The sequence below is a fragment of the Chelatococcus reniformis genome (assembly GCF_014640075.1).
GTDB lineage: Bacteria > Pseudomonadota > Alphaproteobacteria > Rhizobiales > Beijerinckiaceae > Camelimonas > Camelimonas reniformis.
Window position 1 is genome coordinate 104,175 of the sequence record NZ_BMGG01000006.1, and the last position, 112,918, is coordinate 217,092.

102 protein-coding genes and 1 tRNA gene (1 of these 103 running past the window's edge) are annotated in these 112,918 nt (G+C 68.3%); 40 read left to right on the forward strand and 63 right to left on the reverse strand.

All coding sequences use genetic code 11. From position 1 onward, the window contains the following. Window positions 1-712: 4-hydroxyphenylacetate 3-hydroxylase C-terminal domain-containing protein (locus tag IEW34_RS30305; protein ID WP_210324521.1), on the forward strand; the 712-nt coding region annotated here is incomplete at its 5' end. Window positions 713-936: 224 nt separating this feature from the next. Beyond that, window positions 937-3,255 (forward strand): acyl-CoA dehydrogenase family protein, encoded by a 2,319-nt coding sequence (locus tag IEW34_RS16865; protein WP_188610387.1) that lies wholly within the window; start codon window positions 937-939, stop codon window positions 3,253-3,255. A gap of 109 nt (window positions 3,256-3,364) precedes the next feature. Here IEW34_RS16865 and IEW34_RS16870 read toward each other — a convergent pair whose 3' ends face one another. Next, the gene (locus IEW34_RS16870) at window positions 3,365-3,745 is read right to left on the reverse strand and encodes a hypothetical protein (protein ID WP_188610388.1); all 381 of its coding nucleotides are present in this window, start codon (window positions 3,743-3,745) and stop codon (window positions 3,365-3,367) included. A 203-nt stretch (window positions 3,746-3,948) separates the two neighbouring features. On the opposite strand from IEW34_RS16870, the gene IEW34_RS16875 reads away from it, so the two are divergent. Beyond that, complete coding sequence (locus IEW34_RS16875; RefSeq protein ID WP_188610389.1) at window positions 3,949-4,944, forward strand: LLM class flavin-dependent oxidoreductase; 996 nt, start codon at window positions 3,949-3,951, stop codon at window positions 4,942-4,944. A 130-nt stretch (window positions 4,945-5,074) separates the two neighbouring features. On the opposite strand, the gene IEW34_RS16880 is transcribed toward IEW34_RS16875, so the two are convergent. From IEW34_RS16880 to IEW34_RS16925, 10 genes are all read right to left on the reverse strand, one after another. Then, window positions 5,075-6,331: an acyltransferase family protein gene (locus tag IEW34_RS16880; protein WP_188610390.1), complete on the reverse strand. Its 1,257-nt coding sequence runs from the start codon at window positions 6,329-6,331 to the stop codon at window positions 5,075-5,077. A gap of 70 nt (window positions 6,332-6,401) precedes the next feature. Then, a complete protein-coding gene (locus IEW34_RS16885; RefSeq protein WP_188610391.1) occupies window positions 6,402-7,166 on the reverse strand; it encodes an SDR family NAD(P)-dependent oxidoreductase in 765 nt (254 codons plus the stop codon). Window positions 7,167-7,200: 34 nt separating this feature from the next. Further along, window positions 7,201-8,034: an SDR family NAD(P)-dependent oxidoreductase gene (locus IEW34_RS16890; RefSeq protein ID WP_188610392.1), complete on the reverse strand. Its 834-nt coding sequence runs from the start codon at window positions 8,032-8,034 to the stop codon at window positions 7,201-7,203. A gap of 16 nt (window positions 8,035-8,050) precedes the next feature. After that, window positions 8,051-8,863: an SDR family NAD(P)-dependent oxidoreductase gene (locus IEW34_RS16895; protein WP_188610393.1), complete on the reverse strand. Its 813-nt coding sequence runs from the start codon at window positions 8,861-8,863 to the stop codon at window positions 8,051-8,053. Between the two features lie 310 nt (window positions 8,864-9,173). Further along, entirely contained in the window at window positions 9,174-9,401 is a 228-nt protein-coding gene (yacG, locus tag IEW34_RS16900) for a DNA gyrase inhibitor YacG (protein ID WP_188610394.1), read from the reverse strand. A 169-nt stretch (window positions 9,402-9,570) separates the two neighbouring features. Next, window positions 9,571-10,215 (reverse strand): Maf family nucleotide pyrophosphatase, encoded by a 645-nt coding sequence (locus tag IEW34_RS16905; RefSeq protein WP_244642043.1) that lies wholly within the window; start codon window positions 10,213-10,215, stop codon window positions 9,571-9,573. A gap of 252 nt (window positions 10,216-10,467) precedes the next feature. Next, window positions 10,468-11,361, reverse strand: a complete 894-nt coding sequence (gene pssA, locus IEW34_RS16910) for a CDP-diacylglycerol--serine O-phosphatidyltransferase (protein ID WP_188610396.1) — start codon at window positions 11,359-11,361, stop codon at window positions 10,468-10,470. Between the two features lie 20 nt (window positions 11,362-11,381). Further along, window positions 11,382-12,080: a phosphatidylserine decarboxylase gene (locus IEW34_RS16915; RefSeq protein ID WP_188610397.1), complete on the reverse strand. Its 699-nt coding sequence runs from the start codon at window positions 12,078-12,080 to the stop codon at window positions 11,382-11,384. Between the two features lie 321 nt (window positions 12,081-12,401). Continuing rightward, window positions 12,402-14,372, reverse strand: a complete 1,971-nt coding sequence (locus tag IEW34_RS16920; RefSeq protein WP_188610398.1) for an ABCB family ABC transporter ATP-binding protein/permease — start codon at window positions 14,370-14,372, stop codon at window positions 12,402-12,404. Window positions 14,373-14,477: 105 nt separating this feature from the next. Beyond that, complete coding sequence (locus IEW34_RS16925; protein WP_194446523.1) at window positions 14,478-15,644, reverse strand: LysM peptidoglycan-binding domain-containing protein; 1,167 nt, start codon at window positions 15,642-15,644, stop codon at window positions 14,478-14,480. 352 nt (window positions 15,645-15,996) lie between these two features. On the opposite strand from IEW34_RS16925, the gene IEW34_RS16930 reads away from it, so the two are divergent. Continuing rightward, entirely contained in the window at window positions 15,997-16,599 is a 603-nt protein-coding gene (locus IEW34_RS16930; RefSeq protein ID WP_280516309.1) for a TIGR00730 family Rossman fold protein, read from the forward strand. A 250-nt stretch (window positions 16,600-16,849) separates the two neighbouring features. Then, entirely contained in the window at window positions 16,850-18,106 is a 1,257-nt protein-coding gene (locus tag IEW34_RS16935) for an ABC transporter substrate-binding protein (RefSeq protein ID WP_188610401.1), read from the forward strand. A gap of 253 nt (window positions 18,107-18,359) precedes the next feature. On the opposite strand, the gene cimA is transcribed toward IEW34_RS16935, so the two are convergent. The 3 genes from cimA to cysS are packed head-to-tail and all read right to left on the reverse strand — an operon-like array spanning window position 18,360 to window position 21,951. Then, the gene (gene cimA, locus IEW34_RS16940) at window positions 18,360-19,955 is read right to left on the reverse strand and encodes a citramalate synthase (protein WP_188610402.1); all 1,596 of its coding nucleotides are present in this window, start codon (window positions 19,953-19,955) and stop codon (window positions 18,360-18,362) included. Next, the gene (locus tag IEW34_RS16945) at window positions 19,952-20,461 is read right to left on the reverse strand and encodes a GNAT family N-acetyltransferase (RefSeq protein WP_188610403.1); all 510 of its coding nucleotides are present in this window, start codon (window positions 20,459-20,461) and stop codon (window positions 19,952-19,954) included. Before IEW34_RS16945 ends, cimA begins: the two co-directional genes overlap by 4 nt. Further along, the gene (cysS, locus tag IEW34_RS16950) at window positions 20,461-21,951 is read right to left on the reverse strand and encodes a cysteine--tRNA ligase (protein WP_188610404.1); all 1,491 of its coding nucleotides are present in this window, start codon (window positions 21,949-21,951) and stop codon (window positions 20,461-20,463) included. The genes IEW34_RS16945 and cysS overlap by 1 nt, the downstream gene beginning before the upstream one ends. 416 nt (window positions 21,952-22,367) lie before the next feature. On the opposite strand from cysS, the gene IEW34_RS16955 reads away from it, so the two are divergent. Beyond that, window positions 22,368-22,688: a hypothetical protein gene (locus IEW34_RS16955; protein ID WP_188610405.1), complete on the forward strand. Its 321-nt coding sequence runs from the start codon at window positions 22,368-22,370 to the stop codon at window positions 22,686-22,688. A gap of 276 nt (window positions 22,689-22,964) precedes the next feature. Here the strand turns inward: IEW34_RS16955 and IEW34_RS16960 are convergent, their stop codons facing one another. Next, window positions 22,965-23,486: a CreA family protein gene (locus IEW34_RS16960; protein WP_188610406.1), complete on the reverse strand. Its 522-nt coding sequence runs from the start codon at window positions 23,484-23,486 to the stop codon at window positions 22,965-22,967. A gap of 286 nt (window positions 23,487-23,772) precedes the next feature. Between IEW34_RS16960 and IEW34_RS16965 the strand changes: the two genes are divergently transcribed. Beyond that, window positions 23,773-24,948, forward strand: a complete 1,176-nt coding sequence (locus IEW34_RS16965) for a DUF2865 domain-containing protein (protein WP_188610407.1) — start codon at window positions 23,773-23,775, stop codon at window positions 24,946-24,948. A gap of 20 nt (window positions 24,949-24,968) precedes the next feature. Here the strand turns inward: IEW34_RS16965 and gltX are convergent, their stop codons facing one another. The 7 genes from gltX to IEW34_RS17000 form a co-directional block, all read right to left on the reverse strand. Next, complete coding sequence (gene gltX / locus IEW34_RS16970) at window positions 24,969-26,315, reverse strand: glutamate--tRNA ligase (RefSeq protein ID WP_188610408.1); 1,347 nt, start codon at window positions 26,313-26,315, stop codon at window positions 24,969-24,971. A 48-nt stretch (window positions 26,316-26,363) separates the two neighbouring features. Next, the gene (locus IEW34_RS16975; protein ID WP_188610409.1) at window positions 26,364-26,822 is read right to left on the reverse strand and encodes a PaaI family thioesterase; all 459 of its coding nucleotides are present in this window, start codon (window positions 26,820-26,822) and stop codon (window positions 26,364-26,366) included. Then, complete coding sequence (locus IEW34_RS16980; RefSeq protein WP_188610410.1) at window positions 26,815-27,399, reverse strand: TetR/AcrR family transcriptional regulator; 585 nt, start codon at window positions 27,397-27,399, stop codon at window positions 26,815-26,817. The genes IEW34_RS16975 and IEW34_RS16980 overlap by 8 nt, the downstream gene beginning before the upstream one ends. 193 nt (window positions 27,400-27,592) lie before the next feature. Then, window positions 27,593-28,978 (reverse strand): class II 3-deoxy-7-phosphoheptulonate synthase, encoded by a 1,386-nt coding sequence (locus tag IEW34_RS16985; protein WP_188610411.1) that lies wholly within the window; start codon window positions 28,976-28,978, stop codon window positions 27,593-27,595. 281 nt (window positions 28,979-29,259) lie between these two features. Beyond that, complete coding sequence (locus IEW34_RS16990) at window positions 29,260-30,378, reverse strand: hypothetical protein (RefSeq protein ID WP_188610412.1); 1,119 nt, start codon at window positions 30,376-30,378, stop codon at window positions 29,260-29,262. Then, complete coding sequence (gene gor, locus IEW34_RS16995) at window positions 30,378-31,754, reverse strand: glutathione-disulfide reductase (RefSeq protein WP_188610413.1); 1,377 nt, start codon at window positions 31,752-31,754, stop codon at window positions 30,378-30,380. The genes IEW34_RS16990 and gor overlap by 1 nt, the downstream gene beginning before the upstream one ends. Then, window positions 31,751-32,995, reverse strand: a complete 1,245-nt coding sequence (locus IEW34_RS17000; protein ID WP_188610414.1) for an O-antigen ligase family protein — start codon at window positions 32,993-32,995, stop codon at window positions 31,751-31,753. The genes gor and IEW34_RS17000 overlap by 4 nt, the downstream gene beginning before the upstream one ends. Before the next feature lie 176 nt (window positions 32,996-33,171). Between IEW34_RS17000 and IEW34_RS17005 the strand changes: the two genes are divergently transcribed. After that, window positions 33,172-34,233: a Bug family tripartite tricarboxylate transporter substrate binding protein gene (locus IEW34_RS17005; RefSeq protein WP_188610415.1), complete on the forward strand. Its 1,062-nt coding sequence runs from the start codon at window positions 33,172-33,174 to the stop codon at window positions 34,231-34,233. A 143-nt stretch (window positions 34,234-34,376) separates the two neighbouring features. Here the strand turns inward: IEW34_RS17005 and IEW34_RS17010 are convergent, their stop codons facing one another. From IEW34_RS17010 to IEW34_RS17035, 6 genes are all read right to left on the reverse strand, one after another. Then, entirely contained in the window at window positions 34,377-34,769 is a 393-nt protein-coding gene (locus IEW34_RS17010; RefSeq protein WP_188610416.1) for an SRPBCC family protein, read from the reverse strand. Window positions 34,770-34,919: 150 nt separating this feature from the next. After that, window positions 34,920-35,420: a DUF2059 domain-containing protein gene (locus IEW34_RS17015; RefSeq protein ID WP_188610417.1), complete on the reverse strand. Its 501-nt coding sequence runs from the start codon at window positions 35,418-35,420 to the stop codon at window positions 34,920-34,922. Between the two features lie 73 nt (window positions 35,421-35,493). Next, complete coding sequence (locus IEW34_RS17020; RefSeq protein WP_188610418.1) at window positions 35,494-36,033, reverse strand: GNAT family N-acetyltransferase; 540 nt, start codon at window positions 36,031-36,033, stop codon at window positions 35,494-35,496. A 61-nt stretch (window positions 36,034-36,094) separates the two neighbouring features. Next, the gene (rpiA, locus tag IEW34_RS17025) at window positions 36,095-36,790 is read right to left on the reverse strand and encodes a ribose-5-phosphate isomerase RpiA (protein ID WP_188610419.1); all 696 of its coding nucleotides are present in this window, start codon (window positions 36,788-36,790) and stop codon (window positions 36,095-36,097) included. Next, window positions 36,787-38,235 carry an NAD-dependent succinate-semialdehyde dehydrogenase gene (locus IEW34_RS17030; protein WP_188610420.1) on the reverse strand — a complete coding sequence of 483 codons (1,449 nt, stop codon included), beginning with the start codon at window positions 38,233-38,235 and terminating at the stop codon, window positions 36,787-36,789. Before IEW34_RS17030 ends, rpiA begins: the two co-directional genes overlap by 4 nt. An 85-nt stretch (window positions 38,236-38,320) precedes the next feature. Beyond that, complete coding sequence (locus tag IEW34_RS17035; RefSeq protein ID WP_244642045.1) at window positions 38,321-38,656, reverse strand: hypothetical protein; 336 nt, start codon at window positions 38,654-38,656, stop codon at window positions 38,321-38,323. A 146-nt stretch (window positions 38,657-38,802) separates the two neighbouring features. Between IEW34_RS17035 and gph the strand changes: the two genes are divergently transcribed. The 5 genes from gph (at window position 38,803) to IEW34_RS17060 (ending at window position 43,656) form a co-directional block, all read left to right on the forward strand. Then, window positions 38,803-39,501, forward strand: a complete 699-nt coding sequence (gene gph / locus IEW34_RS17040) for a phosphoglycolate phosphatase (protein WP_188610422.1) — start codon at window positions 38,803-38,805, stop codon at window positions 39,499-39,501. A gap of 89 nt (window positions 39,502-39,590) precedes the next feature. Continuing rightward, window positions 39,591-40,418 (forward strand): enoyl-CoA hydratase/isomerase family protein, encoded by an 828-nt coding sequence (locus tag IEW34_RS17045; protein WP_188610423.1) that lies wholly within the window; start codon window positions 39,591-39,593, stop codon window positions 40,416-40,418. A 222-nt stretch (window positions 40,419-40,640) separates the two neighbouring features. Continuing rightward, window positions 40,641-41,864 (forward strand): ABC transporter substrate-binding protein, encoded by a 1,224-nt coding sequence (locus IEW34_RS17050; RefSeq protein ID WP_188610424.1) that lies wholly within the window; start codon window positions 40,641-40,643, stop codon window positions 41,862-41,864. A 106-nt stretch (window positions 41,865-41,970) separates the two neighbouring features. Continuing rightward, window positions 41,971-42,648 (forward strand): MarC family protein, encoded by a 678-nt coding sequence (locus IEW34_RS17055; RefSeq protein WP_188610425.1) that lies wholly within the window; start codon window positions 41,971-41,973, stop codon window positions 42,646-42,648. A gap of 111 nt (window positions 42,649-42,759) precedes the next feature. Further along, window positions 42,760-43,656, forward strand: coding sequence for a metallophosphoesterase family protein (locus IEW34_RS17060; RefSeq protein ID WP_188610426.1), 897 nt, complete (start codon window positions 42,760-42,762; stop codon window positions 43,654-43,656). Between the two features lie 25 nt (window positions 43,657-43,681). Here the strand turns inward: IEW34_RS17060 and IEW34_RS17065 are convergent. After that, window positions 43,682-43,756: transfer RNA gene (locus IEW34_RS17065), tRNA-Val, on the reverse strand. Window positions 43,757-44,044: 288 nt separating this feature from the next. Between IEW34_RS17065 and IEW34_RS17070 the strand changes: the two genes are divergently transcribed. Next, a complete protein-coding gene (locus IEW34_RS17070) occupies window positions 44,045-44,632 on the forward strand; it encodes a L,D-transpeptidase (RefSeq protein WP_188610427.1) in 588 nt (195 codons plus the stop codon). A gap of 76 nt (window positions 44,633-44,708) precedes the next feature. Here IEW34_RS17070 and IEW34_RS17075 read toward each other — a convergent pair whose 3' ends face one another. Beyond that, window positions 44,709-45,080, reverse strand: coding sequence for a gamma-butyrobetaine hydroxylase family protein (locus tag IEW34_RS17075; RefSeq protein WP_188610428.1), 372 nt, complete (start codon window positions 45,078-45,080; stop codon window positions 44,709-44,711). Window positions 45,081-45,225: 145 nt separating this feature from the next. On the opposite strand from IEW34_RS17075, the gene moaA reads away from it, so the two are divergent. Next, entirely contained in the window at window positions 45,226-46,278 is a 1,053-nt protein-coding gene (gene moaA, locus IEW34_RS17080; protein ID WP_188610429.1) for a GTP 3',8-cyclase MoaA, read from the forward strand. A 188-nt stretch (window positions 46,279-46,466) separates the two neighbouring features. On the opposite strand, the gene IEW34_RS17085 is transcribed toward moaA, so the two are convergent. Together IEW34_RS17085 and apbC are read right to left on the reverse strand one after the other, a co-directional pair. Then, window positions 46,467-47,555: a TRAP transporter substrate-binding protein gene (locus tag IEW34_RS17085; RefSeq protein WP_188610430.1), complete on the reverse strand. Its 1,089-nt coding sequence runs from the start codon at window positions 47,553-47,555 to the stop codon at window positions 46,467-46,469. A gap of 166 nt (window positions 47,556-47,721) precedes the next feature. Beyond that, a complete protein-coding gene (gene apbC / locus IEW34_RS17090) occupies window positions 47,722-48,864 on the reverse strand; it encodes an iron-sulfur cluster carrier protein ApbC (protein WP_188610431.1) in 1,143 nt (380 codons plus the stop codon). Between the two features lie 140 nt (window positions 48,865-49,004). On the opposite strand from apbC, the gene IEW34_RS17095 reads away from it, so the two are divergent. Next, the gene (locus IEW34_RS17095) at window positions 49,005-49,871 is read left to right on the forward strand and encodes an NAD(P)-dependent oxidoreductase (RefSeq protein ID WP_188610432.1); all 867 of its coding nucleotides are present in this window, start codon (window positions 49,005-49,007) and stop codon (window positions 49,869-49,871) included. A 142-nt stretch (window positions 49,872-50,013) separates the two neighbouring features. Here IEW34_RS17095 and IEW34_RS17100 read toward each other — a convergent pair whose 3' ends face one another. The 5 genes from IEW34_RS17100 to IEW34_RS17120 form a co-directional block, all read right to left on the reverse strand. Next, window positions 50,014-50,757 carry an MBL fold metallo-hydrolase gene (locus IEW34_RS17100; RefSeq protein ID WP_188610433.1) on the reverse strand — a complete coding sequence of 248 codons (744 nt, stop codon included), beginning with the start codon at window positions 50,755-50,757 and terminating at the stop codon, window positions 50,014-50,016. Window positions 50,758-51,067: 310 nt separating this feature from the next. Next, a complete protein-coding gene (locus IEW34_RS17105; RefSeq protein ID WP_188610434.1) occupies window positions 51,068-51,682 on the reverse strand; it encodes a glutathione S-transferase family protein in 615 nt (204 codons plus the stop codon). Between the two features lie 249 nt (window positions 51,683-51,931). Then, window positions 51,932-52,507 carry a thermonuclease family protein gene (locus IEW34_RS17110; RefSeq protein WP_188610435.1) on the reverse strand — a complete coding sequence of 192 codons (576 nt, stop codon included), beginning with the start codon at window positions 52,505-52,507 and terminating at the stop codon, window positions 51,932-51,934. Further along, window positions 52,504-53,547: a nicotinate-nucleotide--dimethylbenzimidazole phosphoribosyltransferase gene (gene cobT / locus IEW34_RS17115; protein ID WP_188610436.1), complete on the reverse strand. Its 1,044-nt coding sequence runs from the start codon at window positions 53,545-53,547 to the stop codon at window positions 52,504-52,506. Before cobT ends, IEW34_RS17110 begins: the two co-directional genes overlap by 4 nt. A gap of 124 nt (window positions 53,548-53,671) precedes the next feature. After that, on the reverse strand, window positions 53,672-54,250 hold the full coding sequence (locus tag IEW34_RS17120; protein WP_210324522.1) for a carboxymuconolactone decarboxylase family protein: 579 nt from the start codon (window positions 54,248-54,250) through the stop codon (window positions 53,672-53,674). Between the two features lie 130 nt (window positions 54,251-54,380). Here IEW34_RS17120 and IEW34_RS17125 point away from each other — a divergent pair, with 130 nt between their 5' ends. The 3 genes from IEW34_RS17125 to IEW34_RS17135 all read left to right on the forward strand — a co-directional run bounded on the left by IEW34_RS17125 (window position 54,381) and on the right by IEW34_RS17135 (window position 55,818). Beyond that, entirely contained in the window at window positions 54,381-54,791 is a 411-nt protein-coding gene (locus IEW34_RS17125; protein ID WP_210324523.1) for a transcriptional regulator, read from the forward strand. A 92-nt stretch (window positions 54,792-54,883) separates the two neighbouring features. Next, window positions 54,884-55,084 (forward strand): DUF1289 domain-containing protein, encoded by a 201-nt coding sequence (locus tag IEW34_RS17130; RefSeq protein WP_188610437.1) that lies wholly within the window; start codon window positions 54,884-54,886, stop codon window positions 55,082-55,084. After that, on the forward strand, window positions 55,084-55,818 hold the full coding sequence (locus IEW34_RS17135; RefSeq protein ID WP_188610438.1) for a retropepsin-like aspartic protease family protein: 735 nt from the start codon (window positions 55,084-55,086) through the stop codon (window positions 55,816-55,818). The genes IEW34_RS17130 and IEW34_RS17135 overlap by 1 nt, the downstream gene beginning before the upstream one ends. 40 nt (window positions 55,819-55,858) lie before the next feature. Here IEW34_RS17135 and IEW34_RS17140 read toward each other — a convergent pair whose 3' ends face one another. Further along, complete coding sequence (locus IEW34_RS17140) at window positions 55,859-56,350, reverse strand: MaoC family dehydratase (protein WP_188610439.1); 492 nt, start codon at window positions 56,348-56,350, stop codon at window positions 55,859-55,861. 40 nt (window positions 56,351-56,390) lie between these two features. Further along, the gene (gene dusA / locus IEW34_RS17145) at window positions 56,391-57,380 is read right to left on the reverse strand and encodes a tRNA dihydrouridine(20/20a) synthase DusA (RefSeq protein WP_188610440.1); all 990 of its coding nucleotides are present in this window, start codon (window positions 57,378-57,380) and stop codon (window positions 56,391-56,393) included. Window positions 57,381-57,466: 86 nt separating this feature from the next. Between dusA and IEW34_RS17150 the strand changes: the two genes are divergently transcribed. The 3 genes from IEW34_RS17150 (at window position 57,467) to IEW34_RS17160 (ending at window position 61,661) form a co-directional block, all read left to right on the forward strand. Continuing rightward, entirely contained in the window at window positions 57,467-58,711 is a 1,245-nt protein-coding gene (locus tag IEW34_RS17150) for a multidrug efflux MFS transporter (RefSeq protein WP_188610441.1), read from the forward strand. A gap of 363 nt (window positions 58,712-59,074) precedes the next feature. Next, entirely contained in the window at window positions 59,075-59,896 is an 822-nt protein-coding gene (locus IEW34_RS17155; protein ID WP_188610442.1) for a formate/nitrite transporter family protein, read from the forward strand. Window positions 59,897-59,930: 34 nt separating this feature from the next. Further along, complete coding sequence (locus IEW34_RS17160) at window positions 59,931-61,661, forward strand: bifunctional protein-serine/threonine kinase/phosphatase (protein WP_188610443.1); 1,731 nt, start codon at window positions 59,931-59,933, stop codon at window positions 61,659-61,661. Window positions 61,662-61,775: 114 nt separating this feature from the next. Here the strand turns inward: IEW34_RS17160 and IEW34_RS17165 are convergent, their stop codons facing one another. Continuing rightward, complete coding sequence (locus IEW34_RS17165; protein ID WP_188610444.1) at window positions 61,776-62,375, reverse strand: methylated-DNA--[protein]-cysteine S-methyltransferase; 600 nt, start codon at window positions 62,373-62,375, stop codon at window positions 61,776-61,778. A gap of 157 nt (window positions 62,376-62,532) precedes the next feature. Between IEW34_RS17165 and IEW34_RS17170 the strand changes: the two genes are divergently transcribed. Next, window positions 62,533-64,581: an NAD(+) synthase gene (locus IEW34_RS17170; RefSeq protein ID WP_188610445.1), complete on the forward strand. Its 2,049-nt coding sequence runs from the start codon at window positions 62,533-62,535 to the stop codon at window positions 64,579-64,581. 277 nt (window positions 64,582-64,858) lie between these two features. Next, the gene (locus IEW34_RS17175) at window positions 64,859-65,971 is read left to right on the forward strand and encodes an S-(hydroxymethyl)glutathione dehydrogenase/class III alcohol dehydrogenase (protein WP_188610446.1); all 1,113 of its coding nucleotides are present in this window, start codon (window positions 64,859-64,861) and stop codon (window positions 65,969-65,971) included. 208 nt (window positions 65,972-66,179) lie between these two features. Here IEW34_RS17175 and folB read toward each other — a convergent pair whose 3' ends face one another. Continuing rightward, a complete protein-coding gene (gene folB, locus IEW34_RS17180) occupies window positions 66,180-66,548 on the reverse strand; it encodes a dihydroneopterin aldolase (RefSeq protein ID WP_188610447.1) in 369 nt (122 codons plus the stop codon). Window positions 66,549-66,967: 419 nt separating this feature from the next. Here folB and IEW34_RS17185 point away from each other — a divergent pair, with 419 nt between their 5' ends. Then, window positions 66,968-67,339, forward strand: a complete 372-nt coding sequence (locus tag IEW34_RS17185; RefSeq protein WP_188610448.1) for a 4a-hydroxytetrahydrobiopterin dehydratase — start codon at window positions 66,968-66,970, stop codon at window positions 67,337-67,339. Between the two features lie 10 nt (window positions 67,340-67,349). On the opposite strand, the gene IEW34_RS17190 is transcribed toward IEW34_RS17185, so the two are convergent. After that, on the reverse strand, window positions 67,350-68,405 hold the full coding sequence (locus IEW34_RS17190; protein WP_188610449.1) for a histone deacetylase family protein: 1,056 nt from the start codon (window positions 68,403-68,405) through the stop codon (window positions 67,350-67,352). Window positions 68,406-68,652: 247 nt separating this feature from the next. Between IEW34_RS17190 and IEW34_RS17195 the strand changes: the two genes are divergently transcribed. Then, entirely contained in the window at window positions 68,653-69,738 is a 1,086-nt protein-coding gene (locus IEW34_RS17195) for a glycosyltransferase (protein WP_188610450.1), read from the forward strand. A 101-nt stretch (window positions 69,739-69,839) separates the two neighbouring features. Here IEW34_RS17195 and IEW34_RS17200 read toward each other — a convergent pair whose 3' ends face one another. After that, window positions 69,840-71,654, reverse strand: a complete 1,815-nt coding sequence (locus tag IEW34_RS17200) for a hypothetical protein (protein WP_188610451.1) — start codon at window positions 71,652-71,654, stop codon at window positions 69,840-69,842. 302 nt (window positions 71,655-71,956) lie between these two features. On the opposite strand from IEW34_RS17200, the gene IEW34_RS17205 reads away from it, so the two are divergent. Continuing rightward, window positions 71,957-73,315 (forward strand): malonyl-CoA decarboxylase, encoded by a 1,359-nt coding sequence (locus tag IEW34_RS17205; RefSeq protein WP_188610452.1) that lies wholly within the window; start codon window positions 71,957-71,959, stop codon window positions 73,313-73,315. Then, entirely contained in the window at window positions 73,312-74,820 is a 1,509-nt protein-coding gene (locus IEW34_RS17210) for a malonate--CoA ligase (RefSeq protein WP_188610453.1), read from the forward strand. The genes IEW34_RS17205 and IEW34_RS17210 overlap by 4 nt, the downstream gene beginning before the upstream one ends. A 52-nt stretch (window positions 74,821-74,872) precedes the next feature. Here the strand turns inward: IEW34_RS17210 and IEW34_RS17215 are convergent, their stop codons facing one another. Further along, entirely contained in the window at window positions 74,873-75,223 is a 351-nt protein-coding gene (locus IEW34_RS17215; protein ID WP_188610454.1) for a ComEA family DNA-binding protein, read from the reverse strand. Between the two features lie 250 nt (window positions 75,224-75,473). Between IEW34_RS17215 and cysG the strand changes: the two genes are divergently transcribed. Then, window positions 75,474-76,946 (forward strand): siroheme synthase CysG, encoded by a 1,473-nt coding sequence (gene cysG, locus IEW34_RS17220; protein WP_188610455.1) that lies wholly within the window; start codon window positions 75,474-75,476, stop codon window positions 76,944-76,946. A 54-nt stretch (window positions 76,947-77,000) separates the two neighbouring features. Here cysG and IEW34_RS17225 read toward each other — a convergent pair whose 3' ends face one another. The 4 genes from IEW34_RS17225 to IEW34_RS17240 all read right to left on the reverse strand — a co-directional run bounded on the left by IEW34_RS17225 (window position 77,001) and on the right by IEW34_RS17240 (window position 81,312). Continuing rightward, window positions 77,001-77,957: a PfkB family carbohydrate kinase gene (locus tag IEW34_RS17225; protein WP_188610456.1), complete on the reverse strand. Its 957-nt coding sequence runs from the start codon at window positions 77,955-77,957 to the stop codon at window positions 77,001-77,003. A 4-nt stretch (window positions 77,958-77,961) separates the two neighbouring features. After that, window positions 77,962-78,402 carry a VOC family protein gene (locus IEW34_RS17230; protein ID WP_188610457.1) on the reverse strand — a complete coding sequence of 147 codons (441 nt, stop codon included), beginning with the start codon at window positions 78,400-78,402 and terminating at the stop codon, window positions 77,962-77,964. Window positions 78,403-78,538: 136 nt separating this feature from the next. Next, complete coding sequence (locus tag IEW34_RS17235; RefSeq protein WP_188610458.1) at window positions 78,539-80,530, reverse strand: glycosyltransferase; 1,992 nt, start codon at window positions 80,528-80,530, stop codon at window positions 78,539-78,541. Between the two features lie 107 nt (window positions 80,531-80,637). Further along, window positions 80,638-81,312, reverse strand: coding sequence for a hypothetical protein (locus IEW34_RS17240; RefSeq protein ID WP_188610459.1), 675 nt, complete (start codon window positions 81,310-81,312; stop codon window positions 80,638-80,640). A 1,035-nt stretch (window positions 81,313-82,347) separates the two neighbouring features. Between IEW34_RS17240 and IEW34_RS17245 the strand changes: the two genes are divergently transcribed. The 4 genes from IEW34_RS17245 (at window position 82,348) to IEW34_RS17260 (ending at window position 89,859) form a co-directional block, all read left to right on the forward strand. Next, complete coding sequence (locus tag IEW34_RS17245) at window positions 82,348-83,646, forward strand: MFS transporter (RefSeq protein WP_188610460.1); 1,299 nt, start codon at window positions 82,348-82,350, stop codon at window positions 83,644-83,646. Between the two features lie 113 nt (window positions 83,647-83,759). Continuing rightward, window positions 83,760-86,408 carry an aminopeptidase N gene (gene pepN, locus IEW34_RS17250; RefSeq protein ID WP_188610461.1) on the forward strand — a complete coding sequence of 883 codons (2,649 nt, stop codon included), beginning with the start codon at window positions 83,760-83,762 and terminating at the stop codon, window positions 86,406-86,408. 217 nt (window positions 86,409-86,625) lie between these two features. Next, complete coding sequence (locus tag IEW34_RS17255; protein ID WP_188610462.1) at window positions 86,626-88,947, forward strand: PAS domain-containing sensor histidine kinase; 2,322 nt, start codon at window positions 86,626-86,628, stop codon at window positions 88,945-88,947. Between the two features lie 309 nt (window positions 88,948-89,256). After that, window positions 89,257-89,859, forward strand: a complete 603-nt coding sequence (locus IEW34_RS17260; RefSeq protein WP_188610463.1) for an MSMEG_1061 family FMN-dependent PPOX-type flavoprotein — start codon at window positions 89,257-89,259, stop codon at window positions 89,857-89,859. A 10-nt stretch (window positions 89,860-89,869) separates the two neighbouring features. Here IEW34_RS17260 and IEW34_RS17265 read toward each other — a convergent pair whose 3' ends face one another. The 11 genes from IEW34_RS17265 to IEW34_RS17315 form a co-directional block, all read right to left on the reverse strand. Further along, window positions 89,870-92,821, reverse strand: a complete 2,952-nt coding sequence (locus tag IEW34_RS17265) for a bifunctional [glutamine synthetase] adenylyltransferase/[glutamine synthetase]-adenylyl-L-tyrosine phosphorylase (protein WP_244642046.1) — start codon at window positions 92,819-92,821, stop codon at window positions 89,870-89,872. Continuing rightward, a complete protein-coding gene (locus IEW34_RS17270; RefSeq protein ID WP_188610464.1) occupies window positions 92,818-94,287 on the reverse strand; it encodes an ATP-binding protein in 1,470 nt (489 codons plus the stop codon). The genes IEW34_RS17265 and IEW34_RS17270 overlap by 4 nt, the downstream gene beginning before the upstream one ends. Continuing rightward, window positions 94,271-94,954, reverse strand: coding sequence for a response regulator transcription factor (locus IEW34_RS17275; RefSeq protein WP_188610737.1), 684 nt, complete (start codon window positions 94,952-94,954; stop codon window positions 94,271-94,273). The genes IEW34_RS17270 and IEW34_RS17275 overlap by 17 nt, the downstream gene beginning before the upstream one ends. 142 nt (window positions 94,955-95,096) lie before the next feature. Further along, window positions 95,097-96,647 (reverse strand): Do family serine endopeptidase, encoded by a 1,551-nt coding sequence (locus IEW34_RS17280; protein ID WP_373288267.1) that lies wholly within the window; start codon window positions 96,645-96,647, stop codon window positions 95,097-95,099. Window positions 96,648-96,944: 297 nt separating this feature from the next. Continuing rightward, the gene (locus IEW34_RS17285) at window positions 96,945-97,382 is read right to left on the reverse strand and encodes a cytochrome c-type biogenesis protein (RefSeq protein ID WP_188610466.1); all 438 of its coding nucleotides are present in this window, start codon (window positions 97,380-97,382) and stop codon (window positions 96,945-96,947) included. A gap of 37 nt (window positions 97,383-97,419) precedes the next feature. Then, window positions 97,420-99,414, reverse strand: coding sequence for a heme lyase CcmF/NrfE family subunit (locus tag IEW34_RS17290; protein WP_188610467.1), 1,995 nt, complete (start codon window positions 99,412-99,414; stop codon window positions 97,420-97,422). After that, window positions 99,411-99,884 carry a cytochrome c maturation protein CcmE gene (ccmE, locus tag IEW34_RS17295; RefSeq protein ID WP_188610468.1) on the reverse strand — a complete coding sequence of 158 codons (474 nt, stop codon included), beginning with the start codon at window positions 99,882-99,884 and terminating at the stop codon, window positions 99,411-99,413. Before ccmE ends, IEW34_RS17290 begins: the two co-directional genes overlap by 4 nt. Before the next feature lie 16 nt (window positions 99,885-99,900). Then, entirely contained in the window at window positions 99,901-101,010 is a 1,110-nt protein-coding gene (gene ccmI, locus IEW34_RS17300; RefSeq protein WP_188610469.1) for a c-type cytochrome biogenesis protein CcmI, read from the reverse strand. Between the two features lie 74 nt (window positions 101,011-101,084). Next, a complete protein-coding gene (locus IEW34_RS17305) occupies window positions 101,085-102,485 on the reverse strand; it encodes a sensor histidine kinase (RefSeq protein ID WP_188610470.1) in 1,401 nt (466 codons plus the stop codon). Window position 102,486: 1 nt separating this feature from the next. Further along, window positions 102,487-103,158 (reverse strand): response regulator transcription factor, encoded by a 672-nt coding sequence (locus IEW34_RS17310; protein WP_188610471.1) that lies wholly within the window; start codon window positions 103,156-103,158, stop codon window positions 102,487-102,489. Window positions 103,159-103,211: 53 nt separating this feature from the next. After that, a complete protein-coding gene (locus IEW34_RS17315) occupies window positions 103,212-103,553 on the reverse strand; it encodes a PepSY domain-containing protein (protein ID WP_188610472.1) in 342 nt (113 codons plus the stop codon). 269 nt (window positions 103,554-103,822) lie between these two features. Here IEW34_RS17315 and IEW34_RS17320 point away from each other — a divergent pair, with 269 nt between their 5' ends. Next, window positions 103,823-104,581: a S1 family peptidase gene (locus tag IEW34_RS17320; protein ID WP_188610473.1), complete on the forward strand. Its 759-nt coding sequence runs from the start codon at window positions 103,823-103,825 to the stop codon at window positions 104,579-104,581. 18 nt (window positions 104,582-104,599) lie between these two features. Here IEW34_RS17320 and IEW34_RS17325 read toward each other — a convergent pair whose 3' ends face one another. Beyond that, window positions 104,600-104,758 (reverse strand): hypothetical protein, encoded by a 159-nt coding sequence (locus IEW34_RS17325; RefSeq protein ID WP_188610474.1) that lies wholly within the window; start codon window positions 104,756-104,758, stop codon window positions 104,600-104,602. On the opposite strand from IEW34_RS17325, the gene IEW34_RS17330 reads away from it, so the two are divergent. Then, window positions 104,741-105,376 (forward strand): VOC family protein, encoded by a 636-nt coding sequence (locus IEW34_RS17330; RefSeq protein WP_188610475.1) that lies wholly within the window; start codon window positions 104,741-104,743, stop codon window positions 105,374-105,376. The two genes, IEW34_RS17325 and IEW34_RS17330, sit on opposite strands and share 18 nt — an antisense overlap. A gap of 3 nt (window positions 105,377-105,379) precedes the next feature. Here the strand turns inward: IEW34_RS17330 and IEW34_RS17335 are convergent, their stop codons facing one another. Together IEW34_RS17335 and IEW34_RS17340 are read right to left on the reverse strand one after the other, a co-directional pair. Further along, a complete protein-coding gene (locus IEW34_RS17335; RefSeq protein WP_188610738.1) occupies window positions 105,380-106,204 on the reverse strand; it encodes a lytic murein transglycosylase in 825 nt (274 codons plus the stop codon). A gap of 237 nt (window positions 106,205-106,441) precedes the next feature. Further along, window positions 106,442-107,125, reverse strand: a complete 684-nt coding sequence (locus tag IEW34_RS17340) for a transglutaminase-like domain-containing protein (RefSeq protein ID WP_244642047.1) — start codon at window positions 107,123-107,125, stop codon at window positions 106,442-106,444. A 227-nt stretch (window positions 107,126-107,352) separates the two neighbouring features. On the opposite strand from IEW34_RS17340, the gene IEW34_RS17345 reads away from it, so the two are divergent. Both IEW34_RS17345 and IEW34_RS17350 read left to right on the forward strand, forming a co-directional pair. After that, window positions 107,353-107,733 carry a tautomerase family protein gene (locus tag IEW34_RS17345; RefSeq protein WP_188610476.1) on the forward strand — a complete coding sequence of 127 codons (381 nt, stop codon included), beginning with the start codon at window positions 107,353-107,355 and terminating at the stop codon, window positions 107,731-107,733. Between the two features lie 179 nt (window positions 107,734-107,912). After that, on the forward strand, window positions 107,913-108,677 hold the full coding sequence (locus IEW34_RS17350; protein WP_188610740.1) for a L,D-transpeptidase: 765 nt from the start codon (window positions 107,913-107,915) through the stop codon (window positions 108,675-108,677). 156 nt (window positions 108,678-108,833) lie between these two features. Here the strand turns inward: IEW34_RS17350 and IEW34_RS17355 are convergent, their stop codons facing one another. Then, complete coding sequence (locus IEW34_RS17355; RefSeq protein WP_188610477.1) at window positions 108,834-109,337, reverse strand: YcgN family cysteine cluster protein; 504 nt, start codon at window positions 109,335-109,337, stop codon at window positions 108,834-108,836. Between the two features lie 201 nt (window positions 109,338-109,538). Between IEW34_RS17355 and IEW34_RS17360 the strand changes: the two genes are divergently transcribed. The 3 genes in view from IEW34_RS17360 to IEW34_RS17370 are tightly spaced (at most 20 nt apart) and all read left to right on the forward strand, a layout consistent with a single transcriptional unit that may run on beyond the window. Further along, window positions 109,539-111,752: a transglycosylase domain-containing protein gene (locus tag IEW34_RS17360; RefSeq protein WP_188610478.1), complete on the forward strand. Its 2,214-nt coding sequence runs from the start codon at window positions 109,539-109,541 to the stop codon at window positions 111,750-111,752. Window positions 111,753-111,772: 20 nt separating this feature from the next. Further along, a complete protein-coding gene (locus tag IEW34_RS17365; RefSeq protein ID WP_188610479.1) occupies window positions 111,773-112,354 on the forward strand; it encodes a DUF1214 domain-containing protein in 582 nt (193 codons plus the stop codon). Between the two features lie 18 nt (window positions 112,355-112,372). Then, a protein-coding gene (locus IEW34_RS17370; protein ID WP_188610480.1) for a hypothetical protein crosses the window boundary here: on the forward strand, window positions 112,373-112,918 show its 5' portion. 39 nt of this gene lie beyond the right edge of the window; 546 of the gene's 585 nt are visible here — the first part of the coding sequence; the start codon lies at window positions 112,373-112,375; its stop codon lies off the right edge, out of view.

Genomic DNA, 112,918 nt, shown 5'->3' on the forward strand with positions numbered 1-112,918 from the left:
CGTCTTCGACGACGTGTTCGTGCCGTGGGACCGGGTGTTCCTGGCCGGCGAGGTGCAGCTCGCCAGCCGGCTGGCCCAGTCGCTGGGCCTGTGGGAGCGCACCGGCGGCGTGATCGAAGCCGTGCGGATGTCGGAGCTGTTCGTCGGCCTTGCCCAGCTGGTGACGGAGATGCAGGGCAAGGAGAGCGACCCGGTCGCGCAGAACTCCATTGCCGAACTGATCACCTACGCCGAGATGCTGCGCATGTCGCTCGACTATGCCACTCGGCACTACGAGACGACGCCGTCCGGCATGGTTCACCCGAACACGCTCGGCATCAATGCAGCCAAGTACTACTACGCCGCCAACTACCACCAGACCGTGCGCTACCTGCACGACCTGGCCGGCGGCCTGGTGCTGACGCTGCCGCTGGAGAGCGACCTGCGCAACGAGGAGTCCGGCAAGTACATCCGCAAGTACCTGGCGACCAAGAAGAGCGTGGATGTCGAGACGCGCATGCGCGTCTACAACATGATCCGCGACCTCACCGCCGATGCCTACGGCGGCTGGCAGTTCGTCGTGGCGCTCCAGGCGGGCGGCGGCCTGCCGGCCCAGCGGCTGATGATGAACCGGCTCTATCCGATGCAGCAGGCGCGCGAGCGTGCCCTGGCGGCCTCCGGCGCCACCCGCCGCCCCGGCGACGGCTCGCACGCCAAGCTCGCGGCCGAGTGAGCCTCACGGTCGGCCCAGCCGACCGTTAAGGGCAAGTAGCAGATATGGCCGGGCCGCAGCCCGGCCATATCCATTTGACCGGCCGCCGTACCGGCGGCATCCGTCCGCCCGGCAAGGGGGGCTGTCGCCCCCTTGCCGACATGCTCTAATCTCATCGCGCAAGATGAATGGATGCGAAGTCCGTCGATGGTTCGGCTGGCCTGCGGCCGAACGAGGAGGATGCAATGAACGCCAACGTGGCCAAGTCCAATGACATGTTCCGCGAAGAGGTCCGCGCCTTCCTGCGCGACAACCTGCCCAAGGACCTGATCGAGCGTACCAAGACCGCCGTGCATCCGACGCGCGACGACATCCTCGGCTTCACGCAGATCCTCGCCAAGCAGGGCTGGTCGGTGCCCCACTGGCCGCGCGAATATGGCGGGCCGGGGTGGACGGCCATGCAGAAATACATCTTCGACGCCGAGCTGGTGGCCGCAGGCACGCCCGGCACCAACATCCAGGGCGTCGGCCTCGTCGGCCCGGTGGTCTACGCCTTCGGCAACGAGGCGCAGAAGCAGCGCTTCCTGCCACCGATCCGTGAAGGCAAGGTGTTCTGGTCGCAGGGCTTCTCGGAGCCCAACTCCGGCTCCGACCTCGCCTCCCTCAGGACGCGCGCCGTGCGCCAGGGCGACACCTACGTGGTCAACGGCCAGAAGATCTGGAATTCCCAGTCGATGATGGCCGACTGGATCTTCTGCCTGGTGCGCACCAATCCGGACGTGAAGCCGCAGCTCGGCATCTCGTTCCTGCTGGTGAAGATCGACCTGCCCGGCATCACGGTGCGGCCGATCCAATCGATCGACGGCGGCGAGAGCCTCTGCGAGGTGTTCTTCGACAATGTCGTCGTGCCCGCCGACTGCCTCATCGGGCAGGAGGGCAAGGGCTGGGACTACGCCAAGTTCCTGCTCGGCAACGAGCGCGTGGCCACCGCGGCCGTGCCGGCCAACAAGTGCAACCTGGCGATGCTGAAGGAGATGGCGCAGGCCGAGCGCAAGTGGGGCCGGCCGCTCGCCGAGAACACCGATCTCAAGAGCCGCATCGCCCGCGCCGAGGTCGACCTGCTGGCGCTGGAGGCCGGGGTGCTGCGCGCCATCGAGAGCGACAACGGCGATCCCGCGTTGCCATCGGTGCTCAAGCTGGAGGGCACGCGCCTCCAGCAGGAGATTCTCGGCCTGCAGGTGGAGGCGCTGGGGTCCTACGGCGCCGCCTATTATCCCGAACCCCACGAACGCGCCGGCGCCTATCTGCCGGGCCTGCCACACGGCGTCGACACGACGGCCGAGTTCCTGTTCATGCGCGCCGCCACCATCTACGGCGGCTCCAGCGAGGTCCAGCGCAACATCCTGTCGCGCCTGCTGCTGCGCGGCGAGACCAACGGGCAGCGCGACCTGAACGACGATCAGCGGCTCCTGGCGGAAAGCGTCGAGCGCTTCGTCCAGAAGCATGACGCCTTCGGCCACCGCAAGACACGGCCGTCGACCCCCGAGACGCTCCGGGCCACCTGGGCGACCTTCGCGGAGATGGGCTGGCTCGGCGCCGCCCTGCCGGAGGATGCCGGCGGACTGGGCGGCAGCCCGGCGGACCTCGCCATCATCGCCGAATGCTTCGGGCGCGGCCTCGTCGCCGAGCCCTTCCTCGGCTCGGCGGTGCTCGCCGGCACGGCCATCGAGCGGGCCGGCGGCGCGCGCGCCGGTGAGCTGCTGGGCGCGCTGGCGACGGGCGAAACCATCTTTGCCCTGGCCCACGACGAGCCGGAGGCACGCGGCAACCCGGCCTGGGTGACCACCAGCGCCCACGCCGACGGCGATGGCTTCGTACTCGACGGCTTCAAATGCCTGGTGCTCGGCGGCACCGTGGCCGACCGCTTCGTCGTGTCGGCGCGATCTGCCGGTGCCCCCGGCGACGAGAGCGGTCTTACCCTCTTCGTCGTCGATCGGGACACCCCCGGCCTCGCGGTGAAGAGCTACCGCACCATCGACCACCAGGCGGTGGCCGACGTGGAGCTGCAGGGAGTGCGCGTCGCCGGCGACGCCGTGCTGGGCAGCGTCGGCGGCGGCTTTGCCGCGATCGACGCGGCGTGGGCGACCGGCTCGGTCATAGCCTGCGCCGATGCGGTCGGAGCCATGGACAAGGCGCTCTGGATCACGCGCGACTACCTCAAGACGCGCAAACAGTTCGGTGCGCCGCTGGCCGATTTCCAGGCGCTGCAACACCGCCTCGCCGACATGTATGTGGAGCTGGAGCTGGCACGAGCGAGCCTCGGCCGCGGCCTGGAGGCGCTGGCGCTGGGCGACGCCAAGGCACGGCGGGCCGCCGTCTCCGCCACCAAGGCCCGCGTCGGTCGTGCCGGCTTCTTCGTCGGCGGCCAGGGCGTCCAGCTGCACGGCGGTATCGGCATGACCGAGGAGTACATCATCGGCCACTATTTCAAGCGGCTGCGGGTGCTCGATACGCTGTTCGGCGACAGCTACCACCACGTGCAGGCCTACGCCGCCGCAGCCTGAGCCAGGCGATCGCGATGGGCTGGTGATCGGGGGAGAGGCGCTCCGCCTTGAGGTGGAGCCCGTCTCTCCGGTCAGATGCAGCCGGATCGGGGGAGCGCCGGCCGTCGCCTCACGGCTTGCCGGCCTGGGCCGCACGCTCGGCGGTCAATTCATCGGCAATGCTGATGCCGGTGTTGGGGATGACCTGGATCGCGCGGTCATCCCACATCTCCTTCATCCACAGATCCTTGACGCAGGTGACCTCGAGCGGCGGCAGCCCGTGCAGCACGAGCCAGGCGTGGATGTGCGTGATCACGTCGCTGCGCAGCGGCTCCTCGACCGAGGCGCGCGCCGTGAAGATCTTCACCACGACACCGCGTGCCAGCCACTCGCGCACCCGCGCCATCATCGGCCCGATCGGCTCGCCCACATGCTCGATGCCGTGCCACGTATCGAAGTGGGCGAGCGTGCCGTCCAGGTCCACGCCGATCCACGGCTTCTTCTTGTCCATATCGCCCTCGCCCTGGCGCTCCGCGCACGAATATAACCGCCGGATGGCCGGCGCGCTCCAATCGGGTCCCATGGCCCCGCCCCGCGCATAAGGTGTATGTGCAAGGGCGGCCTTGCGCCAGCCGGCCGGCGCACTGATCTGTCAGCGCAGCAGCGGCGCGAGCGGACGGTCCGCATCGGCTGACAACAAGGGAAGTCGAACGCGTGGTGCCATTCTCCATTCTCGACCTCGCCTTCGTACCTGAAGGCCAGACGCCGGCCGATGCGCTGACCAACACCCGCGATCTGGCGCAGCACGCCGAGCGTTGGGGCTACAAGCGTTATTGGCTGGCCGAGCACCACAACATGGTCGGTATCGCCAGCGCCGCTACGTCGGTGGTGATCGGCTATGTCGCCTCGGCTACGTCGACGATCCGCGTCGGCTCCGGCGGCATCATGCTGCCCAACCACTCGCCGATGGTGATCGCCGAGCAGTTCGGCACGCTCGAGACGCTCTATCCCGGCCGCATCGACCTGGGGCTCGGCCGCGCCCCCGGCACGGACCAGCGCACCCTGCGCGCGCTGCGGCGCGATGCCATGGCGGCCGAGCATTTCCCCCAGGATGTGCTCGAGGTGCAGGCGCTGCTGGGCCCGCTCCAGGCCGACCAGGTGATCCAGGCGGTGCCGGGCACGGACACGCGCGTGCCGCTGTGGATCCTCGGCTCCAGCCTGTTCGGCGCGCAGCTCGCCGCCATGCTGGGGCTGCCCTACGCTTTCGCCTCGCACTTCGCGCCCGACGCCCTGATGCAGGCGCTGGAGGTCTATCGCGAACGCTTCGAGCCGTCGGCGCAGCTCGACAAGCCCTACGCCATGGTCGGCGTGAACGTCGTCGCCGCCGACACCGATGCCGAGGCCAGGCGGCTGTTCACCACGCCGCAGCAGCAGTTCACCAACCTGATCCGCGGCACGCGGGGCCGCATGCGGCCGCCGATCGACGACATCGAGAGCTATTGGACGCCGGCGGAGAAAGCGCATGTCTCCGGCATGCTCAGCTGCTCGATCGTGGGCTCGGCCGAGACGGTGCGGGGAGGCCTCGACGCCTTCATCGCCAAGACGGGCGCCGACGAGCTGATGGTCGCAGGCGCCATCTACGACCATCGTGCCCGCCTCAGGTCCTATGAGATCCTGGCAGGCCTTGGCGACGATCGCCGCGCCTCCTGAACCACGGGGCCTCTCTCCGATCGTGGGTGCGCACCGATCCGCTGACGCCGCCCGCCGGAGAAGGACCGACGTCCGCCGGCGCGGCGCCCACCGGCCAGGGCAGTTCGCGCGGACGCGGAATCTACGTCCGTTACGCGGTGTCGAGCACGGTCTGCGCGTCGGTGGACGCGCGCTTGCCGATGGTCACGACCCCGTCGCAGGCCGCCTGAGGGACCATCGCCTGAACCGCCTCGGATCGAGGGCGATCCGGCGCCGTGCTCGCGCGGCGTTGGCCGAGTGCCTGCCCGATCAAACGGCGCGCCCCACGATTGAGCGGCGTCTCGACCAGGAGGTGGAAGGCGCTCGGGACGACCAGCAGGGTGGCCACGAATATCGCCAGCAGCAACGGCCAGCCGCCAACCGACAGGATGCGATCGAAGCTGCCCGTCGTCTGCATGACGTAGATGACGGGAATGTGGAGCAGGTAGATGGCATAGGAGCTATCGCCCAGATGCTTTCCGAGGGCCAGCTTCCACATCCGGCCATTCAGCTCCAGGTAGATGAGGACATAATAGAGAAAGAAGAAACCGACTCCGAACCAGACGATGCGCCAAGCGGTCTGGCCGCTGATGCAGCCGAATGCGATGAGGCAGATCGCCAGCGGCGCCGCAAGCACCGCCTGGGACCGCGAGAGCCGGCCTTGCAACGCGATGTTGCCGAGCGCCATTCCGATGATGAACTCGGCATTGATCGGGTTGAGCAGCGCCGCTGATTGCGTCGGGCCGAGGACGCCGCTCCAACCGACTACCGCGTAAGCGGTAAGCGCGAGCAGCACGGCAAAAATGAATCCCCAACGGCCCGCGATGAGGATGCCGGCGAATGCAATGTAGAACAGCAGCTCGTAATAGAGCGACCAGGCCGGGAAGATGATCGCCGTATAGGCGTCTGGGTTCAACAACAGCAACGACGACCATACCTCGATCGGCTGATGCACCTGGTGTTGGATGCCCAACGTAAAATACTTGTATAGAAGCAGCGCAAGGGCAATCGGCAGGTAGCCGATGTAGAGACGCGCCAACCGCCGGAGAATGAACGGTGCAGGCGCCTCCTCGAGCCTCGACGTCCAGACCATCAGGAAGCCGGACAGCACGAAGAACGCATCGACGCCAGCATAGCCGGCATCGACGAGGCCTGCCAGGCCGACCGGACCTCCGTAGCCGACGAACGTCGGCTTGAAGTGGTAGAGGGCGACGCTGAGCGCAGCGAACGCCCGTACGTACTGCAGACTGTAGAGAACGCCGGGAGCGTCGGATCGCGGCGCACGAGGCGGCGTCGGATCCGAGCCTGCGCTCCCTGTCGTGCCGACGACCACACAATTGACTTGCGCAATCGTCGGCAGCGACGACATGGAGGCGCTCCTAGAGGGGTGCCGAGCGCGGCGGCCGGGTGACTGCTCCCGGAAGCCAGAGGCGCGTCATCTACCGGGGGGCCATGCGCAATGCGCCGTCGATACGGATGGTCTCGCCGTTCAGCATCGGGTTCTCGATGATGTGGAGCGCGAGCTTGGCATACTCGTCGGCCGTACCGAGGCGCGGCGGGAACGGCACGCTTGCGCCGAGCGCATCGCGGATCGGCTGCGCCAGGCGGCCGAGCAGCGGCGTGTCGAAGATGCCCGGTGCGATCGTGTTGACCCGGATTCCCCGACTCGCCAGGTCGCGCGCCGCCACCAGCGTCATGCCGATGATGCCGGCCTTCGCCGAGGCGTAGGGGATCTGGCCGATCTGCCCCTCGTAGCCGGCGATCGAGGCGGTGTTGACGACGACGCCGCGCTCCTCGTCCAGCGGCTCGGCCTTGGCCATGGCAGCGGCGGCCAGCCGCAGCACGTTGAAGGTGCCGATGAGGTTGATGCGGACGACCATCTCGTAGTGGTCGAGCGCACCGGGATTGCCGTTCTTGTCGAGGATGCGCAGGGCGCCGCCCCGGCCGGCGCAGTGCACGACCGCGCGCAACGGGCCGTTCGCCTCCGCCGCTGCGAACACCGCCTGCATGTCGCTCTCGCTCGTCACGTCGCCCGGCACGAAGCTCGCCGCGCCGCCGAGCTCCTTGGCGGTCTCGGCGCCCTGTGACGTCGGCAGATCGGCAATCACGACCTTGGCGCCGCCGGCGATCAACCGCTCGGCCGTCGCCCGCCCTAGCCCCGAGGCGCCGCCGGTCACAACCGCCGAAATTCCATCGATCTTCATTCCTGGTCCTTCTCGCTTCTTTCTGAAAGAGGCTCTATCGGCCGAATGCCTCGCGCATGGCCCGCAAGCTGTCCTGGTGAGGCGTGAACATGCGGCCGCCGATCATGCCGCCGTCGACGACGAGGTCGGTGCCGTTGACGAAGCTGCTGCGATCGGAGGCGAGATAGAGGGCGCACTGGGCAATGTCGTCCGGCAGGCCGGCCCGGGGAATCGGTTGCGCCTTGGCCATCGTCGCCTTCATGCCCTCCGCCAGGCGGTCGGCAGCCGCGGCCTCGACGCCCAGAGCTTTGGGCAGGATGCCGGTCGCGATCGTGCCGGGGGAGATCGAGTTGACGCGCACATTGTGCTCGCCGAGTTCCATGGCAACGCATTTCGTCAGGTGCAGCACGGCGGCCTTTGCGGCGCCGTAGATCAACGAACTCGAATAGCCGGCGAGGTGCGCGGCGATCGAGGCGTTGTTGATGATGCTGCCGGACCCCTGCGCGACCATCGGCGGGGCGACGTGCTTCATACCGAGCATCACCGAGCGGACCAGCAGCGCCATCGCCGCGTCGAAGCCATCGACCGGGATCGAGGCGATGCCGCCGGTCGGCGCCGGTCCGCCGGCGTTGTTGAACAGGCAGTCGACGCGGCCGAACCGCTGCAGTGTGCCGTCGACGACCTGGATCCAGTCGGCCTCGAGGGTGGCGTCGGCCTGGACGAAGACCGCCCGACCGCCGTGCCGCGCCGCGATCGCCTCGCCTTCGGCGCGGCGCCGGCCGGTAAACACGACATGGGCGCCCTCCGCCACGAAGAGGGCGACGGTCGCCTCTCCGATCCCGCTGGTCGCACCGGTTATGATGGCGACCTTATCCTTGACGAGGGGCATGGGTTTCCCCGCCGATCTACGCGTTGGCGCCGCGCCGCGGGCCAGGCCCGACCAGCCGCGCGCCGGCGTCGTAGGGCACGATCTCACCGGTCATGTAGCGGGAGCCCGTGCCGACGAGAAAGACGACCGCCTCGGCCACGTCCTCGGGCGTCGGGGCCGCTTGCAGCGGCATGGTGGCGCGAACGCCCTCCCGCAGTTGGTCGGCTGCCTGCTGGCCGGTGCCCTTCACGAACCACGGCGTATCCATATAGCCGGGACACAGGGCGTTGACGCGGATCAGCGGCGCCAGCGCGCGGGCCAACGACAGGGTGATGCCGTTGAGCGCCGCCTTGCTTCCCACATAGGCGATGGACGAGCCGATACCGGAAATGCCGGCGATCGACGAGACGTTGACCACGCCGGCCGGAGCCTGGAGGCGCCGACCGCCCTCCTCGAGCAGTCCGCGGGCGGCCCGGATCATCTGGTAGGGGCCGATGGTATTGACGGCGTAGATGCGCTGGAAGTCGGCGGCGGAGAGGCCGTCGAGATTGCCGTGGGCGACGTGCAACGTCGTGCCGGCGTTGTTGACGAGGCCGTCGAGATGCCCCCAAGCGGCAGCCTCGCCGACGATGCGGCGACAATCCGCGTCCTCCGCGACGTCGCCCTGGACCACGCGGACCTCCGCGCCGGCCTTGCGGCAGGTCTCGGCAGTCGCTTCCGCTGCCTCGCGGCTGGAGGCGTAGTTGAGGAGCAGGCGCGCCGCGCCGCGCTCCGCCAGCATGACGGCGCTTGCAGCCCCCAGACCGGACGCTGCTCCGGTGACCAGAATGGTCAGCCCTTCCACCCCCATATGCGCACTCCCCTGAACTCACCCGCGTTTTAGCGAGTGGTAGAGCATTTTGGGGAAATGTGAATGCGCTTTTCGCACCGGTTGCGATCGGTCCGCGCGTGCGCCGTCGCACCGCGGACTCGGCCGGGGATCCTTACGACGGAAGCACGGGCGGACGAGACGAGCCGCCGCCGACTGGGGAATCTGCCATGAGCGTCCGCAACGCCTTCTTCGCCGTCGTCGCAACCGTCACTTCCGCCCTGGTGCTGATCCCCTCGCTGACGCCCGCCATCGCAGGCTGACGCCGGCGAGCTCACCGGCCGGTCGCGCCTCAGTCGGCCTCCTCATCGGGCTCCGACGTTGCCGGGATCACATAAACGCCGCCCAGCCAGCGGTTGAGGTCGATATCGGCGCATCGCGCGGAGCAGAAGGGTCGATGCTCAGCCCGGACGGGCTTGCCGCAGATGGCACAGGGGCGCGCGCTGCGCTTGGACGGCGCAACCTCGGACTGATCTGGCGCGGCGAGGTGGCCGGCGCCGGCGACGGGATCGCTCTTCATCGCTCTCGGCCCTTTCGGTCGCTTCCGTTCATCTCATCAGCCTTGGAATCGGATGAGGGACGAGCCCAGTTCCATCGTCAGACGGCGCGCAGTGTGCCCGGGGCTCTGGAGCATGCCCGGACCGCCATCGTCAGATCGCGGACCGGACGGCCTGCCGGTGAGCACCCGCTCAAGCCGCCTCAATCCAGGTGAACCGGACGGGATAGCCCGCACCGGCGAGCAGATTCACTGTTTCGTAGAGTGGCAGGCCCACGACGTTCGTGTAGGAGCCGACGAGCTTGACCACGAACGTGCCGGCCAGCCCCTGGATGGCATAGCCGCCGGCCTTGCCGCGCCATTCGCCGGACCCGAGGTAACTCTCCAACTCGCCCCGTGAGAGGTTCTTCAGCCGCACCTTCGATTCGACGACGCGCTCACGTGCGGCCCCACCGGGACCGACGATGCAGACCGCGGTGTGGACATGGTGAGTGCGGCCCGACAGCAGCCGCAGGCACGCGGCGGCATCGTCGAGAAGCTCCGGCTTGGGCAGAATGCGGCGACCGACAGAGACGACGGTATCGGCTGCAAGCGTGATGATCTGTTCCGGATCGGGGCGCGACCGTGCGACTTCGCTCGCCACGCGGGCCTTCTCTTTGGCGACGCGCCGGGCATAGTCGCGCGGCCGCTCGCCACGCCGGGCGGTCTCGTCGATGTCCGCCGGCAGCAGCGCATCCGGCCGGATGCCTGCCTGCTCGAGGAGCGCCAGGCGCCGGGGCGACGCCGAGGCGAGCACCAGCGTGGGGCGCCACGCCTCGTCCGTCGCGGGCTCCGTCACTCCACGATACCTCCTTGCCGCGGACGCCGGCCGACCGGCGTCCTCCTTGCCTGTGTCGTGATCGGCGGGCGGGCCATCCGCGGCGGGCGAGCCACCGGGAAGCCAGCGCCGAAACCAGGGCGCTCCCTTCGCGGGCTCGAGGTTGCTACCATCGCTCATGGCATCCGATCCGAGATGCTTCGTAAACCGTAGCCGCCGCAGGTGTCATGGTGTGGCCTTGCGTTCGACATGCACTCGTCCTGCCGCGCCAGATCAGTCGACGCGCGGCTCGGCGGCATCGCCCGCACCGCCAGGGCGGTCCGCCGGCGGCGTGCGCTCGCTCGGCGCGCTGCGCTCCACCTGGCTCGCAACGGCCGCCTCGCGGCGCTCACGCGCCCTGTAGGCGGCAACGCCGAACGGAAAATAGGCGAGATAGGCGATCGTGAGCACGGCCAGCACCTCGAAGGTGAAGCTCGCGAGCAGCGCCACGACCAGGACGCAGGCGACGAACAGCGGCAGCACCCATTCGCGCGGAATGCGCCGGCCGAACGTCTTGCCCGCAAAGGTCGGTAGATTGCTCACCATCAGGAAGGCGATGGCGAGCAGGTAGACCATGATGACCGGAGCCATGTGCTGCGTCGGCAACCCGAGCAGATGCAGATAGACCGGCAGCAGGGCGGAGATGGCACCGGCCGGCGCCGCGAGGCCCACGAAATAGTCCTTCTTCCACTCGGGCCGAGCGGGATCGTCCAGCGAGACGTTGAAGCGAGCGAGCCGGAGCGCCGCGGCGACCGTGTAGACCAGCGCGACGATCCAGCCGATCGAGCGCAACTCATCGAGCGTGAACGTGTAGAGCAGCAACGCCGGCGCCACGCCGAAGTTGACGAAATCGGCCAGTGAGTCGAGCTCGGCGCCGAACCGGGAGGTGCCCTTCAGAAAGCGGGCCACGCGCCCGTCGACACCGTCGAGGATGGCAGCGATGACAATGGCGATGACCGCGGTGTCGAGCTTGCCCTCGATGCCGAGGCGAATGGCGCTCAGCCCCAGGCAGAGCGCGAACAGGGTGATGACATTGGGCACCAGCACCCGCAGCGGCACCGGCTGAAAGCCGCGCCGCCTGGGCTCCTCGCTGCCGTCCGGGGCGAAAGGCGGAAACAGATCGCTCATCGTGGGCACAGATCCCCGTGTCACTCGGCGTGGAACGCCCGCGGCGGCTCGCCGCCACGCAGGTCCGCCAGCACCGTTTCGCCGGCGACCGACCGTTGGTTCAGCCCGACGATCGCATGCACGCCGGCGGGCAGGTAGACATCCACCCGCGAACCGAAGCGGATCAGGCCGAAACGCTCGCCCGCCGACACCGTATCACCTTGACGGACGAAGCCGACGATGCGCCGCGCCACCAGCCCGGCGATCTGAACCACACCAATCGGTACCTCGCCGGCATCGATGACCATGCCACTGCGCTCGTTGTCCTCGCTCGCCTTGTCCAGATCGGCGTTCAGGAACAGCCCCGGCGTGTAGACGATGCGGGTGATGCGGCCGCTGACCGGAGCCCGATTCACGTGCACGTCGAAGACGTTCATGAAGATGGAGATGCGCAGCATCGGTGCGTGCCCCAGTTCCAGCTCCGGCGGCGGCAGGACCTCGGCGATGCTGCTGATGCGGCCGTCCGCCGGGGCGACGACGAGGCCGTCGCGCAACGGCGTGACCCGTGGCGGATCGCGAAAGAAGAAGCAGACCCACAGGGTGATGATCGCGCCGATCCAGCCCAGGGGCCCCCAAAGCTGGCCCAGCACCACGGCGATGGCCGCCGCGATGGCGATGAAGGGGTACCCCTCCTTGTGGATCGGGACGAGGCTCTCCCGGATCGACGTGACGACAGACATGCGAGATCCTTGCCGTGCGAGCGCTCCTGGAGCCTTTCCCGATCAGATGGATCATCTGATCGGTTAGAAATGCTCCAAGTCTCTGAATCTGGGGCGCTTCTCCTTGATCGGGTATTTCCACCCGATCAAGGAGAAGCGCTCTGGCGCGCTTTGGGGTTGGGTGGACTCTCCCAAGCCCAAGGAAGCGTCCCGGATGCCAGAGCGCACGATATGTAGCCAAGGATGGCGGCGATGTCCCCATCCGCATGGCACCCAAACACGCGGCCGCGACGTCGCGGCCGTTCGACCGCCGCGCAAGGCCTGCCAAATCGGGCGAGCCAGTCAGACGGCCGCGCTCGCCATGTGCTCCAATTGTGACGCCGGCGAGCCGTCGGCGCCAGCACGGGCGTCAGTGAACGTCTCGTCGAGCGCGGCCTCGCTCTGCTTCAGCGTCTCGCGTGCCGCCTCGGCCTGGCGCTGCCTGCTCCAGAGCGCGGCGTAGATCCCCTGCCGCGCGATCAAAGCCGGATGGCTGCCGCGCTCCACCACCCGCCCCTTGTCGAGGACGAGGATCTCATCGGCGTTGACCACCGTGGAGAGCCGGTGGGCGATGACCAGCGTGGTGCGGCCGCGGCTGATGCGCTCGAGCGCATCCTGAATCTCCCGTTCGGTGAAGCTGTCGAGCGCCGACGTGGCCTCGTCGAGGATCAGGATGGGCGGCGCCTTGAGGATGGTGCGGGCGATCGCGACGCGCTGCTTCTCGCCGCCCGACAGCTTCAGGCCGCGCTCGCCGACCGGCGTCTCGTAGCCCTGCGGCAGCGAGGCGATGATGCGGTCGATCTGGGCCAGACGCGCCGCCGCCTCGACCTGGTCCTTCGTCGCGTCCCAGCGCCCGTAGCGGATATTGTAGGCGATGGTGTCGTTGAACAGCACTGTATCCTGCGGCACCATGCCGATCGCCGCGCGCAGGCTCGCCTGCGACACGGCCGCGATGTCCTGGCCGTCGATGGTGATGCGTCCAGAGCTCGGCTCGTAGAAGCGGTAGAGCAGCCGGGAGATGGTCGACTTGCCGGCGCCGGAGGGACCGACGATGGCCACCGTGCGGCCGGCCGGCACCTCGAAGCTCACACCCCTTAGGATCTCGCGACCGGGGACGTAGCCGAAGCGCACATCCTCGAAGCGCACGGCACCGTCCGCCACCGCGAGCGCCGGAGCACCGGGACGATCCTCGATCTCGGGGTGCTGCGCCAGCACGGTGAACATCTGCTCGATGTCGATCAGCGCCTGCTTGATCTCGCGATAGATCATGCCGAGGAAGTTCAGGGGGATCGACAGCTGGATCAGCATGGCATTGATCATGACGAAGCCGCCCACCGTGGTGTGACCCGCCATCACGTCCCTGGCCGCCAGCGCCATGGCCGCCGCGAGCCCGAGCGTGAAGATCACCACCTGGCCGGCGTTCAGCACGGCGAGCGAGGTATAGGTCTGCACACTTGCCTGCTCGTAGCGTGCCATCGACCGGTCGTAACGCTCGGTCTCACGCGCCTCGGCGCCGAAGTATTTGACCGTCTCGAAGTTGAGCAGGGAATCGACCGCCTTGCTCTGCGCCTCCGTGTCGGAATCGTTCATGCGGCGGCGGATCGAGATCCGCCATTCGGTGGCACGGTAGGTGAAGCCAAGGTAGGCGACGATCATGACGATCACGATGGCCGCATAACGCCAGTCGAACTGAAGGTAGAGCACGGCCATGACCAGCGCGAATTCCACGATGGTCGGCAGCAGCTGCAGGACGAACAGGCGCGTCAGTTCCTCGATGCCGGTGCGGCCGCGCTCCAGCACGCGCGTCAGGCCACCGGTCTTGCGCTCCAGATGGAAGCGCAGGGACAATTGGTGCATGTGCGCGAAGGTCTGCATGGCGAGCCGCCGCACGGCAGCCATCGCCACCTTGGCGAACACCGCATCGCGGATCTGGGTGAGCACCGCCATCAGGACGCGCGTCGCGCCGTAGATCAGTGTCAGCGCGACGGGTGCCTGCCAAAGCCAGGCATGGTTGCCGGACGCCAGCGGCGCGTCGCCCGCCAGCGCATCGGTCGCCCATTTGAAGGTGTAGGGCATCCCGACGGTAACGAGCTTCGCCGCCAGGATGAGGGCGGTCGCCACGTAGATGCGGAGCTTGAGGTCGCGCCGATCCGCCGGCGGCCAGATGAAGGGCCAGAGCCGGCGGCCGGTGGAGATCAGGTCGCCGCCCGGGCCGCGCCGAGCGCCGCCCGCCGGCGGGCCCTTGTCCAGCGCGCCGTTTGTCGCCAATGACATCAGAACGTTCCAGGGGAAAAATCGTCTCTTATATAGGCGTGGTACAGCTGCCATGCACCCCGCCGCGCCCGCGGGGGCCGCATGCGCGCGGCGACCAGGACCGTCTCAGAGCCGGCCTTCGCTCGGCAGTACGAATACCTGGCCGGGATAGATGCGGTGGGGGTTGGCGATCTGGTCCCGATTGGCCTTGTAGATCGTCGTGTACCGCTGCCCGATGCGGTAGACCTCGCGGCTGATGCGCCAGAGGCTGTCGCCGCGAGCGACCATACGAGTGTTGACGCCGTCAACCACGGTGCTGGCGTCGGCCTCGCGGTCGGCCCGGGCAGGGGCCACCGCCGGCGCTCCGAACGCCGTCGTCGCGCTCTCACCGTTTTCGCTCTCTATGCCGTGACCGTCGCGCCCGAGTGGCCGGGCGGCGACCGCGGCGGGCATGGTGAACGGCACTTCGGCGCGCGAGCGTACCTCGCCGATGCCGCGCGTGACGTCGTCGAGGCGCACGCTGTAGGATCCGGGCTTGACGCCGCCCTTCACCGCGAAGCTCACCTGACCGTCGCTGCGCGCGACGGCGGAGGCGAGATAGGCGTCGTTGAGATAGAGCCGGACCGAGGCGCCCGGCGGCGCCCGGCCGACCACGAACAGGCTGCCGTTGGCCTCCGCCTCGGCCAGCTCGATCGTGATCGGCGCGGCGGTGCCGTTCGACGAGGGCTCGGCCAGCGGGTTGGACAGCAGCGCCGTGGGCTTGCCCGGGGTGACGAGGGCCACCAGCGGCGGCCCGCTCGGCTTGACGGTCACGCCGACGATCTGCGACGACGCGCGGCGCGCGCCGCTGCTCGTGCGCGCCCGCAGCGTGAGCTCATACTCGCCGACGGGCAGCGCCGGCGTCGTGATGGCGAAGGCGCCCTCCGCATCGGCGACCGCCCGCTCGACCACCACGCCGTTGCGCAGCAGCTCGACCGTCGACCTCGGGGCGGCGCGTCCGGCGATGACCGCTTCACCATTGGGCTCGACGCGGACGACATCGAACACCGGCTGTGACGGATCCGGCGCACCGGCCGCGGCTGGCGGCGGAACGGTGAGGGCGCCGCCGGGCGCAGGCTTTGCCGTGGCCGCGGTAGAGGGCTGCGCTCGCATCCCGTCCACACCGACAGAGGAGCGGAGTGCCGCGGGCCACGGCAGATGCGGCCGCAGCGGCCCCAGCGCCAGGATGGCGGCGGCGAACCCCACCATGGCCAAAATCACCAGCGCTGTTCTGTCCCACCGTACAGCTGTCATCGAGAAGCGCTTTGATTGCTCGTGCGTTGTGTCGGGATTCGATCCCGGGCCCTGCGTTTCAGGTCTGGAACTCGCGATCAAGTTTCTGATTCTAGTACTTTTTCTGGTTTGAAGCGGTGCCTGCGAATGGTATGAAGCGGATCGGACCGGTCACACTGACAGTCCGCTCGAGAGCGCATTCACCTTAGCGTCGTCCACGCCTTCTCCCAAGACGGCCGGGCGCCCCACTTTAGAACATGATCTCATGCATGGATTGTGAATGAGGTTTATAGACAATACGCATAAAGCGGCACTGCCCTCCCCTTCCCAGACCCATCCCGGAGCGCCAGCGGCGCCCGACGCCGCGGCTGCAATCAAATCCGTTTGCGTTTACTGCGGCTCCGGCACGGGACGGCACCCGGACTTCATGGAGGCGGCGCGCACGCTGGGCCGCCGCATGGCCGAACAGGGGCTCGCCCTCGTCTACGGAGGCGGCAACATCGGCCTGATGGGCGAGATCGCCCGATCCGTGATCGATCACGGTGGCCACGTCACCGGCATTATCCCGGAGTTCCTGAAGGCCCGCGAGGTCATGCTGCAGGACGCCCAGGAGACCGTCGTCGTCGCCGACATGCACACCCGCAAGCGCATGATGTATGAGCGCGCCGACGCCTTCGTGGCGCTGCCCGGCGGTATTGGCACCCTGGAGGAGCTCATCGAGCAGCTGACCTGGGCCCAGCTCGGACAGCACAGCAAGCCGATCCTCGTGCTCAACACCCGGGGCTTCTGGCGGCCGCTCCTCGTTCTCGTCGAGCACATGCGCGACAATGGTTTCATCCGGCCCGGGCTCGAGGTCAGCTACGGCGTGGTGGACGATGTCGAGGATGTCATCCCGGCGCTCAAGGCCCAGGCCAACGGCATGGCCTACGCGGGCCGTGAGGGTCGGACCGACCCGCTGATCGGCCAGCGCTTCTGAGGCAGGCGCACGCGGCGGGCCGCTGGCCGCCCGCGGCGATTGGTATCATGGCGGAATCGCCGGCGTGGGCGGGAAGGCGCTTCACAAAGCTTGCCCGGCCGCTCTATTGCGCTGTCCGCGCCGGCCCGGCCCCTTGCGGGCCGCCGGGCGCCCTCATCCCCCAGCCGTCTTGCGCCTTCCGATCGCTGAGCCGGCGGCCAGCTCTGCGGAATACGCGTTGGATACGGAATTCGCTTTCGGGAGTACGCTCATGAGATCGCTGCTGACGCGCTGTCTGGCGCTCGGCCTCGCCGGCCTGGCGGCCACCGCCGGGGCACAGGCACAGGATGCGGCCAAGCCGGTCGCCATCGCCGTCTTGAATGACAAGAGCTCGGTCTTCTCCGACGCGGGCGGCGTCGGCTCCGTCATCGCGGCCCAGCTCGCCATCGACGATCTCGGCGGCAAGGTGCTCGGACAGCCGGTGAAGCTGCTTGCGCCCGATCACCAGAACAAGACCGACCTCGGCGCCTCGCTCGCGCGCCAGCTCTACGACCAGGAGGGCGTCGACGCCCTCTTCGACATCGGCAATTCGGCGATCTCGCTAGCCGTGCAGGATATCGCCCGCGAGCGCGGCAAGATCGTCGTGCACTCGGGCTCGGCGACGGCCGAAGTCTTCGGCAAGGCCTGCTCGCCGACCGGCGCGATGTGGCTCTACGATACCTACTCGCTGGCGCAGGGCCTTGCCCGGTCGATCGTCGAGCAGGGAGGCAAGACCTGGTACTTCATCACGGCCGACTATGCCTTCGGTCACGCCATGCAGAACGAGGTGACCAAGATCGTCGACTCGCTCGGCGGCAAGGTCGTGGGGTCGGTCCGCCATCCGGTCGGCACCATGGACTTCTCGTCGTTCCTCCTGCAGGCCCAAGGTTCGGGCGCCCAGATCGTTGCGCTCGCCAACGCCTCCGGCGATACCGTCACCAGCCTGAAGCAGGCCCGCGAGTTCCAGGTCGGCGAAGGCGACCAGAAGCTCGCCGTGCTGATCTTCTATCTCACCTCGGTCCACTCCCTCGGCGCCAAGGCCACCCAGGGCGTGCAGTACCTGACCGGCTACTACTGGGACAACGACGACGCCAGCCGCGCCTTCGGCAAGCGTTTCGCCGAGAAGCACGGCGGGCGCATGCCGACCCAGGCGCAGGCGGCGGTCTACAGCGCCGTGCGCCACTACCTGCGCGCGGTGGAAGCTGCCAAGTCCCACGATGGGCTGACCGTGATGCGCAAGATGAAGGAGATGCCGGTCGACGACTTCTTCGCCCCGGGCGCCACGGTTCGCCCCGACGGCCGGCTCATGAACGACATGCTGCTCGCCGAGGTGAAGGCGCCCGAGGACGTGAAGCAGGGCTGGGATCTGCTGAAGATCAAGCAGAAGGTGAAGGCGGCGGACATCATGCGCCCGATCGCCGATGGCGGCTGCACCCGCCTCGATCCGCCCCAGGCCGCGGGCACCGCACCGGCGGCACCGGCGAAGTAAGCGTGCCCTGTCCCGCCGGCGAGCCGGCGGGACATTCTCTTGTCAGGAGCTGCCCGCCGGCGAGCCGGCGGGACATTCTCTTGTCAGGAGCTGCCCGCCGGCGAGCCGGCGGGACATTTTCTTGTCAGGAGCTGCCCGCCGGCGAGCCGGCGGGACATTTTCTTGTCAGGAGCTGCCCGCCGGCGAGCCGGCGGGACATTCTCGTCAGGAGCTGCCCGCCGGCGGGCCGGCGGACTCGCGACGAACCTGACGATTAAGCGGTCGCGCCGCTTTTCACCAGCTTGTAGGTGATGCTGTCGGTCAGCGCCTGGAATGAGGCGTCGATGATGTTGGGGCTGACGCCCACGGTCACCCAGCGGTCCCCGGTCTCGTCGCCGCTCTCGACCAGTACCCGCGTCACGGCATCGGTGCCGCCCTGGAACACGCGAACCTTGAAATCGACGAGGCCGAGCCCCTTGATCAGCGGCTGATATTTGCCGAGATCCTTGCGCAGGGCCACGTCGAGGGCATTGACCGGGCCGTTGCCCTCGCCCACAGAGATCAGCTCCTCGTCGCCCACCTTCACCTTGACCACGGCCTGGGCCACGGTCACCAGCTCGCCGAGTGCGTTGTAGCGGCGCTCGACGTTGACGCTGAAGCGCTCCACGTCGAAATAGCGCGGCACCTCGCCCAGGACACGCTTAGCCAGCAGGAAGAAGGACGCGTCGGCGCCTTCGTAGGCATAGCCCTGCGCCTCCTTGTCCTTCACCTCGTCGAGCAGACGGCCGATGCGGCGGTCGTCCTTGTCGAGCGGAATGCCGATCCGCTCCAGTTCGGCCAGGATGTTGGACTTGCCCGCCTGGTCGGACACCAGCAGCCTGCGCTCGTTGCCGACGCTCGCGGGATCGACGTGCTCGTAGGTCCGCGGGTCCTTCAGCACGGCTGAGGCATGGATGCCGGCCTTGGTCGTGAAGGCGCTGGCGCCCACATAAGGGGCATGGCGGTCCGGCGCCCGGTTGAGGATCTCGTCCAGCGTGCGAGAGACGTGTGTCAACTGCCGCAGCCCCTCATCGGTGACGCCGATCTCGCAGCGCTCCGCATAGTCCCGCTTGAGCTTCAAAGTCGGGATCAGGCTCACCAGGTTGGCGTTGCCGCAGCGCTCGCCCAGACCGTTGAGGGTGCCCTGGATATGGCGCACGCCGGCGCGGACCGCCGCCAGGGAGTTGGCGACCGCGCAGCCGGTATCATCGTGCGCATGGATGCCGAGATGGTCGCCGGGCACATGCTTGCAGACCTCGGTGACGATGCGCTCCACCTCCTCCGGCAGCGTGCCGCCATTGGTGTCGCATAGCACCACCCAGCGGGCGCCCGCCTCCCAGGCCGCCTTGGCGCAGGCCAGCGCATAGTCCGGATTGGCCTTGTAGCCGTCGAAGAAATGCTCGCAGTCGAGCAGCGCCTCGCGCCCCCGCGCCACGGTCAGACCGATGCTGTCGCGGATGCCTTCCAGATTGTCGTCCAGCGAGATCTCGAGGGCAACGTGCACCTGATAGTCCCAGCTCTTGGCGACGAAGCAGATCGCGTCGGCGCTGCTGTCGAGCAAGGCGGCGACGCCCGGGTCGTTGGCGGCGGAACGCCCCGTCCGCTTGGTCATGCCGAAGGCGGTGAAGCGGGCGGCGACGGTGCGGCGATCGCTGAAAAATTCGGTGTCCAGCGGGTTGGCGCCGGGATAGCCGCCCTCGACATAGTCGAGGCCGAGCTTGTCCAGCATCGCGGCAATGACGCGCTTGTCGTCGAGCGAGAAATCGACGCCGGTCGTTTGCGCGCCGTCGCGCAGGGTGGTGTCGAACAGGTAGAGGCGGTCGCGCGTCATGAGCGTTTCGTCCCGGTCTCGTTGGCCGCCAACTGCTTGCGCATGGCGGTTCGGCCCAGCCATTCACCACCGCGCTGCACCGTTTCGCGATGGAGATCCTGGTAGCCGCGCTTCTGAAAGAACCCGCGGGCGGTATCGCTCGCATCGGTCGTCAGGCTGGTGGCGCCGCGGGCCCCGGCCAGCTTCTCCAGGGCTTCGAGCAGCTGGCTCGCCACCCCTTGCCCCGCGACCGCCGGATGCACGTAGAGGTATTCGACGTGGTCGTTGCCCCTGAGGGCGGCAAATCCCATGGGCGATCCGCCGATCACGCCGACGAGCGTCAGCATGCCTGCCAGATGCTCGCCGAAGGCGGCCTCGTCATCGGCGGCGGAGGCCCATGCCTCGCGCTGGGCCTCGTCGTAGTCGTCCGCCGCGATCTCGTCGATCGCCGTCCGGAAGATGGCCGCCAGCGCCGGCGCGTCGGCGGGCAGAAAGGGCCTGAGGCCAGTTTTGAACGCCTGTCCCATCAGCGGTGCCCTCCGCGCGCCACATCCCACGTCGTGGTACCGTCCTTGTTGTCCTTGAGCACGATGCCGGCGGCCGAGAGCTCGTCCCGGATGCGGTCGGACTCTCCCCAGTTCTTTGCCGCGCGTGCCTCGGCGCGCCTCTCGATCCAGGCTTCGATCTTCCGGCGATTCTCCGGCGTCAGATCCGCCTTGGGATCGAAGGCGCTCCCGCTTGGGGAAAAGCGGGACGCGTTGAGCAGCCCGAGGAATTGCAGGCCCGCCTTCAAGGCGCCGAGCTGTCCCGTCTTTCGCAAGCCGTGCAGCGCCGCGATCGCCTCGGCCGTATTCAGGTCGTCCTCTAGCGCGAGCAGCATCGGCTCCGGGGGCTGGGCGGCCGGGACGATCTCGCCGAAGCCTGCGGCGTCATGCCAGGCCATCAACGTCGCCTCGGCCTCCTCGAGCGCCCTCACGGTCCAGTCGATGGGCTGCCGGTAGTGCGCGCGCAGCATGGCGAGGCGCAACACCTCACCCGGCCACGAGCGGCCGCCGAAGGTGTCCGTCGTCAGCAACTGGCGGATGGTGACGAAGTTGCCGAGCGACTTCGACATCTTCTGGCCTTCCACCTGCAGAAAACCATTGTGTAGCCAGTAGTTGGCCATGCGCGGCGTCTCCAGCGCGCAGCAGGTCTGGGCGATCTCGTCCTCGTGATGGGGAAAGACGAGGTCGATGCCGCCGCCGTGGATATCGAACACGGTCGCCTCTGCGGCCTCGCAGCGCAGACGGCCGGCGAAGGCATCGACCAGATGCTTCCACGACATGGCCGAGCACTCGATGTGCCAGCCGGGGCGTCCATCGGCGGCAATGCCGCACGGCGATGGCCAGCCCGGCTCGCCCGCCTTGGAGGGCTTCCACAGCACAAAGTCCATGGGATCACGCTTGTAGGGCGCCACCTCGACGCGAGCGCCGGCGAGCATCTCGTCGAGGCTTCGGTTGGACAGCGCGCCGTAACGCGGCACGCCCTCGAGCCGCCCCATGGCTGCCACGCCGAACAGCACGTGATCCTCGGCCACGTAGGCCACATCGCGGGCGACGAGCCGCTCGATCAGCATCACCATCTCGGCGATGTGATCGGTGGCACGCGGCTCAACGGTCGGCGCCAGCACGCCGAGCGCGGCAATATCCTCGTGAAAGCGCGCCGCCGTCGTCTCGGTCAGCGCGCGGATGGTGATGCCGCGCTCCGCGGCCCGCGCGTTGATCTTGTCGTCCACGTCCGTGATGTTCCGGACATAGGTGACGTGTTCGGCGCCATAGATCTGGCGCAGCAACCGGAAGAGAACATCGAAGACGATGATCGGCCGCGCATTGCCGATATGCGCGTCGTCGTAGACGGTCGGCCCGCAGACGTACATGCGCACGTTCGCGGCGTCGACCGGATGGAACGCATCCTTCGTCCGCGTCAGCGTGTTATGCAGGCGGATCGCCCGCGAACCGGCACTTGGATCAACAGACATGGCGTCTTCCTGGCCGCGGGCCCGGAGGACGTTCCGATTTCAGGTGATTGAAACGAAGACGGCTCCAGCCAGCGGTGTCGCTAGCGGATGATAATCGAGATCGCGCAAATGATGCGGGCCGTCGTCATGGGCGTCTTTTGCGCCCGCCGCTGCGGTCCGTCAAGGGCCTGCGCGCGCCCTGGACGAGGCGCACCATGGCAGAAATAGCACGCCTCGCCGGACATTGATCAAAGCGATCGCTTTAGACGTTCGGATGGCTTGCGCCGGCGCCCGCCCGATGAGAAAGAGCCCCATATCGGGAGCGGTCCGGGTACGACCCGCGAACGCGGCGGCAACATTTACGGGAGCTGAGCGTTGATACGGCACCGCCGGTTGCGGTGATCGTCGGCGTTCGCCTGTGCGACGGGGGATCATTGATGCGTCGGATCGCGTTCACCGTGGCGTTGCTGGCTTTGGTCGGGCTGCCGGTTCTGCTCAGCCCGCGGTTGTCCCGGGCCGGCGGCATAGGTCCGTCGCAAGCGACCTTCGTGATCCCACCATCGGATGGTTACGGCATCGGCGAGTGCCTGCAAGGGGGCGGCGATTGCGGTCGCGCCGTCGCCGACGGTTGGTGCCAGGCCAACGGTTTCGCCCGCGCCACAGCCTTCGGGCCAGCCGCCGCCAGCGCGGTCGCCACCGGCTCGGTGGCCGCCGACAGCAGCACTGGCACGGCGCTCGCCATCCAGTGCGCGCGCTGAGCTAGAGTTCTTCGTCTCGCTCCGCGGGCGGCCAGCCGACTGCGCCAGTCCCTCGCCACGTCTGCTTCAACCGTCTGCGGTCAAAGCGTCTCGCTTGCGACTGGATGAACCAGCCCAGGCGCCAGCACGCTCGAGCGGAACTGCATCATCATCCCGCTCGAGAGCATTTCCGCGTTTCTTCGTATCACCGAAGTGCTCTATCTGTTTGATGAATCGCGTTTTCTTCACGCGAACCGGCGTCCACTTCGCTCGAAGACGCTCTAACTCTTTGCTGAGCTAGCGCAGCCAGTCGCCGCATTTGGGTGGATCGCCTGCGCCCCAGGGCGCGATCGGCACCGTGGACGTCGAGTTCTTTGGGGAACCGTCGATCAGCTTGTCCGAGTAGACCAGATAGACCAGTGTATTCCGTTTGGCGTCGCAGCCGCGCACGATCTGCATGCGCTTAAAGATGAGCGATCGCCGTTCCGAGAAGACGACGTCGCCTTGCTCGAACTTCTCCTTGAACGAGATTGGTCCGGTTTGCCGGCAGGCCAGCGAAATGTCCGACACTTCTTCGGCAACGCCGATCATGCCCTTCACACCGCCCTTTTCCGGAACCGTATAGTGGCAGGCGACCCCGCTCACGACGGGATCGTCGACGCCGTAGACCGCGAGCCTGTCGTCCGGCGTCAGGAACTTCCACACGGTGGACTTCCTGAGAATAAGATCGGGCCCGTCGGCGCGTGCCGGCGCGGCAAGCCAGACGCCCGTGAATAGCGCAGCCAAAGCCGCGCCAGCGCTGATCGAAATGCGAAGCATGGCCCCTCCTGCGCATCTATATGGTTGCCGGCCGCTCGAAGGCACTGCGGCACGAGGACCACCGCCGTTGAACGCCGGCCGCGGGCGTGCGATTCTGCTGGCCGCGAATCGCGTCCGCCACCGTGCTTGACCGAAGCTCGCCGGTGGACGATGACCATACTTTAGTCAACGTCGCCATCTTGGATGGCCTCGAATAATCGATGTGGCGTCACCGCGCAGCCCATCCGGTTGGCTCACACAACCCCGTCGGCCCGTGGCCAGGCCATGGTCGTCTTGAGAAGGATTCATGGCTCGCCGCTTTGCGCTGAGATCAGCTTTCATTGCCTCGGTCTTACTGGCAGCGCCGGCCGTTGCCGTTGCCCAGTCTCCCTCGTGCGATCGGTTCCGGGCCGAGCTCGCCTCGCTCGGCCGCGGAGGCGATGCCCGGGCGGCCGCCTCCGCGCGGGCGCTGCGCGGCGAACTCGGCCGTCTGCAGAGCTATGCCGCCAACCTGGGCTGTGATCGGGTCAACTTCCTGTTCTTCGGCCAGCCGAAACCGCAGCAGTGCGGCGCGATCGAAGCGCAACTGCGCCATGTGAGCGCCGAGTACAACCGCGCGATGGCGCAATCCCAGGGCAGCGAGCCGCGGCGCCAGCAACTGATGGCTGCGATCCGCCAGAACTGCGATCCCGGGTCCGCAGGGGGCCGCCAGCCGAATTTCTTCGAGCGCCTGTTCGGCGTCCGCCCGGGCGACTCTATGGACGAGGCCAATCGGGCCCCCGACGATCAGTTGCCGACCGAAGGTGACCCGTCCGAGCAGCGGCAGACACGCTACGGCGGATCGCGCACGGTGTGCGTGCGCTCCTGTGACGGCTATTTCTTCCCACTGCCGACCGGAAGCCGCGACGGCGCGCCCGAAATGTGCCAGGCGCTGTGCCCGGCCACGGAGACGCTCGTCTACTTCATGCCCGCGGACGGGGCGATCGAGCGGGCGGGCAACCGTGAGGGCAAACCTTATACGGAGCTTCCCAACGCCTCCAAGTACAAGCGCTCGCTCGATCCGGCCTGCACGTGCCGCAAGCCGGGCGAGAGCTGGACAGCCGCGCTCCAGCACGGCGAGGAATTGCTCGGGCCGCGGCGCAACGACATCATCGTTACGGCGGAGAAGGCGGAGGAGCTTTCGCGCGTCAAGCCTGTCGCCAAGCCGGCCGAGACCAAGCCCGCCGACGTCAGGGATAAACAGGCCAAGACGCCCGCGTCCGCCGAGCCCGACGAGGAGCCGATGCCCGATCCGGCGGCCGTTCCGACGGCGAGCCATGAATCGTCGGGCATCGGGCCGCAGACGATCGACAGCCAGCGTGCCGTAGGGACGCGCGAGGGGCAGGTGCGCGAGGTGATCGGCGCCAACGGCCAGAAGCAGAACGTCCGGGTGGTCGCGCCCAACATCTTCGCCTCGCCGACCACCGCCGACAAAGCCGAGTGACGCGGCCCGGCTGCGTAGGCTCAGCGGGGGAGCCGCTCGAGCGTCCGCTCCCGGCCGATCAGCGGCAGTAGAGCGGCTAGCTCCGGCCCGTGATCGAGGCCGGTGAGAGCCTGCCGCAACGGCATGAACAGGGCGCGCCCCTTGGCCCCTGTCCGCGCCTTCACCGCGTCGGTCCAGGTTTTCCACGTCGAGCCGTCCCATGGCGCGGGCGGCAGGCACTCGCGAGCGGCGACCCAGAATGCGGCGTCGGCGGCAGCCGCGACGGTCATGTCCTGCGCCGGTCCATGGACGATGCGCCACCAGCTCTCGACGTCAGCGAAGCGCTCCAGGTTGCCGCGGACGGCGAGCCAGAACCCCTCGCCGTCGATCCCCGCGCGCAGCAACCGCTCCCTGGCCGCTTCGTAGGGCATCTCGTGCAAAAGGCGTGCGTTGAGATGCGTCAGCTCGGCCTCGTCGAACTTGGCCGGCGCGCGCGAGATGTGGGCGAGGTCGACGAGATCGGCCAGCTCCGCCATCGATGCCACCGGCCTGACGGCTTCCGCCGAGCCCACGAGGACGGCCAGCGACGCCACCGCCATGGGCTCCACGCCGTTCTCCCGCAGCCCCCTCAGCGACAGATGCCCCAGGCGCTTGGACAACCCTTCGCCGCTCATCGTGGTGAGCAGGTTGTGGTGGCCGAAGGCGGGCGGCGTTCCGCCCAGCGCCGCGATGATCTCGATCTGCACCGCCGTATTGGTAACGTGGTCCTCGCCGCGAATGACGTGCGTCACGCCCATGGCCAGATCATCGACCACCGACGGTAGCGTGTAGAGGAACGTACCGTCGGCACGGACCAGCACGGGATCGGACAGCGACGCGGTGTCCACCTGGCTCGCGCCGCGCACCAGATCCGTCCACGCCACGGTGCCGTGCGCGAGCTTGAAGCGCCAGTGCGGCGTCCGTCCCTCCGCCTCAAGCGCCGCCTTCTCGTCATCCGTCAGAGCCAGCGCCGCGCGATCGTAGATCGGTGGTTGGCCGCGGGCGAGCTGGCGCTTGCGCCGTCGCTCCAGCTCGTCGGGGCTTTCGTAGCAGGCATAGAGCCGCCCCTGGGAGCGTAGGCGCGCGGCCGCCTCCTGATAGCGCGCGATGTGGTCCGACTGCCGCTCCGTTCCGGCCGGAACGATGCCCAGCCAGGCCAGATCGCCGGCGATGGCGGCGGCGAACTCAGCCGTCGAACGCTCCTGGTCGGTGTCGTCCAGCCGCAGGATGAAACGGCCGCCCGCTTTGCGGGCGAAGAGCCAATTGAGCAAGGCCGTGCGCGCGTTGCCGATATGCAGATAGCCCGTCGGCGACGGCGCGAAGCGTACGGTGATGGTCGACATGGCCATCGTTATGGCCGAGCGCTGCGGCCGCCGCAATCGGCGGCCGCAGCGCGGTCAGGCCGCCGTGGTATCGACGGCGGTATCCAGGTTGGCGATGGTGGCGAGCGCCACCGCGACGAGTTTGTCGCGGCCGTCCACGAGGCAGTGCACCTTCGCATCCACCACGGTGAGCTTGCGCCCGGGCTTGACCACCGTCGCCCGGCAGACGAGACGGCTTCCCGTGGCGGGAGCCAGGATGTTGAGCTTGTACTCGGCCGTCAGGACGCTCTGGCGCTGGATGTCGATCACCGTGGCCGCCGCCGACGTGGTCGTATTGTCGACCAGGAAGCCGATGACCCCGCCGTGAAAGAAGCCGTGCTGCTGGAGCAGCGCGTCGCGACGATCGAGCGCCATGACGAGTTCGCCCGGCGCAATCGAGACCACCTCGGCCCCCATCAGGCCCATGAACCCCTGGCTGTAGAGCGCCCGGGTGATGGCGGCTGCGGTCTCGGCAAACGTTCCGGGCTCAGGCATCCTCGGCGTCCTTCAGCAACGAATGGGCGGCCGCGTCGGCAAAGATGGCGGCCAGGGTGGTCGGTGCCTCGCCGCCCATGCCGAGCCACCCCCGGATGGCCATGAGCGAGGGGCCCAGCAGAACCGCGGTGAAGGCCGGAAGCGGCATGGGCCGCAAGGCCGGCCGATGGAGGGGCACCGCGCGCCAGGTCTCGATGGCGGCGACGAAGCGGGCGTTGAGAGCGGCGATATCGCGCGCCGCCTCTCCGGCGGCGATTTCGCGCCCGTGCGTGAAGAGAAAACGCGCGCGTTGGTCGGCCTCGGCCCAGCCGCATTGGGCGTGGACGACGGCGCGCAGTGCGCGCCCCGTCCCTGCCCCCCCATCGAGCGCCGCCAGAAGCACGGCTTGGTAAGCGGCGATACCGTCGCGGTAGAGCGCGGCCGCCACGGCATCCTTGCTGGCAAAGACGTGAAAGAGGCTGCCGTTCGAGACGGCGGCCCGGGCACAGATATCGGACGTGCGCGTCGCCTCGAAGCCGCGCTCGGCGAACAGCGCCAGGGCGGCTTTCAGGATGCGGTCGCGAGCGGTCTCGTCCATGCCTAGAGTCGTGCTCTAGAGCATCGCTCTAGTCAAGTCCGTGCGCCTCCCCGGGTCGCACGGCGGCCGGCCGGCAAAGCGGGCTCCGGGACGGCGGCGGCGCGGCAGAGGGCGCGAGAGGATTCAAGATATCGGCCGCGGTCACGGACCGCGGCCGAGCAATGGGCAGGCCCTCGAGAGGGACTGCTCCGCCCTACTCCGCCGCTTCCGCGCGTGCCTCGCGGAGCTTGCCGGCGCGCTCCTGCTTCAGCAGTTCGGCCACCATGAAGGCAAGCTCGAGCGCCTGCTCGGCGTTGAGGCGCGGATCGCAATAGGTGTGATAGCGGTCGGACAGGTCCGCGTCGCTGATGGCCCTCGCCCCGCCCGTGCACTCGGTGACATTCTTGCCGGTCATCTCCAGGTGGATACCGCCGGCGTAGGTGCCCTCGGCCTGATGGACCGCGAAGAACTGCTTTACCTCGCCGAGGATCAGGTCGAACGGCCGAGTCTTGTAGTTTCCGGCCTTCACCGTGTTGCCGTGCATGGGATCGCACGACCACACCACCTGCCGCCCCTCGCGCTGCACGGCCCGGACGAGGCCCGGCAGGTTGTCGGCCACCTTGTCGGCACCGAAGCGGCAGATCAGCGTGAGACGACCGGCCTCATTTGCCGGGTTCAGCACGTCGATGAGCCGGAGCAGTTCGTCCGGCTTCAGCGACGGGCCGCACTTCAGCCCGATCGGGTTGTTGATACCGCGGAAGAACTCCACGTGACCGTGGTCGAGCTGGCGGGTGCGGTCGCCGATCCACAGCATGTGGCCGGATGTCGCGTACCAGTCCCCCGTCGTCGAATCGACGCGCGTGAACGCCTGCTCGTAGCCGAGCAGCAGCGCCTCATGGCTCGTGTAGAGATCGGTCGACCGCATTTCCGGATGGGTCTCCGGGTCGATGCCGATGGCGCGCATGAAGTCGAGGGCCTCGGTGATGCGGCCAGCCAGCTCCTGGTAGCGGCCCGATTGCGGGCTGTCCTTGACGAAGCCCAGCATCCAGCGGTGGGCATTGTCCAGGTTGGCATAGCCGCCACCGGCGAAGGCCCGCAGCAGGTTGAGCGTCGCCGCCGACTGGCGATAGGCCATCAGCTGCCGGCGCGGGTCCGGCATGCGGGACTGCGTCTCGAACGCGATGTCGTTGACGATGTCGCCGCGGTAGCTCGGCAGCTCGACGCCGTCGACCTCCTCCAGGGGCGACGAGCGCGGCTTGGCGAACTGGCCCGCCACGCGGCCGACCTTCACCACCGGCGAAGCGCCGGCGAAGGTCAGCACGACGGCCATCTGCAGGAACAGGCGGAAGAAATCTCGGATGTTGTCGGCAGAGTGCTCGGCGAAGGATTCGGCGCAGTCGCCCCCCTGCAGCAGGAAAGCTTCACCGGCCGCAACCTTGGCCAGCGCCCGCTTCAGCTTGCGCGCCTCGCCTGCAAAAACCAGCGGCGGAAAGCCTGCAAGCTGATCCTCCACGGCCGCCAGGGCGACCGCGTCGGGATAGATCGGCATTTGCTGCACGGGCTTCTGGCGCCACGTGGAGGGCGACCACCGCTCACTCATTGTTTCTACTCCTGCGGCGAAGGCTCGTGCCCGCCGCTCCTCAGTTCATCCGCATCATCGCCGAAAACATCAGCCTGCCCGAGCATCGATTCGGGCAACGTGCGCGAGAGCACGTTTCGCACCGTGGGCGCTCCGCGGCCAAGAACATGCTCCCGACCCGCGCTGAACGCTGTCCTGTCGCCCGGAGCAGTCCCGTACGAGCCGATCGCGCATTCACACACCGATATGGGCGAAGCGCGCCTTATAACCACTTCGCCGGACGGGGTGAAGAGCCTTGGCGCTCAAGGGATCGCGGCAGGCGGACGGCCAGTGCGGCGGAAGCCGACGTAACCCGCATCGGCGTCGAACAGATAGTCGAAGCCGTTGAGCAGCCGCACGCTGGTATTGACGAACGGCTTGCGATCGCTGCCGCCGACGAGGATCACGCGACGTGGCGCCACGACATTGTCCCTATCGCCGACGGTGAAACCGTAGGTGACCCTGCCGCTCGGGGCACCTTCACCGAGCGTGAAGCTCAAGGTCGTGCCGTCAGCGAGTCGGCGGCGCGGGCGGCCGTCATCGCCATCCAAATCCGCCTGGGCGAGGTGCCCCTCCAGCGCTGCGTCGGGCACCGTGAGGAACATGTCGGACACACCGGTATCGACGAGGACCGAGCCGCATGCGGCATCCGAGCCCGATACGCTCGCGCACATCGGCGTTGTCTTCCAATCCCCCAACGCCTCGTCGCGCGCCAGCTTGACGAAGGTGAACCGGGCCACCGCGTCGGCGCTCAGCCCGAGCCGGATCCCGTCCCGAGCCACCACGTAGCCGCGCCGCCAGTCGCCGCCTGTGCCGATTCCGGCCAGGTTGAGGGCGGGGTTCGTCTGCGGGGTGCCGCGGCGCTGATGGTCGTGCTCGCGTGCGAAGCCGATGCCGACCATGGCGACATGGGCCGGATCGTCGTCGGGCGTGCAATTGCGTGCGCGGTCGGTGCATTCGATGCGACGGACGGCGATGACCGGAATGGGGCGCGTCGTCACGCTCGCCCCATCGGCGCCCGTGAGGGTCACCGGGACGACGATCCAGTCGCCGCGCATGATGCGGCCGGAACTGGAATAGGTGATGCCGGCCGGCCCCAGATTGGGAAGATTGTCGATATCGGCGATGGCCGAGGCGGCCACGACCACGCCGGTCGAACCCGTGTCGACGACCGCCAGGCGTGAACGCCCACCGACGGACAGCCGCAGCTTGGGTGGATAGGCGATATCCGACCCGGGCCGGCGGTTGACGAACGGCAGATACACGTGCCCGCCGCTGCCGTAGGCCGGTGACGGCTCGGTCTGGGCCGCGCTTGGCCAGGCGAGGAGGGTGCAGGCCGCGAGGGCGGCCGCGGCAAGACAGGCGCGGAGCGCTATTGCCATCACGCCACGCCCGGCTCCGCCCAGGGCGTGCGCATGGTGACCAGTTCCTCGCCCGCCGTCGGGTGCACCGCCATGGTGCGGTCGAAGTCGGCTTTGGTGGCGCCCATGGTGATGGCGATGCCCAGCGCCTGGATGATCTCGCCGGCGGCCTCCCCGAGGATGTGCACGCCGACCACCCGGTCGGTCTCGCCGTCGACCAGGACCTTCATGAACATGCGCTCGTCGCGTCCGGACAACGTCGCCTTCATCGGCTTGAATGAAGATTTGAAGACGACGAGGTTGCCATAGGCCTCGCGCGCCTGCGCCTCGGTCAGCCCCACGGTGCCGAGTTCCGGCGTCGAGAACACGGCGGTGGGGATGACGCTGTAGTCGACCCGGGTCGGCATGCCGCCGAAGACCGTGTCGGCGAAGGCGTGCCCTTCACGGATCGCCACCGGGGTCAGGTTGGCCCGGTTGGTCACGTCGCCGACGGCGTAGATCGAGGCGACGCTGGACTGGGAGAACGGGTCGACCTCGATGGCGCCGTGGCGGTCGAGCACGACACCGGCCTCCTCCAGGCCAAGGCTGCGCGTATTCGGACGCCGGCCCGTGGCGATCATCACCGCATCCACGGCGAGGACCGAACCGTCGGAGATGTGCGCGGCAAGGCCGTCCTGCGACTTCTCGATCCGCTCCAGGCGGGAGCCGTTGAGCACGCGGACGCCACCACGCTCATAGGCTGTCTCCACGCCCACCCGAAGCTCATCGTCGAAGCCGCGCAGGATGTGATCGCCGCGGTGGACCAGAATGGTGCGGCTGCCGAGGCCTGCGAACACGCCGGCGAACTCGACGCCGATATAGCCGCCGCCGACGACGAGGACACGCTCTGGAAGGCTCTCCAGGTGGAAGGCTTCATTGGACGAGATGGCGTATTCGAAGCCCGGCACCATGGGCTCGACGCTGGGATGGCCGCCAGTCGCCACCAGGATAGTACGGGCGCGCACGCGTTCCCCGGTGGCAACGATGCGAACCGTGTGCGGATCCTCGATGACGGCGCGGCTATCGACAATGGCGGCGCCGGCGCGTTCGAGGTTGGCCCGGTAGATGCGCTCAAGCCGGGCGATCTCAGCATCCTTGTTCCGGATCAGCGTCGCCCAGTCGAACGAGGCCTCCGGCACGCTCCAGCCGAACCCGGCGGCATCCTCGAACTCGTGGGAGAAGCGGCTGGCGTAGACCAGGAGCTTCTTGGGGACGCAGCCGCGGATGACGCAGGTGCCTCCCATGCGGAACTCCTCCGCGACCATCACCTTGGCGCCATGGCTGGCCGCGATGCGCCCGGCGCGCACCCCGCCCGATCCGCCGCCGATCACGAAGAGGTCGACATCATGAACGCTCATCGCGCGCCCTCCTCATGCACCACCGGACCACCGACGGGCGGCCTGGCCCACAACCACAGCACCGCCGCGCCGGCGACGGCAATCCACCAGCCCTGCCAGGCGCCGTGCCCGACCAGCGCGATCATCAATGCAGCGGCCGTCACCGCCAAGCCTGCGGCATGCTGCTCCCGGCCGAGCCGCGCCAACGTGCGCCAGAGCACAACCAGCGCCGCGCCGACAAGCGCCGCGCCGATCATGCCAAGCTCCGCCCAGACCTGGAGAAACATGTCGTGGGGGTGGCCCACATCCAGCAGCGTGCGGCGATCGGCGGCGACCTCGCTTGCCACCGGATCGCGCACGACCACGGCGCTCGACCCGAAGCCGGTGCCGGTCAGCGGCCGCTGCGCCACCACCTCGCCGAAGCTGAGCCAGATGTTGACGCGGTCACGCGCATGCAGGGACTGGAGCGCATCGAGCGCCCGGTCGGGGATGAGGCGGGAGGCCAGTTCCCCCTTGAGCGGCGCAACGAGCAGCGAGGCGGCAACCGCCAGCATGACGGCCCAGCGCGCCGTGCGCGGCGCCACCAGGGCGAGGACGAAGGCCGCTGCAGCGCTGACGAGCGCACACATGGCCGTCCCGGACACGGATGTGAACACCGTCACGGCGATGACGCCCGCGAGCGCGGCCAGCAGCAGCCACCGCCGCGCCATGCCCTTGGTGAGCGGTACCAGGGGCCAGTAGAGCAGCACCAGGGCGAGCACCGGCTTGTTGGTGATGAAATACGTGGCGCGCAAGCCCAGCGCCTCGCGCCAGGCCAGCCGCGTGATCAGCTCGACGAAGACCTCGATGGCAGCGAGCGCCAAGCATAGCATCAGCATCGGCACGGCGCGACGCTCGGGCTGGCGCGGCAACGCGGCGCCCAGAGCGATGGCCGCCAAAGCGGGAATGAACGCCTCGGCCAGCGCGAAGGCGCTTCGCGGCCGATCGTGTGCCCAGGTCAGCGAGGCCAGGGCCAGGAGCAGGAATGCGAGGAACAGCAGACCGAAGGGGCTGCGAACGATTCCTCGGAGATGCTCGACGACGACGGGGAGCCCCTGGCTCAGGCCCGCGCCGACGAACGCGACGAGCGCGGCAATAACGAGCACGAGCACCGATGAGCGGTTGGCGAAGGCGAGCATGAGCGGCATCGCCGCCAGCACGAGCCAGGCGATCTGGGCCAGAGGAGTTGCCGGCTCCGCAACGCTTCGACCCTGACGCCCCATGTCCGCCGTCCGCTCCCCATGTGCGCGATCTTGCGCCGACCCCGCCCGACGGGTCGTCAGGTGGCAACAACAGCGGACAAAATTGGCACCCGCCCGACTTTCGCCGATCGGAGGCTCTACGCCATCGTGCGAGGCGGATAAAGTGGGCAGGCAGTTCGAAGGCGAGGACTGACGGCATGACGGGGAACCGAAAGGGTCCGAACGGCAGACGCGGCTGGCTCCACGCCGGCGGGCGCGTGATCATCGCATCGCTGGCCGCGGTGGCGGCCGTGACCACGAGTCCTGCCGCCGACGATCACCTCGGACCGGTCGCCATCGTCGCCCCGACGACGCCGGGCAGCAGCTTCGATCAGCTGGCGCGCGCGGTCGGCAGCGGCCTCAGCACCGCGGGCCTCGCGGCGGACGTCGAGGTGATCAACGTCCCCGGCTCCGGCGGCACCGTCGCGCTTGAGCGCTTCGTCAGCCCGGGCCCCACGGCGAAACCGTCCAACACCAGCCGCTTCCTGATCGTCGGCCTGCCCACCCTCGCCAAGGCATTGCAAAGCGGCAAGGCCGATGCGCTGGCCCAGGTGGTTCCGGTGGCACAGCTGACGGCCGAGCCCCTGGCGCTGGTGGTGCCCGCGCTATCGCCGATCACGGCGGCGGCAGACCTGGTGCGCCTGCTGAAGGAGGATTCGGTCGGCGTGGTCTGGGCCGGCGGCACGGTCGGCGGCATCGACCATCTCACGGCAGCCCTGTTCGCCCAGGCGATCGGGATCGAGCCGCAACAGATCAACTACGTCCCCTTCCTCAATGGAACGGAGGCGTTGGCCGCCCTGCTGCGCTCGCAGGCCCACGTCGGTATTGGCGCCATCGCCGAGTTCGAGGGGCAGATCGCTTCCGGCCGGCTGCGCCTCATCGCCGTGACCGGGCCGGAGCGCGCCGCGGGGATCGAGGTGCCGACTCTCAGGGAGCAGGGCATCGATCTGGCCGTCACGGACTGGCGCGGCATCGTTGCCCCACCGGCCGCGGCCGCCGACCGGCTGCGTCCGATCCGCGCCGTCGGCGACCTGGCCCGCTCTGAGGCCTGGGCCGAGCGACTGCGCACGCGCCGCTGGACACCCGCGTATCTAGACGGCGATGCCTTCGCCGGCATTCTCAAGGCCGAGCAGGAACGGTTCGCGGCGGTGCTGGCGACGCTCGGCCTCACGATGCCTGCGATCACCCACTCCTCTGGCCCGTCCGCGGACCGCCAATAGGGTGGAGACTTGCAGGTTTCCCTGGGCGATCCATCTGGCAATGCGCTGGAGCGGGATGATTTATAGAATCAGCATCCCACCTTAAACCTTTGTTTGAGCATGATCTTATCCAAAAGCCCGTGTCCGCATTTTGGATCAATGCTCTAGGCGCAATCGAGCTTTGTCTTCGCCGCGACAAGGCCCGCCTCCATCATGGCACCGACCTGCACGGCCGCCTCGTGGGGCAAAACGTCGGCGATCCACACCAGGCGGCTTCCGCGTTCGGCCGCCACAACCTGGAACGAGGCGTTGTGATGGCTGAGCCGTTCGCTGCGCACGGAATAGGCCAGACGCCGGAGGCGCTCATCCACGTCTACGATCACCTCGCGCGCCACCAGGCCGTTGCCGAAGGTCACCAAACGGGCGCCATCTTCCATGGTCACGTCAATGACAAAGCCAGGCGCAAAGCGCGTGTGAACGGCGCCGACGTCGCGGACCACGTCCCAGACGGTCTCCGGCGCCGCGTCCAGCGCGATCTCCTTGTGGATCGATGCCACCACCACCTCCTCGATGCAGAGGACGAGACGTTGGCACCTGCCGCGGCCCGGCGCTGGCGGAAACCGGACCTGACGGGTGGCGCCGAACGTTCATGCCACGCTGGCCGTGGAGGCGGAACGCCGGCCGCCGCGAACGCGCCGGCAACGGCGTCAGAACTCCTTGCCGCGAGCTCGCATCTCGGCGCGAATGCGCTCGACCACCGCCGCGGACAGCGTCTGCTGCCAGTCCTGCATTTTCAGGAAGAGTTCCTGGAGGATCGCCGGCTGGCTGCTCACGTAGCGCTTGCCCGCAGCAGAGGTGAAGAACGCACCGATCTCCTTGAGATCCGCCTCCGGGATCTGGCTGGCATAGATGCGGGCTGCCTGGTCGACCATCTCGCTCTTGCGCGCCTCCAGCTCCGGCGAGATCTTGGCGATGATCTCCTCCATGTCCTTGGTCAGCTCGGGACGCGTCACCAGTTGCTCGCGCACCTGGGTGAACAGGCTCGGCACCACCGCATCGAATGACCGCTCGATACCCGAGCTGATCACCACGGCCCGCGCCGCTTCCAGATGCGAGGAGGTGATCTGCTGGCTTTGTGCCAGGGCCGGAACTAGGGGCTGGACCAGCAGCAGCATGGCCGCAGCCAGCTGGAAGGCGAGACGCTTCATGTAGATCTCCGTGACGTTTATCGCTCGGCGCGGCCGACGTAGGGCCTTGCCACCGCTTCGCCTGCGCGAACGTTTAGAGCATGACGCGGGAAGAAGGAAACAGCGTTGCCCCGGGCGATGGCCCGGCGAGCTCGCGCTCCATGTGAAGGGCGTTGCTCCCGTAGCTGGCCAGCTTGCCCGCGGAGACGACGTCGGGCCGCGCGACGAAGCCGTGCCGCTGCCAGAACCGCGCGGAGCCGCCGACCGCAATCAACGAGGCGCGAGCGAAGCCGGCCGTTCGAGCGTGATCGAGGAGCTTGGCCACAAGGGTCGCAGCGGCGCCGTGGCCGCGGGCCTCGGAGAGGATGGCAAGGTCGTGGATGTAGTAGGTCGTCGGCGCCGCCGGCAACGCCTCGAGCAGGATATTGAGCGCCGGCGGCTCGGCCAGCCGGCCGGGATGGCTGATCGCGTAGGCGATCACGCTCTCCAGTCCGCGGCCGTCGATGCGGCAAAGGGCCAGACAGCCGGGGGGATAGAGCGCGAGCCGCTCGGCGAATACCGCCGGATCCTCCGGGAAATCGGGATGCACCGCTCGCGCCACCGCATCCACTGCCGGCAGATCCGACGGGCGCATGGCCCGCCAGATAGCCGGAGGGCGGCTCACGCCGGCCAACACGGATCGCGGCGCGCGCCCGTCACAGCTTACCCATCTCGATCAGACCGGATGCACCGGCCAGGACGGCGGCCGTCGCCAGGCCGATAAAGAGCCCGTGCTCGACCACGCCGGGCACCCCCGCCAGCGTCGACGCGAGGGCCGGCGGATCGGGAATGCGCCCGAAGGAGGCGTCGAGGATGACGTGGCCGCCGTCGGTGACGAACGGCGTGTCGCCGGACCGGCGCAGATCGAGCGGCCCGTGGCACCCGGCTGCCGCCGCCACCCGTGCGATCGCCAGGCGCGTCGCGCCCAGCCCGAAGGGCACCACCTCGATGGGCAGGGGGAAGCGCCCGAGCGTCGCAACGCGCTTGCTGTCGTCGGCGATGACGACCATGCGGCCGCTCGCGGCGGCAACGATCTTCTCACGCAGCAGCGCCCCGCCGCCGCCCTTGATGAGCCGGAGCTCGCCGTCGAGTTCGTCGGCGCCGTCGACCGTCAGGTCGAGCTCCGGCATGGCGTCGAGGGTGGTCATGGCGATTCCGGCAGCCAGCGCCTGCGCCTGAGTCGCCTCGGACGTCGCCACGCACGTCACCTCGAGCCCGGCACGCACCCGTTCGCCAAGCAGCTCGACGAAATGCTTGGCGGTGGAGCCGGTGCCGAGGCCGAGGCGCATCCTGGGCTCGACCAGCTCGAGCGCCCGCGCCGCGGCCTGCCGTTTCAGGTCGTCCGCGCTCACGAGTCGAGGCCGCCCATCAGCACGTACTTCATCTCCACGAACTCCTCGATGCCGTGGTGCGATCCCTCGCGCCCCAGGCCGGATTCCTTGACGCCGCCGAACGGCGCCATCTCGGTCGAGATGGCGCCGGAATTGACCCCCACGATGCCGTACTCGAGCGCCTCGGCAACGCGGAAGACGCGACCCAGATCGCGCGCGAAGAAATAGGCGGCGAGGCCGAATTGCGTGGCATTGGCCTGGGCGATCACATCCGCCTCGTCCTTGAAACGGAACACCGGTGCCAGCGGGCCGAAGGTCTCCTCCTTGGTGACGAGCATCCTGGTGGTGACGTTGGCGAGCACGGTCGGCTCGAAGAAGCTGCCGCCGAGCGGGTGGCGCTTGCCGCCGACCACGACGCGCGCGCCGTGCGCCACGGCGTCGGCGATATGGCGCTCCACCTTGTCCACCGCGTCCATGGTGATCAGCGGGCCCTGGACGACGCCGACCTCGGTGCCGTCGCCAACCTTCAGCTCCGCGACCCGCTTGGCGAGCTTGGACACGAAGTCGTCGTAGATGCCGTCCTGGGCGTAGATGCGGTTGGCGCACACGCAGGTCTGGCCCATGTTGCGAAACTTGGAGACGATGGCGCCTTCGACCGCCGCATCCACGTCCGCGTCGTCGAAGACGATGAACGGCGCATTGCCGCCGAGCTCGAGGCCGACCTTCTTTACGGTCGAGGCCGCCTGGCGCATCAAGATCTTGCCGACTTCGGTTGAGCCCGTGAAGCCCACGAAACGCACCGCCGGGTGCTCGGTCAGCACCTTGCCGATGGCCGGGGCGTCACCGGTGATGACGTTGAAGACACCGGCGGGAAGGCCGGCCCGCTCGGCGAGCACGGCCAAGGCGAGCGCCGTCAGCGGCGTCTCCGGCGCCGGCTTGACCACGGCGGTGCAGCCCGCCGCCAGCGCCGGCGCCACCTTGCGGGTGATCATCGCCGCCGGGAAGTTCCATGGCGTGATGGCCGCCACGACGCCGACCGGCTGCTTCATCACGACGATGCGGGCGTTGGGCCACGGCGAGGGGATGGTTTCGCCGTAGATGCGCTTGGCCTCCTCGGCATAGAACTCGACGAAGGCGGCGGCATACTCCACCTCGCCTCTCGCCTCGGCCAACGGCTTGCCCTGTTCGCTGGTCATCAGCAGCGCCAGGTCGTCGCGGTTGGCGATGATGAGGTCGAACCACTTGCGTAGCAGCGCCGACCGCTCCTTGGCGGACCGCTTGGCCCAGCCGGCGAAGGCCTGCTCCGCGGCCTCGACAGCGGCGGTGGCCTCGGCCGTGCCCAGCTGCGGGACGCGGGCCAGCACCTCACCGTTGACGGGATTGGCGACGGCATCCGCGGGCGAGCCGATCCATTGACCGCCCACGTAGCAACGCTCGACGAGAAGGGTGGGATCATTCAGCCGCATGGGACGCTCCGATGATTGCCGTAGCGCCTATATGCATGCGGACCCGCGGGAAAGCGAGATCTGCCCCGCCAGCCCGGTTCCACAGTTACTTGGCGGGCGGTGTGCAGACCACCTTCTCGTTGAAAACATAACAGATGTTCATCTCTCCGGTTTTGTCGTTGACCCGGAACACGCCGCCCTCGCGGTCGTGCTTGGAGGCGACGAGACGATAGTCGCCCGGCGGCTGGGGGCCCCCGCCTTCGCCCGCCGGATAACAGAGCGTCACGCCGATCGAGGCCTCCTTCAGCCCATACTGACAAGCACCCATCTCGCCGGTGACGCGTTCGACCCGGTAGATGCGGTTGAGGTCGACCTGCGGCGCAGGCACGAAATCATAATTGTCGGCGCGGGCCGCAGTCGCGACCAGCACGAACGCGGCCATGGCCGCCGGATGCAAACGGAGCATGCAATCAAAAGCCCGATGAGGAGCGCCGAATCGATGAGGCGATTGTAAAGAGGCCTCGCGCCCGTGCCAGACATCTCGGTGCCGGCGTCCACGGCCTTCGCCGTCAGCTCAGGAGCGATCGCATGTCCCCTCCGCCCATTCTCGTCCTCGATCTCGACGGCACATTGATCGATACCGCCCCGGATCTGGTCCTGACGCTGAACGCCGTACTCGCCCAGGAAGGCAGGGCCCCCCTGTCGCTGGCCCAGGTGCGCTCGATGGTCGGCGCCGGCGCCAAGGCGTTGCTGGTGCGCGGCCTCGCCGCCGCGGGCGACCAGGTGGCTCCGGAGAGGCTGGAAGCCCTCTACCAGGACTTTCTGGCTCACTACCGCGCTCACATTGCCGACGCATCGGTGCCCTTCCCCGGGGCGCTCGCGTCTTTGGATCGCTTCGACCAAGCCGGCTGGCGGCTGGCGGTCTGCACCAACAAGCTCGAGGGCCTCGCCCGCAGCCTGCTCGGCACGCTCGGCCTGGCCGACCGTTTCGCGGCGATCTGCGGCGGTGATACCTTCGCCCAGCACAAGCCAGATCCCCGCCACCTCACCGGCACGATCGGGCGCGCCGGCGGCGCCGTGGAACGTGCCGTGATGGTCGGCGATTCCTCGGCAGACATCGTGGCGGCCCAGGCCGCCGGCGTGCCCGTGGTGGGCATGACCTTCGGCTACACCGACACGCCGGTGGCCGAGCTCGGCCCGGACGCGGTCCTCGATCACTTCGACGACCTGTTCGACACCGCGCACCGCCTGCTGGAACACCGGGAGCGCAAGCCCGCGAGACCGTGATTGCCTGAGCGCCTCGCGAGTCGACAGCGCCCGAGGGGCATGATCAGTTGCCGGCCACCGTCAACGAGGATCAAAGAGGAGACGCGACCATGGCCGAGCCGGCGCCGCAACCGACCATCAACGACAACACGGCGAACGACGTGCTCTACGAGGTCGCCGATCACATCGCAACGATCACGCTCAACGCGCCGCAGCGCATGAACACCATCTCCGGCCCGATGCTGAACGAGCTGACGCAGCGGCTGGTCGAGGCGAACCAGAACGCCGACGTACGCTGCGTAGTCCTGACCGGTCGCGGCCGCGCCTTCTGCGCGGGCCTCGATCTCAAGGCCGAGCGCAGCGGCGACTCGCTCTTGTCCAGCGCCTCCTCGCCCACGAACCTCGACCTGCGCAACACGCCGCCCACCGTCATGCACGCCATGGACAAGCCCATCGTCTGTGCCGTCAACGGCGGCGCGGCCGGCTACGGCTTCGACCTGACGCTCGGCGCCGACATCAGGCTGCTGGCGCGCTCGGCCAAGCTGGCGGTCGCGTTCTGCAAGCGCGGTGTCGTGCCGGAATCGGGCGGCACCTGGTATCTGCCGCGTCTGCTCGGCTGGTCCAAGGCGGCCGAGCTGATCCTGACCGGCCGCACGTTGAGCGCCGACGAGGCACTCGCCGCCGGCCTGGCATCGGAGGTGGTCGACGACGAGGCGCTTGCCGCCCGCGCCCGCGCGCTCGCCACCGAGATCGCCGGCAATGCGCCGCTCGCGGTGCAGGCGGCCAAGCGCATGATGCGCATGGGTCTGAACGAGCCCTTCAACGAGCACGTCCACCACGTCTTCCTGCAGCTGCTGCCGCTGATGCGCACGCAGGATTTCCAGGAGGGCGTGCGCTCGTTCATGGAAAAGCGGCCGCCGGACTTCCAGGGCCGCTGAGCCGCCGGCCCGAGCATGGTCCGGTCCGATGAGCCCATCGGATCGGATCCGCGCCGCAGCCGCCTTAGCCCGGCGATTTGCGGGCTGGCGCGCGCTGCCCGGCGCGACACGCGCCGGAAGGCCTGGTCGCCGCCCAGTTGGACGTCGGCCGGTGGTTGTTCGGCGCCCGCGGAACTGCCAAGATAAGGCACGGAATAAGGAATAACAGCTTCCGGAGGAAACATGCGTCGTTGGAGCGTTGCTCTCGCGTCGGCCGCGGCCGCCGTGACCTTTGTCTGTACCTCGCCCGGCTTCGCCCAGGCCCCCCAAGGATCGCAAGCGCCCGTCAAGATCGGCGTACTGGCCGACCTGTCCTCGGTCTACTCCGACATCGGCGGGACCGGGGCCATCGAGGCGGTGAAGATGGCCATCGAGGATTTCGGCGGCGAAGTGCTCGGCCGGCGCATCGAGATGATCAGCGCCGACAGCCTCAACAAGCCGGACACGGCCTCCGCCATCGCGCGCCAGTGGTACGATTCCGACGGCGTCGACATGATCATCGACCTGCCGACCTCGGCCATCGCGCTCGCTGTGATGGAACTGTCGAAGGACCGGCAAAAGATCGTCATCGTCACCGAGGCGGCAAGCTCGGACATCACCGGCAAGCGCTGCTCGCCCTTTACCGCCCATTGGACCTACGACACCTACGCCAATGCCCACACCGTCGGCAGCGCCATCGTCAAGCAGGGCGGTGACAGCTGGTTCTTCATCACCGCCGACTATATCTTCGGCCATTCGGTCGAGCGCGATACCGCCGACGTCGTCAAGGCCAACGGCGGCCGGGTGCTGGGAAGCGCCAAGGCCCCCCTCAATACCCAGGATTTCTCCTCCTTCCTGCTGCAGGCACAGGCTTCGAAGGCGAAGATCATCGGCCTCGCCAACGGCGGTGCCGACACCATCAATTCGATCAAGCAGGCCGCCGAGTTCGGGATCGTCGCTGGCGGCCAGAAGCTCGCGGCTATGGTCATGTTCATCTCGGACGTGCACAGCCTCGGCCTGAAGACCGCCCAGGGCCTCGTCGTCACCGAAGCCTTCTACTGGGACAAGGACGACAAGACGCGCGCCTTCGGCAAACGCTTCTACGAGCGCACCAAGCGCATGCCGACCATGAACCAGGCGGCCAACTACAGCGCGACGCTGCACTACCTCAACGCGGTCAAGGCGTCCGGCACCAAGGACGCCAAGGCGGTGATGGACAAGATGCGCGCGACCCCGATCAAGGACATGTTCACCGACAACGGCGTGCTGCGCGAGGACGGCCGCATGGTGCACAGCATGCTGCTGCTCGAGGTGAAGAAGCCCGAGGAATCGAAGGGGGACTGGGACCTCTACAAGGTGCTCGCGGAGGTGCCCGGCGACCAGGCTTTCCGGCCGCTGAAGGACGGCAACTGTCCGCTGGTGAAGTGAGGCCTGCGGAAGGTCCTGTCCTGACCACGCCTACGCCGCGTTGCCATCGTCGGCACCGCCGGCCACAAGCTCCCGTCGTTGTGCCGACGACGGGAGCAGAGCGGGCGTGATCACCGACCAGGACCTCCTTATCACCCAATTCATCACGCTGTGGGCGGTGCTCGACCCGATCGGTCACCTCACGCTCTTCCTGGGCGCGACCCAGAGCCTGGACGCCCGGCAGCGGCGCTCGGCGGCGCTGCTGTCGGTCGCCATGGCCTTCGCAATTCTCGTCGTGTTCGGCTTCGGCGGCCAATATCTGCTGCACGGCATGGGTGTATCGCTGCTGTCGTTCCAGATCGCCGGCGGCATCATCCTGCTGCTGTTCGCCATCCAGATGGTGCTGGGCGACAAGAGCCACGCCGAGGCGATCGCGCCCCCGGCCAAGCCGCCGGCGGATGGCGAGCGCCAGGGGCCCGCGGCGGACACCGCCTCTGTCGTCGACATCGCCGTCTATCCGCTGGCCATGCCGATCATTGCCGGGCCCGGCGCGATCCTCACCATGATCGTGCTGATGGACAACAACCGCGCATCGCTCACACACCAGTTCGAGACCATCGCCGTGCTCGCGGTCACCATGCTGGTGCTGCTCGTCACATTTGCGCTGGGCGGCCCGATCTCCCGTCTGATCGGGACCGGCGGTGCCAACCTGCTGCGCCGGATCATGGGGCTCATCCTCTCCGCCGTCGCCGTCAACCTGATCCTGAACGCCGTGGCGCAATGGTTGAAGCTGCCCGAGATCTGACACCGTCCCCCAAGGCCCTCCGCCCCCCTCGCCCGACCGTCACCGATCTGTTGCGCAGGCCGCGCATTGTGCGGGCTGCGATGGATATCGTAGCGAAGCGCGGAGGCCGGGATGCCCGAGGGATCGCTCACCGTCATCCAACTGACCGACCTGCACCTCAGTCCGAGCCGTCCCTTCTTTCTCGCCAACTGGCGGGCCGCGGCCCGTGATGCTCAGCGGGCAGAGGCGGATCTGATCGTGATCAGCGGCGACCTGACGATCAACGGTGCCGATTGGGAGGCCGACCTGACCCACGCCATGGCCGAGCTGCGGCCGTTGGAGCCGCTTTGCGTGCCCGGCAACCACGACATCGGCGAGTGCCGGCCCGACCACGACCAGGCCATCGATGCCGTACGGCTGGAGCGTTATCGCCGCCTGGTCGGCCCCGACTATTGGTATCGCGACCAGGGCGCCTGGCGCATCGTCGGCCTCAATACCCAGCTCATGGCGAGCGGCCTCCCCGACGAGACGGCTCAGCGCGCCTGGGCCGAGGCGGTCATTCCGGCCGACGGGCGCTTCATCGCCGTGTTCCTGCACAAGCCGCTGTACGTGGAGACCGTCGACGGGGACGACGAGCCCGACCATGCCGTGCCGGGCGAGGCGCGCCGCTGGCTCGCCGGGCTGCTCGCGCACCCTGCGGTGCGCCTCGTCAGCTGCGGCCATGTGCACCAGTACCGGGTGCGCACGCTCGCGGCTGCCAAGCATGTCTGGGCACCGGCCACCTCGTTCCTCACCCACCACGACTATGGCGGCGAGCACGTTCCCGGCCTGCTCACGTGGCGGCTGGGCGCAGACGGCCAGGCGGAACACGAGCTGTCCGTACCCGAGGGGCTCAGGCGTCTACAGCTGGAGGACATTCGCGGCGACTTCCCAAACCTGCGCTCGCTGACCCCCGCCGCGGTCGCGGCTGCCATGAACCGGCACGGGCTTGCGGCGGCTCGACCGCTGGAGCCAGTTCCAGCCGGATGATGCAGAGGGGTGCAGACCGGGGGGATGGTGGGCGGTACAGGGATTGAACCTGTGACCCCACGCGTGTGAAGCGTGTGCTCTCCCGCTGAGCTAACCGCCCACGGCCGAAGCGATCACGCGCTCGCCGGGAAGGCGCACTTCATATGTAAGTGCGCCTCGAAGGTCAAGGACGATCGCCGCCCTGCGCGCACGGATCTGCGCCGCAGCCAGGGAAAGGCCCAGTGTTGCGTGCTGGTCACGACCGCCGACGATCCGCGCGCAGGTCGATCGATTGAATTGCGTTCGCATCCGTTGTTGACCATTTTGGCTCGCGAACACAGCCGAGGCGCCGGTCCGAGTCGATCGGGCGATGCGCTTCGCGCGATTGACGGCATCTTACGAGGCAATAATGCGTCGCTTAACTCTCACGGTGGTGGGCATTTTTGTGGGCTTGGCGACTTGGGCGCCGAGCGCCGAAGCCGCCCGGGTCGAGATCGACCCGCTGACGCGGCAGCCGCTGAACTACAACCCTTCCGGCTATCGCCCGCAAGCGACGGCGGTTCCCCGCGAGCTGGTCACCTACGGCGGGCCCCACAAGCCGGGCACCATCGTCGTTTCCACCTCCGAGCGGCGCCTCTACTACGTCCTCCCAGGCGGCCGCGCCATCCGCTACGGCGTCGGGGTCGGCCGGGAGGGCTTCACCTGGGGTGGTGCGCAGCGCGTCACGATGAAGCGCGAATGGCCGTCCTGGACGCCGCCGGCGCAGATGCTGAAGCGCCGTCCCGACCTGCCGCGCTTCATGCCGGGTGGCCCCGAGAACCCGCTCGGCGCGCGCGCCCTCTACCTGGGCAGCACCCTTTACCGTATCCATGGTTCGAACGAGCCCGAGACCATCGGCCAGGCGGTTTCGTCGGGATGCATCCGCATGATCAACGACGACGTGATCGACCTCTACGCGCGCGTCTCGGTCGGCGCCCCGGTGGTCGTGCAGCGCTGATCGCCGCACCGGCCGGAATCGAGACAGATCAAGGCCGGCTCCGCCGGCCTTTTTCGTGGGCGGGCCCGGCAGTGCCTCAGGGGTGCCGCGACAGGCCGTGATGCGCCAGCTCTGCAATGTAGCGCGGCCAGGCGACGTCATAGGTCGTCCCGAGCTCATGCAAATAGCGCCATGTGTAGAGGCCGGTGTCGTGACCGTCGTCGAAGACGATGCGCACGGCGTAGCGGCCGACCGGCTCGAGCGCGGCCACGGCCACGTGGATCTTTCCCGCCTGGATGCGCTTGTCTCGAGGGCCGTGCCCCTGCACCTCGGCGGACGGACTCATCACGCGCAGGTATTCAGCGCCCAGCTCGAACCGGGCCCCATCCTCGAAGCTGACGGTCAGCTGACGCTTGTCGGAGGACAAACGCAGCTCGCTCGGCCAGACATCGGCAGGCTGTGCGGACATTGCGGTGAAACTCCCTGCGGTTCGTCGGTGGGGCGGAGCGCGCGACGCGGTCAGGCGGACCCACCGTCCGTATAGGTTGACCGCACCGCGAGCGCTCACGATATAATCGCTACAACGCCGCCGCCGATATGGCGCGGCCGAGGAGATGCGGTTGAAGACGTCCGACCTGACTCCCATCGGCTTCAATGTCCACGGCCAGTCCCCTCCGCTCGTCGATCCGTTCGGGCGCGCGGTCAGCTATCTGCGCGTGTCGGTGACCGACCGCTGCGATCTGCGCTGCGTCTATTGCATGGCCGAGGAGATGACGTTCCTCCCCAAGCGCGACTTGCTGACCCTGGAGGAATTGGATCGGCTGTGTAGCGCGTTCGTGGAGCGGGGCGTGAGCAAGCTGCGCATCACCGGGGGCGAACCGCTGGTGCGCCGCGGCATCATGGGCCTCTTCCGGTCACTCAGCCGGCATCTCGATTCGGGCCTTCTTCGCGAACTGACGCTGACGACCAACGGCACGCAGCTCGAGAAATACGCAGCCGAGCTCGCCGATTGCGGTGTACGGCGCATCAACGTCTCCCTCGACACGCTCGATCCGGACCGCTTTCGAGCCATTACGCGATGGGGAGACCTCGACCGGGTTCTCGCCGGAATCGACGCGGCCGACGATGCCGGCATCCGGGTCAAGATCAATGCGGTGGCGCTGAAAGGCGTCAACGAGGACGAGATCGAGACCTTGCTGCGCTTCGCCCACTGGCGCGGCTTCGATCTGACGCTGATCGAGGTGATGCCGCTCGGCGAGATCGAGCCGATGCGCATCGATCAGTTCCTGTCGCTCGGCGACGTCCGCGGCCGCCTCGAGCAGCGCTTCACGCTGACCGATCTGCCCGACAACACGGGCGGACCGGCGCGCTACGTGCGGGTGGAAGAGACCGGCGGACGGCTCGGCTTCATCACGCCGCTCACCCACAACTTCTGCGAGAGCTGCAACCGGGTACGCGTCACCTGTACCGGCACTTTGTACATGTGCCTCGGTCAGGAGGACGCGGTCGACCTGCGGGCGCCGCTACGCGCCTCCGAAGGCAACGAACTTCTCGAGCGCGCCGTCGAAACGGCAATCGCCCGCAAGCCCAAGGGGCACGATTTCATCATCGAGCGACGCCGCTCCCAGGGGGTGGCCAGCCGCCACATGAGCACCACCGGCGGCTGACGCTAGAGCGGAGCATGTCGGGCGAAACCGGGTTCGCCAAACTCTTCTTCTCATTCCAACGCAATTCCGGACGCAGAGCCATGCCAACTGCTTGAGAGCGGAATGATCTCTAGCTCGATCATTCCGCTCCAAGTCTCTATTTGAGCATGAGCTTATCGAACGGCGGCGCGCCCTCTTGGGGCCATGCTCTAGCCGCGCGCGCGCGCGCGGATCATGAAGTTGTCGTAGGTATACTCGGCAACCTGCCACCACAGATACTCGTCGTTGCGGAAGGCTTTGACGACGTCGTAAATTTTCTTGAAATCTGGATTCTTGCCGGAAATCTCGTCGTAATACTCATTGGCCGTCTTGTAGCACGCTTCCATGACGTCCTGCGGGAAGGCCTTGAGCTGCGCGCCGCTCGCCACCAGCCGCTTGATGGCGCCGGGGTTCTTGGCATCGTAGCTCGCCTGCATCTCGGTGTTCATGAGCGCGGAGGCGGCGTGTACCGCGGCCTGGTAGGGCTTCGGCAGGCCGTTCCACTTGTCCTGGTTGATGAAGAGATTGAGGGCAGCACAGCCTTCCCACCAGCCCGGATAGTAATAGTACTGTGCGACCTTGGCAAAGCCGAGCTTCTCGTCGTCGTAGGGCCCGACCCATTCGGCGGCGTCGATCGTCCCCTTCTCGAGGGCGGGATAGATGTCGCCGCCGGCGATCTGCTGCGGCACCACGCCGAGCTTGGACAGGATCTGGCCGGCGATGCCGGCGATGCGCATCTTCAGGCCCGACAGATCGCCGACCGACTTGATCTCCTTGCGGAACCAGCCGCCCATCTGCGTGCCGGTGTTGCCGCCCGGCAGCATCAGCACGTTGTACTTCTTGTAGAATTCGTTCATCAAATCGAGGCCGCCGGCCGCATAGAACCACGCATTCATCATGCGCGAATTGAGGCCGAACGGTATAGCAGTCCCAAGCGCAAAGGTCGGGTCCTTGCCGACGTAATAATACGAGGCGCTATGGCACATTTCGACGGTGTTGTTCTGCACGGCATCGAGCGCCTGCAGACCCGGCACGATCTCACCCGCCGCAAACACCTGGATCTGGAATTTGCCGTCCGTCATGTCCGAGACGGCCTTGGCGAACACCTCGCTGGCGCCAAAGATCGTGTCGAGCGACTTCGGAAAGCTCGACGTGCAGCGCCAACGCACCTCCGGCGCGGATTGTGCGACCGCCGGCGATGCGACAGCCGCCGCAACGGCGCCGACGCCGGCGGTCTGCAGAAATTGGCGGCGCTTCATGCTCTCGATCCTCCCCTTCAAGGCGCACCCCCGGGGCGCCTGCTCATTGGCGCGAGAGAACCAGCGCAGGCGGCCCCGCGCAACAGAAAACACATCGAAACGATGCTAAACCTTCGTTCAAAGAGGTGCTGGGCGAAAGCCCCGCGCGGCAACGTTCGCCGCTCGCCTACTCGATAACGATCCGTGGCGGCGCCCGGCGTCCGGCGGCCTCGCCAGCCAGCGCCGACGCGACCTGATGAGCGATGGCATCGTAGGCTCTGGCATGGGGGCCATCGGGGTCGGCGACGACCACCGGCTCGCCGCTGTCCGACAGTTCACGGATGCGGATGTGCAGCGGCACCTCTCCCAGGAACGGCACACCGATGCGCTCCGCCTCGTGGCGAGCGCCGCCATGGCCGAAGATATCGGACCTGGTGCCGCAGGCGGGGCAGATGAAAGTCGACATGTTTTCGACGATGCCGAGCACCGGCACGTCCACCTTGCGGAACATGGCAATGCCGCGTCGGGCATCGATCAGCGCGAGATCCTGGGGCGTCGAAACGATGACCGCACCGGCGAGCGGCACGTTCTGCGCCATGGTGAGCTGCGCGTCGCCCGTGCCCGGGGGCATGTCGACGACCAGCACGTCGAGCGCCCCCCAGGCCACTTCGCGCAGCAGCTGCTGGAGGGCGGACATCACCATCGGACCGCGCCAGATGATCGCCGCCTCGTCCTCCACCAGGAACCCGATCGACATGACCTTGAGGCCGAACCGCTCGGGCGGACGCAGCATGCGGTCATCGCCCAGCTCGGGCTTGCTGGAGATGCCGAAGAGCCGGGGCATGGACGGGCCATAGACATCCGCGTCCAGCACGCCGACGCTGAGGCCGGTGCGCGCCAACGCCAGCGCCAGGTTGCAGGCGGTGGTGGACTTTCCGACGCCACCCTTGCCGCTGGCGACCGCAATGATCTGCTTGACGCCCGGCACTTCCGTGCGGGCCCGCGCTGCCGTGGCGCGCGGGCCTGGCTGCGCCTGGGCGGGCCGCCCCGGCGCCGGAGCGGTTCGCGCAGCCCTGCCCCCGGCCGGCGCCTCGGCGGTCAGGGTGGCGACGACGGCGTCCACCCCCGCGAGGGCCTTGACCGCCCGTTCAGCGGCCGCGCGCATCGGCTCCAACTCGGCGGCGCGCGTCGGATCGATGCCAATCGAGAAATAGACCTTGCCGTTGGTCACCACGATGTCGGACAGCGTGCCGCTCCGCGGCAGCGGCGTCGTCCCGTCGGGACCGGCGACCTGGGCGAGAGCGGCGAGGACATGTTCGTTGGTGATCATTGCGGATGATATGAGCGGCCGGTCCGAGGGGGTCAATGGAGGATTCGCCTGCTCGCGCGGGCGTCTACGGACCGAAGGGGGTGTGCGCCGGGCCGAAACTCCTCTAGAGGGGCCGCAGTGCCAACGGACAGGAGCAGGACATGGCCAAGGTCGCTTTCCTCGGGCTGGGCGTGATGGGCTATCCCATGGCCGGACACCTCAAGGCGAAGGGGCACGAGGTCACGGTCTACAACCGCAGCGGCGACAAAGCTCGTCAATGGGTCGCCGAGCATGGCGGCCAGGCGCGGCCGACGCCCGCCGAGGCGGCGGCGGGCTGCGAGCTCATCTTCGCCTGCGTCGGCAACGACGACGACCTGAGGCAGGTGACCGTCGGGCCGGACGGCGCCTTTTCCGGCATGGCCAAGGGTAGCCTGTTCGTCGACCACACGACGGCCTCGGCCACCGTCGCCCGCGATCTCGACGTCGCGGCGCGGCAACGCGGCTGCGGTTTCATCGACGCGCCCGTTTCGGGCGGCCAGGCCGGTGCGCAGAACGGCGTGCTCACGGTGATGTGCGGCGGCGCCCGAGCCGACTACGAGCAGGCCGAGCCGGTGATCATGAGCTACGCCCGCGCCTGCCGGCTCATGGGTCCCGCCGGCTCCGGCCAGCTCACCAAGATGGTCAATCAGATCTGCATCGCCGGGCTGGTGCAGGCTCTGTCCGAGGGGATCCACTTCGCCAAGCGGGCGGGTCTCGACGTGGAGGCCGTCATCGCCACCATCTCCAAGGGTGCCGCTCAATCCTGGCAGATGGAGAACCGCTTCACGACCATGGCAGCGGGCGAGTTCGACTTCGGCTTTGCCGTCGACTGGATGCGCAAGGATCTGGCCATCTGCCTCGACGAGGCGCGCCGCAACGGCGCCTCGCTGCCGATCACCGCCATCGTCGATCAGCTCTACGGCGAGGTGCAGGCGATGGGCGGCCAGCGCTGGGATACCTCCAGCCTGATCGCGAGGCTGGAGAAGTAGCCTCACCGTCCGGCGCGCCGTGCCGCGATCGGCGGCCATGCTCTGGAGCGGGATGATTTTTCGTTGCGTACCGTCCCGCTCTAAGTCTTTGTATGAGCATGACTTTGTCTAAAATCCGGGGCCCACTTTTTGGGCTCATCCTTTAAAGAGCGATGACGAGCCCGTCGGCGGCGAGACGATAGCCCTTGGCCGCGGCCACATGCCGGTGGGCGAGCATGTCCTCGCCCATGTGGGTCAGCATGATCGTCCGCGCGCCGAGACGCGCGCGGTTGGCGTCGATCGTCTTGAACGCGAGGTGGTAGGGGGGACTGCCGTCGAACGTGTAGCACTCGCAGATGAACAAGTCGGCATCGCGCGCCACGTCCACCAGCGCCTCGGTCCAGGTGGTGTCGCCGGAATAGGCGAAGCGCTTGCTGCCGTCCCAAAGGCGCAGGGCCGTCGCCGGCGCGCCCGACGGATGGATGACCTCGATGCGCTCGATCGCGAGTGCTCCGAGCGAAAACGGCGCCCCGCAGGCCTGCTCCTCCACCGTCACGGGGTAGCGCCACGCGGTGGTTGAGGAACCCGGAAAAAACGCCTCCATGGTCAGCTTCAGCCGCTCGGACGTGCCGACCGGCCCGATGATGGTCAACGGCGTGCGCCGAGCGCACGCGAACTGGCTGTCGAGAAACAGGAACGGCAGACCGCCGAAGTGATCGCCGTGCAAGTGGCTCAGCACCACCGCGTCGATGCGGTTTGGGTCGATGCCCCGCTGCTTCAGCGCGACCATCGAGGAGGCGCCGAAATCGACGGCGATCATCCGCCCGCCCGTCTCCACGAGGAAGCAGGTGTTGAAGCGCCCGCCGGAGCCAAAGGCGTCGCCGCAGCCGAGAATGGTGACGCGCATATCACGGGCCCGTCTGAAAAATGCGGTGCGGCCACGTCGAGCGGCCGGTGGGAAAGCGAGCGCCGCCGTCGATCGAGGGCGCCATCAGGGCGGGGCGCGCTTCACGACCGGCAACGCAGCCAGGCCTCGCGATCCCGGCGTCCGCCGCCCGTCGCCGGAGCACTCCCTCGCACCTGTGCCGTCGCTCATGCGGATGCTCGTGCGGGCGTTTAGAGCTGCATAATTTTTCGGCGATCCGTCATCGCGCTCTCGGACTTCGTTTGAGCATGATCTCGTCCAAAAGCCGGGGCCCGCTTCTCTGGAGCATGCGCTAGGTCGCGCTGGCGCTGGGCCGCGCCGAGACCAAGGCGTGCCAACGCTTCAGGTGAGCGAGGTCCTCCGGCATCCTGACCTTGGCGACCTTGCCGAAGTCGATGACACACAGCGCGGTGATGTCGGCAACACTGAAGTCGTCACCGGCAATGAACTCCCGGTTCTTGAGCTCGCCGTCGAGGACCGCCATGAAGTCGGCCGCCTTGGTCTTGTTGGCTTCGCCCCAGTCGGAAAGTTGCGGCACTTCCATCTGCGCCATGCTCGGGTGGACGTGGCGGAAGGCGAAGAAGATCGGCTGGGCCAGGTAGAACTCGACGTGCCGATGCCACATCTCGACCAGCGCCCGCCCCTTGGCACCCTGGCCGAAGAGCGCCGGCTCTGGGTGCAGTTCCTCGATGTAGCGACAGATGGCCGTCGATTCCGCGATCACGGTTCCGTCGTCGAGCTGCAGCGCAGGCAGTCGTTGCACGGCGGTCAACGCACCGAACCGCGGCGACTTGTGCTCCATCTTGCCGATGTCGATGGGTACCCGCTCGATCTCCACGCGCTTCTCGGCCAGGAAAATGTGCACCCGGCGGGGATTGGGTGCGCGCGCCGCGTCAAAGAGCTTCATGCCATGTTCCTCCGCCCAAGAAGGACCATCGGCTCGACGTCAGGTCAACGCGGAAAAGGATCAGCTCGCGCTTGATTGAACACCTTTCTCGCGATCTGCGACAGCGCCTGCCTCAGAAAAAAGGCGCTGCCCGAAGGCAGCGCCAAGGATGAGGGGTCTGGGAGATCTAACGCTCATGAAGCTACCTGCTGTCAGTGCCGCGCGATGTGCGGCACCGCACACCGCAAGCGCGTAAAGCGTGTGCGTCGGTCACCGGGCTGCGGACGGCGGGGCGTCCACGTCCGCGCCTGACCGCGGATGCCGCCGGCGCCAGTCTTCGGGCTTTTCGAAGGTGCCGGCCCAGATGCCGCGCCTGGCGGTCCGGGCCGCCTGCTCTTCATGCTCGTAGCGGCCGTAGCTCACCGCGGCGCCGCCGCGCACCAGCGCGGCATTCACGTCCTCGCCCCCGATCTGGCAGACGGCAAGGACCCGCCCATACTTGTCGGAGCCCTCGCCGTGGCAGTTCGCCGGGCCACGGGCCAGCAGCGCTGCCAGCTCCGAGCGGGCCAGGCGGCCGCACTCATACCTCTCGCCGTAGCGATCGCAACTCTGGTGCAGCTCGGGGGCATCGATGCCGAGCAGCCGGATATCCCGCTGCCCCAGCCGCAGGGAATCGCCATCGATGGCGTAGGCCCGACCGCTCACCGGAGGATCGGGCGACCGGCGCGGCAGCACCGCCACCAGCGCCGCGCAGGCGGCGAACAGGGCGCCGGTCAGCAGAATATCCGCCGGGCTGAAGCGGCGCAGTCGGGGCGCCCGCCCACCGCGGGGGCGCAGGCGCCTCACGGGCCGCCGGTGCTGCGCTCACGCGAGGCGACGCCCGCGGTCTCGAACGTCGCCATGCCGTTGTGACAGGCTGCTGCGGCCCGCACGATTCCCGCAGCCAGAGCCGCACCCGTCCCCTCCCCGAGCCGCATTCCCAGATCGAGCACCGGCTTCTTGCCAAGCCGTTCCAGCACCTCCCGGTGCGCGCCCTCCACCGAGCAATGGCCGGCCAGGCAATGGCCGATGAGGTCGGCATCGAGCGCATGCAGCACGGCGGCGGCCGCGGTGATCACGTAGCCGTCCAGGATCACCGGGATGCGCTGCATGCGCGCGGCAAGAATGGCGCCGGCGGCGGCGGCGACTTCCCGGCCGCCGAGCCGGCGCAGCACCTCGAGGGGGTCCTTCAGGTGGTCGCGGTGGGTCACGAGCGCGGCCTCGACCGCAGCGACCTTGCGGGCAAGGCCGGCATCGTCGACCCCCGTCCCGCGCCCGACCCAGTGGACCGGGTCGCCGCCGTAGAGCGCGCCGTAGATCGCGGCGGCGACCGTGGTGTTGCCGATCCCCATCTCGCCGAGGCAGAGCAGGTCCGCCCCGCCGGCGATCGCCTCCATGCCGAAGGCCATGGTCGCGACGCAGGCCTTCTCGTCGAGCGCGGCGGTCTGCGTGATGTCCCCCGTCGGCAGATCCAGCGCCAGATCGAAGACCTTGAAGCCGAGATCGTAGGCAGCACAGATCTGGTTGATGGCGGCGCCGCCGGCCGCGAAATTCTCCAGCATCTGCTGCGTCACCGCCTGCGGATACGCCGACACGCCCTGTTCGACGACGCCGTGGTTCCCCGCGAAGACGCAGACGACCGGGCGGTTGACGGCGGGCTGCCCCCGCCCCTGCCAAGCCGCGAGCCACTCGACGATGCTCTCCAGGCGGCCCAGCGAACCGGGCGGCTTGGTCAACCGCCCGTCCCGTGCGCGCACCTCCTCGACCGCATGCAGGTCGGGCCCTGGCAGGTCCTCGATCAGACGACGGACGTCGTCGAAGGGCAGTCCGGTGAAGGTTGCGGGCATCGGGTCCCTGGGCGAACGGAGCTGGGCGCGGCGGACGCCGCCGCCGATCGAGTCGTCGCACAGCTATAGACCTGGCTGCCAAAGGGGTGAAGCGCCACGCCCTCGGGCGGCCCGCCCGCCCGGCTCAGGCCGGCGGAAACTCCGCAAACCGCCGGCCCCAGCTCTCGCACGGCAGGGCAAGGCCGTTCACCAGCAGCGACACCGTCCGGTAGAAGCCGCACAGCATCAGCAGCTCCAGCACCGCGAGTTCGCCGAAGCGCGTCTCGAGCCGCCTCCACAGGTCCGGCGAGACCGCCGCCGCGCGGCTGCTCTCGTCGCAGAGCTCGATCAGCAGGGCCTCATCCGCCGTCCAGCAGGGGCTCGCCGCGTCGCCGTGGATCGTGGCGGCAAGCTCCTGCGGGCCCAAGCCTGCTCGCTCGCCGAAGATCGCCGCGTGCACGCCCCACTCATACTCGGCCCGGTTCAAGGCGCAGATCCGGTGGATGACGATCTCGCGCTGGCGCAGGGTGAGGTGCCCCCGGTCGAGCAGGCCGGCGCCGAAGAAGCGTGCGAACAGGCGCTCGTCGCGCGCCAAGACCCGGAACAGAAGCAGCGGCTCGCGACCGGGCTGCGTCACCGGCGCCAAAGCCCGGCCGACCGCCTCGCTCCAGGGCGGCGTGGCCGGTGCGATGCGCGGAGCCATATGCGGTACGACAGCATCCATGAGCAGTTTCCTTGCAGGGTGGATCCATAGCAGCGGATTCGCTACAATTTTTGTAGCGCACTCATGCGGCAGGTCAATGCCGCACCGGTCTGCTATGACGAGGCGATCGCGACGGTGCGGAAGGAAGCGAATGACAACAGACAGCGCCGCCGAGCGCCGCAAGATCATGCCGGGCCGGCCGGTTCGCGGCTCGTCCAGCGGACGGCCGATCATGGCGGCGCTCGATCTGCTCGGCCGTCGCGGCGCGCTCCGGCTGCTCTGGGAGCTGCGGGACGGCTCCGCCACGAGCTTTCGGGCCCTGCGGCAGGCAACAGAATTGCCGCCGGCGACACTCAACGTACGTCTGCGCGAGATGCGCGGCGCCGCTCTCGTCGAGTTGAACGGCGGCTATCGTCTCACCGGCACGGGGGCGGCATTGGCAGGCGCGTTGGCACCGCTCAGCGCCTGGGCAACGGCGTGGGCGGAGACCGTCGCGGGCGACGGCCGCACCGACGGCGAGCCCGGCCCCGGGCCCACCGTTTCCCGGCCGGCGCCATCTTGATCGCGCCGCCGCGATGCCGACATTGATGGCCAAGCGCACGTTTGACGGCGCCGGTTCGACCGCCACGTCCCACTCCAGGCCGGACACCGCCGATGAACATATCCACCCCCTGCATCAAAGTCTGTGCGATCGAGCCGGACAGCCGGCTGTGCCGAGGCTGCGGCCGCACGCTCGACGAGATCGCCCGCTGGTCGACGATGGCCGAGGCCGAGCGCCGCGCCATCATAGCCGCGCTGCCGGAGCGGCTGACCGGCGTCGATCGGCCGCCGGCACGGCGCGCGAAGGCACGGTGATGCGCAGCTCGATCGGCCTCGGCCTCATCATCGCCGCCATCGCCGCGCTGGTGCTGTTCGGCGAGCAGGAGTCCATCGCCGGCTTCCGTCCCGACCAGTTCGCCTCGGTCGCGGCGCTCACCGCCATCGGCCTGGTCGTCATCGGCACCGTTGTCCCGCACTATCGCGGGCGCTGGCTCAAGGCAGTCGAAGCCCTGGCCTTCTGGGCCGCGATGCTGTTGATGCTGGTGGCGCTCTATTCCTATCGCGACACCGTCACCGGCATCGGCGCCCGCCTTTTCAGCGAACTGGCGCCGGGCACCACCGAAACGGCCGAAGGCGGCGAGGTCTCGGTGACGCGCCGGATGAACGGGGAGTTCATCGTCAAGGGCCAGGTCAACGGCACCGGCGCCCGCTTCATCTTCGACACGGGCGCGAGCGCCGTGGTGCTGACGCCGGAGACGGCCGCGGCCGCCGGCATCGACCCCGCCAAGCTCGTCTATTCGGAGGTCATCGTCACCGCCAATGGCCGTACCATGGCGGCCGGCGCGACCATCGACCGGCTGTCGATCGGCGGACTGGTCGAGCGCCGGGTGCGGGCGCTCGTGGCCAAGCCGGGAACACTGTTCGAGAACCTGCTCGGCATGAGCTTTCTCAACCGCCTCGCCTCCTACGAGGTGCGGCGCGATCGGTTGATCATGCGCGGTCTCGTGCCGGCGGCGCCCAAGTCGCCCAGGACCGAGGCGGCGCGATAGAGCACGTCGCCCAGCCGATGGTCCAGCGGATCGCTGCGCGTCAGAGGCGCATGAGGTAGGTGTGCATGCCGTCCAGCACGACCTCGCTGCGCTGGTTCTCCACCGTGGCGCGCATGCGCACAAGCCCGGTCGTGCGCTGCCGGACCAGCTCGACGATCTCCAGCAGCGGATAGAGCGTGTCGTCGGGAAAGACGCCCTTGAGAAATCTGGCCTGAACCTCGACGAAACCGATCAGCTTGGGGCCGATGACGTGCGGAAACAGGCCGGCGCCGGCCGCTGTGGCGCTCAGCACCTGCAGCCCATGCGCCAGCACGTCGGGATGGCCGGTCGCGCGACAATAGTCGCGGTCGTAGTGGATCGGATGATTGTCGCCGCTCAGCGCCTGGAACGCCGAGAAGTGAGCGAGCGTGACCGTCCGCGCCGGAGCCGGAAAGCGCTCCCCCACGACGAGTTCATCAAAGCCGCGCAGCGGCACCAGCGGCCGGCTCAACGGATCGAACGGTTTCCTATCGGATGCTGCGTCTGCCGGCATCGGGCGACCTCCCTCCTGTGTCGTATGGAAGCCCGATAGCTCAGGCGGCGGCCTGCGCCAACTGACCCTCGCGCGCGACCAGCGCGACGGCCTCCATCAGCACCTGCGGGCCGGCGTCCGGCGCGGTCGCCCGCGTCGCCAGATGCCGGCGGAAGGCGCGCGCGCCGGGCCGGCCGGGAAACAGACCGAGCAGGTGCCGGGTGATCTGATGCAGTCGCACCCCGCCGGCGCGCTGCGCCTCGATATAGGGCAGCAGCCGCTCGATGGCCTCGATCGGACCGGCGACGGGCGCGGGCTCGCCGCAAATCACGGGGTCGACCTGGAGCAGCAGCTCGGGGTTCTGATAGGCGGCGCGGCCGAGCATCACACCATCCGTGTGGGCGAGGTGCGTCTCGATCTGGGCGAACGTGGTGATGCCGCCGTTGACGAGAAGCGGCAACGTCGGCCAAGCCTGCCGCAGGCGATACACCCGGTCGTAGTCGAGCGGCGGAATCTCCCGGTTCTCCCGTGGGCTCAGCCCCTTCAGCCAGGCCTTGCGGGCATGGACGATCAGACCGTCCACGCCGGCCTCCACAACGCGGCGGGTGAGCTCGTCGAGTGCCGCCTCCGGGTCCTGATCGTCGACGCCGATGCGGCATTTCACCGTGACCGGCACTGCCACCGAAGCCTTCATCGCGGCGACGCAGCGGGCGACGACCTCGGGCTCGCGCATCAGGCAGGCGCCGAACGCCCCACCCTGGACGCGATCGGAGGGACAGCCGACGTTGAGGTTGACCTCGTCGTAGCCGAAATCGGCGCAGATGCGGGCCGCCTGCGCCAGCTGTGCGGGATCGTTGCCGCCGAGTTGGACGGCCACGGGGTGCTCCTCGGCGCTGAAGCCGAGCAGCCGCTGCCGATCGCCGTGGACGACGGCCGCGGCGGTGATCATTTCCGTGTAGAGCCGCGCTCGCCGGGACAACAACCGGTGAAAGTAGCGGCAATGGCGGTCGGTCCAGTCCATCAGGGGCGCGACCGCGAACGTCTTCAGCATGGCTCTCCTGCCCATCGATCCATTAGCGCGGCGGATCTGCGTCCAGGGTTATTGCCCCCTATAGCAGTGCACGCGTAGATCGATCCATGGCCGATGGCACGACGGATCTCGACGCAGGCGCCGCAGACGCGGCCCCCGATCACGCGGCGCACTGGCGCCGCAACCTCGCCGTATGCTTCTTCGGCTCGTTCACCACCATCGTCGCGATGACGCTGATGCTGCCCTTCCTGCCGCTCTACGTGGAGGAACTCGGCGTGAGCGGCCATAGCGCCATCGTGCAATGGTCGGGCATCGCCTTCAGCGCCACGTTCCTGTCCGCCGCGGTCGTGGCGCCGCTGTGGGGCCGTCTCGGCGATCGCTACGGGCGCAAGCCCATGCTCGTGCGGGCGAGCCTCGGCATGGCCATCACCATGTCGCTCATCGGCTTCTCCCGCAACATCTGGGAGCTCGTCGGCCTGCGGCTGATCGTCGGTCTGGCGGGCGGCTATTCGTCCGGCTCCATGATCCTGGTTGCGGAGCAGACGCCCCGGGAGCGCTCGGCCTGGGCCCTCGGCGTGCTCTCGTCGGGGATCATGGCCGGCAACCTGATCGGACCGCTGATCGGCGGCTCGCTGCCTCCCCTCATCGGCATCCGCGCCACCTTCATCCTCTCCGGCACCATGATCTTCGTCGCCTTCCTGGCGACCTGCATCCTGCTCAAGGAAGCCCCGCGGCAGGCTCAAGCGCGCACGGCCGGGCCCCGCGGCCGGTGGACGGATCTGCCGCGAAAGGATGTCGTCTTCGCCATGCTGGCGACGGGGCTGCTGCTCACCTTCGCCAACATGTCGATCGAGCCCATCATCACCGTCTACGTGGCGACGATCGTCGACAACCCGCAGAGCGTGACCTTCGTCGCCGGCCTCGTCATGTCCGCGGCCGCGCTCGGGAGCATCCTGTCGGCCTCGCCGCTCGGCCGGCTGGCCGACCGCATCGGCCATGCGGGCGTGATCATCCTGGCCATGGGCGTCGCGGCCCTGCTGCTCGTCCCGCAGGCGTTCGTCACGACCGGCTGGCAATTGATTGCGTTGCGCTTCTGCATGGGGCTGGCGCTCGGCGGCCTACTCCCCTGCGTTGCGGCCGTGATCCGCCACAACGTTCCGGACCGCATCGTCGGCACCGTCCTCGGCTTCTCGATCTCGGCGCAATTCGTCGGACAGGTCGCCGGCCCCCTGGTGGGCGGCTTCATCGGCGGCCACATCGGCATGCGCACGGTGTTCCTGGGCACGAGCGCGCTGCTGCTGCTCGGCGCCATCTACGTCTGGCGTGCGGTCGGCCTGTCGACCAGAACTTAGGCTCAATCGACAGGCTCTCTCTGCGGTTTGCGCAATAAATACCCATGATGGCCACTTTCTCGGCAGCAAAGCGCGCAAATGCAGGCAAGTCCCCGGATTGTCCGCGACGTACGATTTGCTAAGAGTTGAGCGACTGCACCGAGGCAGTTCTTCCTCCGAGGCCTGATCGCGCAACGAAGCGGCGACGGCTCGGGTCTCCATCATCCCATCCCACGCGTGAAGCGCGACCGTCTGCGGGCGGCGAGGCCGATCCGTGCGCTCCGACGGCGGCCCAAAAGCCCCGATGGAGGCGCGGCGGCGACGCCGGGGAGCCGCCGACGCCTCGATGCCCGACCGCACAGCCGTGCCAAAGAGGAAGCCGCCATGGCCTATCTCGCGCCTTCGGAATTCGTCACCAAGATGGTGGACGCGGGCGAATCCAAGATCTTCATGTCCACGCGCGACACCGTCATCCGCGCCTTTATGGCCGGCGCCATTCTCGCGCTCGCCGCCGCGTTTGCGGTCACGGTGAACGTGCAGACCGGCATCCCAATCGTCGGCGCCATCCTGTTCCCGGTCGGCTTCTGCATGCTGTACCTGCTGGGCTTCGATCTTCTGACCGGGGTCTTCGTGCTGACGCCGCTGGCGCTGATCGACAAGCGGCCCGGAGTCACCGTCGGCGGCGTGCTGCGCAATTGGGGCCTGGTCTTCATCGGCAACTTCCTCGGCGCATTCACCGTCGCCGTGATGATGGCCATCGTGGTCACCTTCGGCTTCTCGACCCCGCCCGACAAGGTCGGCGTGGTCATCGGCCATATCGGCGAGAGCCGCACGCTGGGCTATGCCGAGCACGGCGCCGCGGGCATGCTGACTCTGTTCATCCGTGGCATGCTGTGTAACTGGATGGTCTCGACCGGCGTGGTCGGCGCCATGATCTCGACGAGCGTCAGCGGCAAGGTCATCGCCATGTGGATGCCGATCATGTTGTTCTTCGCCATGACCTTCGAGCATTCAATCGTGAATATGTTTCTCTTTCCGTCAGGACTTATGTTGGGCGCGAAATTCTCGATCATGGACTATCTGATCTGGAACGAGATCCCGACAGTGCTCGGCAACCTGGTCGGCGGCCTCGCCTTCACCGGCCTGACACTTTACGCGACCCACGTTCGCACCGCGCCCAAGCGCGCGCTCGCCGACGTGCGTTGAGGCGCCGGGCCTCATCGCCATGAGGCCCCCGTCCATGCCGCCCTTGTCGCGCAAGCTGACGGTCACGATCGGCCAGTCTTCCGACAAGGGCCGCAAGGAGATCAACCAGGACTGCCACGGGGTCTTGGTCCCGGACGAGCCGCTGCTGAGCCTGAAGGGCATTGCCGTCGCCCTCGCCGACGGCATCAGCAGCAGCAGCGTCGGCCGGATCGCCAGCGAGGCGGCGGTCCGGAGCTTTCTGAGCGACTATTACTGCACCTCCGACTCGTGGGCAGTGAAGACGTCCGCGCAGCGCGTGATTGCAGCGACGAACTCCTGGCTCCATGCGCAGACGCGGCGCGGCCCCCACCCCTACGATAAGGACAAGGGCTACGTCTGCACCTTCAGCGTCATGGTGCTGAAGTCGGCCACGGCGCATCTCTTCCACGTCGGCGACGCCCGCATCTACCGGGTGAGTGACCAATCCCTCGAGCAACTCACCACCGACCACCGTGTTCGCATCTCGTCCGAGCAGACCTACCTGGCGCGCGCGCTGGGGATGAACCCGCAGATCGAGATCGACTACCAGGCGTTGCCACTCGGCCGGGGCGACATCTTCATCGCGGCGACCGATGGGGTCTACGAGCACGTCGGCGCCCGTCGCATAATCGAGGTCGTGGCGGCCGCGGCGGACGATCTGGACGGCGCGGCCCGGGACATCCTGGCGGAGGCCTACGACAGCGGCAGCCCCGACAATCTGACTGTTCAGATCATCCGGATCGACGATCTGCCGGACGACGATGCACAGGACATTCTGGGGCCGGCCGCGGGACTGCCGGCGCCGCCGCTGCTCGAGGCGCGACAGCTCATCGACGGCTACAGGATCGTGCGACCGCTGCACGCCAGCAGCCGTAGCCATATCTATCTGGCCGTCGATCCCGACGACGAGGCGCTCGTCGCCATCAAGATTCCATCGATCGACCTGCGCGACGATCCCGCCTACCTGAAGCGCTTCGCCATGGAGGAATGGGTGGCGCGGCGGATCGACAGCCCGCACGTGCTGAAGCCCCGTCCGCCGGCCCGCGAGCGCAGCGCCCTCTACGTCGTGACGGAATTCATCGACGGGCAGACCCTGGCGCAATGGATGATCGATCATCCCAGGCCCGACCTGGCGACGGTGCGCGCCATCGTCGAGCAGATCGCCGCGGGCCTGCGCGCCTTTCACCGCAAGGAAATGCTGCACCAGGACCTGCGGCCGGCCAACGTCATGATCGACAAGACCGGCACGGCCAAGATCATCGACTTCGGCTCCGTCCATGTGGCGGGGGTGGTGGAGACGGCCCCCTCGGTCGAGGCGACCGACATCCAGGGCACGCACCAATACGCCGCACCGGAGTATTTTATCGGCGAGGCGGGCTCCCCCCGCTCCGACATCTATTCGCTGGGCGTCATCACCTACCAGATGCTGACCGGCCGCCTGCCCTATGGGACGGCGATGGCAACCGCCAGGACGAGGTCCCAGCAACGGAGGCTGAGGTACGCAACCGCTTTCGACGAGGACCGGGAGACCCCGGCCTGGATCGACGAAACGCTCCGGCAGGCCGTGCATCCCGATCCGCACAAGCGCTACGCCCACTTGTCCGAATTCGTCTACGACCTGCGCCATCCCAGAGCGACGCCGCCGCGGCCCCTGGCGCAGCGCAATCCCCTGCTGTTCTGGAAGCTCCTATCGCTCGCGCTGACGCTCACCGTCGCGGCGCTGCTCTTCCTCCTCTCGCGGCGCTGAGGGTGCGCCGGGAGAGAGCATCTCCGCGTTTCTCCTAATCGCGGAAATGCTCTACTTATTTGTCTTATCGCATTTTCTTCACGCGAATCGGCGCCCACTTCGCTCGAAAATGCTCTAACCGCGCCGCTGCTCGCCATCGGGCTTCGGCTTGGCGGCGTAGGGCAAGTCCCCGAAGAGATTGGGGCCGCCGTCGATGGGCGCGCCTTCGATGGCCAGCATCCGCGCCTTGGTCGCGATGCCGCCATGCGCGGAGAAGCCATGAGCTTTGCCGCCCCGCGCCAGCACGCGATGGCAGGGCACCACGATCGGGAAAGGATTTGCGCCGAGCGCCCGGCCTACCGCCTGGGCCGCCGCGGGTTCGCCAATGCGGGCCGCGACCTCGCCGTAGGTCAGCGTCTCACCCGGTCGGATGGCGCGCGTCGTCGCGTAGACGCGGGCGTTGAAGTCGGGGACGCCGGCAAGGTCGAGCACGGCGTGCGCCAGATCCTTCGCCTCGCCGGCGAGCAGCGCGACGATATCGGCGACGACGGCGGCGACTGCGGGCGGCGGCTCCTGCTGCTCGATATCCGGGTGCTGGCGCAGGAGGCGCGCGCGGCTTGCAGCCTCGCTGTGCTCCGGCAGCGCGACACGCGTCAGGCCCGCCGCGCCCCAGGCGAGGCCGCACTGGCCGATCGCGGTATCGAACAGATGGTAACCCGCGGATGCCGTTGCCATATCTTCCCTTTCCGCGTCGCCGCTGGCGCTTGGCCCGCGCCCCTTACATAAGTAAGTGTTGATTGACGCGCATTTTTGAAGCGGTGGCGCGACAGGGCCGGCGGTCCCCGCGTGCATGGATAGCGCGCCCCGGCAGACGAGAAAGGCATGCTGGCCCATGGGCGGCTTTCATTCGCTCTATACCCACGGCTTCTTCCGTCTGGGGGCCTGCGTACCGAAGACCGGGATCGCCGATCCCGCCTTCAACCTGGCGCAGACGCTGGCGCTGGCGCGCCGCGGCGATGCCGCCTCGGTCGGCGCCCTGGTCTTTCCGGAACTCGGCATCTCCGGCTACGCCATCGACGACCTCCTGCTGCAAAAGCCGCTGCTCGACCGCGTCGAGCAGGCCCTCGATGAGCTCGTCGAGGCCTCCCGGACGCTCTTTCCGGTGCTGATCGTCGGCGCGCCGCTACGCTGGCGCGGCCGGCTCTACAACACCGCCGTCGTGGTGCATGCCGGCCGCATCGTGGGCGTCGTGCCCAAGTCCTACCTGCCCAATTATCGCGAATTCTACGAGGCGCGCTACTTCACGCCGGGCACCCAGGTGCTGGGCGAGACGATCACCGTCGCCGGCCGCGACGCGCCGTTCGGCGTCGACCTGCTGTTCCGCTCGGCCGGCACCCTGCCGGTGACCTTCCACGTGGAGATCTGCGAGGACGTGTGGACGCCGGTGCCGCCGTCCGGCTTCGCCGCGTTGGCGGGGGCGGAGGTGCTGATCAACCTCTCGGCCAGCAACATCACCATCGGCAAGGCCGAGACGCGGCGGCTGCTCTGCGCCAGCCAGTCGGCGCGGGCCGTGGCCGCCTATGTCTATTCCGCCGCCGGCCCCGGCGAATCGACCACCGACCTCGCCTGGGACGGTCACGCGGCGATCTTCGAGTACGGCGACCGTCTGGCGGAGAGCGAGCGTTTCCCGGACGAGCCCGTACTGATCACCGCGGATATCGACCTCGACCGCCTTCGCCAGGAGCGCCTGCGCCTGACCAGCTTCGGCGAGGCCATCCGGGCCGAGGCCGACCGCGTGGCGCGGTTTGAGACGGTCGCCTTCACGCTCGACCAGCCGGCGCACGACGTGCCGCTGGCGCGCGACATCGAGCGCTATCCTTACGTGCCGTCCGATCCGAGCCGGCTCAGCGAAGATTGTTACGAGGCCTACAACATCCAAGTGCAGGGCCTGGCGACACGCCTCAAGGCAAGCGGCACCGAGAAGGTGGTGATCGGCGTCTCGGGCGGCCTCGATTCCACCCACGCCCTGCTCGTCTGCGTGCGCGTCATGGACGGCCTCAAGCTGCCGCGCACCAACGTGCTGGCCTACACGCTGCCCGGCTTCGCCACGTCGCCCGGCACCAAGGCCAATGCGCTGGCACTGATGGCGTCGCTCGGCGTCACCGCCGGCGAGATCGATATCCGTCCGGCCGCGCGCCAGATGCTCGGGGATATGGACCATCCGTTCGGCCGCGGCGAGCCCGTCTACGACGTCACCTTCGAGAACGTGCAGGCGGGGCTGCGCACCGACTACCTGTTCCGCCTCGCCAACCACCACCACGGGATCGTCGTCGGCACGGGGGATCTGTCCGAGCTCGGGCTCGGCTGGTGCACCTACGGCGTGGGCGATCAGATGTCCCACTACAACGTCAACGCGTCGGTCTCCAAGACGCTGATCCAGCACCTGATCCGCTTCGTGGCCCGCTCCGGCGATGTCAGCGCCGAGACCGGCAAGATCCTGGAGGCCATCCTGGCGACGGAGATTTCGCCGGAGCTGGTGCCGGCCGACGCCACGGGTGCGATCCAATCGACCGAGGCGAAGATCGGGCCTTATGCACTCCAGGACTTCAATCTGTTCTATGTCACGCGCTACGGCTATGTGCCGTCGAAGATCGCCTTCATGGCGCTCAACGCCTGGGGCGACGCCGGCCGCGGCCGCTGGCCGGCGAACATCGCCGACAGGGACCGCAAGGCCTATGGGCTGGCGGAAATCCGGCGGTGGCTCGAGGTGTTCCTGTTCCGCTTCTTCACCATCAGCCAGTTCAAGCGCTCGGCGCTGCCGAACGGGCCTAAGATCTCCTCCGGCGGTTCGTTGTCGCCGCGCGGCGACTGGCGCGCCCCGTCGGACGGCAACGCCCATGTCTGGCTGGCCGAGCTGAAGGCCAACGTGCCGGAGACGTGACGGCCCGTGGCCTGCGGACTTGCAATCGGAGCTGGGGCGGGATGATTTGTCCGGGGCGCTGCCAACCTCCGCCAGGCTTTGTTTCGCGCATGATCCTGAGAAGGCCGATGGCCACGTTCGGGGATGCTACTCTAGAGCGTTTTCGAGCGAAGTGGACGCCGGTTCGCGTGAAGAAAACGCGTCAAATCAAACAGATAGAGCATTTCGCGGTTCGAAGAAACGCCGAATGCCCTAGCCTGCCGTTCCCATCCCGCTCCCAACCGCTGGAGACGTTCCCATGAAAACGCGCGCCGCCGTCGCGATCGCCGCCGGAAAGCCCTTGGAGGTCATGGATGTGGAGCTCAACGGCCCACGCGCTGGCGAGGTGCTGGTGGAGATCAAGGCGACGGGCATCTGCCACACCGACGCCTACACGCTCTCTGGCGCCGATCCGGAGGGCCTGTTTCCCGCCATCCTCGGCCACGAGGGTGCCGGCATCGTCGTCGACGTCGGGCCGGGCGTCACCGGCCTGACGCCCGGCGACCACGTCATCCCGCTCTACACGCCCGAATGCCGCCAGTGTAAGACCTGCCTGTCGCGGCGCTCCAACCTGTGCACGTCGATCCGCGCCACCCAGGGCAAGGGCGTGATGCCTGACGGCACCAGCCGCTTCTCCTGCGACGGCGACCCGGTGCTGCACTACATGGGCTGCTCCACCTTTTCCAACTACACGGTGCTGCCCGAGATCGCCCTCGCCAAGATCCGCAAGGACGCGCCGTTCGACAAGGTCTGCTACATCGGCTGTGGCGTGACCACCGGCATCGGCGCCGTGATCTACACCGCCAAGGTCTGGCCCGGCGCCAACATCGTGGTCTTCGGCCTGGGCGGTATCGGCCTCAACGTCGTGCAGGGCGCGCGCATGGTCGGCGCCGACAAGATCATCGGCGTCGATGTCAACCCGGCCAAGCGCGCCATGGCCGAGCGCTTCGGCATGACCGATTTCATCAACCCCAAGGAGATCGGCGGCGACAAGGTGGTCCAGGCGATCGTCGACCTGACCGGCGGGGGCGCCGACTTCTCCTTCGACGCCACCGGCAATGTCGAGGTCATGCGTCAGGCGCTGGAATGCTGCCATCGCGGCTGGGGCGAATCGATCATCATCGGCGTCGCCGAGGCCGGGCGCGAGATCGCCACCCGCCCCTTCCAGCTGGTCACCGGCCGTGTCTGGAAGGGCACCGCCTTCGGCGGCGCCAGAGGCCGCACCGACGTGCCCAAGATCGTCGACTGGTACATGGAGGGGAAGATCAACATCGACGATCTGATCACCCACAAGCTCAGCCTCGACCGGATCAACGAGGGCTTCGACCTGATGCACGACGGCAAGTCGATTCGCGCCGTCGTCGAGTACTGACACGCGCGGCGCCGGTCGTGGGCCGGCGCCGCGCCCATCTTGCAGGGATGACGCCGCCGGCTGGGCCCCGTGCTGACGGCGCGAACTCCCGCCCCCTTGCAGGAGACATGCGCTCTCGATTCAAGATCGTCGGCCAACCATCTGGCATAGCCGCCGAATTGCCGCGTGCCTGAGACTTTGATTCAAGCCGGCTCGAGCGCAAATCACGTCAGGGCTGACGCCGCCGGGTGATCTCGACCGTCACCCCCTCGAGGATCGCCGGCACCGGGGCACCGGGCTTTTCCACCTCGACGGTTACCTCGTCCACCCGCGGGAAGGCGCGGAGCACGTCGGCGGCGATCGCCTCGGCCAACCCTTCGATGGTGCGAAAACGGCGGCCGGTCACCACCTCGCTGGCGCGCTCGGTCAGCACGCCATAGTCGACCGTGCTCTTCCAATCGTCCTTGCGCCCCGCCTCCGTCAGGTCGAGGGTGCAGACGATGGTGATGTAAAAGCGTTGCCCGAGACGCTCCTCCTCCGGATGCAAGCCGTGGTGGGCGTAGAGGGCGAGGCGGCTCACCTTGATCTTGTCGCGCAATTCACGTGCTCCACGCCCATACCGTTCCCCACCGGATCAGCGGGCGAGCTCAGGCGGACGTGCCCGAGCAAGTCTCGATCGGGCGGCATCATCCGGTCGGGAGAGCGGGTGAGTTCACCCGCGGGGAGCGCTCTAGCCTATTTCGGCCGGCTTCCACAATGCACCGCAGCATGAACGGACCTGCTGTCCGACGGCCCGAGCGGGCGAAGCCGTGACGGTCACGCCCGCGGTCCTGCTGCAACGGGTCCGGGCGTCGAGGCCCGCCACGACCGGACGTGCCGTGCGACGGGAGCGCCGCGGACGAGGGGTATCGACCCTCGTCGGCGCGGCTGCACGAAATGGCGATTCACTCTATCCTGTCCCGTAGATCGCGGGCGGCGATCACATGGCCATCTGCCCGTGAGGTGAGGAGTAGTCCGATGGCACGACCTCAGGCGCTCGCCCCGACCGAGATCGAAGCCCGTCTGCGAGCGGAGCTGCCCCGCTGGAGCCTCGTCGACGGCACGTTGCGCCGCACCTTCAAGACCGCCGGCTGGAAGGCGACACTGATGGTGGTCAACACCGTCGGGCACTTGGCGGAGGCGGCCTGGCACCACCCCGATCTGGTGGTGAGCTACGCTACGGTCGAGGTGAGGCTCTCCACCCACTCGGCCAAGGGTATCACCGACTTCGATTTTGCTCTTGCGCGCAAGATCGACGAGGTTGTGCTGTGGCGGCCGGCACGGGAGGGCAGTCCCCTCGAAGGCACGCCGACCGATCCGCGCCACGCCTATATCGTCTACGACGACTGATGGCCACGGCCTACAGGCCGGCGCCCTCGCGAAAGGCGGCGGTAAAGGCCGGCGCCGCCTCGGCGATGGCCGACAGCGAATAGCCGCCCTCCTGCACGATCAGCGTCGGCAGGCCGAGCTTGCCCCACATTTCGCCGATGCGACGATAGGCGTCGGTGGTCACCTTGAGCTTGGACAGCGGATCGGCCTCGTGCGCATCCCAGCCGGCGCTGATGACCAGGGCGTCGGCGCCGAAACCCTGGACGGCGACGGCCAGGCGCGCGTTGGCGTCGACAAAGGCTTCGTCGCCGGAGCCCTGCGCCAGCGGCAGGTTCAGATTGGCGCCCTCGCCCGCGCCGATGCCGGTCTCGTCGGCGTAGCCGTAGAAGTGCGGATAATAGGCAGAGGGGTCGGTGTGGGTCGACCCGAAGAGCACGTCACCCCGGCTGTAGAAGATGGCTTGCGTGCCGTCGCCATGGTGCGTGTCGAAATCGACGATAGCGACCTTGGAATACAGGCTGCGCAAGGTCTCGGCGGCGATGGCCGCATTGTTCAGGAAGCAGAAGCCGCTGGCTCGATCCCGGTAGGCATGGTGGCCGGGCGGCCGGCACAGCGCAAAGGCGGCGGGATCGCCGGCGAGCAGCGTCTCCGCGCCGGTGATGGCCGCTTGGGCGGACGCCAGCGCCGCACTCCATGTGCCCGCCATAATCACGCTCGACAGATCGCCCAGATACCATCCCATCCGACCGATGATTCCCGTCGGCCGCGGCGGCCCGCGGCGGCTCAAGTCCCCGTCGGCGCTGTGGTAGGACCAGACATTGGTCAGCACCTCCGGGCCATGGTTCGGCAGTGTGATGAATTCGTCATAGGCGCTCAGGAGGAAGTTGACGTAGTGGTCGGGGTGGATCGACAGGATCCTGTCCAGCCCCTTGTCGACCGGCTCATGCAGCATCAGCCCGATCCCCGTCAGCGCCCGCACGAGCGCCTGCGGCCGCTCCGGCGTTTCGAACGGATCGACGATGCGGCCATGAACCATGTACTGCGTGGGACGGTGGGCGAACTGGGCGTCGGAAAAAAAGAGCTTCATGGGCCTGTTCACTCGAGGATCGCTTCGCGGCCGGGCAACGGCACGTCACGTTCCGGCAAAATCCGGCCGCGAACAAGCCCCGCCGACCGAGCGGCCCGACCCTCCGTCGGCGCCGCAATCGCCACCCGCGCACAAGCGCCTTTACGTTGGGGCACGCCGGGACGATGATCACGCGGCTGCCGCGCGGCCAGGCTCTCGCCCGGCGCGAGCCGCCGTGCCGGTGCGCAGACACGAGAGAGGATCTGCGTTGCGTATCGTTATGAGCGTCGACACCCTCGGTGGCGGCTGGACCCGCAGCCTGGATCTGGCGCGCGCGCTGGCGCCCCAAGGTGTCGAGACGACATTTGCCATTCTCGGCCCGCAACCGACGCCCGCGCAGGACGCCGCGATGCGCGCCGTGCCCGGCCTCAAGTCGATGGTGACCAACGCCCCGATCGACTGGCTGGCGGCCGACGAGAGCGACGTCGAAGCGGCGAGCCACGCTGTCGCCCGATTCGCCAACATTATCGATCCGGACATCGTGCACCTGGGCAGCCCGCTCATGGCCGGCTTCGGCCACTTCCACGCCCCAACGGTGGTGGCGTGCGATCCCTCCGCCGTCATCGCCTGGAAAGTCGACAACAGCCCGGAGCGACCGCTGGCGCCCTGGCGGCACGAGTTGACGGCGCGGGGCTACGATGCCGCGACGGCCCTGGTGGCGGCGACGGCGGCGCTGGCCGAACGCACGGCCGAAGCCTTCGATCTGCCGCGCCTCCCCGCCGTCGTCCCGAGCGGCCGCCGCCCGCCGCGGCCCGGCGGACCGGCCCACCCGGTTCGCGATTTCGCGCTGGTGGCCGCCCACGCCTGGGACGTCGGCGAGAACATCTGGGTGCTGAACCGGGCTGCCGGTCGCACCCAGGTGCCGCTGATGGTCGCCGGCCCACGCGAGCACATCGACGGATCGGCCGTCGACTTCGGCAATCTGTGGTCGCTCGGCCCGATGCCGGAAGGTGAGTTAGCCCGCTGGCTCGAGGCGGCGCCGGTGTTTGTCTCCTCGGCACTGTGCGAAAGCGAATGCACGCCGGTGCTGGAGGCAGCGCACATGGCCTGCGCGCTCGTGCTCTCGGACCGGCCGACTTTTCGGGAGACCTGGAACGATGCGGCCGTCTTCGTCGATCCCGGGGACGACGCGGGCTTCGCCCATGCCATCGACAGTCTGATCGGTGACCCCGATCGATGCCGGCAGATGGCCAAGCTGGCCCGCCAGCGCGCCCTCACCTACACGGCCGAAGCACGCGCGAGTGCATTGCTGGGCATCTATCAATCGGTCGGCCGGCGCAGGGAAGCGGCGTAGGACCAAGGGCAAGCTCCGCTCATCGGCGTCACAAGCCGCGCGGGCGCGGCTCCTGAGCAAACCGTCTCGGCATCGCCAGCGGCCGGCGCCGCTGACGTAAGTCAGGGGCGGGGCGCAGGCACCAGGCGCTCCAGCCGCCGCGCGTAGCGAAGCGACAGGGCCCGCATCCGCACGCTCTCGTCCTCCGACCCGGCGACCGCGGCGGCGCCCATCACTGCCTGGCCGAGCTGATAGGCCGCGTAGCAGGGCAGCAGGAACGCCGTCAGCGCCGCCGACACCTCGATCTGCGCGCTCTGCGTCAGCTCCGCCACCAGGAGCGCCTGCTCCGGCTCCGTCAGGTCGAATTCGCAGATCGCGCCCGCGACGTCCCAGGCAATATCCTGCCCGCTGACGAGTTCCGGGCCGGCATGGTGATCCACGGCGTCGGCCTTGAGCAGACCGCCGTCCGGCAGCACCAGCCACTCCCAGCGCTGCAAGCGACCATCGATGGCCGCCGGCCGGACCATCCGCTCGAGCCTGCCGACCTCGCGATGCAGCCCCTCCGCCAGCGCCTCGCCCGCTGCCTCGCCCAGCCCGCTGGCGGTATTGCGGCGCGCCATGACCAGCAGTTCGTCCAAAGGCGTGCAGACGAAACCCTCGGGCAGAGGCAGATGGCCGGCGCGGAAACCGAGGTAGCGGCCGAGGTGCGCGATGAAGGCCGGCCGGGCGCTTGGTGGCAGCTCGAGGGCGCCCGACTGGTCGATCCACCGCTCCACGATGAAACCATGGCGGAAGCCTGCGACCGCGGGCGTGAACCCCGCCTCCGCCAATGCCTCGGCCAAGGCGGCCTTGCGCAGCCCCTCGCCTCCGAGCCCGGCGAACTTGACCAGCCATGGTCCGGTTTCGCTCTCGGCGAGAAACTTGAGCTGCTCCTGGCGGGGGTTGGCCGGCGGCCAGTCCGCCGGAGCCCGGAACCGGCGCTCGCGCCAGCGGCCGTAGGACAGGTCCTCGAGTGGGGCGGTGAGCGGGCCCGTGAGGTCGGTGATCCACGCCGCCAGCCGGCAACGCGGGTTCGGCGCATGCAGGAGCAGATGCTCCGTCTCGACCGCGTGGCACGGCAGGGCTTCGCACGACGCCGCCCAGCTCGCGCCCTCGCCAGCAGCGTTTCGCTGCCCGGCTCCGCGGGCGGCGGGGAGTTCGGTTGGAAACAGATGGATGCGGTCGGCGCCGACGCCGGCCTCGACCAACGCTGCGGCGACGCTGCGCAGGGCCCCGTCGTCGAATGGCCGGCCGCCATCGACGATCGCGATCAGACGCGCAGGGTCGGCGGTCGCCGCGTGGAAGAGATCGGCGGGTAGCACCGGCTCCGAGCCCGGCGCGTCAGCGACGGGGCCCACAACGAAGGGCGGCGGCGCACCGAGCGCGGCAGCCACGATGGCGGCAAGCCCTGTGCCGACCCCGCCGATACCGACGACGATGACGCATTGCGGCTCGCGATGGCCTCGCAGCGAGGCGGCAAAATCGCTGGCCGCCTGGCCATGCGCCTCGGGGTAGACGCGATGGTGTGAAAATCCGTCCGCGTCCCAGCTCACCAGGGCGCGGGGCAAGTCGAGCGCGCGCAAGCGGCCAAGCTCGGCCGCCACGTCCAGATCGGCATCGCCAAAGCAACTCTCCCACGAACGACAGACGGCCTCTGCGAGTCGCATGAGCAGCGCCATCGCCGCTTCCTGTTGCGCCGACCGTTGGGCTGCCGGCTGACGCCACGGATTTGCATCCGCCAGACCCCGCACCAGGGCCGTCGCCTGGATGAAGGCCGCCACCAGACGGCCGTGACGGCCGATACCGGACGCGGATGCCGCCGCGGCGAGATCGCGGGAGATGCCATCCAGCTTGGCGTCGCCGCCTTCAATCCACGCCCGGTCGCCGTGCACAATCATGGGCGGAACTCACCGGTGCAGCGCAGTGAGGGGGCATTCGTCGAGGCGAATCGGTTGGAAGCGCATACGGTCATCCCTCCGCTCACATAGGAAGGCGCCGCCGCGCGGGTCAACCACCCGCCGGCTGTGCCGCCCCGACGGCGCCGGCGGGGCGCCGCCCGTAGCCAAAAAGACCGGCTGATCCTAGATCCATGGGGCGCCCGGGGCCTGGGCAGGCGACCGCGGCTGTTGCCCGCAGGGCGGACGTTGTACTGAATAGCGCGTGGTCGCGCGGGGCTTCGCGGCTCACCAACGGAGACACGATGGCGACATCATTCTTCAACGAAATGCTCGCGACACTCTCCGAGCGGGGCCGCTCGCTGCTCGGGCGCCCGCGCGCCAGCGTGCGCGGGGGCGATCTCGTCGAACTCGGCCAACATCTGCTGTCGCGGCGCGGTGAAGCCTCCGGCGTGGCGATCGCCAGCGCCCTCGTCCAGCATTTCAACTCGGCCAAGCTGTCGGCGCGGCTATCATTCCTGACGGCGCTCGCGGACCGATTCGGACCGGACATGGAGCGTGTCGACCGGGCCTTGAAGAGCGTCAAGACCGACCCGAGCCCCGCTGCCGTTCAGGAGCTGCACGGCGCCACCGAAGCCCGCCGTCAGGAGCTGATGCGCCGCCTCAACCTGGCGCCCGGCGGCACCGCGGCGCTCATTCGCATGCGTGAGGAGTTGCTCGACCATCTGCCGGCGCGGCCGGACCTCAAGGCGGTCGACCAGGACTTCGTGCAGCTCTTCTCCTCCTGGTTCAATCGGGGGTTCCTCGTGTTGCGCCATATCGACTGGACCACCCCGGCCAACATCCTCGAGAAGATCATCAAGTACGAAGCCGTGCATGAGATCCGCGACTGGGACGACCTGCGCAACCGGCTCGAGCCGCCGGACCGTCGCTGCTTCGGCTTCTTCCATCCGCAACTGGTGGACGAGCCGCTGATCTTCGTCGAAGTGGCCCTCACCACGCAGATTCCGGACGCCATCGCCCCCCTCCTCGACCTCGGCCGCACGCCGATCCCGGCAGACGAAGCGACCACGGCGGTGTTCTATTCCATTTCCAACACGCAGCGCGGCCTGGGCGGCGTCTCCTTCGGCAACTTCCTGATCAAGCAGGTGGTCGAGGACCTGAAGCGCGAGCTGCCGAACCTCAAGACATTCGTGACGCTCTCGCCCGTGCCGGGCTTTGCCGGCTGGCTCAACCGCGAGCGCAAGGCGGAGGGCTCGGTCTGCCTCGACGACGCCTCCAGGGCGGCGCTGGAAGTCCTCGATGGCGAGGGGTGGCAGGCGGAACCGGCGCGCGCCGAAGCGGTGAAAAAGGCCATGCAGCAGGCCGCCGCCTACTATTTCCTGCGCGCCAAGACCTCGAGCGGCCGCCCGGTCGATCCGGTCGCCCGCTTCCACCTAGGCAACGGCGCGCGGCTTGAAAGCATCAACTTTCTGGGCGACACCTCGGCCAAGGGCATGAAGCAGGCTTACGGATTCATGGTGAACTATCTCTACGCGCTCGACGAAATCGAGAAGAACCACGAGGCCTTTGCCGAAAAGAGCGAGGTGGCGGCCTCCAACGCGGTGCGCAAGCAATTGCGCAGCAACCTGCCCGCCGCGCGCGAACTCGTGCCCGCCAAATGAGCCGGAACCTGTACGACCGGCTGATGACCGGTGCCGATCCGTCCCGCCGCGCCATCGAAACGGCGGACGGCCAGGTCTTCGGCTACGGCGACCTCGCCCGCCTGTCCGCGCGCCTCGCCCATGTGCTCACGGCCCGCGGCGTCACCGTCGGCGACCGCGTGGCGGTGCAGGTGGAGAAATCGATCCCCGCGCTGGTGCTCTACCTCGCATGTGTGCGCGCCGGCGCGATCTACCTGCCCCTCAACACGGCCTACACCCTGGCCGAGCTCGGCTATTTCATCGGTGACGCGGAGCCCAAGCTCGTCGTCTGCGACCCGGCCAAGCACAGCGCCATGGCGGAGATCGCCCAGACAGTCGGGGCCGGCGTCGAGACGCTCGATGCCCGTGGCAGCGGCTCCCTGATGGAGGCTGCGACCGGCGCGGCCGAGACATTTGACACGATCGAGCGCGGCGACGACGACCTCGCCGCCATCCTCTACACGTCCGGCACCACCGGCCGTTCCAAGGGGGCGATGCTGTCGCACGACAACCTGGCGTCCAACTCGCTGGCACTCAAGGATTACTGGCGCTTCGCGGCCGACGACGTCTTGATCCACGCGCTGCCGATCTACCACACGCACGGACTGTTCGTGGCCACCAACGTCACGCTCTTCGCCGGCGGCGCCATGATCTTCCTGCCCCGCTTCGATGCCGACGAGGTCATGCGGGTCATGCCGCGGGCCACCACGATGATGGGTGTGCCCACGTTCTATACGCGGCTGCTGCAGCACCCGGCGCTCGACCGGGCCGCCACCGCAAGCATGCGCCTGTTCGTGTCGGGCTCGGCGCCGCTGCTGGCGGAGACGCATCGCGCCTGGCAGGAGCGCACCGGCCACGCCATCCTCGAACGCTACGGCATGACTGAGACCAACATGAACACATCCAACCCCTACGACGGGAAACGGATCGCCGGAACGGTCGGCTTCCCGTTGCCGGGCGTCTCCCTGCGCGTCGTCGAGCCCGACAGCGGCCAGGAACTGCCCCGGCGCGAGATCGGCGTGATCGAGGTCAAGGGCCCTAACGTATTCAAGGGCTATTGGCGCATGCCGGAGAAAACGGCGGCTGAGTTCCGCAACGACGGCTTCTTCATCACGGGCGACCTCGGCGTGATCGACGCCGACGGCTACGTCAGCATCGTCGGCCGCGGCAAGGACCTGATCATCAGCGGCGGCTTCAACGTCTATCCCAAGGAGATCGAGGGTGAGATCGACGCCATCGCGGGCGTCGTCGAAAGCGCCGTCATCGGCGTGCCGCACCCCGACTTCGGCGAAGGCGTCGTCGCCGTAGTGGTCGCCAGCGATCCGGCCCTCGACGAAGCTGCCGTGCTGGCCGCCATCGGTGATCGGCTGGCCAAGTTCAAGTTGCCCAAGCGAGTCCTGTTCGTCCGCGACCTGCCGCGCAACACCATGGGCAAGGTGCAGAAGAACCTGCTGCGCGACGCGCACAAGGCGCTGCTCGCCGGATGACCGGCGCCAGGATGCGCTCCCGCAACCCGACCTGAACCGGGGGCACGACCCGTCAGGACTGTTTGGCGATGATCCTGTCCTTGATGTCGTCGTAGACGTTCTGAGGGATGATCTTGCGGCGTACCAGGTCGTCCTTGCCCTTGTAGGGCCGCCCCTTGATGATCGCCTCCGAGCGCGCTTCGCCGATGCCCTTGAGCTTGCCCAGATCGTCCTTGGACGCCGAGTTGATATCGAGGAGGGCTCCGGCTGCGGCCGGCGTCGTCGGTGCCGCAGCGGGCTTGGCCGGCGCCGCGGTGGCGGCCGCGGGCTTGCCGGGAGCCGGCGTCGTCTGAGGTGACTGCGCGAGCGCGGCCGTACCGAACAGGGCGATGGCGGCGATGCCTGCCCACAGCGATTTACGCATGACCTGTCTCCGTGGCCGATGGCCTTGCGGCTTGAATCCTGCAAAGCGATGGCAACCGACTAATGTCTGGACGGTAGCCGGTCGGAACGAGCAGGGAAACCGCAAAGCATGAGACCATGGAGCCCGATCCTTTCGGAGCTGATCGTTCGATCGGCTAGAAGGTGCTCCAACCCTTTGAATCGGAGGGCTTCGCGCGGACGGTTTCGCCCGAACGCAAGACCCCGGCCGCTGTTGTAAAGTTCGCACCACGATGAGCGCATCGACACCTTCATCCCGCAAGCCGGAAGACCGACCCCGCGAACGGCTGGAACCGCTGGCGACGCTGCCGGCATTCTTCAAGCTGCGCGGGCGCACCGTGCTTCTGGCCGGCGCCGGCGCCGGCACGGCCTGGAAGGCGGAACTCCTGTCCGCCGCCGGCGCGACGACGCATCTCTATGCCGCCTTCCCCAGCCCCGAGTTGCGAGATGTCGTCGCCCGCCCGGCCGACGGGCCCATCCTCCTGCACGAGCGCCCCTGGCGGCCGGCGGACCTGCGCGGCGCTCTCCTGGCGGTCGGCGACTTCGACGAGGACGACGAGGCCCGGGCCTTTTGCGCGGCGGCGCGGGATGCCGGCGTGCCCGTCAACTGCGTCGACCGTCCCGCGCTCTGTGATTTCCAGTTCGGCTCCGTGGTCAACCGCTCGCCCCTCGTCGTCGGCATTTCGACGGACGGGGCGGCGCCGGTATTCGGGCAGGCCATCCGCGCCCGCATCGAGACCCAGTTGCCGCAGGGCTTCAAGCGCTGGGCGGAGGCCGCGCGCGCCTGGCGCCCCGCGGTGCAGGCACGGGAGCTGCCGTTCCGCGCTCGCCGCCTGTTCTGGGAACGCTTTACCGCCCGCGCCCTGGCCAACCCGACCCTCGAGCCCAGCGATGGCGAGCGGCAGAGCCTGTTCGCCGGGCTCGAACCGAGCGGCGATGCCGGTCCGAGCGGCCGGTCCGGCTCGGTCGCCCTGATCGGCGCCGGGCCGGGCGATCCGGAACTGCTGACGCTCAAGGCCGTACGCTATCTCCAATCGGCGGACGTCGTGCTCTTCGACGACCTCATCCAACGTGGCGTCCTGGACTTCGCGCGGCGCGAGGCACGGCTGGTGCACGTGGGCAAGCGCGGCCACAAGCCGTCGTGCACGCAGGAGGATATCAACGGCATGCTCGTCGCGCTGGCGGGCGAGGGGCTGCGGGTGGTGCGGCTCAAGGGCGGCGATCCCATGATCTTCGGCCGCGCCGGCGAGGAGATCGCCGCGCTCGGCGCCGCCGGCATTCCCGTCGAGGTCATTCCCGGCGTGACCGCCGCGAGCGGCGCCGCAGCGAGCCTCCAGGTCTCGCTGACCCATCGCGATGCGGCCCGGCGGGTCCAGTTCGTGACCAGTCACGCGCGCAACGCCCAGCTGCCGGAGGACCTCGACTGGCGGGCTCTGGCTGACCCGGCAGCGACGACGGCGGTCTACATGGGGGTGAAGACCCTGCCTGAATTCGTGGCCCGCGTGCTGGCCGCCGGCCTGTCGCCGGCGACGCCGGTCGCCGTCGTCGAGCGGGCCACATGGCCTGACGAGCGCATCCTGCGCGGGCGCCTCGATACCATCGCGGACGTCGTCGCGGCGGCGCGGCCGCGTGGCCCGTGCCTGGTCCTGATCGGCGAGGCGATCGGCATCCAGCCCGCCGCGCTGCCGGCAGGGCACGGCAGTTAGAGCCGGATGATTTTCCTTTGAGTCATCATCCCGCTCTAAGTCTTTGGCCTTACTCTATACCCCGGCTGCAGAAGTCAGAAAGTCCTCCAGCTGGCCGCGGCGGGGGGCGCCCTTGTGGCCTCCGAAGGTCAGGCATTTGATGGCGGACGCAGCCGATGCGAAGCGGATGGCCTGGCGCTCGCTCTGACGCTCCGCCAGGGCCAGCGCGAACGCGCCGTGCCATACGTCGCCGGCGGCGAGCGTATCGACCGCATCGACGGAAAATGCCGGCGCATGCGCGATCTTGCCGTCCTCCAGGAAGAACACGCCGTCGGCGCCGACGGTGACGGCGAACCAGGTCCCTTCGCGCCCGCGCAGACTGGCAAGACCGGCCTGGGGGTCTGCGGTGCCGGTGAACTCGCGCAGGCCCTGCTCGCTGAAGGCCACGTGCGTCGCCAGATCGACGATCTCCGGGTGACGCGGGGCCCGGTCCCCGTCGAGCACCGCTGGCTTGCCGGCCCGGCGGGCCGCGGCGAACAGCTTGACGGCCGCGTCCTCCCAGCGAGTATCGCCCAGGACGGCGTCGATCCCCTCCGGCAGTTCGTCCGGCAGCCAGCTCGGATCGGCTGGATAGCGGTCGTCGCGGTAGCTGACCAGAAGCCGCTCGCCGCGCCGGTCCACCAGGATGGTGGACACCGGCGAGCGCGCTCCCGGAAAACCGCGCACGTAACCGCAGTCCACGTCCTCCGCGTGGAGAGCATCAAGGATTTCCACGGCGGTCGCGTCATCGCCCAGCCGGCTCGCAAGCACCGCGTGGCCGCCCAGGCGCGCGATGGCGACCGCCGCATTGGCCGCAACACCGCCGCTGGCGATCACCAGATCGCGGGCGCGGTGCTTCTCGGCCACCGTCGGCAACTCATCGAGCGCATAGACGAAATCGAGCGTGGTGATGCCGACGCACAGAACCCCGGCCGCCGCACCTTCGCGGCCGACGGGGCGCGGCGCGAACGGACGGCCGCGTCCTGCCTTCATCGACCTACCAGCTGCCGGTGTTCGGCATCGACGCCCACGGCTCCGCCGACGCCTTGGGCTCGCCCTCCTGAAGCAGCTCGATGGAAATGCCGTCGGGCGAGCGGACGAATGCCATATGGCCGTCGCGCGGCGGCCGATTGATCGTCACCCCCGCCTTCATCAGGCGATCGCAGACGGCATAGATGTCATCCACCCGATAGGCGAGATGGCCGAAATTGCGGCCGCCGCCATAGGCCTCCGGATCCCAGTTGTAGGTGAGCTCGAGCTCCGGCGAGCGCTCGTGCTCGGCGCGATCGAGATCCTTGGACGCCGCCAGGAAGATCAGGGTGAAGCGGCCCTTCTCGTTGTCGATCCGCCGGGTTTCGACGAGGCCGAGCTTGCGGCAGTAGAAATCGAGCGAGGCGTCGACGTCCGTCACCCGCACCATGGTGTGAAGATATCGCATCGTGCCGTGTCCTTCGATGATGGCCGCGTGAGCGGAGGCGGCCGGCAGCCGCCTCGCGTCCGCCCGCGCCGCAGGGCCAAATCAGCGCCACCGGTATAAGCCACGGCCGGCCGCCCGGACAAATCGCGCCCGGACGTCACACGCCGCGGCGCGACACGACGAATTCGAGAATCAGGGTACGCGCCATCTCTGCCGTGACGTGCGCGGGCATCTCACCCAGATGGGACAACAGATTGCTGCGGTTCTCGTACTCGCGGGTCTGCTGATGCAGGCGTCCGCCGGTGTCCATCGTGTAAAAGAACAAGGGATCCGGATAGACGAGGTGCCGGAAGCCGGCCGCGACGACGCGCAGGAAGAAGTCCCAGTCCTCCAGGCTCTCGCGCTGCTCGACAAAGCCTCCCAGGGCGTCGAACACCGTCCGTCGCACGAGCGCGCAGGTATCTCCCAGGATGTTGTCGATCAGGCCGAGCATGATGGGGCCGCCTTGCGGCTGGTAGCGCACACGGGTCGCGTCGGCGAGCGTGGGCCGCCGCGCCATCGGATCGACGCCGAGGAACGGCGCCGCGACAACATCCGCGCCGCTGTGATCCATGGCCCGCCAGAGGCGCTCCACCATGTCCTCGAACGGAACGTTGTCGGCGTCGAAGTTCAGCAGAAGATCGTTGCGAGCCAGCGAAACGGCGGTGTTGCGGGCGACGCCGGCACCGCCGTTGGGTTGGCTGTGGAAGACGTGCCCGAAGGGCTCCAGCTCGGCCTTGAGCCGATTGAAATGCGGCCGCTCCGCTGGCGGCGTGCCGTCATCGACCACCACGAGTTGAAGCTGCGGCAAGCCCATCCGCAGGAAGCTTCCGACCACGCGCTCGATATAGCGGTCGTGGCGGTAAAAAGGCATGCAGACCGTGATCGGCGGGAGCGCCTGCCGCAGCACCCGGCCGGCCGCCGGGCGGCCGGTCCGCGCCCGGGCGATGCGCTCATCCACGTGCGCCGACCAGGTGGCGCGGGCGGCAGCCGGGTCGTAGCTGTGACGCAACCGACCGAAGTCGATCGTACCCAGCTCCGACAGCTTGCGCTCGAGCCCCTGCGCGGTTGCCGGAAAGCAGACGCCCGGGTCTACCATCTCCGGGATGCCGCCTGCCTCCGAGGCGATGAAGCAGGCGCCGTCAACGATGGCATCGATGACCGCCCACGGACAGTTTTCGGCCGCCGACGGGATGACGACGACGCCGTTGCAGCGGCGGATGTAGTCCGCCGCCTGCGCGCGCTCCACATCTGTTTCGATGTGGAGCGCCACGGCGCCGACGGCGGTCCTGAACGCGCTCAGATCGTCGGTGGAAGGGCCTGCCGCACCGCTGCGCGCAATCACCGAGACGGTGGAGGGCAGCCGGCCGCCCCTCTCCTTGAGCCGGCGGAGCGCGCCCCCGAGAAGCTGCAGCCCGCCCCGCGCATCGAGGCAGCCGTGGTAGATCAGGTGGCTGCGGTCGACGGTCTCGGGTCGCCCGCGCGACAATTGCCCCTCGATGGGGTACGGGCAGATCGCAACGTCGTCGGGCAGCGTGAGGCCGCGCTCACGCAACCACCGCAGCATGTGCCGGCTGGGGCTGATCAGGCCGTCGGCGCCAGCGATCTGCTGCATTTCGGCCCAGTTGAGGCCGCTCTCCTCGAGAGGGCTGTGACCGAAGGTACGCTGGGCGGCATTCTGCCACTGGTTCGGCGCATGGACCATGATGGCGATCGGTGTCCGCCCGAAGGCGACGCCCATGGCGCGGGCGCGGACCGACCAGAACCCGTTGGCGTGCCAATCCTGGAACAGGATGTAGTCGTATGTCCGGCCCCGCAACAGATCGAGCAGACCCAGCGCGCGCTCGGTGTACCACCGCGCCCCCTGGATCGGCATGGCCGGCCGCTCCAGACCGCTCGGATTGACCAATGTGAGCGAGCGCCCGTCGCACCACGCGCCCCAACGATCCCGTTGCGATCGGCCGATCTCCGCCGCAAACAGGATCTCCACCTGATGCCCGGCATCGGCCAAGGTCCGGGCATAGTACGAACAGGCGAGATCGATATCTTCGCCCTCCGCCGTATCGGCGATGGCCGGCGATACGATGGCGATACGGCCGCTACCGCTCATGGACACTCGCCCGCGTGGCCGCAGACGCGGGCGGACGCGGCGCGCGACGTCCACGCGCGCGGAGCATATCGGTCGAGATGGTCCTCCGAAGGCTGACTTACAGACATTCAGCCCTCACACCGGGTTGCACCGCGCAGACGGACGATCGTCAAGTCGGCCTCCAGCAGGGCCTTTTCGTCGGCGAGCTTGGCTTCCTCCAACGCTGCGAAGCGCGCCTGCATCGCCACCAGGCGCATTGCGAGCTCGTCCACCGTGGCCCGCAGTTCCTCGCACGTCGCCGCGTCACCGGCTGCCGCGCAGCTGTCCGCCGGCGGTGCGGCGCCATCACCCTCCGCCGCGGCCGCCCGCAGCGCCAAGCTGGCGATCACGGTGGACGCAGACACGGGTCCAACCGAACGCTCGAGCTCGATGACGATGTATCCCTGCGCCGCCTGCCTGCCCGCCAGCGCCGCCCGGCGGGCCAGTCCGAGCACGGTTCGTGGCCTGCCGAGCCACCCAAAGGAGATGATGTGATCGTCGGGCACGCCGTGCTGGCGCAACACGTTCTCTACGAGCCGCGCAGCCTCGTCCGGCCGACCGGCGAGTAGGCGCCGCATGAGGCCTATCAGCACCCGCGGGTCCGCCATCCACGCCGCAGCGCCGCGGATCGCCCGGCGCAGGCTTTCATCCCCGTCCAGGGTTGCGCCGGGCGAACAGGTCACACACGCCGCGGCGGAATGCACGCCGATCCGCGCGTCATCGCAGGTGAGCCGGGGGCCGGCCCCGGTCGAGCTCTCGCGCATCTCCAGATCCCCGATGTGGCATTCGGGCCCTCCGATCGGACAAGGGCTCCGGATTCATGTCGGTCGCGGGCCGGAGCCTGAGGCCAACTCCGGATCAACCGGGCGCAATATCACCTGCGTATGCAAAGGCTGCACGACGCAAAAAAGGGCAGCCCGAGCTGCCCCCTTCCGCCTTGCGGCCGAACGTCGTCCACCCCATGTCTTCGCAGTCGCAGCAGAGATGCTGCGCCGCCCTTCTTGGGCGTTTCCTCCCTAGACTTGGGCTGCGCGTTGCGCGGCCCTTTTTTTATGCCCGGTCACCCTAGCGAAGATGGATACGACCGCAACAGCTTTCCCCGCAATCCGCTCTTGTTCGGCCAGCCCTCGGCAGATGGAGGCTCCGGGCCCCTGTCGCCGTTGTGAGCCGGTTCCGGGGTTCTCGCGCTATCAGGCCTCCCGGGTCCTCGTGGGGCGCCCCGGCGCGCAGAACTGCCCGCAGCGATCACGACGCCGTGCCCGGGCAGCCTTGGCCACATTCTCATACGCAGGCGTCAACAATCCCCATCTCGTGCAAAAATGCCAATATGCAGGGCATAAAAAAAGGCAACCAGTGTTGCCGTCTTGCTATTGCGATGGTCGACCACCTGCACTAGATTTTGCAGTGCAGCAGAGATGCTGCATGCCCTCCTTGGGCGTTTCCTCCCTAGACTTGGGCTGCGCATTGCGCGGCCCTTTTTCTTGGGACGAACCCTAGCCTCCGGATGGTCCCGGGCGCAACAGAAATTCCGTCGTTTCGCTGCATTTTTTTGACAGGTTCCGTCTACGGCTTCTCACGATATTGAAATAGCTATCTTTTTCGGTGGGGCATTCGGAGCCACGTGCCTCAGCCGGAGCCACGTGCCTCAGCGGAGAGGCGCCCACCAGTCCGTGGCGCATGCTGCAGCGGCCATCGCGTGGTGCTATGGTGCCACCATCCGCGAGGCCTTTCCCTGCCTGCGGGGCGCTACGGACGAATCAGCGCAGGCGAGCCCTTCCGATCCCTCCGACGAGTCTCACATGTTCGCGAGCCTCATGCTGGCCAGGCGCTTCGCGCCGCTGTTCTGGTGCCAGTTCTTCAGCGCCTTCAACGACAATTTCGTCAAGAACATCCTTGTCATCCTGGTGCTGTTCAAGCTTGGCGGCGCCCAGGCCGGCACCTTGGTCACGCTGGCCAACGCCTTCCTGGTGGTCCCGTTCTTTCTGTTCTCGGGCGTGGCCGGCGAGCTAGCGGACCGCTTCGACAAAGCCTTCGTGGCTCGGCGGGTTAAGGCGGTCGAGATCGCCGTCGCCGCGGTCGCTGCGGCGGGTCTCTATGTCCACTCACTGCCGGTCATGTACGCGGCGCTGTTCGGATTGGGTGTCATCGCCGCTCTGTTCGGCCCAATCAAGTACGGCATCCTGCCCGATCATCTGCGCCCACAGGAGCTGCCGGCTGCCAACGCGCTCATCGAGGGCGCGACGTTCCTCGCCATCCTCGGCGGCACGATCGCGGGAGGACTGGCGATCGGCAGCAGCGACGAGGGCACCGTCGCACTGGCGATGGTGGCGATCGCCCTGCTCTGCTGGATTTCCTCGCTGCTCATACCGCACACCGGAGAGGCCGCGCCGACGCTCGCCGTGCAGCGCAACATCCTGCGCTCCACAACGGCCCTGATGCGCGTCCTGTCGCAGGAGCGGCGCCTGCTGCGGGCTGCGTTGGGTGTCAGCTGGTTCTGGCTGACCGGTGCAGTGACGCTCTCGCTCGCACCCACGTTGGTCAAGCAAAACGTCGGCGGCAGCGAGGACGTGGTGACGCTGGTGCTCGCGCTGTTCTCCATCGGCATCGGCATCGGATCCGCCGGCGCCGCCATGCTGGCGCGCGGGCGCATCATCCTGTGGCCGGTGCCCCTCGCCGCAGCGCTCATCGCGGGCTTCGCGCTCGATCTCGGCCTAGCGGCGGGCGGCCTCGGCCCGCCGTCGCACGCGGTTGGCGTGCCGGAGCTGCTCGGCCAGTTCTGGGGCGTGCGGCTCGCCGTCGATTTCGTCGGCCTCGCGGTCGCCGCGGGCCTCTTCGTCGTGCCCCTGTTCGCGGCCCTGCAAGCCTGGTCGCCCGGCGCCCAGCGTGCCCGAGTCGTCGCTGGCACCAATGTGCTCAACGCGCTGTTCATGACTGTCGCGGCGCTCCTCACGGCGGCGCTGCAGGCCGCCGGCGTCCAGGCGCCGGCGCTCATTGCTCTGCTCGGCCTATTGAACGCGGCCGTGGCCGGCCTCATTTTCTTCGCCTTCCCGGGCTTGAAGCGGGTGAGAATGCCGTCGGACCATGCCAGCTCGTCGTGACCCGTCCCGATACCCCGCCGGATGCAGTGCCCCGGCGCTTTCCCCCCGCGAGCGCAAGGGTCGCCGTCACCATGCGCCGCGCCCGCCCTTCCCCCCGTGATCCAGGACACTCGATGCGTACCGATTCCCCGCCCGTCATCCGCCTCGAGGACTACCGTCCGACCGATTATCTCATCGACACCGTCGATCTCGACTTCAATCTCGATCCGAACGTCACCAAGGTGACCGCGCTTCTGTCGCTGCGTCCCAATCCGCTCGGCCGGCCGAACGCGCCGCTCGTGCTCGATGGCGACGAGCTCCTGCTCAACGACCTCCGCCTCGACGGCACGCCCCTCGACGCGAACGCCTACACGGCGTCGCCGCAGGGGCTGACACTGCACGCTCCGCCCCAGCGGCCGTTCGAGCTGCGCATCGAGACGAGCGTTAATCCCACGGCCAACACCAAGCTCATGGGCCTGTTCCGCTCCAACGGCATCTACTGCACCCAATGCGAGGCCGAGGGCTTCCGCCGGATCACCTATTTTCTCGACCGCCCCGACGTGCTCTCGGTGTACACGACGCGGATCGAGGCGGCGGTCGAGGAAGCGCCGCTGCTCCTCGGCAACGGCAATCGCGCAGACGCCGGGCTGATGCCGGGCACCGGCCGTCATTTCGTCGTGTGGCACGATCCTCACCCCAAACCGGCATATCTCTTCGCCATCGTTGGTGGGCGCCTGGACACCGTGTCGGAGGTCTACACGACCCAGTCCGGCCGCCGCGTCGACATCGCCATCCACGTCGAGCAGGGCAAGCGTGAGCGCGCCACCTATGCACTCGACGCCCTGGCGCGCTCGATGCGCTGGGACGAACGGGTGTTCGGCCGAGAATACGACCTCGACGTGTTCAACGTCGTCGCCGTCTCGGACTTCAACATGGGCGCCATGGAGAACAAGGGCCTCAACATCTTCAACGACAAATACGTGCTGGCGAGCCAGGACACCGCAACCGATAGCGACTATGCCAATATCGAAGCGGTCATTGCCCACGAATACTTCCATAATTGGACGGGCAATCGCATCACTTGCCGCGACTGGTTCCAGCTCTGCCTCAAGGAGGGGCTGACCGTCTTCCGCGACCACGAATTCTCCGCTGACGAGCGCTCGCGGCCGGTCAAGCGCATCGCCGACGTGCGCACCCTGCGGGCGGCGCAGTTCGTCGAGGACGCCGGGCCGCTCGCCCATCCGGTGCGGCCGAACCGCTACCGCGAGATCAACAACTTCTATACGGCCACCGTCTACGAGAAGGGCGCCGAAGTCGTCCGCATGCTCAAGACCATGCTCGGCGACGATGTCTTCCGCAAAGGCATGGACCTCTATTTCGAGCGCTTCGACGGGACGGCAGCGACCATCGAGGACTTCCTATCGTGCTTCGCCGAGGCAAGCGGCCGCTCGCTCGATCACTTCTCCGAGTGGTACGCACAAGCCGGCACCCCGATCCTCACCGCCTCCGGATTCTACGACGAGGTGAGCCGCACCTACCGGCTGGACCTGCGCCAATCCACGCCGCCGACGCCCGGCCAGCCCGAGAAGAAGCCGCTGGTCATGCCGATCGCCATGGGGCTGGTGGGCGAAGGCGGCCGCGACCTGCCGTTGGTAACGGACAACGACGTCGCCCTACATGACGGCGTTCTGATCTTCGACGAGGCGGCGACCAGCGTGACCTTTCACAACGTCACGGAGAAGCCGGTGCCGTCGCTACTGCGCGGCTTCTCCGCGCCGGTCCGCTACGATATCGACCTGTCCGACGACGAGTTGCTGGTCCTGTTCTCCGCCGACAGCGATCCCTTCAACCAGTGGCAGGCGGTCCAGACGGTGTTGATTCGTCAGTTGATCAAGGGCACCGAAGCGGTGAAGACCGGCCGCAGCCTGCCCCCCAGCGACCGCCTGGTGCGCGCGCTTGCCGAGTTCACTGCGGCGACGGCGGAGCAGGATGCCGCTTTCGCCGCCCAGGTGCTGACCTTGCCGACCGAGAGCGATATCGCCCGGGAGATCGGCCGCGATGTGGATCCCGACGCGATTCTCAGCGCCCGGCGGGCCATGAAGCGCCAGTTGAGCGAGGCCCTGCTTCCCACCCTCGAACGGCTCCACATCAAGCTGGCCTCGAGCGACGCGTTCAGCCCGGATGCGTCCAGCGCCGGTCGGCGGGCTCTGCGCAACGCGGGGCTCGATTTGATCGCCGCCGCCGACCCCGAGCGTGGCGAGCAATTGGCGGCCGAACGCTACGCGGCGGCCGACAACATGACCGACCGCATGGCCGCGCTGGCCACGCTGGCGCTCATTCCGGGCGCCGGCCGCGAGGACGCCCTCGCGGACTTCGCCGCCAGGTTCGCCCACGACCCCCTGATCATGGACAAGTGGCTGGCGCTGCAGGCTATGATCCCGGAACCGCAGACGCTCGATCGGGTCAAGGGCCTGATGCAGCATCCGATCTTCACGCTCACCAATCCCAACCGGGCACGCGCGCTGATCGGATCTTTCGCCATGGGCAATCCAACCCAGTTCAACCGGATCGACGGTGCTGGCTTCGATCTGCTCGCCGACGTGGTTCTGAAGCTCGATCCGCTCAACCCACAGGTCGCGGCCCGCCTGCTCACGGCCTTCCGCACCTGGCGCATGCTGGAGCCCGGCCGACGCCTGAAGGCCGAGGCCGCGCTCAAACGCGTCGCCGCGGCCGGCAACTTATCCCCAGACGTGACCGATATCGCCGCGCGCTCGCTTGGCTAGATGTAGCGCCTCAACCAAGTACACCACCCACATCTAGCGATATCTAAGGGCCCAGCCACCGCCGGACGGATTCGACGTTAACTTTAATCGAATCTTGTCCGGTAACCTTTCGGCAACACTCTGGACAAAGAGCGCGAACACGACTCTGATGGCCTCGATTCGGGAAGATGCGGCACATCGACCTGTATCTGGTTGAGGATTCCGAAGGGGGCCACCGATGGCGCGCGGCCAAGCCGCGACGGCGTGCGACCCTGCACGCGCGGCGACGATTCTAGGTGTAGCCAGGTCAATCACTCACCCGGCCTTCGGCCGATTGGTCGCGGCCGAGCCCTGGCTGAAGCTCGCCGTCCCGACGCTGCTCGGCGTGTTCCTGGCCACCCTGGTCGCCAGCGCAACGATCCAGGCTCTCGACACGCGGGCCGAGACCATCGACGACACCATCACCGCCGTCGACCTCGTCGCTTCCACCATCGCCGGCCAGGCGACAGCGCGCGCCGCGCAGGCGCCCTTGGACACGGCGGGCATCCGCGCGCTCCTCGACCGCGCCCTTCCGACCTCGGCCTTCGTCAGCGGGCGGTTCGCTGCCGTGTCCGACGGCAGCGGCACCATCGTCGCCGTGACCCCGCATGGCATCATCCCGCCCGCCGGCACGCTGACCGATCTCCTGGGCAACGCCCAGGCGCTGACCACCTTCGCCGATCGCGCTGGGGTGATGCTCATCTCGCTCGCCAACGGCGACTGGGCCGTCGCGACCGTCCGCACCCTTCCCGCTCCGCTCGGCCAGGTCGCCGTGGTGCATCCGCTGTCCGGCGCCCTGGGCTCATGGAAGGCCCGCACGTGGAACCACGGCACGCTGCTGATCACCGTGAGCCTGGTGCTGATCGCCATTGCCGTCGCCTACTTCATGCAATCGGCTCGCGCCCGCACGGCCGACGAGATCTGCGAACGGGTGAAGGACCGGGTCGACACGGCGCTCAACCGCGGCCGGTGCGGCCTGTGGGACTGGGACATCGCTCGTGGCCGGATCTATTGGTCCGACAGCATGTACGCGCTGCTCGGCTATCATCGCCACGACGAGTTCCTGTCGTTCGGCGAGATCAACGCATTGGTGCATCCCGACGACGGCGATCTGTACGCCCTGGCCGATATGCTCGTGTCGTCCCAGGCCACCACCGTCGACTACGAGTTCCGCATCCGCGATGCCGAGGGCAACTGGGTGTGGCTGCGCCACCGCAGTGAGCTCGTCGAGACCGACGAGGGCGAGGGGCCGCACCTGATCGGCATCTCCGTGGACGTCACCGAGCAGCGCCGCATGGCGAGCCTCAAGCAGACCTCGGACAACCGCTTGCGCGACGCCATCGAGAGCATCTCGGAAGCATTCGTGCTGTGGGACGGCGAGAACCGGCTCATCACCTGCAATTCCAAGTTCCAGAGCTTGCATCGGCTGCCGCCGGACATGGCGCTGACGGGACGCAGCTACGACGAGGTGATGGAGGCTGGCAGCCTGTCGGTCGTGCATACGCACAGGCTGCCGGGCCCCGCCCGGGCGAGCAGCGGCAACACCTTCGAGGCCCAGCTGGCGGACGGGCGCTGGCTGCAGGTCAACGAGCGGCCGACGAAGGACGGCGGCCACGTGTCCGTAGGAACGGACATCACCGCGCTGAAGCGCCACGAGGAACAACTCGTCGATTCCGAGCGGCGGCTGTTGCAGACGGTCTCCGACCTGCGCCGCTCACGCCAGACGCTCGAGGCCCAGGCCCAGCAGCTGGCCGATCTCGCCGAACGCTATCTGGAAGAGAAGGGCAAGGCCGAAGCCGCCAACAGGGCGAAGTCGGAGTTCCTGGCCAACATGAGCCATGAGCTGCGCACACCGCTGAACGCCATCATCGGCTTTTCCGAACTGATGGAGTCGGGCATCTTCGGCAGCCTCGGGAGCTCCAAATACGAGGAGTATTGTCAAGACATCCACACCAGCGGCGAGTATCTGCTGCGGCTGGTCAACGACATCCTCGACATGTCGCGCATCGAGGCGGGCCAGATGCGGCTGGACAAGCAGCAGGTCGGCGTCGAGCAGGTGGTATCCATGGCCATCGACGCGGTCCGGGAAGCCGCCATTGCCAAATCCATCGAGATGAGCGTCGAGGTACCGAACGAGCTGCGCGTCCATGCCGATCCGCGGGCGCTCAACCAGATCCTGGTCCATCTGCTGCGCAATTCGGTCAAGTTCACGCCGGAGGGGGGCCGCGTCTGCGTCCGCGCCCGAGCCATCGCCGGCTCAGCCAACATCTACGTGGAGGACAGCGGCATCGGCATCCCCGCCGACGCGCTCGCCAAGCTGGGCCGCCCGTTCGAGCAGGCCGAAGATCAATTCGACAAGACCTACAAGGGTGCAGGGCTCGGCCTCGCCATCTCCAAATCGCTGGTGGAAATGCACGGCGGCTCGCTCAGGATCCGCTCCAGCGTCGGCACCGGAACCGTGGTGCTGGTGCACCTGCCGGTGAACGGCAGCGTCGAGGGCGACCTACCGGCGGCGGCCTAGGCTGGAGCGTTTGCGATCGGGGCCAACCACCCAATCGCAAGAGAAGCGCTTCGGATTCGAAACTTGGCGCATTTCTCCGCAATTGGATGGCGCTCACCAATTGCGAATGCTCTGAACCGCCCGCCTCCTGCAAACGCATCGCCATCTGGGGGCGCCGGCGCGCCGGCGGACGCCCGTCTTGCCGTGCGCCCGGCCGACATTCGACGTTTGCCGTTGCCTCGGGCAGTCTGCACATGCTGGAACGGCATTTCCCCCCGGGTGCGCGCTGGACCCGGGGCGGAGCGCCCGGCGGCTTTGACGGAGAAGACTATGGCGACGATCACGACGATCGAGGCACTGCGGCAGATCATCCCGGCCACGGGCAGGACCACCAAGATCCGTGATCACATCGACGAACAGGGCCGCGACTTCATTGCCGCGTCGCCCTTCCTGATCATGGCGACGACAAGCGCCTCGGGGATCGTCGAGGTCAGTCCCAAGGGCGACGCGCCGGGCTTCGTCGAGATGCAGGACGATCGCACGCTCCTCGTCCCCGACCGCGTCGGCAACAATCTCGCCTTCGGCTTGGAGAACCTGATAGCCAATCCGGCGATCGCGCTGATCTTCATCGTGCCCAACACCGGCGAGACCCTGCGCGTCACCGGCAGGGGCGAGATCATCGACGATGCCGACGTCTGCGAGCGTATGAGCGCGCGCGGTAAGGCCGCCAAGCTGGTGACCCGCATCCACGTCGAGCGCGCCTACTTCCACTGTGCCCGTTCGCTCTTGCGGGCCAGCCTGTGGGATCCGGCGACGTGGCCGCCACCCGGCAAGATCTCCTTCGGCCGCATCATCGCCGAAGCAACGGCCGACGCACGGACGGACGTGGCGACGTTCGACCGCAACATCGACGAAGCCTACAAGTACCTGTAGCGCGGCCCGCTCAAGCCAGCAGGCGGTTGAAGGCTCCGCGGACGCCTTTGCGCGTGTCGGCGAGATGCGCCTGGAGCCGCCGCACGTCCGGCAGCCCCGCCGCAGCGGCGATGCGCGTCAGCACCGTCGGCGCCACCCGCGCCGCATCGAACGCTCCCTCCACCGCCAACCGCTGCCATTGCAGCACCGTGGTGAAGAGTTCGTGGGCATCGCGCAGCAGGGCCGCGTCGTTCGGTTCGACAAACCCGTGACGCTCCGCCGCCGCCAGCACAGCCATCGGCTCCGGCGCGATCAGCGACGGCGCCTGGGCGGCATGGGCCAACACGAGGAACTGGGCGATGAACTCGATGTCCATCAGCCCGCCGCCGTTCAGCTTCAAGTCCCACGGATCGCGGTCGCCCTTCTCCTTGGCGACGAGGGCGCGCATGGCGAGCACGTCCTTGGCCACCGCCTGGGCGCCGCCCCGCTGCCGCAGGATCGACGCACGCTCGGCCGTAAAGCTGCGCCCGAGCTCTGCGTCCCCGGCGATGACGCGCGCGCGCGTGAGGGCCATCCGCTCCCAGGTCTCGGCGCCCTCCCGGTGATAGGCCACAAAGCCCTTGAACTGGGTGGCCACGGGCCCGGTGCGACCTTCCGGTCGCAGGCGCATGTCCACCTCGTAGAGGCGGCCGCGCCGCGTCGGCACGGTCAGGGCGCTCAGCAGGCGCTGCGTCAGCCTGTTGTAATAGACTGAGGCATGCAGCGGCCGCGCCCCATCGCTCTCGCTCCGCGCGGCGTCGTAGTCGTAGAGGAGCACGAGATCGAGATCGGACGAGGCGGTCATCTCGCGCGAGCCCAGCCGTCCGAGTCCGAGGACGACGGCGCGCCCCCCGGGCACGACGCCATGCTCGCGCGCAAAGGCAAGCGACACCGCTTCGAACGAACTGGCGACCGCTGTCTCGGCGATGATGGTGAAGGCCTCACCCGCCCGTCCGGCCGAGTAGATGCCCGAGAGCATGCGGGCTCCCACCATGAAGGTGACGAGACGGATGGCGTCGCGCGAGCGGTCGAGGAACTCCTCGAAGCTGGCCGGCTCGCCGATCAGCGCGCGCACACGATCGGCGAGGTGTGAGAGATCCGCGACGTCCTCGGTGAACGCGGGATCGATGACGACGTCGAGCACATGCGGGCGCTCGGATACGATCTCGGCCAGCCGTGGCGCCGAACCGAGGAGATCGGCGAACAGGTTCAGCAGCCGCTCGTTGGAGCGCAGCATGGAGAGAAGTTCCACGGCGGCGGGCATGCGGGCGAGGGCGGCGTCGAGAGCGGCCAGCGCCCCATCGGGATCGGCCGTGCGGCCGAGCGCCGCCAGCAGCGCCGGCGTCAGCTCCGTCAGCACCTCGCGAGCCCGCGGGCTCGTGACCGCGGCCCGGCGGCCGAAGTGCCAGCCCCGGATGGTCTCCGCCGTGCACGCCGGATCGCGGAAGCCGATCCGCACCAGCGTCTCCAGTGTGTCGGGATCGTCGCTCGTGCCAGTGAACACCAGGCTGCCGGCTTCAGTCGCGAGCGCCGGCCCCTCCTCGAACAGCAGCGCGTAGTGGTGCTGAACCGTGCGGGCGACGCGCGTCAGCGCCTCGCCCAGCGCCTTGGTCGATGCGAAGCCCGCGAATTTGGCGATATCGGCAAGCTCGGCCGCTTCCGTCGGCAGACGCTGCGTCTGCTGGTCGCCCACCATCTGCAGCCGATGCTCCAGGCGGCGCAGGAACCGATAGGCGTCGCTGAGATCGTCCCGCGCCTGCGGGGTGATCCAGCCGTCGGCCGCCAGCACGCCGAGCATGTCGAGCGTGCGCTTGCCGCGCAGCGCCGGCCGGCGGCCGCCGAAGACGAGTTGCTGCGTCTGGACGAAGAACTCGATCTCGCGAATGCCGCCGCGGCCGAGCTTGATGTCGTGGCCTGCCAGGGCAATGACGTCATGGCCCTTCACCACGTGGATCTGCCGCTTCATCGCGTGAATGTCGGCGATCGTGGCGAAATCGAAGTACTTGCGCCAGATGAAGGGGCCGAGATCCTCCAGGAAGCGAGCACCGAGCGCGAGATCGCCGGCGATCGGCCGTGCCTTGATGAAGGCGGCCCGCTCCCAATTCTGCCCGACGGTCTCGTAGTAGGTGAAGGCGGCCGGCAGCGAGATCGCGGGGGATGTCGAGCCCGGGTCCGGCCGCAGGCGCAGGTCGACGCGGAAGACGTAGCCGTCGGCGGTGCGCTCCTGCAGCAGCTTCACCAGCGCCTGCGTCAACCGCAGGAACACCGGCGCCGGCTCCAGCCCCTCCCGCAGCGGCGCGGCCGGATCGTAGAAGACGACGAGGTCGATATCGCTGGAGTAGTTCAGCTCGCCCGCGCCGTGCTTGCCCAAGGCCAGCACCACGAGGCCGCACGCGGCCTCCGGCTCCGCTGCGTCGGACAGCAGCATGCGACCGAGACGGCCCTGCTCGGCCAGCAGGAAGCGCACGGCCGAGCCGACGCAGGCGTCGGCAAAGACGGTGAGCGCCCCCGTCACCTGCTCGACCGACCAGAGCCCGCCGAGGTCTGCCAGCGCCACCAGGAGCGCCGCCTCGGCGCGCAACTGGCGCAGCTGCCGCATTAGGTCTTCACCATCGCCCGGTTGGCGCCAGGACGCGGCCGCCGTCGCGACCAGCCCCGCATGGGCGCTCTCCGGTGCCGTCGCGACAAGACGCAGCAGGCGCGGGCGATCGGCGCACGCGAGCCGGGCGAGAAACGGCGAATGATCGAGGACGCCGAGCAGCAGATCACGCAGCCGAGGTGCCTCAGCGACGATGGCCGCCAGGCCGGCGCCATCGGCACCGTCGACCAGGTCGGCCAGCGCCGCTTCCGCCTTCCGCCGATGGCTGAGCTTCGGCGTAGCGACGATACGATCGCGGAGCGGGCCCGCCTCGGACCGCCCAGCCTCGCCAGCGCGCGCGCTCACGCCGCGGCCTTCAGCGGCAGTTCGATCACGGCGCGCAGGCCCGGCTGGTTGTCCTCCAGCCGCAGCTTGCCACCGTGCAGGCGCGCCACCGCTGCCGCCAGGCTCAGCCCGAGCCCGAAGCCCGGCCGGCTGCGCGCTCCTTCCAGGCGCACGAAGCGCTCCAGCACGTGTTCCCGCTCGCCGTCTGGAATTCCCATCCCGCGATCCGCCACCACCAGCTCGATGCGATCGCCCCGCCGGCAGGCGGTCACCGACAATTGCGCACCGGCGGCGGGTGTCGCACCCGACGCGGCACCGGGACCCGCACCGGCACTGCCCACGTCGGCGGACGGGAGCGCGCCTCCTGCCGGCGCCGCATACTTCAGGGCGTTGTCGACCAGGTTTGCCATGGCCTGGCTGAGCAGCTCCCGGCTGCCGTGCACGGGCAGGTGGTCCTGCACGTCGATGATCATGGGCATGCCCGCCTCCTCCGCCAGCGGTTCATAGAGGTCGGCGACGCTGCGCGCGACCTCGGCGGCGTCAAAATCCGTCATCGTCTCGCGCGTACCGCCGCCGGCTTCGAGGCGCGCGATCATCAGCAGCGCGTTGAAGATCCGGATCAGATTATCCGATTCCTCGATGGTGCCTTCCAGCGCCTGCGCATATTGCTCGGGCGTCCTGGCGGTGCGCAGGGCCTCCTCCGCCCGATTGCGCAGACGCGTCAACGGCGTCTTGAGGTCGTGGGCAATGTTGTCCGATACCTCCTTCAGCCCGCTCATCAGCTCGCCGATGCGATCGAGCATGGTGTTGAGGTTCTGGGCCAGGCGGTCGAGCTCGTCGCCCGTGCCCGCCACGGGCAGCCGGCCGGCGATATCGCCCGCCATGATGGTCTGAGCCGACGCGGTCATGTCGTCGACGCGCTTCAGCACGCGGCGGGTAATGAACCAGCCGCCCACGACGGCGAGCAGGGTGATCAGCCCGACCGACAGGCCGATCGCCCGGCGCATGACGTCGCGCAGGCGGTCCTGCTCCTCCAGATCGCGGCCGACGAGCAGCCGGAAGCCGCCCGGCAACACGTAGACCTGGGCCAGGGCGCGGCCATTGACGCGCCGCTCCTCGCTCTCCGTCGCCAGCGAATATTCGATGACGCGTGTTCCCGCCTCGTCGAGTGCGTCGGCCGGCAAGTCGCCGATGTTGCCGGCGAGGCGCTCGCCGGCGAAGGTCGTCACCAGATAGAGCGACGCGCCGGGACGGCGGATGCGGCGGTCGACGCTGACGATCAGGCGGCGGATCCCGCCCAGCCGGTACTGCTCCGCCAGCCCGCTGGTCTCGGCTGCAATAGTCGAGCGCACCTGGTCGAGCAGCAGCTCGCGCGCGTTGAAGGCGACGTAGCCGAGCACGAAGCCCGCGAACAGCACAAAGACGATGAGATAGATCAGCGACAGCTTGAAGGCGGTCGTGCGGAAGAGCTTACCGAGCGCTGTCACGGACCATGTATCCCGCCCCTCGGATGGTGTGGATCAACACCGTGTCGTAGCCCTTGTCGACCTTGGCGCGCAGGCGCGACACATGCACGTCGATAACGTTGGTCTGCGGGTCGAAGTGATAGTCCCAGACGTTCTCGAGCAGCATCGTCCGCGTCACCACCTGGCCGGCGTGCTTCATCAGATACTCGAGGAGACGGAATTCGCGCGGTTGCAGCACGATCTCGTTGCCGGCGCGCGTGACGCGGTGCGACAGGCGATCGAGCTCCAGCGCCCCGACCCGGTAGGTGGTCTGCTCGGCCGACGGCACGTGCCGGCGGCGGGACAGCACCTCGACCCGGGCCAGCAGCTCGGCAAAGGCGTAGGGCTTGGCCAAGTAGTCGTCGCCACCGGCGCGCAGGCCCTTGACGCGGTCATCGACCTGGCCGAGCGCCGACAGGATGACGACCGGGGTCTCCACCTCCTGCTCGCGCAGCGAGCGGATCAGCGACAGGCCGTCGAGCTTGGGCAGCATGCGGTCGACGACGAGCACGTCGTAGAGGCCCTCGCGGGCGAGCGCATAGCCCTCAAGACCGTCCGGCGCATGGTCGGCGACGTGGCCCGACTCCTGGAAAGCCTTGACCATATAGGCGGCCGCCTCAGGGTCGTCCTCAACAACGAGAATCCTCATGTCGGACATGATAGCCGCTCCCAAACGCAAACGGCAGGCCGGGCACGAAGCCCGACCTGCCGCCCCCTCCCGGAATACCGGCCCCAGCGGGGCGACTGGAGAGCCGAGACCGGATTCCGAAGCTGGTTGAAGCGTTAGCCGATCAGGCGGTCGGCACCTGGATGGCGAGGAAGCGCGAGCCCTTCTGCGATTCCAGCCGCATCAGCACTGCCTTCTTGCCGTCCTTGCGGCTTTGGGCGATGGCGCTCTTGACGTCCTGGGGCGTCTCGACCGCCTTGCCCGCCACCTCGGCGATCACGTCGCCGGGCTTGAGGCCCTTCTCCTCGGCCGGCGAGCCAGGCTCGACGCCAACCACGACGACACCCTTGGCGGCAGCGCCACCGACGCTGTCGGCCGGAGCCAGCGACAGGCCGAGCTTGCCGACGTCCGCGCCCTTGTCGTCCGAGCGGGAGGCGGTCTTCTCGCCGGGCAGCTTGCCCAGCTTGACGCTCAGCTCCTGGCTCTTACCATCGCGCCACACGGTCAGCGTCACGGTCGAGCCGGGCTCCAGGCCGGCGACCTCGCGGCTCAGCTCGCGCGCGTCCTTCACGCCCTTGCCGTTCAGCGCCGTGATGGCATCGCCCGTCTTGACGCCGGCACGGCCGGCCGGAGTGTCCGGATCGACCTTGGCCACCAGCGCGCCCTCGGGCTTGCTGAGCCCGATGCCGTCGGCGATGTCGGCGGTCACCGGCTGGATCTGGACCCCGAGGAACCCCCGGTGCACGCCGCCATGGTCGCGGATATCCGCCACGATCTTCTGCGCGGTCTCGGACGGGATCGCGAAGGCGATGCCGACACTGCCGCCGGACGGCGAGGCGATCGCGGTGTTGATCCCGACCACTTCACCGGCAAGGTTGAACGTCGGGCCGCCCGAGTTGCCGCGGTTCACCGGCGCGTCGATCTGGATGAAGTCGTCGTAGGGACCAGCCCCGATGTCACGGCCGCGGGCCGAGACGATGCCCGCCGTCACCGTGCCGCCCAGGCCGAACGGATTGCCCACGGCGATCACCCAGTCGCCGATGCGCGGCATGGCCGAGCCGAAGGACACCGTCGGATACGGACCGTTCTCCACCGTCTTCAGCAGCGCCAGGTCGGTCTTGGGATCCGTGCCGACGACCTTAGCCTTGAGGGTGCGCCCGTCGTCGGTGATGACCTCGACGTTCATGCCCTTCTCGACGACGTGGTTGTTGGTGACGATGTAGCCGTCCTTGGAGATGAAGAAGCCGGAGCCCTGGGCTTCACCGAAGCGGCGCGGGCCGGGGCGGCCGCGGGGACCTTCCCCGCGATCCTCGTCCATACCCTGGCGCTGGCGCGGGCCGGCCGTGCCGCCGTCCTGCTGGAAGCGGCGGAAGAAGCGCTCCATCGGGCTGCCCGGCTCAAGGCCGAACTCTTCCATCGACATGCCGCCGGCGCCGGTCGGCTGATCCTCGGCGACCTTGACCCGCACGGAGACGACCGCCGGCTTCACCTTGGCGACGACGTCGGCAAAGGAGGGCTGAACCGCAGTCTGGCTGGGGGCGGCGGCCGTCTGGGCGACGGCCTGGTTGTAGGGTGGCAGCACCAGCCCCTCCACCACGCCGGCGGCCGCGATCGCGCCGATGGCGGCGGCGCCGAGCAGCACGGACGTGCGCGCGCGGCGGCGGGCACGCGGCATGCGGATCTCGGTCGGTGCGCCCTCCAGTTCGGGCTGCGGCTGCGCGGGAGGAAGTGAATGATGCATGACCCAACTCCATGGCCGTTCGGCCGGTTGCTATGGAGTGGACCATGACGGCGCGCGGCTTACGGCACTCTCTCCGGCGCATGAAACTTTCGTAATGGCGCGGCGCGGCGCGCGGCAGGATGAAACCACCCGTGCTCGGCCCCGTGCCAATCTTGAAGCTGGAGGTTCTTCTCTTTTGCGTCGGTGACGCCCGTCCGATCGCGACAGGCAAGGCGCATTGCGCCTCGCCGTTCAGCGTTCCTCGTTCAGGATCGCATCGAGCTTGGCCTGCTCGGCCGGACTCAGGTCGGGGGGCGGCGGCGGTCTCCGTGTCCGCCGGCCAATCACAATGGCCACGGCGCCGGCCAGCAGCACGAGGAGCGGGCTTGCCCACAGGATCGCCGTGTCCAGTTTGAACGGCGGTTTGAGCAGGACGAAGTCCCCATAGCGGCTGACGACGAAGTCGCGCACGGCCCTGTCGCTGTCGCCCGATTGCAGGCGCTCCCGCACCAGCAGGCGCAGGTCCCGCGCCAGCGGCGCGTCCGAATCGTCGATCGACTGATTCTGGCAGACGAGGCAACGCAGGCCCGCGGAGATGTCGCGCGCCCGCGCCTCAAGCTGCCTGTCGGCCAGCACTTCGTCCGGCTGCAGGGCGACCGCGGGCAAGCTGGCGGTCACGGCCAGGAGCATCACCCCCGCAATGCCCCAGCGCCGGCAACGCACCGCCCTACTCCGCCGCCGCCGGCGTCGCCGTCGGCAGCGATGCCTGGGCCCGCCGGGATGGCACCGGCACGCCGAGGCGCAGGCGCCGATCGCTCAGAGACAGGGCTCCACCGAGCGCCATCACCACCGCGCCCAGCCAGATGAGCAGCACGAACGGCTTCCAGTAGATGCGCACGCCCAGGGCTCCGTCGCGGCTGTCGCCGAGGCTGACGTAGACTTGGCTGAGACCCAGGGTGCGGATGCCCGCCTCCGTCGTCGTCGTCGCCCGCGCGGCGTAGAATCGCTTGGACGCCTCGACCGACGCGACCGCAGCTCCCCCCTCGATCAACCGAAAACGGGCCGCCTCCTCGTTGAAGTTGGGCCCCGTGCGCGGGAAGGCGCCCTCCAAGACCACCGTGAACGGGCCGGCCTGCGCCGCCTCTCCCGGTTTGAGTGTAACCAGCGTCTCGACACTCCACGCCTGGGCGGCGAGGCCGAGCACGACGACACCGACGCCGGCGTGCGCCACCGCCGACCCCCAGGCGGAGCGAGGCAGGCCGAAGGCCCGGCGCAGGGCGTTCGACAGCGGCATACCGCGCGACCAGCTGCGTGCGACCACCTCGTTCACGCCAGCCGCGACCAGAAACAGCCCGAGGCCGACACCGAACACGGCGAGCACCGGCCCGCCCCGCGTCACCGCGACGGTGACGGCACCGCCCACGACGGCAATGGCCAGCGCCGCGACGACGCGCTGCGCCGCGCCGAGCAGGTTGCCGCGCTTCCAGGCGAGGGCCTGGCCAAAGGGGACGAGCAGGAGCAGCGCGAGGGCCAGCGGCAGGAAGGTCAACTCGAAGAACGGCGCACCGACCGAGATCTTGTCGCCGGTGAGCGCCTCCAAGGCGAGCGGGTAGATCGTGCCGATCAGCACCGTTGCGCAGGCCGAGGCGAGCAACAGATTGTTGAGCACGAGGGCGCCTTCCCGCGATACAGGCGCGAACAGGCCGCCTTGCTTGAGCACCGGGGCACGCCACGCGAACAGTGCGAAGCCGCCGCCGATGAAGGCGACGAGGATGCACAGGATGAAGAACCCGCGGCCCGGGTCGGTGGCAAAGGTGTGAACCGAGGTCAGCACGCCGGAACGCACGAGAAACGTCCCGAGCAGCGACAGTGAGAAGGTCAGGATGGCAAGGAGCAGCGTCCAGACCTTGAGGGCGTCGCGCTTCTCCATCACCAGCATCGAGTGCATGAGCGCCGTGCCGGCGAGCCACGGCATCAGCGAGGCATTCTCGACGGGATCCCAGAACCAGAAGCCGCCCCAGCCGAGCTCGTAATAAGCCCAGTAGGAGCCCATGGCGATGCCGAGCGTGAGGAAAATCCAGGCGACCAGCGACCATGGCCGCACGGCGCGCGCCCAGACCGCATCGATGCGCCCCTCGATGAGAGCCGCCGCGGCGAACGCAAAGACGATGGAGTAGCCCACGTAGCCGACGTAGAGCAGCGGCGGATGGATGGCGAGGCCGATGTCCTGGAGGATCGGATTGAGATCCTGGCCTTCGGCAGGCGCCGGAAACACCCGCGCGAACGGATCCGAGGTGGCGAGCACGAAAGCCAGGAAGGCAATCGTCACAACGCCCTGGACGGCGAGCGTGTCGGTGCGCAGCGGCTCGGGCACTGAGCGGCGCGACACGGCGACGAGCGCCCCGAACAGCGCCAGAACCAAGATCCACAGGAGCATGGAGCCCTCGTGGTTTCCCCAGACGCCGGTGACCTTGTAGAGCAGCGGCTTGAGCGAGTGGGAATTCTCGACCACGTTGACGACCGAGAAGTCCGACGTGACATGTGCCTTGACCAGGGCGGCGAAGGCGATCAGGACGCAGACGAAGACGGCAACCGCTGCTGCCGGCCCGATGCTCATCAGCGCCGCGTCACGCGCCCGCGCCCCCCAGAACGGCAACACCACCTGGATCACAGCGAGCGCCAAGGCCAACGCCAGTGCGTAGTGGCCGACCTCGACGCTCATTGGGTGACGGCCTTCGCGTCGCTGGCGGCCGCCGGCTGCTCGCCTTGCCAGACGCCCTGCTTCTTGAGCGCGGCCGCAACCTCCCGCGGCATGTAGCGCTCGTCGTGCTTGGCAAGCACGCTGGCGGCCCGGAACGAGCCGTCGGGCTGAAGCGTGCCCTCGGCGATGACGCCCTGCCCCTCGCGGAACAGATCCGGGAGCAGCCCCGTGTAGGTGACGGCGACGTCCGTGGCCGTGTCGGTGATGGCGAATTGGACGGTCTGGCCGGCCTCCCGCACCATGGACCCCGGCTTGACGAGCCCGCCGATGCGCACGCGGGCGCCCGGGCCGATCCCCTTCTGCGCGATTTCAGTCGGCCCATAGAAGAATACGATGGTGTCGCGCATGGCGAAGAGCACCAGCCCGACCGCCACGGCCAGGACTCCCAGAGCGGATCCGATAAGCGCCAGACGGCGCTGCTTGCGGGTCATGCGAGGGCCCTCGAGCTCACGGTTTCGCCGCCGGCTCGACGAGCCCGAGCTCGCGCGCCAGCCCCTCTAGGCCAGCCACGTCCGCTGGACGCGCGGCAAGTGCCCGTTTGCCGGCCTGCACCGCCACGACCGCCTTCGCCTGGTCGCCCAGCACGACATAAGATCGCACCAGGCGCAACCAACCCTGTGCGTCGTTGCCGTCCTGTGCCAGCCGCTGGGCAAGCCCCTCGACCATTCCGGCGATCGCTGCTTTCTGCTCGCTCGCGGGTAAATTCGCAATGGCCGCCGACGCCGCAGGCGCCGACAACGCGGCCAGCTTGGCCTCAACCGTGGATCGCCACGGCGCGCCCGGCGGCGCCGACGCAATCAGCGCCGACAGGCGCGTAGCCGCCTCATCGGGGCGGCCGTCCTGTTCGGCGGCAAGCGCCAGATAGAACTGAGCTTTGGCGGATTTCGGATCACCCGCCAGGCCCCGCTCGAAGACACGCCGGGCCGCCTTCTCGACCACACCGTTGGCCGCCGCCACGAGAGCTTCTCCGTAGGCGGCGAGCCGGTCGGGCGTCTCGCCCAGCAGGCGGATGGCGTTCTCGTAAGCCCGCACGGCATCGCCGGCGCGGCCGCTCTTCAGGTAAACCGGCGCCAGCACGTCCCAGCCGCGGCCGTCAGCCGGATCCCGCGCAAGGTGCGCCTCCACGCGCGCCACCGCCTCGGCCATCCCCATCCCTCCCGCCCTCGGCGCTTCGCGCGCCGCCAGGGGCTGGGCGGGCAGCCCTGGCGAGCCGACGGCGCCGTAGACGGCGATGGCCACGAGCGGGATGGTCGACAGCGCGACCGCGGATGCGGCCCGGCGGCGGCGCAGGGCCGGCTCGCTGTCGCCACCGGTGGCCGGCGCGGCGCCGGCGCTGGCGCGGATCAGGCGCCTGGCCGCCTCCGCCCGGGCGGCATCCGCCTCCCCCGGTTCCAGCAGGCCGCGGCCGAGATCCCGGTCGATCTCGGCGAGTTGGGCGGCATAGAAGGCAGTCTGATCGACGGCACCCGCCCGCGTCGGCAACCGCCGCGACAACGGCCACAGCACGGCGAGCACGGCGATGCCGGTCATGACCGCGAAAGCGAGCCAGATCGTCATAGGCTTTCCTACAGCAACGCTGCCGCACAAAAGAGAGCTGGGCGCGGCGACATAAGGTCACGCGCGCAACGAATTCAGACGGCAGGAAGTTTGAGCACAGCTCTCAGGCCACCGAGCGGTGATGTCCCAAGTTCAAGTGATCCGCCGTAAAGCTCTGCCAGCTCCGCAACGATGGATAGGCCAAGTCCGGATCCAGGTTTGCTCTCATCCAGCCTGCGCCCGCGCGCTACAGCCTCATCGCGAACATTTTCGGGAAGTCCGGGCCCGTCATCATCTACCGTCAGCACGACCATGGATTTGTCGCCTGCCAGCACGACTTCTGCGTGCAGCGACAGCTCGGAAGCCGCCCATTTGAAGGCGTTGTCGGCCAGGTTTCCGGCCATGTCCTGGAAGTCGTGGATCTCGCCACGAAAGCGCGCACCCTCGGGCACCCGAACATCGACCGCGAGTCCGCGCTCGCCGTAGATCTTGCCCAAGGTGCGTCCCAACGCCTCGATGACCGGGCCGATGTCCGTCACCGTGCCCAAGGTCCCGGCGAGTGCCGCGGCACGGGCCCGATCGAGATAATAGTTGATCTGGTCCCGCATCAGGCTGGCCTGGTCCCGCATCTTGGCGGCGAGGTCGCCTTCCGCGCCGTCCGCCTCGTTGACGATCACGCTGAGCGGCGTCTTCAGCGCATGCGCCAGGTTGCCCACCTGGGTGCGGGCGCGGCCGAGGATTTCCCGGTTGGCGTCGATCAACAGGTTGAGCTCGACGGCCAGTGGCGCCACGTCGACCGGATATTCGCCGGCAATCTTGTCCGCGTCGCCGTGGCGGACCTCCTCGATGGACCGCCGCAGCCGGCTGAGCGGCTCCAGACCGAACTTCACCTGCAGCATGGTGGTCAGCACTAGCGCGCAGCCCAGCAGAATGAAGGTGACCGTCAGCCAGAAGGTGAACTGGGAGATTGCCGCCTCGATCTCGTCCGCCGGTCCCGCCACCAGGACATCGAAGCGGCCGTCCTCGGCCAGGTCGATGCGTCGGCCGACCACGCGCAGGCGCCTGTCGTCCAGGCCGTTCTCGTAGCCCGTCACCACCTCGCCCTGCCCCTTGACCGGGCTCTCGGCGGCCGATCGCAACTGCGCGCCGAACAGCGAGCGCGACGCCCGGACATCCCGCGGTCCGCCGTCCAGGCGGCTCACCTGCCAGTACCAGCCCGACAGTGGCAGCTCGAAGCGCGGCTCGCCTACGGCGCCGAGTTCCTTGGTCTCGAAGGCGCCGGGTGCCGCGAGGTCAGCAACGATATCGGTCAGGTAGACCTGCAGGCGCTCGTCGAAAGCGCGCTCGGACGTCCTGCGGTACAGCGCAGACAGGATCAGGCCGGCGATCACGAGAATGAACAGGCACCAGAACACCGCCGAGGCAAAGAGCCGGGTGGCGATGGACCGGCGCCCCAGCGCGAGCCACGACGGTGAAGGGCCAGCTCGCGTCGGCATGTCAGCTGGACGCTTCAGGTGCCTCGACACGATAGCCCAGCCCGCGCACCGTCTGGATGATGTCGATCCCCAGCTTGCGGCGGAGCCGCCCGACGAACACCTCGATCGTGTTGGAGTCGCGGTCGAAGTCCTGATCGTACAGATGCTCGATCAGCTCCACCCGGGAAATGACGCGCCCGGTATGGTGCATGAGGTAGGACAGCAGCCGGTATTCATGCGAGGTGAGCTTGACGGGATTGCCGTCGACCACGACGCGGCCACCGCGGGTGTCGAGCCTGACGGGGCCACAGACGATTTCGTTGGTGGCATGCCCGGCGGCGCGGCGCAGCAGCGCCCGCAGGCGGGCCAGCACCTCCTCCATGTGGAACGGTTTGGTCACATAGTCGTCGGCGCCGGCGTCGAACCCCTGCACCTTGTCGCTCCAGCGGTCGCGCGCCGTAAGGATGAGCACCGGCATGTTGCGCTCGGCGCGGCGCCACGCCTGCAGGACAGCGATGCCGTCGACGCGGGGCAAGCCCATGTCGAGCACGACGGCGTCGTAGGGCTCCGTCTCGCCCAGAAACTGGCCCTCCTCGCCGTCGAACGCCTTGTCGACGACGTAGCCGGCTTCGGTCAGAGCGGTCACGATCTGACGGTTCAGGTCCTTGTCGTCCTCGACGACGAGCAATCGCACGGGGCTTCTCTCCTATCGCGCTCGCGCCCGGCAGCCCCGCGCGGACAAGCAGCTCAATTCGGCTGACGGCCGGTCTCCACCTTGCCGGAGCGGCCGTCGACAGTCACGCGCAGCACCCGGCCATCACGGCGCAGCACCGAGAGCTTGTAATAATAGTCGCCGCCACGGCGGCACAGGGCCGCGCGCACGACCTTGCCGCTCCCCGCGGCGCTGCGGGCAGCGCGGACCGCAGCGATCGACGGGATGATCGTCTTCTGGGCTTCGAGCTCGCGCATCTCGCCCTGGGAAAAACAGACCTCGCGATCGCCGTCCTCCGCCGCCCCCGCGGCGGGCCACCCGGCGAGCAACAAGGCGGCGATGGCCAAGCGTGCGGTCAGGCTCACGTGCACGAACATCCGCCTTCCATGCCGCGGGCTCCTTGAACGATCCATGAACAATTGGCCGTCGACGCCGGCCGGTCAACCTGAGCGCGGCTATTTGCTCGCCGCAGCCGGGCCACGCTGCACAGGACCGGCGAGCTCCTCCCGAGCAGCGGCAGTGCGGGATTGCGGAACGGCGCCCGGCGCAGCTACAGCAGGCGCTCCGGCGGCGCGGCGCGATCGGGCGTTTCCACCCGAGCGCAGAGAGCGCTCCGGATTCGAGAACGCTCTGGGAGCACACCGGCATGCCACGCACTTCGACGCGATTGCTCTACGCTGCGGTGGCGGCGCTTTTGTCGGTGGCCCCTCCGGCCCGCGCGGTCGTCGGCGGCGCAGAGGTGGACGGTGCGCTCAAGGCGTCGACCGTCATGGTGCTGGGTTCGGCCGGCAACGTGTGCACGGGCATCGTGGTGGCGCCGACGGCAGTGCTCACGGCCGGCCATTGCGCCACAAACGCCGCCGAGCACCGCATCCACTACATGGATGGGGGCGGCCAACCGGTGTTGCTGTCCATAGCGGACGTCGCCGTGCATCCGAACTACGACGCGGGCGCGATCAAGGGCCGCCGCCGGTCGATCGATCTGGCCCTGGTGCGGCTCGCCACTCCGCTGCCCGCCCGCTTCGTCCCGGCCGGGCTGACCGCCGCCGCCGTCCCGCCGCGCGCGGGGACGCGGGTCGTGCTCGGTGGTTACGGCGCTGATGGCAAAGGCCGTTCGGACGGCAGGTTCCGGAGTGCGGAACTGAGCGTGGCGGAGCCCTATGGCCCCGGCACCGTCCTGCTCTGGCTGGCCCCCGGCGCGGGGGCCGCGGCCGCTGGCGGCTGCGAGGGCGACTCGGGTGGACCGATCGCCCGCGGGGACGCCGTCATCGCGGTGACGACGTGGTCCAAGGGCAACGGCCGCGCCGCCTGCGGCGCCATGACCCAGGGCGTGCTGGTTGGCCCGCAACGGGGCTGGATCGATCGCACGCTCGCCGCTTGGGGGGCCGATCCGCGCTGGCGGTGAACATCCTTGCTGTCGGCTTCAGTGCGGGATGATCTTGCGCTTCGCCATCGCGCTCCACGTCTTTGTTTCGAGCAGGATCCCGTCCAAAATGCCGAGGCATTTTTTGGGGTTGTGCCCTAACGTCCCCATCATCGGGCCACGAACGGAATTCGCCGCACGATGCTCACGCTCGACCATCTGACAGTCGTTGCGCCGACGCTCGAGGCGGGCGTCGAGCATGTTCGGGACCAGCTCGGCGTCGAGATGGTTCCGGGCGGAACGCATCGCGAGATGGGCACTTACAACTGCCTGCTTCGCATCGGCGACAACACCTTCCTTGAGGTCATCGCCGTCGATCCCGAGGCGCCGCGTGCGCCAACGTGCTGGTTCGGGCTTGGCGACAGCCATGCGGTCGCCCGCGATTGGACTGCCGGACGACGGTTGCGCGCCTGGGTTGCCCGCGCGGACGATCTCGTCCGCGTTCTGGCCACCCACGGCGCTCTGCTGGGGCAGCGAACTCGCGTGTCTCGCGGGGGCCGGTCCTGGTGGTTTGCGGTGCGTCCCGACGGCTCGCTCCCAGCCGACGGGGCCGTTCCGGCCGCCATCGATTGGGGCGCGCGCCGCACGCCCGCACCCATGATGCCCGAGAGCGGCGTGACGCTGTCATCCTTCACGGTCGAGCATCCCGCGCCGCCCGCGCTGGCCGCTCTCTATGACGGCCTAGCAATCGCTGGGCGGCCAGAAATCCGCCCGGGACCACAGTGCCGGCTCCGGGCGACCTTCCGGACACCCAGCGGGCTGCGCGAACTGAGCTGAGGCCTACTGCCCGACGCTCGCCTGCAGCTTGTTGGCGAACAGCGCGATCGTGCGGGCGTAGACGTCCGCCTTGTTCCATTCCTTGATCGCGGCGAAGTTGGGTTCGCCGGGGTTCCAGCCGGCGCCCGGACGCCAGCCGTGGCCGCGCAGGTAATTTGCGATCGACGCCATGGTGTCGGTGCTGCTGCGGATCAGGTCGGCGCGACCGTCGCCATCGAAATCGACCGCGTAGTTGTAGTAGGCGGACGGCATGAACTGGGCCTGGCCCACTTCGCCGGCCCAGGCGCCGCGCATCTCGCGCGCGGTCAGGTCGCCGCGCTGGACCACGCGCAGCGCGTCCATCAGATGCTTGGTGAAGAAGGCGGTGCGACGGCAGTCGTAAGCCAGTGTGGCAAGGGCCGTGAAGGAGGGGGTGTTGCCACGCACGACGCCGTAATCGGTCTCCAGGCCCCAAATGGCGATCACCACGGCGCCCGGGACGCCAAAGCGGCTCTGAATCGCCTGCAACGTGCGCGCCTGGGACCGCATCAGCGCCTTGCCCTTGGCAAGGCGGCCGCCGCTGATCATGCGGGCCGAGAACTGCTCGAAGGACTGCTTGAAGACGTGTTGCCCGCGGTCCTTGTTGATGACGCCCTGGTCATAGCTGACATTGGCGAAAGCGGAATTGATCACGGCCGGCGAGATGCCTGCCGCCGCGGCCTCCCGCTTGAAGCTTTCCTCCCAGGCCGGAAAACCTGCCGGGCCCGAACCGCATTGCGCCGCGTGGGCGCCGCCCGACAGCGCGGCGCTCCCCGCGACCACGGCCACTGCCGCAACGATGCCTCGCATTGTCCTGGAGCCCATCTGCGCCACCCCGTCCCTATGCCGGAAGGCGTCAAGGCCTCCCGGACGCGCCGAGCCCGTACAGCCGGCGCGACACCACGATACGTACGGTTAACGCAGAGGGAGCGGCGCAACGGCAACAAAAAAATGCGGTGGACGCCACGCGCCGATGCAGGCCGTCGGGCGACGTTGCATCGTCGACACGCTTTTGCGGACAGAGCTGCTAGCAACGCCTCGGCCGACTCAGCCCGCCGCGCGCAGGCCTTCCGCCTCAGCCTCCATGTCCCCCCTGGGGGCGCCGTCGTCACGGCTGAGCGGCCGCGGATAGAGGCGGCGCATCTCGTCGCGCAGGAATTTTGCCGGCACATCATGGAAAGCGCCATGCTGGCGCTCGTACCTCATGAAAGTGCGCCCCTCTCCGTCGAAGGGCTGAAGCAGCGCGTCCGTGAGGCCATCGAAATCGAGCGGGGCAACGCCGAGCTTCTGGCACAGCGTGGCGTTGAACGTGGGGCTCGCCTTGATCCACCGGCCGTCGAGAAATACCTCGGTGAACCCGTGCCAGGCGAACAGATCGGTTCCCATGCGCTCCTTGAGCTGCGGCGTCGACAAATGGTTCGTCACGTCGGCGAACGCGACCCGGGCGGGAACGCCCACGGCCCGGCAGGCCGCGGCATAGAGTGAGGCCTTGCCCACGCAGTAACCGCGACCGGCCGCCAGCACGCTGGAGGCGCGGAAGGTCTCGGGCTTCGACGTATCGACGTAGGGGTCGTAATAGAGGTCCCGTACCTCCCGATAGAGCGCCCGCGCCTTGTCCCGCGCCGTGCTGGCGTCCGCCGCCACGCGCTCGGCGAAGGCCCGGACGTCCGGGTGGTCGCTGTCAATATATTCGGCGGGGCTGAGATAGACCCGCGGGGTGTCGTCGCTCACACGTGGCTCCCGTCGTCCGCAGCCGTCGGCCCGCCAGGCGGCCATCGGCAAGGTGGATAACCAAAGTTATGGCCCGATCCTTCCTGCTCCGCATCGCTGCGTCAAGGTTGCAGCACGCGCGATAATTTGGTTCCAAAATCTTTGATATATTGAACCATGCGATATCAGAATGGTGCCGGCGGCATTACATCCCAGGCGGTGGACGCTCGACCATCGGAGGACAGACCATGCCGCTCGTTCGCATATCCCTGCGCCGGGGCAAGCCCGCCGCCCACCTCAGCGCCGTAGTGGACGGTGTCTATGCGGCACTCCGCGAAACCTTCGACGTGCCGGACGACGACCGGTTCATCGTGGTCGACCAGCATGACGAGGGCGAGTTCGTCTACGGCGCCCGCTACCTGGGCTTCGCCCGCAGCGACGACCTGGTGATTATCCAATTGACCGTGACCAACCGGCGCTCGCGGGAGCAGAAGCAGGCGCTCTATCGGGCGATCGCGCAGCGCCTCGCGACCTCGCCGGGACTGCGTGCCGACGACATCTTCATCAATGTCGTCGAGGTGGCGGCGGAGAACTGGTCGTTCGGTGCGGGCGTCGCCCAATATGCCTGAACCGCAGCGGATGCCGATATGCAACACCCGGCGCAAATCGTTGTCTTCGTTGTGCTTCATAGTTGCAACGAAGCCGCACCGGACGGCACTAGAAGGGCAAGAACGAGCCGCGAATCGACCGGTGCTCGGCCGGCGCGGCTGCCGCGTGCCAAGGGTCAGTCTCGGTGCTCAATCGTCGTATGTTCATCGCGGTGTCGGCCACGGCCGCGCTCGCCGCCTGCCAGAGCCGCAACGCCGGCCCCACCATCCAGACGTCCGCTCCGCGGGCGCCCGGCGTGCCCGCCCAGCCCCTGGCGCTGGCGTCTGCCGAGGACGGCAACCTTGCGTCCATGTATGCGGCGATCCCTAACGATCGGTTTCCGATCCCGGCGGTGCCGCTCTCCGAGATCAATCCGGGCTTCTACCGCAGGCAGGTCGAATACACCGGCGCAGAGCCCGCCGGAACGATCGTCATCGATCCGAGCCGACGCTATCTCTACCTCGTCCAGGGCAATGGCCGGGCGATGCGCTACGGCGTCGGCGTCGGCCGCGAGGGCTTCGGGTGGTCGGGCCAGGCGCTCATCAACAGCAAGCAGGAATGGCCGGACTGGTATCCGCCCAAAGAGATGATCGAGCGCCAGCCGGAGCTCAAGAAGGTGGCCGTCAAGCTGCAGAGCGGCATCGGCGTCCCCGGCGGTCCGCGCAATCCGCTGGGCGCCCGGGCCATGTATCTGTACCAGAACGGCAAGGATACGCTGTTCCGCATCCACGGCACGAACGAGCCGCACACAATCGGCACGCGGGTGTCGTCAGGCTGCATCAGGCTGATCAATCAGGACGTCATCGATCTCTATTCGCGCGTGCCCATCGGCACCAAGGTGGTGGTGCTCAACGGCGCCGGGTTCGTCCCGATCGCCAACGTGCTGCCAACCCCTGAACCGAAGCGGCGGCGCTCGCGGAGCTAGGCCCGTCGCGATCGGCCGGGTGCGTCCGGCCCGAGCGTCCTCGACAGCTTTTCGCCATGGGACCGGGCCGTCCTATGGGTTACGAAATCCACATAAGGTCTCGAGACTGAAGCGCTTTCTTTGCGCTTGGGTGACTCCATCCAAGTGCAAGGCGCGCTAGCGTCTCGCCCTGGCGCGGGCGGGTACGCGCGTCGGCCAGCGGACGACGCGCTCCGGCAGTTCGTCGATGCTCATCTCGTCCTCTGTCCCGCTCAAGCGACCACGCACCGATACGCCCGCCGCGTGGACCGTGGCGGCATCGCCCGAGACGAGCGGGTGCCACCAGTAGAGCTCCCGCCCTTCCCGCACCAGACGGTAGGCGCAGGTCGGCGGCAGCCAACCGAGCTCGCGCACGGTGGAGGGCGTCAACCGCACGCAGTCGGGCACCTTGTCCTGCCGCGCCGGATAGTCGCGGCAGCGGCACGCCTCGCCGTCGAGGAGGACACAGCCCACATCCGTGTAGTGGACGCGGCCGGAGTCCTCGTCCTCGAGCTTGATCAGGCAGCAGCGGCCGCAGCCGTCGCACAGGCTCTCCCACTCGGCGTCGGACATGGCGTCGAGCGTCTTGGTGCGCCAGAACGGCTCCGCCGCCGGTGGCGGATCACGTAGCGGCGCGCTCATGGACGAGCAGTTGGCATGGCGCCATGCATCAAAGCGGCCTTGGAGTCGGCACAAAGACGAAACATTTACCTAACGAGCCTCTTTGCGTTATCCCATCTGACGTCGCCGGGCGAGCATCGATAATCTGCGAGCGTGGCGGCCACAGGGCCGCGACTGGAACGGATCGGACAAGTGACCGCTGACGGTGGTGAATCCAGATCGATGCGACTGCGCCGCTGGGCGCTCACCGTCGATTCGTGGATCGATACCAGCCTGTACAGCGCCGGTGCCCGACTCGCCCAGGGATGGCGCAGCTACTCCGACTTCGCCGATCGCTTCGCGGCCCGCGGGGCGCCGCGTGTCGCGGCCGATCTGGCCTGCGAGGGGCTCACCCTGTCGGTCGCCGCCGGCGTTGTCATGCTTGCGCTCGCCATCCCCGCCTTCAACGAGACGCGCGGCGAAGCGTGGCTGAAGCAGCCCGATCTCGCAGTCACCTTCCTCGACCGCTACGGCGAGGAGATCGGCCGCCGCGGCGTGCGCCAGGACGACAGCCTGAAGCTCGACGACTACCCCGACTATTTCCTGCAGGCCGTGCTTGCCACCGAGGATCGCCGGTTCTTCCAGCACCTAGGCGTCGACCCGATCGGCACGTCGCGGGCGCTGTTCGTCAATGCCCGGGCGTCCGGCGTCGTGCAGGGCGGCTCGACGATCACCCAGCAGCTCGCCAAGAACCTCTTCCTCAGCAACGAGCGGTCGATCGAGCGCAAGATCAAGGAGGCGTTCCTCTCCCTGTTCCTCGAGGCGCGGCTGACCAAGAGCCAGATCCTCAAGCTCTACCTCGACCGCGTCTACATGGGTGGCGGCAACTTCGGCGCGGCGGCGGCGGCCGAGTTCTATTTCGGCAAGTCCGCCCGCGACCTGACGCTCGCCGAAGCCGCCATGCTGGCCGGCCTGTTCAAGGCGCCGACCAAGTTCGCCCCGCACATCAATCTTCCCGCGGCTCGCGGCCGGGCCGCGGACGTGCTCTCGAACATGGTCGAGGCCGGCTTTCTCACCGACGGGCAGGTGGCCTCCGCCCGGCGCAACCCGGCGGTGCCGCTCGACCGCAAGCGCGACTTCAGCCCCGACTATTTTCTCGACTGGGCGTTCGACGAGGTCCGCCGCATGACGGACGAGAACAAGCTCGGCAACGACCGCGTGCTGACCGTCAAGACCACGCTCGACGTCGGCATCGAGAAGAGCGCCGAGACGGCGATCGAGAATGCATTGCGCCAATACGGCGAGCAGTGGGGCGCCTCCCAGGCCGGTACGGTGATCATGGAGCCGGACGGCGCCGTGCGCGCCATGGTCGGCGGGCGCGACTACGGCGCGAGCCAGTTCAACCGCGCCACCGACGCGCTCCGGCAGCCGGGCTCCTCGTTCAAGCCGTACGTCTACACGGCGGCGCTGCTGTCGGGGAAATTCAAGCCGAGCAGCATCGTCGTCGACGCGCCCGTCTGCATCGGCAACTGGTGCCCGGCGAACTACGGCCACTCCTTCGCCGGGGCGGTCACGCTCACCTCGGCGCTGGTGCGGTCGATCAACACCATCCCCGTGCGCCTGTCGAAGGATCTCGGCCGGGGCGACTCACGGATCGGCCGCGCCAAGATCATCGAGGTGGCCCACCGCATGGGCATCGTGCACGAGCTCAAGCTCGGCAACACCTCGCTCCCGATCGGCTCGGCCGAGGTCAACATTCTCGAGCACACCTCGGGCTTTGCCGTGTTCGCCAACGGCGGCAAGCGGGCGACACCGTACGGCGCGTTCGAGATCCGCAACAGCCGCGGCGATGTGATCTGGCGCCACGACCGCAACGCTCCCAAGCCCGAGCAGGTGATCCCGCTCAAGATCATCGAAGACATGAACGGCATGCTGAACAAGGTCGTGGAAGAAGGGACGGGCAGGCGCGCGCGCATCGACGGCGTCAAGGTCGGCGGCAAGACCGGCACGACCAATGCCTATCGCGACGCCTGGTTCGTCGGCTTCACCGGCAACTACGTCGCCGCCGTCTGGATGGGCAACGACGACTATTCGTCGACCGACCGCATGACCGGCGGCACGCTGCCGGCGCAGGCCTGGCACGACATGATGGAGCCGATTCACCGGGGCATCGACATCAAGCCGCTCCCTGGCGTCGAGCCGTTCCCAGCGGCCACCACACCGGTGGCGGCCGGTGCGCCCGCCGGGCTCGACGGCGCGGTCAAGGCGGGCGCCCTGTCGCGCCGGAGCTACGAGGCCGTCGACCGCATCGGCGAGCTGTTCAAAAGCGTCGAGGCGGGCCACGGCTCGGTCGGGTCCGCAGACAAGCCCGACAGCGGCACGACGGGCAGCATCAGCCCGACCGAGCTGTCGGCGGCGTCGCGCCAGCAGGCAGCGCCGACAACGGCCGTGCCCTAGACGGCGGCGGGGAGTAAATCGTGCGGCTTGTCGCCATGACGTTCATCGTGTTGGCGGTGGCGATTCCGGTCGGTTTCGGCTCGGCGCTCTGGGCCCTCAAGGGCGAGCCGCCGGTCGGAGCGGTCCGCGTCGGCCCGTGGAAGAGTTGGCCCGGCATGGGTTCGCAACCGATCGATCCCTATGCGCGGGCCATCGTAGCGCGCAGCGGTGCGCTGCCGCTCGGCTCCGGCGAAGGGCATGTCTTCGTCGCCGATCAAGACGACTCGGGCGCCGCGCTCGTGGCAGGCTGCACCTACTCGGTCTCCGGCGACTCCCCCGCGGCGCGCATGTGGACGTTGACGCTGACCGATCTCGGCGGCGCGGCCATCGCCGACGAGCAAGGCATCACCCACTTGACCGGGGCCGAAGTGCTGCGCGGCGCCGACGGACGCCCCACCATCACGCTGTCCCGAGCACCCGTGCCGGGCAATTGGCTGCGCATGCCAGCCGACGGCCCAGTACGGCTCACGCTGCGTCTCTACGACAGCCCCGTCTCGATCAGCTCGCGCACCCTGGAGGTCAAATCGCTGCCGTCAATCCAGAAGGTGGAATGCCGACAATGACGTGTGAGTGAGCCGGCCATGCGCATCCGCTTGTCCGACATCGTTCTGGCCACTGTCGCCGGCCTCGTTCTCGGCGCCATCGTGCACGTCGTTGTCGTGCTGCGCGTGCCATCGTTGGCGCAGAAGGATGCATTTTCGCGCTTTGCGCTCGCCGGCCGCAACGGCCACGCCGAGCTCGTGGCCGCGGCGGTGCCGGCGGGCAAGGCGGCGCCTGCCCTGCCCGATGCCGATCCGGCGGCGGCGACCGCGGTCTGCGCCTTCGACCTGACCGCGGGGCCCGTCCACGTCACTGCGCCTGCTTCCGGTCTCCTCGAGACCCTCTCGCTGCATGCGCGCGGCGGCGGCGTCTTCTACGGCCTGACCGACCGCGCCTCGCTGCGGGGCCAGATCGACCTGGCCATCATGACCCAGGCACAGCTGGACGAAGCCCAGGCCGACGAGGACGAGGAAACGGCAGGCGGAGAGATCCGTGTGGTTTCACCATCGACCAAGGGCCTCCTCGTGGTCCGCGCCGTCGCCGCCCGCCCGAGTCTGCTCAGGCAAGCGCAGGCCGCCGTCAGCAGC

Bases quoted from the DNA above. Each gene is read 5' to 3' on its own strand.
- IEW34_RS16865 (WP_188610387.1), top strand. From the start codon at position 937: ATGAACGCCAACGTGGCCAAGTCCAATGACATGTTCCGCGAAGAGGTC.
- IEW34_RS16870 (WP_188610388.1), bottom strand. From the start codon at position 3,745: ATGGACAAGAAGAAGCCGTGGATCGGCGTGGACCTGGACGGCACGCTC.
- IEW34_RS16880 (WP_188610390.1), bottom strand. From the start codon at position 6,331: ATGTCGTCGCTGCCGACGATTGCGCAAGTCAATTGTGTGGTCGTCGGC.
- IEW34_RS16885 (WP_188610391.1), bottom strand. From the start codon at position 7,166: ATGAAGATCGATGGAATTTCGGCGGTTGTGACCGGCGGCGCCTCGGGG.
- IEW34_RS16890 (WP_188610392.1), bottom strand. From the start codon at position 8,034: ATGCCCCTCGTCAAGGATAAGGTCGCCATCATAACCGGTGCGACCAGC.
- IEW34_RS16895 (WP_188610393.1), bottom strand. From the start codon at position 8,863: ATGGGGGTGGAAGGGCTGACCATTCTGGTCACCGGAGCAGCGTCCGGT.
- yacG (WP_188610394.1), bottom strand. From the start codon at position 9,401: ATGAAGAGCGATCCCGTCGCCGGCGCCGGCCACCTCGCCGCGCCAGAT.
- pssA (WP_188610396.1), bottom strand. From the start codon at position 11,361: ATGAGCGATCTGTTTCCGCCTTTCGCCCCGGACGGCAGCGAGGAGCCC.
- IEW34_RS16915 (WP_188610397.1), bottom strand. From the start codon at position 12,080: ATGTCTGTCGTCACGTCGATCCGGGAGAGCCTCGTCCCGATCCACAAG.
- IEW34_RS16920 (WP_188610398.1), bottom strand. From the start codon at position 14,372: ATGTCATTGGCGACAAACGGCGCGCTGGACAAGGGCCCGCCGGCGGGC.
- IEW34_RS16925 (WP_194446523.1), bottom strand. From the start codon at position 15,644: ATGACAGCTGTACGGTGGGACAGAACAGCGCTGGTGATTTTGGCCATG.
- IEW34_RS16935 (WP_188610401.1), top strand. From the start codon at position 16,850: ATGAGATCGCTGCTGACGCGCTGTCTGGCGCTCGGCCTCGCCGGCCTG.
- cimA (WP_188610402.1), bottom strand. From the start codon at position 19,955: ATGACGCGCGACCGCCTCTACCTGTTCGACACCACCCTGCGCGACGGC.
- IEW34_RS16945 (WP_188610403.1), bottom strand. From the start codon at position 20,461: ATGGGACAGGCGTTCAAAACTGGCCTCAGGCCCTTTCTGCCCGCCGAC.
- cysS (WP_188610404.1), bottom strand. From the start codon at position 21,951: ATGTCTGTTGATCCAAGTGCCGGTTCGCGGGCGATCCGCCTGCATAAC.
- IEW34_RS16955 (WP_188610405.1), top strand. From the start codon at position 22,368: ATGCGTCGGATCGCGTTCACCGTGGCGTTGCTGGCTTTGGTCGGGCTG.
- IEW34_RS16960 (WP_188610406.1), bottom strand. From the start codon at position 23,486: ATGCTTCGCATTTCGATCAGCGCTGGCGCGGCTTTGGCTGCGCTATTC.
- IEW34_RS16965 (WP_188610407.1), top strand. From the start codon at position 23,773: ATGGCTCGCCGCTTTGCGCTGAGATCAGCTTTCATTGCCTCGGTCTTA.
- gltX (WP_188610408.1), bottom strand. From the start codon at position 26,315: ATGGCCATGTCGACCATCACCGTACGCTTCGCGCCGTCGCCGACGGGC.
- IEW34_RS16975 (WP_188610409.1), bottom strand. From the start codon at position 26,822: ATGCCTGAGCCCGGAACGTTTGCCGAGACCGCAGCCGCCATCACCCGG.
- IEW34_RS16980 (WP_188610410.1), bottom strand. From the start codon at position 27,399: ATGGACGAGACCGCTCGCGACCGCATCCTGAAAGCCGCCCTGGCGCTG.
- IEW34_RS16985 (WP_188610411.1), bottom strand. From the start codon at position 28,978: ATGAGTGAGCGGTGGTCGCCCTCCACGTGGCGCCAGAAGCCCGTGCAG.
- IEW34_RS16990 (WP_188610412.1), bottom strand. From the start codon at position 30,378: ATGGCAATAGCGCTCCGCGCCTGTCTTGCCGCGGCCGCCCTCGCGGCC.
- gor (WP_188610413.1), bottom strand. From the start codon at position 31,754: ATGAGCGTTCATGATGTCGACCTCTTCGTGATCGGCGGCGGATCGGGC.
- IEW34_RS17000 (WP_188610414.1), bottom strand. From the start codon at position 32,995: ATGGGGCGTCAGGGTCGAAGCGTTGCGGAGCCGGCAACTCCTCTGGCC.
- IEW34_RS17005 (WP_188610415.1), top strand. From the start codon at position 33,172: ATGACGGGGAACCGAAAGGGTCCGAACGGCAGACGCGGCTGGCTCCAC.
- IEW34_RS17015 (WP_188610417.1), bottom strand. From the start codon at position 35,420: ATGAAGCGTCTCGCCTTCCAGCTGGCTGCGGCCATGCTGCTGCTGGTC.
- IEW34_RS17020 (WP_188610418.1), bottom strand. From the start codon at position 36,033: ATGCGCCCGTCGGATCTGCCGGCAGTGGATGCGGTGGCGCGAGCGGTG.
- IEW34_RS17030 (WP_188610420.1), bottom strand. From the start codon at position 38,235: ATGCGGCTGAATGATCCCACCCTTCTCGTCGAGCGTTGCTACGTGGGC.
- IEW34_RS17035 (WP_244642045.1), bottom strand. From the start codon at position 38,656: ATGGCCGCGTTCGTGCTGGTCGCGACTGCGGCCCGCGCCGACAATTAT.
- gph (WP_188610422.1), top strand. From the start codon at position 38,803: ATGTCCCCTCCGCCCATTCTCGTCCTCGATCTCGACGGCACATTGATC.
- IEW34_RS17045 (WP_188610423.1), top strand. From the start codon at position 39,591: ATGGCCGAGCCGGCGCCGCAACCGACCATCAACGACAACACGGCGAAC.
- IEW34_RS17050 (WP_188610424.1), top strand. From the start codon at position 40,641: ATGCGTCGTTGGAGCGTTGCTCTCGCGTCGGCCGCGGCCGCCGTGACC.
- IEW34_RS17060 (WP_188610426.1), top strand. From the start codon at position 42,760: ATGCCCGAGGGATCGCTCACCGTCATCCAACTGACCGACCTGCACCTC.
- IEW34_RS17070 (WP_188610427.1), top strand. From the start codon at position 44,045: ATGCGTCGCTTAACTCTCACGGTGGTGGGCATTTTTGTGGGCTTGGCG.
- IEW34_RS17075 (WP_188610428.1), bottom strand. From the start codon at position 45,080: ATGTCCGCACAGCCTGCCGATGTCTGGCCGAGCGAGCTGCGTTTGTCC.
- moaA (WP_188610429.1), top strand. From the start codon at position 45,226: ATGCGGTTGAAGACGTCCGACCTGACTCCCATCGGCTTCAATGTCCAC.
- IEW34_RS17085 (WP_188610430.1), bottom strand. From the start codon at position 47,555: ATGAAGCGCCGCCAATTTCTGCAGACCGCCGGCGTCGGCGCCGTTGCG.
- apbC (WP_188610431.1), bottom strand. From the start codon at position 48,864: ATGATCACCAACGAACATGTCCTCGCCGCTCTCGCCCAGGTCGCCGGT.
- IEW34_RS17095 (WP_188610432.1), top strand. From the start codon at position 49,005: ATGGCCAAGGTCGCTTTCCTCGGGCTGGGCGTGATGGGCTATCCCATG.
- IEW34_RS17100 (WP_188610433.1), bottom strand. From the start codon at position 50,757: ATGCGCGTCACCATTCTCGGCTGCGGCGACGCCTTTGGCTCCGGCGGG.
- IEW34_RS17105 (WP_188610434.1), bottom strand. From the start codon at position 51,682: ATGAAGCTCTTTGACGCGGCGCGCGCACCCAATCCCCGCCGGGTGCAC.
- cobT (WP_188610436.1), bottom strand. From the start codon at position 53,547: ATGCCCGCAACCTTCACCGGACTGCCCTTCGACGACGTCCGTCGTCTG.
- IEW34_RS17120 (WP_210324522.1), bottom strand. From the start codon at position 54,250: ATGGATGCTGTCGTACCGCATATGGCTCCGCGCATCGCACCGGCCACG.
- IEW34_RS17125 (WP_210324523.1), top strand. From the start codon at position 54,381: ATGACAACAGACAGCGCCGCCGAGCGCCGCAAGATCATGCCGGGCCGG.
- IEW34_RS17130 (WP_188610437.1), top strand. From the start codon at position 54,884: ATGAACATATCCACCCCCTGCATCAAAGTCTGTGCGATCGAGCCGGAC.
- IEW34_RS17135 (WP_188610438.1), top strand. From the start codon at position 55,084: ATGCGCAGCTCGATCGGCCTCGGCCTCATCATCGCCGCCATCGCCGCG.
- IEW34_RS17140 (WP_188610439.1), bottom strand. From the start codon at position 56,350: ATGCCGGCAGACGCAGCATCCGATAGGAAACCGTTCGATCCGTTGAGC.
- dusA (WP_188610440.1), bottom strand. From the start codon at position 57,380: ATGCTGAAGACGTTCGCGGTCGCGCCCCTGATGGACTGGACCGACCGC.
- IEW34_RS17150 (WP_188610441.1), top strand. From the start codon at position 57,467: ATGGCCGATGGCACGACGGATCTCGACGCAGGCGCCGCAGACGCGGCC.
- IEW34_RS17155 (WP_188610442.1), top strand. From the start codon at position 59,075: ATGGCCTATCTCGCGCCTTCGGAATTCGTCACCAAGATGGTGGACGCG.
- IEW34_RS17160 (WP_188610443.1), top strand. From the start codon at position 59,931: ATGCCGCCCTTGTCGCGCAAGCTGACGGTCACGATCGGCCAGTCTTCC.
- IEW34_RS17165 (WP_188610444.1), bottom strand. From the start codon at position 62,375: ATGGCAACGGCATCCGCGGGTTACCATCTGTTCGATACCGCGATCGGC.
- IEW34_RS17170 (WP_188610445.1), top strand. From the start codon at position 62,533: ATGGGCGGCTTTCATTCGCTCTATACCCACGGCTTCTTCCGTCTGGGG.
- IEW34_RS17175 (WP_188610446.1), top strand. From the start codon at position 64,859: ATGAAAACGCGCGCCGCCGTCGCGATCGCCGCCGGAAAGCCCTTGGAG.
- IEW34_RS17185 (WP_188610448.1), top strand. From the start codon at position 66,968: ATGGCACGACCTCAGGCGCTCGCCCCGACCGAGATCGAAGCCCGTCTG.
- IEW34_RS17190 (WP_188610449.1), bottom strand. From the start codon at position 68,405: ATGAAGCTCTTTTTTTCCGACGCCCAGTTCGCCCACCGTCCCACGCAG.
- IEW34_RS17200 (WP_188610451.1), bottom strand. From the start codon at position 71,654: ATGATTGTGCACGGCGACCGGGCGTGGATTGAAGGCGGCGACGCCAAG.
- IEW34_RS17205 (WP_188610452.1), top strand. From the start codon at position 71,957: ATGGCGACATCATTCTTCAACGAAATGCTCGCGACACTCTCCGAGCGG.
- IEW34_RS17210 (WP_188610453.1), top strand. From the start codon at position 73,312: ATGAGCCGGAACCTGTACGACCGGCTGATGACCGGTGCCGATCCGTCC.
- IEW34_RS17215 (WP_188610454.1), bottom strand. From the start codon at position 75,223: ATGCGTAAATCGCTGTGGGCAGGCATCGCCGCCATCGCCCTGTTCGGT.
- cysG (WP_188610455.1), top strand. From the start codon at position 75,474: ATGAGCGCATCGACACCTTCATCCCGCAAGCCGGAAGACCGACCCCGC.
- IEW34_RS17225 (WP_188610456.1), bottom strand. From the start codon at position 77,957: ATGAAGGCAGGACGCGGCCGTCCGTTCGCGCCGCGCCCCGTCGGCCGC.
- IEW34_RS17230 (WP_188610457.1), bottom strand. From the start codon at position 78,402: ATGCGATATCTTCACACCATGGTGCGGGTGACGGACGTCGACGCCTCG.
- IEW34_RS17235 (WP_188610458.1), bottom strand. From the start codon at position 80,530: ATGAGCGGTAGCGGCCGTATCGCCATCGTATCGCCGGCCATCGCCGAT.
- IEW34_RS17240 (WP_188610459.1), bottom strand. From the start codon at position 81,312: ATGCGCGAGAGCTCGACCGGGGCCGGCCCCCGGCTCACCTGCGATGAC.
- IEW34_RS17245 (WP_188610460.1), top strand. From the start codon at position 82,348: ATGTTCGCGAGCCTCATGCTGGCCAGGCGCTTCGCGCCGCTGTTCTGG.
- pepN (WP_188610461.1), top strand. From the start codon at position 83,760: ATGCGTACCGATTCCCCGCCCGTCATCCGCCTCGAGGACTACCGTCCG.
- IEW34_RS17255 (WP_188610462.1), top strand. From the start codon at position 86,626: ATGGCGCGCGGCCAAGCCGCGACGGCGTGCGACCCTGCACGCGCGGCG.
- IEW34_RS17260 (WP_188610463.1), top strand. From the start codon at position 89,257: ATGGCGACGATCACGACGATCGAGGCACTGCGGCAGATCATCCCGGCC.
- IEW34_RS17275 (WP_188610737.1), bottom strand. From the start codon at position 94,954: ATGAGGATTCTCGTTGTTGAGGACGACCCTGAGGCGGCCGCCTATATG.
- IEW34_RS17280 (WP_373288267.1), bottom strand. From the start codon at position 96,647: ATGCCGCGTGCCCGCCGCCGCGCGCGCACGTCCGTGCTGCTCGGCGCC.
- IEW34_RS17285 (WP_188610466.1), bottom strand. From the start codon at position 97,382: ATGCTCCTGGCCGTGACCGCCAGCTTGCCCGCGGTCGCCCTGCAGCCG.
- IEW34_RS17290 (WP_188610467.1), bottom strand. From the start codon at position 99,414: ATGAGCGTCGAGGTCGGCCACTACGCACTGGCGTTGGCCTTGGCGCTC.
- ccmE (WP_188610468.1), bottom strand. From the start codon at position 99,884: ATGACCCGCAAGCAGCGCCGTCTGGCGCTTATCGGATCCGCTCTGGGA.
- ccmI (WP_188610469.1), bottom strand. From the start codon at position 101,010: ATGACGATCTGGCTCGCTTTCGCGGTCATGACCGGCATCGCCGTGCTC.
- IEW34_RS17305 (WP_188610470.1), bottom strand. From the start codon at position 102,485: ATGCCGACGCGAGCTGGCCCTTCACCGTCGTGGCTCGCGCTGGGGCGC.
- IEW34_RS17315 (WP_188610472.1), bottom strand. From the start codon at position 103,553: ATGTTCGTGCACGTGAGCCTGACCGCACGCTTGGCCATCGCCGCCTTG.
- IEW34_RS17320 (WP_188610473.1), top strand. From the start codon at position 103,823: ATGCCACGCACTTCGACGCGATTGCTCTACGCTGCGGTGGCGGCGCTT.
- IEW34_RS17330 (WP_188610475.1), top strand. From the start codon at position 104,741: ATGCTCACGCTCGACCATCTGACAGTCGTTGCGCCGACGCTCGAGGCG.
- IEW34_RS17325 (WP_188610474.1), bottom strand. From the start codon at position 104,758: ATGGTCGAGCGTGAGCATCGTGCGGCGAATTCCGTTCGTGGCCCGATG.
- IEW34_RS17335 (WP_188610738.1), bottom strand. From the start codon at position 106,204: ATGCGAGGCATCGTTGCGGCAGTGGCCGTGGTCGCGGGGAGCGCCGCG.
- IEW34_RS17345 (WP_188610476.1), top strand. From the start codon at position 107,353: ATGCCGCTCGTTCGCATATCCCTGCGCCGGGGCAAGCCCGCCGCCCAC.
- IEW34_RS17350 (WP_188610740.1), top strand. From the start codon at position 107,913: ATGTTCATCGCGGTGTCGGCCACGGCCGCGCTCGCCGCCTGCCAGAGC.
- IEW34_RS17355 (WP_188610477.1), bottom strand. From the start codon at position 109,337: ATGAGCGCGCCGCTACGTGATCCGCCACCGGCGGCGGAGCCGTTCTGG.
- IEW34_RS17360 (WP_188610478.1), top strand. From the start codon at position 109,539: ATGCGACTGCGCCGCTGGGCGCTCACCGTCGATTCGTGGATCGATACC.